This window comes from Paenibacillus sp. NPDC058898 (assembly GCF_049316025.1).
Lineage (GTDB): Bacteria > Bacillota > Bacilli > Paenibacillales > Paenibacillaceae > Paenibacillus_AQ.
In genome coordinates this window covers 519,043-634,385 of sequence record NZ_JBMOSM010000002.1, presented here as the reverse complement: position 1 = coordinate 634,385, position 115,343 = coordinate 519,043, and the positions used below count along the sequence as shown (strand labels likewise).

Sequence of the window (115,343 nt, the reverse complement as noted above, 5' to 3'; positions counted from 1 at the left end):
TCCTGCTGGATGTCATGCTGCCTGGCATGAACGGCTTTCAGATTTTAGAGAAGCTTCGCAGTAACGGAATTACCACGCCGATCATCATTCTGACCGCGAAGAACGCCGAGGAAGAAGTTGTTCAAGGTTTGAAGATGGGGGCGGATGACTATATTACCAAGCCATTTGGCGTATCTGAGCTGCTGGCCCGCGTATCGGCCGTTATGCGACGGGTTTCCGGTCACGCCGATGAAGTGAAGACGACAGATAATCAAGGAAATGTCATCTCACTTGGACAACTGGAAATCTATCCTGAGAAATACGAGGTTCGTCTTGGCGGCCAGAGCATTAATCTTAGGCCGAAAGAATTTGAAGTGCTGCTCTACCTGGCCAAAAAACCGGGCGTTGTGTTAACAAGGGATGATCTGATGAACGTGGTCTGGGGCTTCGATTATATCGGCGGGCAGCGAACCGTGGACGTTCATGTGAGTTCCCTGCGCAAGAAGCTTGAGCTTGATCCTGAATCTGTACACATTGACTCCATTCGCGGGGTTGGTTATAAACTTGTAGTAAATCCGAAAAAAGGCTCCCATCATTCCGTTTGAAATGATGAGGAGTCTTTTTTTTGGGTCTTTGGTCAGATCCTGACGTGTCTAATGTCTCATATCTCCGCGATTATCCTTCCGTAGTTTACGCTCCCTTAATCATTCGAGTATATTCCCATAATACTTGTTCGGTAAGATGCGTCTAAAGGACCAGATGAAGAAGGGGTGAAGGCGCATGACACTGCTTCAAACCAAACCAAATCAGACAGAGAGAATGAAGATGGAGGTAGAGCCGGAACTTGATGGACAAGTAGCAAACGAGCCTGAAGCAGGCGCATTATATCGGCAATACATAAGAAGGGTCCCTGTTATAGGAAAGACTGAATCCTGCCTTGATGTGTTGAATGTTTTTGCGAAGGACCCGCATATTCCGTGTGTTATTTATTGCGATGAGGCAGACACACCAGCAGGACTGATCATGCAGGATGTGTTTTACCAGCGAATGATGGGCAGGTTTGCCGTTGACCTGTATTATTCCAAGCCCGCCTTCCAGTTTGCGGACCATCAACCAATGCGTGTCGATATATCCGAGAAGGTCGGAACGCTGCTGGAATTGTCCCTACAGCGCCCGGATTCAAAATTCTATGATTGTGTCCTGATCACGGATTCAAACCAACTGCAAGGTGTGCTTACCGTCCGGGATCTGATGAGTCTGTCCAGCGGGCTCCAAGCGGAGGCGGAAGAGAAGCGGGAACTGATCCTGCAGGAAAGCTACCGGCATACCCGGAACATTCAATCCTCATTAACCGACGTCCGAACGGCAGCAGCGAGAACGAACTCGGAATGTATACGGATGAGGGAGTGGTCTCAAACCGGGAAGGAGAAACTGGATCTTGTCCGAACCTCGTACCTTGGCCTTGTGGAGGATATGACGAAGCGTGAAGGCCAGGCCTCCGAGCTCGCGGCGGATGCCAGCCGTATTTTTTCCATAACCGGCATGATTACCGAGCTTGCGAACCAAAGCAGTCTGCTGGCAATGAATGCCTCGATTGAAGCCGCACATGCCGGCGAGCATGGGCGGGGATTTCAAGTGGTTGCGGCAGAGGTACAATCGCTGGCTAAACAAACACGCAAGCTCTCAGGGGATATATCGCAGCTGCTGGAGCAAATCCAGCGGCTGGCAGCAGATACAGCCAAGGGGGCCGTATCATCGCTGAAGGAAATTCAATCCTGCGAGGGGTATGTAACGGAAGGTGCCCAGATGTTTAATGAAATGGACAACGCCGTTCAAGAGGTGGAGAAATCCGGGAGCCAGGTTTATCAACTGGCCGAGGAAACCGTTAGGCGTGTGGAGCGGGTTAAGGATGAGCTTGCTGGAATGAACACCGGCGAATCTTCGATCAAGGAAGAGAGATCGAATCTATAACTCTACTTTTATTAAAATATTTTACACTGCGTTTACATTTCTAAGAAACTGCTATTACATTCCGGGATTATTATCAATATTGTAAGCAGGAAGTAGAGACAACAACCATTTTGAAGGAGTGGATTCGTTTGTTTAGAAGAAGGGGTCGTAAACCAGCAGGTATTCTCGTATTGGTGTTAATGCTGAGCACACTTTTGGCAGCATGCGGAGGAGGAACTTCCGGCGGTGCTTCAGGAGAAAACAAAGAGAATGGTTCAGCACAGCAAACAGAGGAAAATACCTCAACAGCTTTGACAGGAACAATTGAAATTGATGGTTCAAGTACACTGCATCCATTAACCGAAGCGGTTGCTGAAGAGTTCGGTGCAGCTAACCCTGATGTCCGTATTCCAATCGGAACAGGCGGAACAGGCGCTGGCTTCAAACGTTTTAACAACAGCGAGATCGCAGTGTCCAATGCTTCCCGTCCAATTAAAGACAGCGAAGCTGAGGAAGCAAAAGCCAATGGCATTACCTATCATGAGGTTCTGGTAGCTTATGACGGACTGTCCGTCGTTGTTAATCCAAGCAATGAATTCGTAGATAAATTGACCGTGGATGAGCTCAAGAAAATTTACGAGCCAAACAGCACCGTAAAAACATGGGCTGACGTTCGTGAAGGATGGCCGGCAGAGGAAATCAAGATTTACTCGCCAGGTACTGACCACGGTACATTTGATTACTTCACAGAAGCAATTAACGGTGAAGCGCAAGCAAGCAGAAACGATAGCCAAATTACGTTCAGTGCCGATACAAACGCAGTCGTACAAGGGGTAGCTGGTGACAAGAACTCCATCGGATACTTCGGATTCTCCTTCTATGAAGAGAACCAAGACAAGTTGAAGCTGGTTCCGATTGATAACGGTACGGCTACAGTAGCTCCAAGCATGGAAACGATCAAGGATAACAGCTACGCTCCATTGTCCCGTCCGCTGCTGCTCTATGTTAACGATAAAGAGCTTGAGCGTCCAGAAGTGAGTGCATTCATGAACTTCTACCTTGAGAATGCCGCTAGTCTTGCTGGCGAAGTCGGATTCGTACCGCTTCAAGATGATCAGTACAAAGCAGAAAAAGACAAGTTGGCAAAATAATTAAAGACTAGATGCCCGGAGGGAATCCTCCGGGTGACCCATAGAAAGGGAAGAGGAGAATGAACAAAACTTCACCCGTGGCGGTAAACACAAAAAGCATGACATTCCGTCGAAGCAAAACACGCATCTCAGACAAAATCATTCCAATCTTACTCGGCTTGTGTGCCCTGCTTTCGGTGTTTACTACCATCGGTATTGTATATACGCTTCTGCAGGAATCCGTGATCTTCTTCAAGGAAGTACCGGTATGGTCCTTTCTGACTGGAACGACATGGAGTCCGATTCTCCCTCCAAAAGAATTCGGCGTGCTGCCCCTGCTGGGCGGCACATTGCTGATTACAGGCATTGCGATTCTATTCGCAGTGCCTATCGGCTTGGCATGCGCTATTTATCTCAATGAATACGCTCCTGCCCGGGTTCGGGGGGTTGTAAAGCCAGTGCTCGAAGTATTGGCTGGTGTACCAACGATTGTTTATGGATATTTTGCGCTTGAAACGGTAACGCCATTCCTTCAAAAGATTTTTCCCAACATGGGTATATTCAATGCGCTTAGCGCGGGTATCGTGGTAGGGATCATGGTCCTGCCGATGATTTCATCTTTAAGTGAAGACGCGATGCGTGCGGTACCCAAGAGTCTTCGTCACGGTGCCTACGCGCTCGGTGCTACCCGATTTGAGGTTGCACTGAAAATTGTGCTGCCTGCCGCTCTGTCGGGGGTCGTGTCGTCCTTCGTATTGGCATTCTCGCGTGCGATTGGCGAGACGATGATCGTAACGGTGGCTGCTGGTGCTACGCCGCAGCTGACGCTGAATCCGCTGGAAAGCATCCAGACCATGACTTCTTATATCGTTCAGGTAAGTATGGGTGATGTTCCGCGCGGAACGATTGAATACGGCACGATTTTTGCGGTAGGTCTGACCTTGTTTGTCATCACCTTCTTGCTTAATATATTGGCGCAGTGGGTCGCTCGCCGCTTCAGGGAGGAATACTAGATGGAACAATTGAATCTGGGAGATAGCAAAGGAATCAACCGGAGACGCCGTAGTGACCAGACGCTGCACATTATATTTCTGGCTTGTACCAGTATCGGTATTCTTGCCTTGATGGCTTTGATTGTTACGATTGTGACGGATGGCATTTTCAGACTATCGCCTGATCTGTTCACCAACTATCCGTCACGTATCGCGGATAAAGCAGGACTGAAGTCGCCGATTGTCGGCACGATTTACTTGCTTCTGCTCATGGCTCCTCTGTCCTTCATATTAGGCGTTGGCGCAGCGATCTTTCTTGAAGAGTATGCGGGCCGCAGCCGCTGGGTTCGGCTGATTCAGCTGAATATCAGTACGCTTGCAGGGGTTCCTTCTATTATATATGGTATCCTGGGGCTCGCTATTTTCGTACGCGGGATGAATCTGGGCCGCAGTCTGCTCTCCGGGGTATTAACGATGACGCTGCTGGTGCTGCCAATTATTATCGTTGCCGCTCAGGAGGCGCTTCGCGCCGTGCCTAAGAACCGGCGCGATGCTTCTTATGCGCTGGGCGCAACAAAATGGCAAACGGTATCCAGCGCTGTACTGCCTTCAGCGATTCCAGGAATTATGACCGGGGTTATCCTGGCCTTGTCTCGTGCGATTGGCGAAACCGCACCGCTGATCATGATCGGTGCCTTAACGTACGTGGCCTTCTTGCCGGAAAATCTGCTCGATTCGTTTACTGTCATGCCAATCCAGATCTTTAACTGGATATCAAGACCAAGTGAGGCTTTCCACGAGTTGGCGGCTTCGGGTATTATTCTGTTGCTCATCATGCTGTTCATCATGAACATCATCGCCGTGTGGATCCGGAACAAGTATTCGAAGAACATCTAAGAGAAGCTTAAGCAGATCTAATCGTGAAAAAGGAGACATGAATAAGATATGGATTCCATCATACAGATTAAGAAATTAAACCTTTACTATGATACGTATCATGCGCTTAAAAACGTGGATCTGGACATTCCGGAAAAAACGGTGACGGCGTTCATCGGTCCGTCGGGCTGCGGTAAATCCACGCTGCTGCGTACGCTGAATCGGATGAATGACATGATTCCTTCCACCCGGATTGAAGGCAGCGTGCAAATCGGCGGGACGGAAATCTACAGCGAGGAAGTCCACGTTGAAGCCCTGCGCAAGCAGGTAGGGATGGTGTTCCAGCAGCCGAATCCGTTTCCTAAATCGATTTATGATAATATCGCCTACGGTCCGCGACTCCACGGTATCCGCAGTAAAGCAGAGCTTGACCAAATTGTGGAACAGAGTTTGAAGCAGGCCGTGCTGTGGGATGAAGTCAAGGATTATCTTAAGCGGTCCGCGCTGAGCTTGTCCGGGGGTCAACAGCAGCGTCTGTGTATTGCCCGGGCACTTGCCGTACAGCCGGATATTCTGCTTATGGACGAAGCTACTTCCGCGCTGGACCCGATTTCGACCCTGAAAATCGAAGAGCTGGTACAAGAGCTGAAGAGCAAATACACCATCGTTATGGTAACGCACAATATGCATCAGGCCGCCCGCGTATCGGGGCAGACGGTATTTTTCCTGAATGGCGAAGTGGTTGAATCGGCAAGCACCGATACGCTGTTCTCAACGCCGTCGGATGCACGTACCGAGGACTATATCTCGGGTCGATTTGGTTAACCCACACTCATATGATCTTTCTTAAAAGTAGATAGGAGGAACATCACACATGATCCGGAGAATTGAGTTTGATCAGCAGCTTAATGAGCTGAAAACCTTGCTGCAGGATATGGGCAAGCATATGGAGGAGGCACTGGCGAGCAGTGTAGAGTCTCTCCAGACCCTGGATGCGGAGAAAGCGCAGGCGGTTATCAAGAACGATGTGCAGTTAAACACAATGGAAGAGCAGATCATGGAGATCGGCTCCCGCTTGATCGTAACCCAGCAGCCTGTGGCGAAGGATTTGCGCCGGATATTGGTTGCTTTCCGAATTGCCAGCGATTTGGAGCGGATGGGCGACTTGGCTCGTGATGTCGCTAAAGTCACGATACGTCTGCAAGGCCAGAAGCTGATCAAGCCCTTAGTGGATCTTCCGCGGATGTCGGATTTGGTGCGTGCGATGGTCTCGGAATCCATCGAATCCTATCTGATGGAAAACACGGATCTGGCTTATAAAATGGCCCAGGATGACGATCAGGTCGATCATTTGTACAGCGTCATTCTGCAGGACCTGTATTCGCATCTGACCTCCGATCCGGACTCGGCCAATCAAGCGATGCTGCTGATCATGGTGGGCCGTTACATTGAACGGATCGCCGACCATGCCACGAACATTGGCGAGAGCACCGTGTACCTCGTAACAGGTCACCGTCCCGACCTCAATCAATAGCATCATGACAGTCTAACGCTGGCGAAAGCTGGCGTTTTTTTGCGAGAATTTAGAAAACTTCAGCGAAGCGGAAGCCATTCTTTAATCGCATTTATATATTTGGGGTCCCCGCAAAGTATTTGGAATAGCATCGAAGCACAGGCTCCACTTTGTGGGGTTATTTTGCGTTTCATCAAGAATTCATCGTTAATCGAACGGATTGTTCGGAATTGGCGGTAACCTATGTTATCATGTGGAAAGGAAGTAATATTGGTGCGAGGTGTTCTATGGACAAGCTGATTTTGATTGATGGAAATAATATCATTTACCGTGCATTCTTTGCGATGCCGCCGTTGACCAATGCCAGCGGACAGCAGACGAATGCAGTTTACGGTTTTACGACCATGCTGCTTCGCTTAATTGAGGAGCATAAACCGACCCATATGATGGTGGCATTCGATGCCGGCAAGGAAACGTTCCGGCATGCGGATTTTCAGGATTACAAAGGTGGCCGTCAAAAGACTCCTCCTGAGCTCTCCGGACAATTCCCGCTGCTGAAAGAGCTGCTGAAGGGTCTTGGCGTCTCCCAGTTCGAAATTGGCGGTTATGAGGCCGATGACATTATCGGGACCATTACCCGTCAAGCTGACGAAGCTGGCCGCAAGGTGATGGTCGTATCCGGGGATAAGGATATGCTGCAGTTGGCTTCGGAACATACCACGATCGCGATGGTCCGCAAGGGCGTTACTGATATTGAGTATTACGGACCGGAACAGATTAAGGAGCGTTATAACCTGACGCCTGATCAGATTATCGATCTTAAGGGGCTGATGGGCGATGCTTCCGATAACATTCCCGGCGTTCCAGGAGTGGGTGAGAAGACGGCTCTGAAGCTGCTTCATGAATTTGGATCCGTAGAGGCCGTGGTGTCACGTACAGATGAGCTGAAGGGCAAGATGAAAGAGAAGATCGAAGAGCATGCCGATTCCGCCATACTCAGCAAGAAGCTGGCCACGATCTTCCGCGAAGTACCGCTGGAGCAGTCGCTGGATGACATGGCGTTTACAGGCCTGAATGAAGAGACGGCAGGACCTGCACTGGCGAAGCTGGAGTTTAAATCGCTGATTGAACGGTTAAACCTGAGCACAAGCGGAATGAGCGGAGATGCGGCTGAGTCGAAGCCCGAAGCGAAGATTGAAGTGACCCTTGTGGACACGAAGGAACTTGCGGAGGTTGCGGATAACCTGGCCCAGGTGACCGTGCTCCATGTTGAGACGCATGGGGAAAACCCTCATCATGCTGAGGTGATCGGGCTTGCACTCGCTACAGAGGAACGACAGTACTTCATTCCGTTTGAGGTTCTGAAGTCGGAAGAGGCCGAGCCTGTCCGTACTTGGCTTGCCGATAGCGGGATCCCGAAACGCGGGTATGATCTGCATCGCATTGATCTGGCTCTCCACTGGCAGGGTATCGCTTTTGCCGGCGCAGCATTCGACGTTCATCTGGCTGCATACCTGCTGGACCCGACGGAAGCGAATCAAAGCCTTAGCGGGCTGGCCTCCAAATACGGGCTTGCGTATCTTCAAGCCGATGAGGATGTGTTCGGTAAAGGGGCCAAATACAAGGTTCCCGATGTGGAGAAGCTCAGCGAGCACATGGCCAGAAAATGTCTGGCTGTATCCGAACTGGTTCCCGTTCAGGAGAAGGAGCTGGCTGCTAATGAAATGCTGCCGCTGTTCCATGAGCTGGAGATGCCGCTGTCCCGCATTTTGGCCGATATGGAGAAACAGGGAATTGCTGTGAATGCGGAGGATCTGAAAGAGCTGGGTCGCGAGTTTGAAGGTCAGATCGCGAAGCTGGTTCATGAGATTTATGAGATCGCTGGAACGGAATTCAATCTCAATTCCCCTAAACAGTTGGGCGAGATTCTGTTTGTGAAACTGGAACTTCCGGTCATCAAGAAGACCAAAACCGGTTATTCTACCGATGCCGAGGTGCTGGAGAAGCTGGCTCCTTATCATGATATTGTCCGTCTGATCCTGAAGTACCGTACCTTGGCCAAGCTGCAATCCACTTATGTGGAAGGTCTTCTGAAGGAGATTTCGTCACAGACTGGCAAAGTGCACACCTATTATCGCCAGACGATTGCCGCAACGGGACGTCTGAGCAGCCAATTTCCGAATTTGCAGAACATTCCGATCCGTCTGGAGGAAGGTCGCAAGCTGCGTAAGGTTTTCGTTCCGTCCGAGCCGGGCTGGAGCATTTTGGCAGCGGACTACTCCCAGATCGAGCTGCGTGTGCTTGCGCATATCTCGGATGATGAACGGCTGAAGGAAGCTTTTGTCCACGATATGGACATCCACACCAAGACCGCGATGGATGTGTTTGGAGTCGGCGTGGATGAAGTGGATTCCAATATGCGGCGGTCCGCCAAGGCGGTTAACTTCGGTATCGTGTATGGAATCAGCGATTATGGCTTGTCCCAGAACCTGAACATTACCCGGAAGGAAGCCGCGGCATTCATTGACCAGTATTTCGAGGTGTTCCAAGGTGTGCGGCGTTATATGGACGTGATCGTCAAGCAGGCGAAGCAAGATGGCTATGTGAAAACGTTGCTTGAACGCAGACGGTATCTGCCGGAGATTAATGCCAGTAACTTTAATCTGCGGTCCTTTGCGGAGCGGACGGCGATGAATACGCCGATTCAGGGAACGGCCGCTGACATTATCAAGCTGGCCATGGTCCATATGGACAAGGCATTGTATGATCGTCAGTTGAAGAGCCGCATGCTGCTTCAAGTGCATGATGAATTGGTGTTTGAGGTGCCGGAGGATGAACTGGAGATCATGAAGGAACTGGTTCCGGAAGTGATGAGCCAGGCACTAAAACTGTCGGTACCGCTGAAGTCGGAAGTCAGCTATGGCGAGAACTGGTACGAAGCGAAGTAAAGCTGCACATTGTGTCAGTCAATAGAAGATCTTTTTATAGGGATCATGGCGTGAAGAGGGGCGCGATATGCACCATACCTTTCCACAAAACCATGGTCCCGCTCTGTCCCAACTTCCGGTATAATGGGAAATGAGGTGAAGTCATTATGCCGGAATTGCCGGAAGTAGAAACTGTGAAACGAACACTGAACCAATTGATTAAAGGTAAGCATATAGATCACGTATCCGTACATCTGCCGCGGATCATTCAGCGTCCCGACGATATTGAGGCATTTGCGTTTATGCTGAAGGATCATACCGTGGAAGGTGTAGAGCGCCGCGGGAAATTTTTACGGATATTGCTGGATGGGCTAGTGCTCGTCTCGCATCTTCGGATGGAAGGGCGTTACGGGGTGTACCCTGCCGAGGAGCCGGTGGAGAAGCATACCCATGTCATCTTTCATTTCTCGGATGGCACGGAGCTGCGCTATAAGGACGTACGCCAATTCGGAACGATGCATCTTTTTGCAACGGGGGAAGAGTTCCAGCACGCTCCTCTTGCCAAGCTGGGTTATGAGCCGCTGGATGAGACGTTTACGTTCGGAACCTTTAAGGAAGTCATCGGCAGCAAGAAAACGAAGATCAAGGCGGTGCTGCTGAATCAGGCATATGTGGTCGGTATCGGCAATATATATGTCGATGAGGCATTGTTTCGAGCCGGGATTCATCCGGAGCGCAATGCTAACAGCCTAAAGGATGCCGAGCTCAAGCGATTGTATCATGCGATTGTGGATACACTGTCCGAAGCCGTTGACGCGGGTGGTTCTTCCATTAAATCCTATGTCAATGGACAGGGTGAAATGGGGATGTTCCAGCACAGTCATCAGATTTACGGACGGAAGGACGAGCCGTGTAATACATGCGGAGGACCGATTCATAAGATCGTGGTTGGCGGACGGGGGACCCACTTCTGCCCGAAGTGTCAGCCGTTAAGGAAGTAATCCAATAGGCGTGCACCCATTCCTTTCCTCACACATATAATGTGGAACATATGTGGAGCGCATGGAGTTGCTCTTCTTCATGAATGAGCCGCTTGATGTGGAGCTTACGAGGAGGGAAAAGGGTGCTCAGTCATATTTTCTCGTCTGTGCTGCTGGCTATGGCATTAAGCCTGGACGGATTTGGGGCGGGGGTTACATACGGTCTGCGCAAAACCAGGATACCGCTGCTGTCTGTATTGATCATCTCGCTATGTTCCGGCTTGGTGCTTGGCGCCTCCATGCAGGCAGGCGCGCTGTTACAGCGGTTCTTATCCCCATCTGTGGCATCCGTGATCGGAGCCGCCATTTTGATTCTGCTGGGCTTATGGTCTCTATGCCAGCAAGTTCGCAGAAAAAACGAGTCTGATGTGCAGCCGGTTTCTAATAGGGTTATTACAAAGTCTCTTATAGAAACGCAGGGGGCTGACCATCAAGTAAAATTACGACGTGAGGTTAACACGGCAGGTCAAGAGCATCTTCAGCGGGCGGTATTCTCTCTTGAGATTCCGAAGATCGGCGTTGTCATTCAAATTCTCCGCAGTCCCTCGAAGGCGGATCTGGACGACTCCGGCAGCATCTCTCCGTGGGAGGCGATGTGGCTCGGGATCGCGCTATCGCTCGATGCGTTCGGGGCAGGGCTTGGCGCAGCCATGCTGGGCTTCTCACCGCTAGGTACCGCAACGGTTGTTTCCTTGTTTAGCGGGATATTCCTGGTGCTGGGCATGAGGGTTGGTTTACGCTTTGCGTCCAAAGGCGGCATGCGTTTTATCTCTTATTTGCCTGCTTTTTTGTTAATCGTCATGGGTATAATGAAGCTGTTATGAGGTGAAGTCATGAATATCGGTTTAACCGGAGGAATTGCAACAGGCAAGAGCACCGTGTCCTCCATGTTGACCATGAAGGGAGCACTTCTCGTCGATGCGGATCTCATCGCCCGGGAAGTGATGCTCCCGGGTCATCCGGTGCTGGGTAAAGTGACCGAACATTTTGGACAAGCGATCCTGTTTGAGGACGGTACGTTGAATCGAAAAAAACTCGGGGAGATGATCTTCCATCATCCCGAGCAGAGAACGGTGTTGAATGAGATCACGCATCCGGCGATCCGGCAGGAAATCCGGGAACGGACGGAAGCGTATGAGCGGCAGTATCCGGACCGGCTCGTGGTAGCGGATATACCGCTGCTGCTTGAGGCTAAGGAGCATTATTCTTATCTTGACCAGATCGCTGTCGTTTATGTACCGCGAGAGCTGCAGCTAGAGCGTCTGATGGTGCGCGATGATCTTAACAGGGAAGCGGCAGAAGCGCGTTTAAACAGCCAGATGGATATCGAGGAGAAGAAGCGTCTCGCGGATATCCTTATTGATAACAGCGGAACATTGGCCGAAACACAGCAGCAGGTGGACAACCTGTGGGGCAGGCTGGTTCGGTTATGAGGTGGCTCCGTAAAAAAAGAGTGCTGCTTCTGCTGTTTGTCTCTTTTGTAGCGCTGCTGTTTCTGAGCTCGAACTGGATGACCTTGCTGTATCCGATTCATTATAAGGATGAAATCCGGAAGCATGCCGCTTTCTATGAGGTCGATCCCTTCCTGGTGGCTTCCATCATTCGAGTGGAGACGAACTTCAAGCCAGGCAAGGAATCCAAGAAAGGCGCGCTGGGCATTATGCAGTTGATGCCGGATACGGCGAATTGGGCGATGGAAATGGCCAAGCTGCCATCGGTGAACCTGCTGAACGTGAAGAATGAAGTGGATGCGAATATCCAGTTGGGCACCTGGTATATTCAGAATCTGCACAAGGAAATGGACGGCAATCCGATTGCCGCCATCGCCGCTTACAATGCAGGCCCCGGAAACGTGAAGAATTGGATCAACAAGGGCATGTGGGATGGAACCTACGAGAATGTGAAGAGTATTCCTATCGGGGAAACCCGTCACTATGTACAGCGCGTGATTTATTATTATAATCAGTATACAGATGTATATAAGGACGGCTTTTAACAAAAAAGAGCGCTGGACAGGCTCTTACATCGAGCCGTCCAACACTCCTTTTTTAAGGAAGAATCGATTATTGACCGGAGAATTGACCAGCCAATTGTTGCTCGGCCAGGGTTACAAGACGCTTTGTGATGTATCCCCCGATCGAACCGTTCTCGTAGGAAGTCATGTTACCTTGGTATCCGTCTTGTGGAATGGAGATACCAAGTTCTTGAGCTACCTCGTACTTCAATTGCTCAAGAGCAGCGTTTGCGCGAGGAACAACCAGGTTGTTGGAGTTGTTGTTGCTTTGTGCCATGTTAAGTTCACCTCCTTGGGTTGGTAAAAGTATTATGTCTCGGGTTTCGCATTTTCATAACATAAAAGAACAAAGTTTTGCTGGTAAATTTTTCTGTAGCGCCATTCAAGGCGAAATACGCTGAAACGAAGGAAGTGAAGATGACTTTATGAAATGTCCATATTGCAGTTATGCCGGAACGAAAGTGCTTGATTCCAGGCCGGCCAACGAGAATAAATCCATCCGCCGCCGCAGGGAATGCGAGCAGTGCAGCAAGAGATTCACAACCTTTGAGATGGTGGAGGAAACGCCGCTGATCGTCGTGAAAAAGGACGGAAGCCGCGAAGAATTCAGCCGGGAGAAGGTGCTCCGCGGTTTGATCCGGGCATGCGAGAAGCGTCCGGTATCCGTGGACCAGCTGGATATGATTGTATCGGATGTAGAGAAGGCACTGCGCAATACCGCAGCAGCAGAGGTGGAGAGCCGCCAGATCGGGGAGCTTCTGATGGAGCGGTTATATCCGGTCGATGAGGTAGCTTACGTCCGCTTTGCATCCGTGTATCGCCAATTCAAGGATATCAATATGTTTATGAAGGAACTGAAAAGCCTGCTGTCCAAGGGTACGGACGTTTCGGAGTTGTAAGAGCGCCATGGTTCCGCACGATCCAGGTGCTCTTCTGGTGCTCTCATAGGGCCCATTATCATCATCGCTAAGTGACATTATATAGAGAAGTAAAAGGGATACAGCACGTCATCAAAAAATGTGAAAAACATGTTGACATGCCTGCTGATTTTTTATATGATATAGAAGTCGCTTACGGGGCCTTAGCTCAGCTGGGAGAGCGCATCGCTGGCAGCGATGAGGTCAGGGGTTCGATCCCCCTAGGCTCCATAATAAGAAAACCCTTGATGATATATCATCAAGGGTTTTTTGCTTTATTAGGACGGTTTTAAATACATATCTAATTGGATTTGGGGACGAATTGGGGACGAAATTAATATGGAGAAACATGCATGGCCATTCATTAGGTCATGAGAACATGCAGCGCAAGGGAGGAGCATATATTCAACGTGTCTTTAGCGCTTACTATTAGGAGGAAAAAGACATCGGTAAAGTCTCCGTACTAACATCTTTGGCCGCTGAACTTGGTCTGGATGAAACAGACGTCCAGCCAGCCTTCTCATCAAGGTTGGCTGGACGTCTTTTTTAGGATGTATACTTATTTTTCAGCAACGATGGCAAACATGGGCCTATGGCGATTGAGAATTTTTTCTCCTGCGCGATAAAAATCGGCATCGAAACCTTCATGGACTTGGATTTTGGCAAATCCGATATATCGCAGCATTTCGGCGTCCCATCCCGGCCTTCTTACGTAGGTCAATGGCAAGGTAAGCGCCAATTGATCCCCTTCTTCGATATCCTTCTCTTCGCGATAAGGCAAGTAACCTTGATCAATTGCCTCTTCTTTAGCTTTTCTAAACAGCTCCGCCTCTTGGGGATTACTCAAAAACAAATTCCAGTTGGCATCGAAGATCATCACTTGTCCGCCGTCGTTCAGCATGCCATGCCAATTTTGATATGCGGCAACAGGATTATATAGGAACCAGGTGACGTTTCTGGAAATGATGATATCATATCTTTCTTCCGTCTTGTAATCGATAATATCGGTTTCTATTACTTTGAAATTGCAGTTATGCTTTTGCGCATTTTTATTAGCTCTAGCCACCATTTCAGACGAGGAGTCAATGGCGGTAACCTCATGCCCCATCCAACTAAGCAAAACCCCGAAGAAGCCGGGACCTGTTCCCACATCTAGGATTTTCAAATTTTGTTTTCCGGATAACTGATGATTCAAGATCGCTTTCCATTGATTATAGGAGTCGGTTGCAAATTCCGTATCTACAATTTCATCATAGACAGCAGCTCCTTTGTCCCAATAGTCACGATATTGCTGCGCGAGTTTATGCTCTGTCATTATTCAGATCTCCTTTTTTTTAAAAAAAATGTTGCAAATCGTAATGATTACGATTAATAATATACAAAGATTACTCAGTATGCAAGCGGTCAAGATCATAGCGGCTGTTTAATCACAAACAACCTAGAAGAAAATTAGGAGGAGCATGGATGTTGGGGAGATTTAGATTCGGAGTTGCAGGACTTGTCGCATTATCTTTGCTTATGGGGTGTTCAAAAGAAACAGACCCGGTCCCTGGCAAAGCAGAAGACAAGCAAATCGTTGTTGCCGTAACGCAGGACGCTGAGGGAGATAAGCTCGATGCTTCGACCTACAATGGATCAAGACATACGCATGCCGCTGTATATGACGCGCTTGTGGAATATGAAGGAGAAGGGGAGCTTGTTCCCAGCCTGGCTGAATTCTGGCAGGTCTCCGAAGACGGTAAGATGTACACTTTTCATTTAAGGAATCAGGTGCAATTCTCAGACGGCAGCCCATTGAATTCAACGGCGGTTAAGTTTTCCTTGGAGAGGGCGGTCAGCAGGGAAGAGAATGCCACGCTGGAAATATCCCGTTTGATTGCAAACATAGAAACACCGGATGATGACACCGTCGTGCTTTCTTTTAAACATACCGCAACTCAAGTGCTGTATGAGCTCAGCCAGGCAAGGCCGTTTCGGATTATGAGTCCAAACTCGGTAACTCCAGCGGGAGACGCGAACGGAACCTTTCAGCAAGCGATCGGCACGGGCCCTTGGAAAATAGGCAGTTACCGACAAGGGGTGGAGACCATACTGATAGCAAATGAACATTATTGGTTAGAGGAACCGTCAGCGTATTCACTCGTTTTTAGAGTGATTACAGATCCTCAGGCAAGGGTGATGGCGCTGCAATCCGGAGAGGTCGATCTTGCAGGCGGGGAACTTGGTAATGTTCCAGCAGAAAGTCTAAGTGTTTTCCTAAATAACGATAAGTACGTGGTGGAGACCGGGGCGAGTACGATGTCCTACTTTTTGGTCATCAACCAAAACCAGGTGTTTCTATCGGACAAGAACATTCGCCAGGCCGTCAATTACGGAAACGATACGAGCAAATATGCCGATGGCACCGGCGATGCCGTCAGAGGATTGTTTCAAGAGAAAGTTGCGTTTGTAACCGATGATAATCAGCCTTCCTATCCTTACAATCCCGAGAAGGCCAAACAACTGATCGAAGCCTCGGGCTACGAATGGAACGAAAAGAAGCGTCTTTACGAGAAAGGCGGGCAAGTCCTGCAGTTGCGGTTGGTCATTCAAACGGAAGAATATCCAGAATGGAAAGAGATGGCGGAGATTTTCCAAGACAACATGAAGCAGATCGGAATCCAAATCCACATTGTGAATCAGGAAAGGGCGGCATACTACGATACGCTGTGGGGCAGCAAGGATTATGACCTGCTGATGTACCGGACCTATACGGATGCTCAACTGCCGTATCGATTCTTATCCTCGTTATTCTACAGCTCGCCATCTACGCCGGGGGTTGCCTTTCAAGATCGTCCTTTGTCGGATTTGCTGGATCAAATTGCGGCTACAGTTTCCGTCGAGAAACAGCAAGCCCTGTTCGACCAAGTGTTTCTTCGAATGCATGAGGAAGCTATGTCGGTACCCATATACTATACCAAGCAAACCTTTGTTCATACGAGCGATGTGATTGGCTTTGCATTCAATGCAATCGAGGACGATCCGTTGAAATGGCATCGCTTGAAGAAAGAAGACCAGTAATGCTGCGTTCCATGATCCATCGTCTGCTGATGCTGATGATTACCTTTGTCCTGTTTTCGTTGTTCGTGTTCGCATTGATGCGTCTGGCGCCGGGCGATCCGGCGTCCATGATGCTGTTAGAGATCGGAGCGGTACCGGAGCAGTCGCTGGTGGCTGATCTACAGGAACAATGGGGACTCGACCAATCGTTCCTTCAGCAATACATGGCCTGGGTGTTTCAGATTGTTCAAGGAGAACTGGGACATTCCTTCATGTCGGGGGAACCGGTGTTACATGAAATTATAAGTCGTTTAGAGCCGACGTATAGACTCATTGCAGGCTCTTTTGTACTAACGATCATCATTTCCATACCGGTCGGGATATGGCTGGGGTTAAATGAGGGTTCGATTCCTGATCGAGTCGTATACTCGTTAACCATCTTGGGATTGTCCGTTCCTTTATATTGGCTCGCTATTCTTCTAATGTATGCGTTTGGCGTCATATGGCCCGTCCTTCCGGTTATTGGCAGTTCTACCTTGCTGCATTATGTACTTCCGGTGACGGCCATTTCGCTGGTACAAAGCGTTTATTTCATTCGAATGGTACGTTCCTATACCGTTCAGTACAGCAAATTCTCGTATATCGAGGCTGCAAGGGCCAGAGGTTTGCGTAACTCGATCTTATATCCATCCTATTTATTTCGCTCAATGCTCGTACCGGTCCTGACGTTAATCACGACGAGTCTGCCAAGTTTTTTCGGGGCTTCGATCATAACGGAAACGATCTTTAGTTTCCCTGGGTTCAGTAAATATATGCTTGAGGCTATATATCGCCGTGATTTTCCAGTCATTCAAGGGAGCGCGCTTCTAGTGGCTGCGTTTATCTTTGTGTTTCATTTTGTGACCGATATGCTGTACTTCTTAGCCGATCCACGCATTCATCTGGACAAGCAGAGGTGGGAACTATGATTCGTCTCATCCGGGTCAATAAACTTCCGGCAGCAGCGTTGCTGTTTATCGCGATTCTTATGATTACAGGACTCACCGCCCCATGGGTTTCACCCTATGACCCGCTCTATACGAATCATGAGCAAAAGCTTCTTCCTCCAAGCCTTGCTCATCCCTTTGGAACGGATTATTTAGGAAGGGACTTGTTCAGTCGCGTGATCCACGGCATCAGTGAATCGGTGTCCCCTGTTTTCATCGTTCTCGGCGTTGTCATGCTGATCGGGCTTTTTGTTGGTACGGCGAGCGCTTTTTTTGGAAAAAAACTTGATATGTTCATGATGAGCGTGACGGATACATTTACGGCATTGCCGAATATCCTGCTCACGATCGTGATTGTCGGTTTTCTTGGTTTCGGCATGGAACATGTCTATTTTGCCGTGATACTGTCCTGGTGGGCCAAGTACGTGAGATTAATACGGGGTTTGATCCATGACGTTAAGAAGGAACCGTATATCATTGCTAGCAGGGTAAGCGGATCCTTTGGAATGAGAACGATGATAAGGCATATGATACCGAATATCGCGCCTCAGATTGGAACCATGCTGATCCTTGATGTAAGCAAGGTGATATTGACATTATCGGGTCTATCCTTTCTAGGGATTGGCGCGCAGCCTCCGTCACCTGAATGGGGGGTTATGTTGCTGGATGGGATAAATTACTTGCAGGTTGCATCGTGGATGGGTTTCTTTCCGGGGTTCATGATTTTTCTGACAGCCTGTTCCTTCCAGATTGTAGGCGAATGGCTAAGGAGGGAGAAATAAATGGAGGTCATAGTCGAAGTAAATCATCTGAACATTCGAAATGCGGAGGGTCTAACTCTGGTGAATAACAGCAGCTTTTCTTTGGAATCGGGGAAGACGTACTGTTTAATCGGAGAGAGCGGGAGCGGTAAAACGTTAACAAGCAAAGCCATGTTAGGGTTGCTTCCTGCTAATTTGCAAATGTCTGGTGATGTCCTGTTGCGCGGCCAAAAACTGAATCGTTTATCCAAGCGGAACTGGCGGAAAATCAGGGGGAGACATATAGGTGCCATTTTTCAGCATCCTGAACAAGCCTTGCACCCTTCTATTCCTATCGGAAAGCAATTGAGTGATTTGATGCGGAGCCACTTGCCCGTTTCGAGATATGAGGCTGAGAAGCAAGCGGAGCAGATGCTATCTCAAGTGCTCTTGAAAGAACCGGCACATGTGATGAAACGTTATGCTCATGAGCTGAGCGGCGGAATGAATCAACGTGTCATGATCGCGATGGCGCTGCTGTTAAAACCTGAAGTCATCATAGCCGATGAGCCCACGAGTGCACTCGATGTCACAACACAAGCAGAAATCATATCTCTTATGAGTTCTCTAGTACAAGAACTGGACATGAGTATGTTGTTTATTACGCATGACTTACTCCTTGCCGCTTATCTTGCGGATCGGATTGGTGTCATGCGTGCCGGCGAAATCATCGAGCAGGGAAGCTCGGATAAAGTCCTGGGGCAACCTGAGCATGAATATACCCAACGGTTATGCATGCATCGATCGCAGAGGTTTCTTAGCAAAGGAGGCGTATGAGCTCATGCTTCAAGTGCATCAGTTGCATAAAGAAATCAATGGAAGGGAGATTCTGAAAGACATCCAATTTACTATAAAAGATGGAGGCTCTCTGGCCATTGTAGGTGAGAGCGGCAGTGGAAAATCTACGCTGACCCAACTGATTATGGCATTGAAGCAGCCGACATCAGGTCAAATTCTATTCAATGGGCGAGGGTTACCTAGCAAAGGAATTAAATCGTATAAAGAATGGTATCGCGATATTCAGATTGTTTTTCAGAATTCAGCCTCAACGTTGAATCCTTCGATGAGCTTGTTTCAGTGCCTGGAAGAGCCATTAATTAACTTTACAGATTTGAAAAAGAAGGAGCGTAAAGAGAGGGTTATGGAATATTCAAGCAAGGTCGGCCTTCATGAGGGCCTGCTCAGAAATCGGCCAGGCAGGCTAAGCGGAGGACAATATCAAAGGGCTTGCCTGGCAAAAGCATTGATCATTCATCCCAAACTATTGATTTGCGATGAAATCGTCTCCAACCTTGATATGATATTACAACAGCAGATCATCGAACTGCTTATGTCCTTTCAGAAGGAAGAGGGGTTGTCTCTTCTGTTCATTACGCATGATCTCTCGCTTGTACCCGGATTGTGTACGGATATTCTGGTTATGAAAGAGGGGAAGATGGTCGAGGAGTTCCGTTCTTCTTCCCTCCGTCATGAGAGAGAGCGAGACAGCTACACCATGAATTTGGTTAAATCAACCGAAATGCTTGAAACTGCGTGGAAGCAGTATGTATAAGACGAAGCAATGACTCATTGAGAGTTTGTCTATATCGGAACGAAACTGGCCGCAGTATGAACCTTTGATGAAATTGCACGTGATACCGAATTTGAGTATGACACTTACTTTATTAAGCAATTTAAAGCTAAAAAAGGAATTTCACCTACAAAGTATAGGAACATCACTCGTGAGTTCGCTACTGCTCAATAGAAGATGAGGAAGAATCTATTATGAAGTTAGTGTTTATAACACATGGCTGGCAAGTTAGGGGCAGTGTAGACTACCAAGGCAACAAGTGATCGAAGCAGTAGGGCATCGAAGCCGGAGCGGAGTTCAATACAGGCTTGTCCAATGCGAACGCTTCGAGCCTCTCCTAGCACGCGGTGTAATGATGGCTGCTGCAATACAAGCCGGTCAAGAGATTTCATCCTTGAGCCATCGTTCGGTTTCCTGAACCATCCAAGTCTGTTCACTTGTATCAAAGAGTCTGTTCACTTGTATCAAAGAGTCGGTTCTATTGGACTGACGAGACTGACCCCATAACGTGAGACAAATTTAAACACCTTCAAGAGAATGCAACCATGTCGTAAGATATGGAGACAAGCTTGGAGGTGTTTTTGCGTTGGCAACAAGAGTAAGCTACCCTGTAGAAGTGAAGAGAAAAGCCATTGAAATGAAATTAACGGGTATTCCTGTGAGCGAAGTCAATTCCAACGATTGTAGTGGAGTGGATGGAGTCCATTCGAGGGGAAGTCAGTGTAACCCAAGCAAGTGCATGGATCGGGCTTCCTCGTGCCACCTACTATCGCTGGAAAGACGCCTACGGGAGCAAATACAAATCACATGGTAGAGAAGATTCGTGAACTCTGCAGGCAGCACAGGCTTAAGCGCCAATTCAACGCCGATGCCCAATATAACAGCTGCAGTTAAGGGCCTATGTGTTATCACATCTGGTGCTCTTAGGGAGTTGCGGAGATATGGTTGTTGTAACGTATAATGATAACCAGCTATGCAGATAAAACTCGCAATAGGGGGAAAAGGGCAAAATGTTGGAGTTGTCAATCGATGAATCGGAACGACTGAGAAAAGTGGCACATGCATTGGCTTCGGAAGTCCGGATAAACATTTTAAAGCTTTTGAATCACAGCCGAGAAAATATTGTCGATATTGCTGAAAAATTAGATCTGCCTGTATCGACGGTCGCCTTCAATGTTCGGGTGCTGGAAAATGCGGGCATTATCGCGACGGAGGTACTGCCCGCATCCAGAGGCACAATGAAGGTTTGCACACGAACGTTTGATGATTTACGTATGAGTTTGAAATTAACCAACGGAATCTACAGTCCGACCAATCTGCACCAGATTGAGATGCCCGTTGGCTGTTATACGGATTGCGAAATCCATCCGACATGCGGCTTGATCACTGAATCTGGAATGGTTCAACCGCCGGACGAGCCGGCCTACTTTTTTCATCCGAGCCGAATTTCTGCACAGCTGATCTGGTTTTCCCGCGGATATGTAGAATATAAATTTCCTCTGTTTTCAGAGAGAGACGTAGACATTAAATCCATTCAGTTTTCGATGGAGCTATGTTCAGAAGCATTTCTTTACGATCATAACTGGCCGTCTGATATTACGATTTGGATCAATGATGTAGAAATCGGAACATGGACTTCTCCTGGTGACTTTGGGGACCGCAGGGGAAAGCTGAACCCGCCGTGGCTACCCGATAGTCATACGCAATACGGGCTGCTGAAAACCTGGAAAGTTGATAACTCAGGGAGCTTCCTCGACGACGTTGCTGTTTCTGAGGTGAATCTAGATGATCTCCGTCTGCTCGAGAATAAGTTGATTAGTTTACGAATCGGGATCAAGGCGGATGCAGAGCATATTGGAGGCATCAATATTTTCGGCAAGCAGTTTGGTGATTATGATCAAGATATCATAATGAGAATCATCTACTGAATCATAGCATCGCAAGGATTGTAGAATCGAGATATAAAGTCGGATTTGAAAAATGCTGCTGATGTTTGTAAAACAGTCGAAACGGGTCGGATCAGGGGCTTTTCCTGTACAGGGAAGCCTCTTTTTTATGAATTAGATTTAGGTTTGATGGTTATAAATTTATTCATTGCAAGTATTTTGTTTTAATTAAAAAAACGATAAAAAAGTATTGACGAATGGATTTAGATTGTTTAATGTTTGGTTTATCTTTACCGGTTCTTGCTATATCCAATTATTAAGAGGGAGAGGAGAGCGGTAACGAGAACACTTAACCAACGAAGAATTTAAGCGGAGTTTTGTTTAGTTTTATCACTTTATAAGGGGGATTTTCATGAAAACTTCCAAGCTCTATAAAGTCGCATTAGGGATGCTGCTTGTTATGTCATTCGTGTTAAGTGCATGCTCATTAGGCAATGAAGGTAAAACCGATAACGGAAATGAAAACGCTTCAAAAGGGCCGGGAACCGCTCCCGGTGAGAAAGTCACCATCACCTACTGGAACATGTTCGGCGGAGGTGACGGCGCCATTATGAACGAACTGGTGAAAAAATTTAATGATGAACATAAAGGTAAAATCGAAGTGAAGGCATTGACGCAGGATTGGGGCCAGTTTTATACCAAGCTGCAAACCGCTGTCGCAGGCGGCAATGCGCCTGATCTTGCGGTATCCCACACGTCCAAATTAAGCGAGCTGGTAGAACTGAAAATCATCGATCCATTGGATCCATATATCGATTCGATGGGTATTGATCTAAGCGGATTCAATGAAAACATGGTAAACGCAACGTTATTTAACGATCAGCAATATGCCTTGCCGCTGGATGCTCATCCGCTCATCCTGTATTACAACAAAAAAATATTGCGTGAGTTGAATTTGCTGGACGAAAATGAAAAGCCAATCATTGAACCTGGTCCGGAAGGCTTCAACAGCTTTCTGCAAAAAATCAAAGACGGTGTTCCCAAAGGTAATGTGAATATGCTGCTCGGCTCCACAGGCGAGGATCCATACCGGATCTGGTGGGCGCTTTACAACCAGCTTGGAGGAGAGGGCCTGTTTGATGAATCCGGCCAAAAGGTGACGTTAAATAATCCGCAGGGCAAACAGGCTGCAGAATATATTAGCAGCTGGTTTGAGAGCGGCTTGATACCAAGAAACCTTCCTAAAATCGGCGAGACATTCCAAGCGGGGAAGGGTGCTGTGATGCCAACAGGGGTCTGGTTTACGAGCACACTGGAAGGAACAAAAGGACTGGAATTCGGAGCCATTCCTTTCCCGCAAATTTATGATAAGCCTGCAACCTGGATTGATTCACACAACTTCATTTTGCCGGTCCAGAAAAAAGGGCAGGACGAAAACAAGGTAAAAGCGTCGATCACGTTTGCAAAATGGGTGACAGACCACGCGGCTGAATGGTCCAAGGCCGGACATATTCCACCTTCCACAACGGCTGTCGAGTCAGAAGCGTTCAAAAATATGCCTTATCGCCAGGATTATTTGCAGGCTGGCAACGATGGTGTGTATTTGCCAAGATCGCCAAAAATGTGGCCGGCAAAAGACCAGCTTGTGCAGGCATTAGATACGATCTGGTCTGGTAAAGCACCTGTCGATAAAGGATTGGACGCAGCGGTACAAAGCATGGAAAAGCTTCTGAAACGATAGGCTTTTGCATTTGCATCGGAGTTACCGAGGATGTAACTCCGATGCACTTTGGGAGGTTGAATCATGAATCCGGTAACGGTAAAAGATCCTAGTCTGGTTGATATGTCCATAGGCAAGCGGAAAAGAAAGCTGCAGAACGAATTGCTGGCAACCGGTTTTCTTGCCCCGTATTTCTTTTTCTTTATTCTCTTTTCGATTGTGCCGATTTTCTACGGACTGTTCGTCAGCTTTCATGATTGGACGCTGATTGGCAAAGAAGGCTTTGTCGGCCTTCAAAATTACCTCTATGCACTGAAAGATTCGGATTTCTGGGCTTCTCTTTGGAATACGACCTACTTCGCCTTAATCTCCACACCATTTATGATCGTAACGCCTTTCCTGCTTGCCTTAATTCTTGATTCAAAGGTAAAAGGAAAGACCTTTCTGAGAACCGTGTTTTTCATGCCAAATGTATTGTCCGTAGCGGTGGTTAGCTTTGTCTGGATATTTCTTCTTGCGCCTTACTCAGGCTTAGTGAACACGGTGCTGCATAATCTCGGGATTCTCAGTCCGGAATCCGAAATTTTCTGGTTGAATGAACCGCAGCTTGCCTGGATTTCCATCGTGATGATTACGCTTTGGTGGACACAGGGCTTTAACATGATCGTGCTACTCGCGGGGCTGCAGGATATTCCTGCTGAACATTACGAGGCAGCGACACTAGATGGAGCCAATGCTTGGCAAAGACTCAAATTTATCACATTGCCTGCGATGCGAGGTCTTCTCGTACTGATTACTGTGCTTCAAGTGATAGCGTCCTTTAAAGTATTCGGCCAGGTATGGCTCGTTACCCGCGGCGGGCCAGGGAATGAAACCCGGACGATGATTCAATACATTTATGAAACCGGCTTTACCGCCAACGATCTTGGATTATCAACCTCGATGTCATTTATTTTCTTTGTCTTTCTGACGGTACTTTCATTCTTGCAGTTTAAAATTTTCGGTAAAAAAAGTGAATGAGGTGATGAGGAAATGGGTGATTTCGCTGGCTCTAAACGGTGGACGGGTCCAAAAATACTGCTGCACATCATAGCTTACAGTTTGGCAACGATCTTTGTCGTTCCGGTGATCTACATGATATTCACATCTCTAAAACCGCAGGGTAGTGCGATGGGCGATCTGATGGACCGTTTCCTGCCGCCGTTTTCGTTCGAAAACTACGCTTATATTTTTGAGACTGCGCCGGTGATCAAATGGACCATGAACAGCTTAACCATCGCTGTTATTGTGCCTGTACTCAGCTTGACCATGGCTTCACTCGCCGCATTTGCTTTATCGCGGATCGATTTCAGTTATAAGAAGTTAGCTTTCTGGCTCATTCTCAGTGGAATGATGATTCCCGGCGAAGCGACGATTGTTTCCTTGTATATGGTAGCTAACAGCTTGGGGATTCTGGATTCCTATGCAGCCCTCATTTTGCCGGGGCTCGCAGGACCGCTTGGTGTACTCATCATGAAGCAATTTTTCGACGGGATGCCGAATGAGCTGGTGGAAGCTGCGAAAATAGACGGTTGCAGTTTATTTCGGGTGTGGTGGAACATTTTTATTCCATTATCCAAACCGGTGCTGGCTACCTTGATGATCTTTTCTTTCCTAGGCACCTGGAACGATTTCTTGTGGCCATTTCTGGCGATTCAATCGGAAGTCTTGTTTACGCTTCCCATCGGTATCCCGTTTTTCATGAGCTCATATAACCAGGACGAAACCTTGCCAATGACGGTGAATGCGTATGCTTCGATCCCGATCATTATCATCTTTATCATTTTCCAAAAGTATATCGTCAAGGGTGTAACGTTATCAGGAATTAAAGGTTGAAAATCTTCCTTGCTACTGGGGTGAACTTGATGAGCAGGCAAGTGGCGCTTATGAAAGTGAAGTGAATGAAATCATGGATAATCCCGAAAGCGGAGGCAACCCCGGATTGGCTTAGGCTCCCTGCCTCATGATGCTAACAAGCCAATAGACAAAAGACCTGGCCGCCGGCCAGGTCTTTCTGCACGCGCCCCTTTACGCCCCAGGAACATCTTCATATCCTCTTCCACATTTGTAATGCCGCCGATTCCGAACTTGGCGTTAAGCTATAGACCTTCTTAATAATAGCTGCGGGAGGATAGAGTTATATCAAATTATGATCACTTCTATAGGAAAATAATATAAAGTGATTTTTATTGACATAACTAAGGAAACTAAAATAACATAAGAATTATTTTCATCAAGAAGGAGGCAGCTATGAACTTTAAAGAACAGTACGAAGAAATTGCAGATGTAGCACGAACCATATTCGATAACCCTGAGCTTGGCTACAAGGAATTTAAAACCAATAAAACGGTGTCGGATTTTCTGAAGAAGGTTAATCCGGATATCGAGCTGCAATCATTCAGCACAACCGGGCTTCGGACAACCCTCGGCAGCGGCAAGCCGATGAACATCGCTTTTATTGCGGAGTTGGACGCCGTATACGCTCCAACTCATTGGCGATCAGACAAGGCGACTGGGGCGGCACACAATTGCGGTCATTATACGCAGGTGGCGATCGCCCTGGCTTTATACAAACATTATTTTGAATCTAAGGCGTACGAAGCTCTGGATTATAGAATAACGTTTATTTTCATTCCCGCTGAGGAGTATTTGGATCTCGCCTTTAGGGACGAACTGCTCGCCAGCGGTAAGATCTCCTATTATGGAGGGAAACCCGAAGCGATGAAACTCGGCGTGTTCGACGATATTGACATTGGACTATGCGTACACGCCATGGGCGGAGAGTTTGCGGAACGGACGATAGAAATCAACTGCGACCTGGCTGGATTCCTATATAAGCATTATACGTTTACCGGAAAAGCAACCCATGCGGGTTTCGATCCTTTCTCCGCCAAAAATGCCTACAGCATGTCGACCCTGTTCAATGTGGCGTTAGGCCTGAGCAGGCAGCAAATGAAGGACAGTGAGAAGGTCCGGATGAATCCGATCGTCCTGGAGTCCGACATGTCGACAAACGTCATTCCCAATCGGATTACGGTGGGCAGCGATTTGCGCACTCAGTCGGTCCACTACATGAAGGAAGCGGCCTCCAAGATGGATGATGCGGCCAAGGGCAGCGCGCTGGCCCTTCAAGGCGAGGTCGAGATTAAGACGCAGATGGGATATTTGCCGTTCGTTCAGGACCGGTATTTGTCCGAATTCGTCCTGGAGGCGTTCCAAGATAACGAGGAGATCGCTAATGTTTGGAACAACAACGCCATCAGCGCAGCAGGAGACATTGGCGACCTCGCCTTCATGATGCCTTGTATTCAAATCGGATACAGCGGCTTTACAGGAACGATTCACGGCGACGATTTTAAAGATATCGATCCCGAGTTTATTTACGAAGTGTTTCCGAGATTCTTAACCCAGGTGCTGGAGCGAATGAGCGGACGTATCGACCGATCGAAGCTGTACCGCCGTACATTCGCTGAATACGAGCAGCTCCTTGCGTCGATTGTTGGCTCCAACTAAGAAACAGAAAAGAGGACATGGCATGAAGTTAAAACTACAGTATATATATTTGCTTGCATTCGTGCTCATTGTAATAGCGGTTGCCGAATTTATCGGCATTCAGTCGATCCATATTGGCTCCGTAAAAATTAGCCTGCTCCCACTCGTATTCGCCATTTTGATCACGATGTTGCTTGGCTTGTCGATTTTCCGGAAAGGTTTTATGAAGAAAATTTACAGTAAGGAGAACGTCGGCTTCTCCAGTAAGTATCTAATCTTTATTATGCTGCCGCTTATGGCGAGATACGGCGCTGACGTCGCGCCCAGAATTGAAGATATATTAAAAGTAGGCTGGGTGTTCATCATTCAGGAAATCGGTAACTTGGGTACGATTCTGCTCGGACTTCCAATCGCCATTCTGCTCGGTTTGAGAAGGGAAGCCATCGGCGCTACGCTCGGACTTGGGAGGGAAGGGGAACTTGCCTACATATCCGAGAAATATACGCTCGACTCCGATGAAGGCCGTGGGGTGCTGTCCCTCTATATTATAGGCACCCTCTTCGGCACGCTGTTCTTTAGTATTCTTGCGCCGGTCATGCTTGCTGCCGGCTTCTCGATCGAAGCGTTAGCCATGTCCTCTGGCGTCGGCTCGGCCAGTATGATGACAGGCTCTTCTTCCGCGCTAGTCGCGCATTCTCCTGAGATGACGGAGACCATTAACGGATACGCTGCTGCGAGCCAGCTGCTTACCAGCTTTCTCGGAACGTATACGATGGTATTTCTCGCGGTGCCGCTGCAGCGGTTTATGTACAAATTAATGGTCAGAGGTGAGAAGAAATGAGCACCGGTTTGAATAAATACGCTAAATACGCCCTCGTCCTGCTGCTTAGCGTTGGTCTTATTTTATTTACGGAGCAAATGAAATTCATTAAAAACGGCGAAGGACATATTACGTTAGGGACGATCGCGGGTTTGGCCGTGCTGTGGCTTTTTTCCTTCATCGGCGTTCTGATCTCGACACTCATGAAAAAAGCTCCGCTGAAATTCTTGCAGGACTTCCCGGTTCTCGGCTGGGTATCGATCGTTTCGCTTATCTGCTGCCTGATCTCCGATGTGTTCGTGGATGCCATCGCCAACGTCAACTTCTTGTCCATTACGACCCCGATTTTGGCGTTTGCCGGCATTTCCGTTGCCGACAGGCTGGTTGATCTTCGCAAAACATCGTGGCGCGTCGCAATCGTTGCGGTTTTCGTGTTCACGGGAACGTACGTTGGAAGTGCACTGTTATCAGAGCTCGGTCTCTATTTATCCGGTAAGTAAATGAATACTATTTCTTTAGAAACCCGCCTGTCCTTGTTGACTGGCGGGTTTTTATTCTTTGAACAAATGATGAAATATATGTATCATCATATGGCTTTCAGTAGCAAAGATAAACAGTATGGGAGTATTGAACAGTATTTGTTAAAGGGATGTTGCATTCCCCTGAGCTGCCTCGAGTCCTTAAAGCAAAATCTGCTCGATGGACTAAACCAAACTGCTCAATAAGCACTGTGCAATCTCCACGACGAGCGAATGCGCCAGATCGCCAGATCCATATTTCAACGAGGCAATAACAGAGTAGGAACGCGCAGATAAGCTCAAAAAGAGAATGAGGCTTTCCAGTTATAAACATCTTCGAGCCAATTCAAGAAGTCGCACAATGTGCGGCTTTTTATCGTACATAAAATTAAATCAATTGGCAAACCCGGGGCAAGAACCGTTATCGTAATTAGGGAATTTTAACAGGTCAAAATTACCATCAATAACTTGAGCCGACTGTGTAGATAACTAAATTGGGGAAAAAACAAAGGAGGTATTTACATGAAAAAAGCAGCAATTTTTGCATTGTCAACTTGTTTGTTCCTTTCAGCTTCGGCAATCACCGCATCTGCAGCACCAGTGGAAAGTCATCAGCACAAAATGCATGTTAAAGAACACCAAGCTAAAGAACACAAACTGCATGCGAAAGAACACAAAACGAAAGAACACAAAGCAAAAGAGCACAAAATGCGAGCTAAAAGCAAAGCGCATAAAGTGCACACCAAGAGCATTAAACCAAAAGCACTACCGAAAACAGGTTATGGCGGCGTGAGCGAATAAGAACAAGATCGAAAAGAGGAAAATTAGGTTTTCCTCTTTTCTTTTAACGAAGGATGATACTAATGAATGATAAACGGAAATTAACACTCATAGTATTTATGACTCTTCCTGTTTTGTTATTATCAGGTTGTCATTATCATGCATCGCAGTCTTCTGAAAAAGCGCCTCCCCCCCTGCGTCAAACCGGGTCGCCTTACTCTAAAGAAATTTCCGAGGGGAAAGCAGAACCAAGTGTAACCGTAAAAAATTCAAAGCAGCAAGACGAAGAGAACATAATAAATGAAGATGAAGAATCTGTATTTATAATACCAAACCAAGTGTGGGTTCCATCGGTTGGTATAAAGGCCCCTGTTGAACCAGTAGGACTGTTAGAGAATGGGCAGATGGATGCTCCCGTATCAAGCAAGGTAGCTGGCGTGTTTGTAGATGGCATTTTGCCTGGACAAAAGGGAAATGCTATTTTGGCAGGGCATGTTGACAATTATACAGGCCCCGCTGTTTTTTACCCACTTAAAAAGATAAAGCCTGGGGAACCTGTAGTGTTATCAGACAATGAGGGGAATTATCTCGTCTTCAAAGTCGTGGCCGTAGAATCTTACCCTACAGCTCAAGCACCTATCGAAAAAATATTCGGCGATACCGATATAGAGCAGTTAAATTTAATTACTTGTACAGGAAAGTACGATCGAATAAAGGGTGAGCATGAAAAGAGGCTAGTCGTTTATACGCGGTTGTTAAAATAACAATACTACGTAGAGAAAACGGGAGAAAAAAATGACGAAAACTGTTTATTTCAGTATATACACAACAATAGTGCTGCTTTTTGGAAGTTCACACATCACAAACACTAATCCTTCAGAGGATGAGATAAAAAAGTATTTAAACGAGTTATTCGCTGTTCGTTCAAATTTTTTAGTGAATAAAACATCGAATATGACGAGTTACTACGATCAAGCTTATAATTCAAGTCGCAATGCATATCGAGTAGAGGAAAAAAGAAAGAACTATCTAAATACATGGGGAAATTATAGAGGAATTCATTTTACGGATTCTCAAAGTGATATTCGTGTTACCCGAATTCAAATGGAAGGGGATACAGCGAAAGTATCGTTAGCTCATTCCCAAAAATTAAGCTACATATATGTAGATAAAATCTTGCCTACCCAATCTTTTGGTATTGGTACTTGGCATGCTATTACTTTGAAAAAAAAGAATGGAAATTGGATTGTGTTTAAAGAGTGGTATCTTGATCCTATAGAAGAAAACCCCAAACTAATTGGAGGGACTTCAGGAGGCACTGTGTATTTTCCTCTTCACAATGAAATTATAAGGGATGGGAAAAATTACAAAAGAAAGAAAGCCGTTGAATATGCCAATAAATATGCTGGTACTGCTTGGGGTGCAGGCAATAATGGGCGGTACAATCCAAAATATTTGAATTATAACGTTAAAGGTGGAGATTGCACGAATTTTGCCTCCCAGGTGGTTGGTGATCAGGCGGAGGGTGGAGGTCTCAAGATGAAGGGACCTTGGCGTTATCGCTATGGTGGAGGCGGGACCCGAACTTGGGTTCAGACGGATGCCTTTAAGAACTTTATTGTGCACTCTGGTTATGGAAAAGTCATTGCAACCGGATATTTCTCCGAACTTATAAAACCAACAAGCAAACATCCGGATACCGCTTTTGCAAAACTGTTACCGGGTGATTTAATTGCTCATGTTGTAGACAATGACGTAGACCACTTTTCAGTAGTAACCGGATTTGATGCCAACGGTTATCCTCTGGTTAATTCGCATACTGCAGATCGTTACCGAGCGCCTTTTGATTTGGGCTGGGATAAACATACCAAATATATTTTGATTCACATCAACGACTAGCACATGTACTGGCATTCTAGATAAAAATGTTGCACCATTCATATCGCCTTCTTCATGGTCATAGGATGATACGGACAAGTCTTATGCAGTGGAGGAAAATGATGAGCTCTTCTTTCATCAAACAAACGGTATTCCGAATATGTGCAATTTTGATGGTAAAAGCAATCGGCTTAATCGGCAGAGTCTCATTAACAAGACTTATTGGTGCGGAGGGGATTGGGCTTTTTCAGATTGCTTACTCCTATTTTGGGTTAGGATTAATGTTACTAACCGGCGGATTACCAACTGCATTAGCCTTGTACACTGCGAAGCATCCCTCACAAGGCTGGATATGGTTCAAGATTTTTTCTATTTATTTAATCATTATAGGGGGATGCGCAACTACTCTTACTTTTTATTATTCAGATACGGTAGCAAGGATGCTTGGTAACGAGCAGCTTTATTATTTCATTCACTTTCTGGCCCCGGCCTTCTTTGCAGTTCCATTGTTAAGTCTACTTCGTGGTTATTTACAAGGCATCGAATTATACAATGTAATTGCTGTCTCCGAAATTATTGAACAAGCAGTTCGAGTGTTGTTCATGCTAGCTATCGTTTTTCTTTTCCTGCCTCAAGGTCCTGCAATTGCAACCGGTAACAGCATGTTGAGTACATCGCTTGGTGCGATTTCTGCTTTTTTAGTATTAATTTCATATTACCTATATGTGAATCGACAAGGTAATCAAGCCCCAATCCGTTATTCAGACATTAAATTTCAAAAGAGATTAAAGTGGTTTATACACAGTTCTTTCATTATATCCATTACCAGATTGCTGATTCCGCTTTCTGATGTTTTGGACGCTATTATAATCCCTAACAGACTTCAAACTGCGGGTTATTCATCTGCAGAAGCAACAGCAATGTTTGGAGTTCTTACAGGTATGGCTGCACTTGTAGCCTATATGCCCACCCTGGTCACTGCTGCGCTTTCACATACATTAACAATGAGAATGGTAGCAGATTGGCAGGCAAGAAACTATGAACGTTTTCATCTCCGTACCAGAATAGCACTGAAGGTATCCTGGATATGGGGCTGGATATCGAGTCTGTTTCTTTATGTCTATAATAAGGAAATTTCACTTATTTTATTTGGCACAATTGAGGCGGCAAGACCGATTCAATTTTTATTTATCGTTCCATTGCTTGTGGGTTTACGTGAAGTAAGCACAAGCATACTTTGGGTCCAAGAGTATAAAAAAGTACCGTTAATTGGTCTAATTAGTGGAATAAGTATTTCATTAATCGTTCATTACTTTCTTGTAGCAAAACCTGGGTTAAATTACAGGGGGGCAACAGTCGGTATTCTCACTTTGGAGTTCATTGCAGTATGCTGTAATTTACTTGCTATGATCCCTATGATGAAGAGGATAAAATGGAGTCAATTGATAATAGATGCGCTAGTCCTAATATTCATAATGTTTCTTGTTAATCATTATACTCATCATTCAGAATCTGAAATAATACAGATCGTTATCGGAATGATCATTTATATCGGCTGCAGTCTAATTTATGCGGTTATTCGTTTTAAGTCTGATACTTAACTGGTATTTGCATGATTTCGAAATTGAAATAGTCCAGTTTGTCCGGCTCTTCACTTTCACATGGTTCTGATTGGATATGTGCAAAGAAACCCTGCAGTATATTCTGCAGGGTTCTTTGTATAGAGCCCCTGTTATATTCGGCTAGTGGGTCTTTGTTTTCCGGTGTGTCTAAATAACAAATCGCCGTGTCAACTTTATAAAATTTCGAATAATTATGAATCATAACGTTGAAAAGGAGAGGCACTCATGGGTGAAGTTGGTTGCGAAAGAGCTTGCTTTTATTCATCCCCCACTTCCTTATAACCACGTTGATTTTTTTTGCGTTTACCTAATTGCTTGGCTATGGTATAGCCGATAAGATATGCAGCAGAAGAGGTGTTTCCATCGACTGTAAATGGAACTATGGACGCATCTGCAACGATCAAATCTTGAACCCCATGCACATTTCCTCTACGGTCAACGACTCCTCCTTTCGATAAAGGAGCCATACGCAGAAAGCCTTGCTGATGGTGATTGTGATCGAAATTTTTCTTAATAAATTCTTCAAGCCTGTCATCATCATCAATCACATCGAATGTTGGGGATAGGAGCTGATACGAAGAATCGATCTTTTCCAACTCTAGGGCAATGTCTTTGATATACGTTCGATAAATTCTTTTTACAGCTTCCATGTCGTCTAGATTCGAGAGAAATCCTTCGTCTGCCAATACAATATTTAGCGGATCTTTGCTTTGTAAGCGGATATCCCCGTTGCTCTTTGGCCGCAAGTACAAAATCGCTATCGTCAATTCTTCTTCAGATCCCATGCCAATGAGTTGAACCGCCCGTTCATCCGGGTCGATACCAGATGGATCTGGCAAGAAAGCTCCTCCCGTATAAAGTGCATTTGGATCTAGGGAAGGGAGGGGACGATCTTCTGAATTGGTAGCAAATACAGCGGAATTTAGCGTATGGTTTTTTAACCTTTGCCCAACATTTGGGTTATCGAAGATGACAGGGATTCCAGCCTTTTTCAATATTTTAGCGGGTCCAATTCCAGACAACATTAACAACTGAGGGCTATTTATCCCTGCAGATATAATAACTTTTTTACGCGAATACGCACGGATGCATTTGCCATCCTTCAAATACTCAACGCCAACGGCACGTTTACCGGAGAAGAGAATACGTAGAGCCGTTGTCCGAAACATTACAGTTAATTTTCGGTTACTAACACCACGACCTGCTGGCGTCATAATATCCGATGACAGGAAGGCAGTGGAAGAGCTCTCCCTACGACCATCAGGTTGTTGATATAATTGCCAACGGGTGAACGGTCCCAGAGGAGTATCCGGATCATTATAGTCAAGAATGATGGGAAAACCTGATGCCCGTTCGATCGCAGATGTCAGCTTGTGTGCCATCGGTGTTGGAGTTTCAGGAGCTTGCCTAATGTTGATTCTTCCTCGATACCCCCGAGCTTCGAAATTTGTAGTATCACCGTTATAATTCTCCAAAGCTTTGAATCGTCGTGTGGCTTTATCAGGTGACCATAGAGGTCCGAGCAGTCGTTCCCACTTTTGGAGCACGGCAGCTGTCGGTCGTACATATTGCTCTCCGTTTATTGAAGAGCCACCGCCCGAGAGCCGCCCCGTCGTCCATTCGAATGCGCGTCCATCAAGTGCTTCTTGGGGACTGCCTTCTCCCTGCCAAAAGTAATTTGGAAAGAAATTTTCTTCAAGCTCAAGCGCAAAGGTTGAATCCTTGATCGGTTTGTCTTTGTCATGATTTCCACCGGATTCTAATACAAGCACGGAAGTTCGCATATCATCAGTGAGTGACTTTGCGATAACGGCTCCTGCCGGGCCTGTGCCTACCACAATGTAATCATAGGTTAATTTTTTCTTCATTAACGCACTCCTTCTGGAAATGAACTAATTCAGAATATTAATTTGTTCTGACAAATGTGACTAATACTGTATCTTAGTCGCCGTTGTTTTAGTTAGTCCTTTTATCATTGTAATTATTTCTGGCTTTCAAGGTACTTGGCGAGTTGATCAAAAGTACCACCAAATCCTTGTTGCACCGTTGGCACCATTCCATCCACATCCGTTCCCCAGTTTGTAAGGATATGCATATCAACGTCCATAATCGTCATAATAAGGAAAAACATGCGGGAATGAAGGGAGCAAAGGATAGTGAAGGAGCGATCTGCCAATTACGAGCAAAAGGAACACATTACCACACATCTAAAAGAATCTTTAGGCAGAATTGAAGAAGCTTTCACGGATACTCCCGACTTGATCATACGTAAGCTACATATTAAACAAACCGGAGAAGAAGCGGCTCTCGTATACATGGACGAATTAACCGATAAGACATGCCTCAATCATGATGTTCTCGCTCCGCTTCAGCTTGAGTCGGGGAACCCTTCCGAAGACTTCATTACAAATGTAGGGTATGTAAAACCAGAATCCAAGTGGGATGAGCTCAAGCTGAATATTATGCTCGGTAACAGTGTGCTGTTTATCGAAGGACGCAGACCGCTTATGTGTTGGATACAAAAGGATTGCCGAAGCGTGCGATTGAAGATCCGCAGCAGGAACCCTCACTTAAAGGTGCACATCAAGGATTCATTGAAATCGGCTCTCAAAATATTGCCATGATCCGTCGTTATATCCCGGATAAAGAGTTAAAGCTAAGGCGCTATATCGTTGGAAAAAGGGGACAAACAGCGGTATCTTTGATTTATTTGGAAGATGTGGCTCACCCTGAGATTATTAAGGTTTTCGAGGAACGAATTCAAGCCATTGATGTAGATGCCATTATTAATACAGGCGAGCTGGTAGAATTTATTGAAGACCAGCCCTTTGCACTGCTTCCGCAGATCCTTACGACCGAAAGGCCTGATACGGCCGCTTCGCAAATTTTGCAAGGTCGCTGTGTCGTTGTTGTTGATGGTTCACCCAGTGTATTGGTCGCGCCTGCAACCTTCATGTCCTTTTTTCAAACCGTTGATGATTACGCTGCAGTTTTGGGCTGCACGCTGCTTCTTGCCCTAATAGGCTGCGGTAACGACAAGACCAACCTAGAAGATGCAACGGTTCCATTGGCCCTTGGTCTGGACGTCATAGACGAAAGGCTTCATTATTATATTTCAGCACCGGTATTTACCAGAGATATCCAGAAGAAGAGCCGTGGAGGGGAGGGAATAGCAGAAGGTTTAAGGCAGTCAAGAAATCAGCAGGACGCCCAGTTTCCAGGAGCGGTTTCTGGCCGTAATTACCAGGTGATTATTGTGGGCAAGAAGCTGCTTCAATATAAGGATTGGTTTAAAGTGCTCGATGTTAAATTCCGCGACCCTCGCAATACGGTTACAGACCGCATTATTGCTTATGACGGTCCCGTTACCGATGTCATTCATTTTCAAGCAAAGGATCAGCCACCGACTTCCGTGTTTTTAAGAGGGCTAATTGATTCGGGAAGCAGAAGGTCAACAACGGTAAAAACGACGGAACAAGAGCTGCACAGACAATTGCATGATCGTGCAATTACCCCTTCCATCTCGGAGATCATGATCGAGAATGGAAAGATATTGCTAAAGGGCACGGCTCTTTTATCTCAAAAAGGACAGTACCGGGATTCGCTAAGCTATCAAGAAACTTCCCTTCTACAAATTTTAAAGAAAGATGCTAAACCAGGAATCAGCCTTACCATTCCTGTTGAAGGAATAAGAGAACAATTACCTTTTAATACCGATTTGGTGAGTTTTAGTATATCGGACGTTTCTGTAAAGATTAAGACTTCACATGAAGATGGAAGGTTCCAATACAAGATTAAGATAAACTCGTTTATCAGCATTACAGAAAAGTTTCTTGATTATGAGCTTTTGGGAAATTCTGAGGAAATGGCAAATAAATTAAGTAAGGAAATGAAGAAAAGCATTGAGAAGCTTATTCATAAATTTCAGCATCACAAAATTGACCCTGTAGGATTCGGTCTGTATGCAAGAGCATATCACTATCCTTTATACAAGGCGGCTCAGGATAACTGGGGCGAGGAACTCTCCCGAGCTCGTTTTCAAGTAGAGGTTGACCTTCGGATCGGCGCGACTGGAGCAGTGGAATAAACTCACACCAAAGAATCTTGATAGCCCGGCTAAAGGTCATTATTTCTCAGGGGGAGATATCTGGCGTATAACCAGAAAATCTCGTTGGTCATTGTAATCAAGTTACCATTCAGCTTAAGAGATATTAAACCGAAGATCCGATTGCCGAAGGAAGAGATCATAGAATATCTGTATATGATTATCATCAGTCAGATCTGACCTGACGTCCCGATATAAGATTTGAGGCTTTCTTTCAGCGTTGTTACCGGACGGCCCAATAAATTCTCCAGGTCGCCAGAAGTTGAAGCCGTATCGATTTTTCTTAAAAAGCTAAATATCCAATGTTGGACCTCGTAGGTGGGACATAGGGATATCGGTTTGCCCGTTAGCTCTGAAAGAGTGGAGACCAAATCGTTGAAACTCCAAGCGGCTGGCGCAACAAGCTCATAAGTCTTATTCCAATGCTCCTCACCGGATATTACCCCCGCTATGGCGGCCGCCAGATCGTAGCGCGTAACAGCGTTGAATTTCCACGATCCTGGAGGGATGCGAAGAATCCCTGTTGACATGACTGTATTCAAATCCAGCGCTTCAATAAAGTCCATGTACAAACCACTGCGAAGAAAAGTATAAGGAATTCCGGTTGTGCGAATAGCATGCTCGGTAGCCAAATGCAAATGGGTCATTGAAATGTCGCTATGTTCAGGAAAGGCGAAACCGGTGTATAAAAAATGGCCAACGTTCGCTTTTTTTGCAGCCTCAACCACATGGGCATGCTGCCGCAAACGAACGGTATCATCGGGATGGGGGCTAGAAATGAACAACAGCCGCGAGGCGCCGGCGAATGCCTCCTTCAAGGAGGCAGGTTCGTCGTAATCGCAGAAACGGACAGCAATTCCCAGCTCCTCGAATGATTTCCCGGACTCCATATGGCGAACGCAAGCAACGATTTGATCGGGCTGAACATGGTGAAGTAGCTCTTTGATAATGAAACGGCCGAGCCGGCCATTGGCTCCTGTAATGACGATAGACATCGAATGTCATCCTTTCCTTATTGGATTAAGTGCTTAACTAAATCGGCGTAGAAACATCGTTACGCTTCCTTTAATTTTTGGAGAAGGCCCAGCAGCTGCTTTAATTCAGGTTCAGTCAGCACGTTCATTTTGTCGGATATCCGCTGCCTGTTCTCGGGCAGGTTGTGGATCAATAGACGCTGACCTTCACTTGTAATGGTGATGACCGACTTTCGACCGTCCCGGGGATGGGGTTCCCGGCGAATCAAGCCTTCATGTTCCAAGGGGGTAAGCAGCAGACTGATATTGGGTTTGGTTACACCGATTTTTTGGGCCAGCTTGGAAGGAAGCATCGTTCCTCCCTCTTTCATAAGCTCAACTAAAATCCGTATTCTGGCTCCGTTCAGCCCTTGCGATTTCCAATAGCTTTCGGAAACGTCGACCAGCTTTGCCGTTGTCTCCACCAGGGTGAAAAAAGCAAGGGTGGGCAGCGGCAAATCCAGTACGTATTGTTGCAGGTCGTCCAAAGTGATCATGCCTCCCATATAGTTAAGTGCTTAACTATATTCAATGTAATTCTAACTGGGGCAATTGTCAATCGACGAAATTCCCTAATCCGTTCGTTCCAGCTCTTAAAAGAAAAAGGGGGAATTTTCAACTGAAGCAGCAGCCTATCTGATTCGGGATGCATCGGCTCTCCAGTAACGAATGAAATTGAATATGCCAGTCGGAGACAAGAACATATACCCATACAAAGTCGCGTAACCTGCGGCTTTTTTATTTTTAATCGAAGTAGACAAGAATGACTGCCCAGATGGATGAATTGACACAAGAGAGAATAGTGTATATATTATATATACACACTATACACTTAATTAACAGCAGTGAGGTGAACGGCATAAAAATCATATTATCCAACGCATCGAGTGATCCGATTTACATACAGATTATGGACCAGATTAGACAGAGTATTCTGAGCGGAGAATTGAGCGCAGGTGACAGTCTCCCTTCTATAAGGCAGCTTGCTAAGGATTTGCAGGTTAGTGTTATTACGACTAAGCGTGCCTATGAAGAATTGGAGAACGAAAAACTAATCGATTCGGTCGTAGGTAAGGGGTGTTTCGTATCAGGGGCGAATAAAGATTTCATTAGGGAGCAGCGCATGAAGCGATTAGAAGAGAAAATGATGAATATCATTCGAGAAAGCAAGGAATTAAACATGAGCCAACAAGATGTAATCGATCATCTGACTTTACTGTTCGAGGAGGAACAAACGCCATGAATGCAATCGAATTACGAAATTTAACAAAAACATACCCTCTTTTTAAAGTCGATCATGTTTCACTGGATGTGAAACAAGGCTACATTACCGGACTCATTGGTCCGAATGGTGTTGGTAAAAGCACCTTAATCAAGATGATGCTTGGCATGATCCGTCCCGATTCCGGCAGTGTAAAAATACTCGGCCTTGATATGCCTAAACATGAAGTCGAAATTAAAGAGCGCATCGGCATCGTCTCGGATGATTGCTTCTATTATGAGCATCTTACGATTCGTGATACGAAGAGAATGATCGCACCTTTTTACAGCCATTGGAATGAAAAGAAGTTTAACCGCCACCTAGAACAATTCGAATTGTCTCCTAAGAAGAAGGTTGAAGATTTATCTAAGGGAATGAAGATCAAGCTCTCCCTTGCCATTGCCTTATCCCATGAGGCTGAGCTCCTGGTCATGGATGAGCCGACTTCCGGACTCGATCCTGTGTTCAGAAGGGAAATGCTCGATCTACTGGCGGATATGATGCAGGACGAAAAAAATACGATTATCTTCTCGACACATATTACAGCGGATTTGGATCGCATTGCTGACTATATTACTTTCGTCAATGACGGAAAACTCGTATTCAATGAAGCAAAAGATGATGTGCTTGAGAGATACGTGATCGTGAAGGGCGACTTACAACTGATTGATTCGGATATTCGAAAGGAATTTATCGGGATTCGTGAGACGGCGCTTGGTTTTGAGGGCTTAGTAGATAATAGACGCAAGGCCGCGAAGCTGTTCGGCAATAATGCTATTTTAGAAAAACCATCCTTAGAAGACATCATGTATTTCACGGCCAAGGGAGGACGAGTTCATGCTTAATTTGCTTCGTAAAGACTTTATCGCTTTAAAAAGCTCACTTTGGACGATTCTTCTTTATCTCGCTGTATTCAGTTTCGCTTTTATACCCAAAAGTGATATGTCCATTTATTTTGTAGGAATCTATACGGCTTTCGGCTCCATCATTCTAGCTACGATGATCGATATCAAAAACCATAATCATAAATTTCTGGTCACGCTGCCGATTAGTCGCAAACATATTGTGCAAGCCAAATACATAACGGCCATCATCTATACATTGTTTGGAGTCATTGCTTCTTACGGGATTCACCGACTCATTAAGCTTTCATTCCCACAGCTTGAAAAGCCAGACTATACGCTATTACCCATACTGGTTTCAGTAGGAATGCTGCTTGTTCTCATTTCTATCTATATGCCTCTTTTTTACGCACTTAGTAAAAAAGGAGCCGGAATTATCAATGCAGTATTCATGGTCTCCCTAATTATCCTGGCACAACCTGCAGCGGTGCTAATGAATATGGTGAGTGAGAAAGGTCTCATTAACGATCAAACATTACTTCTTATCCTAATCGGTATCGTAGTTGTATTCATCGCTTCCTATTTCTTAACGATAAGCCTCTTTACTAGAAAAGACTTATAGAATCTCCGCGGATGCATAATGATTTTTGCCGTTACTGGCGAGCCCAAATGATGTAATCATACACGCTCAAGGGAATTGTTAACTTCAGACGCAGTATGTTATATTTTGGGTAATTCAATATTTTGTTAACATTTCATCGAAGGACAGAATCTATTTCCTTGATATGTAAGACGGAGGTGACTGAATGGATTTGAACGATGACCCAAAAGAATCAGCTCTTGCTCCCGAAGAAGATCAAAGTGAAGAAAAGGAACGACGCTACATGTCGACCAGCAGCGGGCTTCTGGAATCGGCCGTCGACAAATTTGCCAGAGAAGGCGGCTTTGACGATTCACCGTTAAAGGGAAAGCCGATTAAGATCGAAGACGGGGATGTTCTAACCGGGATCATGAAGAACGCGAATTACCAGCCAGCATGGGTGGAGCTGAGAAAAGAAATCGCCGCCGACATCAAGCGGCTCTTGGACCGCCCGGAGTCGACTGCGATTCCGGAGACAGCGTTCGAGGCCATCAATCAAAAGATTATAAAGTACAACCGAATGGTTCCGAATCCACAGCTGCAAAAAGGACTCCTATCCGAAGTCAATTTGCATGCAGCCTACGATAAATGGGAATAGCTAATTACCTCAAATGTGCTTTTTCCCCGTCACCGTATAGGGGACCAAGTGAAAAAAACGGCGAAAGAGACCTCTGAAGCTATCTGCTTCAGGGTCTCTTTTGAATAGGATCATGTCTCAATGTGGAGGCCAAGGTCGACCCGATCGCAGGAAGCAAAAGCTGTCAATACTCACTTCATCTCACTCCGCCAAGCATCCAGCTGCTTCTGCACTTCATGTCGTACGTCGTCCATGCCGGCTTGCTTCAGCTCCTCATTAAACTTGGGGAGGATCGTATCCACATCGACGGAGCCTGTCATGAGGCTCGGATAATATTTATGCCAGACCATCTCGATGTTATCGGTTTGGGCGGTCAGCTGGGATAGATCGGGTGTAAAGCCGAGCACGTTGGACTTGACGACGCCTGCGTTGTATTTGCGAAATTGATCCCATTTGTCGAGGGGGTCCGGGTTATCGCCGCCCATGGTTTTCAGGATAAACCAATTCCCCTGCGTGTACTGTACTCCTGAATAGCGGCTTGCAGGCGCATCCGGAATCGGGTTGCCATCGCTGTCCTTGTCCGTAGTTAGAACGACTTGCCCTTGTTTATCCAGTGTATAGTGCACGCCTTCAATCCCATAGTTAAATAAGTTTCGTATTTCCGGGTCCGTATTGAGCAAATTCAGGAATTTAATACATTCCACCGGATGCTTCGTATTGGCGTTCACGGTCATGATGCCGCCCCGGACGGATTCCGTTGTGACGGTGCTTGGGGTTACGGGATTCGCTACAATCTTATAGCCACGATCCTTGCTCCAAGTCGTCTCCGAGAGCGGACCGCCGCCTGAAGACTTCCAGAACACTTTGGCCCCTCGTTTAAGTCCTCCCGGCTCTCGCAGGGCGGCATCCTCATTAATGAAGCCTTCCTTGTAATAACGCCGCAACGTATCTAGCACCTGCCGCGCTTCCTTGGTTTCGAAGATATTCACCACCTGAGCGCTCGGGTCCAGTGATTTGATCATCAAGGGCAATTTATGGTTCATAATATATTCGTATCCATGGAGAGCGAAGAAATTGTGGGAATCCCGATCCAATTCCATGGGGATGTATGTCGGCTCTTCCCGATGAATCATCCGAAGCAGCGGTTCAAGCGATTCCAGCGTATTGTACTTGGTAATATCGATATTATATTTACTCACGATGGAAGCGGGATACATCCACTGATCAAGAACGGCTAACTCTTTATTGGTCGGCACACCGTAAATGCTGCCATCGTTCATACGTACCCCTTGCCAAAAGGTGGGGTCAATGGCGTCGTACATTTCCTTGCCAAGGCCGGCAAGATAGTCATCCAGCTTCAGCCAGGCGCCGCGCATAGCGGTGGTTGCATAATTGGGTGCAAAAGCAATGTCAAATGGACTTCCTGCGGATATCAGCGTGTTCAGCCGATCTTCATACTCCTGCCAGCTTACCTTGACATAGGTGATCGTCACACCGATTTTACGAGCCACGATTTCATTGATTTTATCATTGACGAGCTGCAGATCCTTGTCAGGCTCTCCGATCGTATAATAGATCAGGTTTACCGTGTCCCCATCATATGTTTCGTTGTTGTATCCAGGCTGCCGGAAGCAGCCGGTTGTATAGGATGTGAGCAGCAATATGAGACTGATGATCATGAAGATGCGTTTGGGCCTTCTTGGGTGCTTAAACATCATCGGTATCCTCCTTTTTCGCCGCGTTTGTTGTTACCCTTTTCCCCGCAGTTCAGAAGGAGATTTTTCGAAAAAGCTGTGAAAGTGCGTATAGAAGTAGTTGAGATTGTTGTAGCCAACGGAAAATGCGATGTAGGAAATCTTCTCATCTGTCGATTGTATTCGTTCTTGTGCAAGAAGCATTCGGTAAGCCATGAGATATTCGGAAAACTTCATCGCGGTTTCTTTAAGAAACAATTGTCCAAGGTAGGTGCTGTTCATCTGAAAACGCTCCGCTACGGACTTCAAGGTTATATTCTGAGCATACTCTGTCCTGATCATCAGCAGAATACGGTTGACCAGCTTGGATAAGCTGTCATAGCTTACACCTAATACCGGGTCCGTGTTCAGGCTTTCGCCATTCCTGTTACCTATCGAACCGCCCAGATCCTCAACGATGATCTTCTCAATCACTTGCTGCAGCTTGGTGCGTTCTATAGGCTTGAGCAGATAGTCTTTGACGCCACAACGAATGGCTTCCTGGGCATATGTAAATTCACTATAGCCGCTCATAATGATATATTTCGTAGGAATTTGAAATTCGTTCAATCTGCGGATCGCTTCATATCCAAGCTCCTTGCCAATGCAAACATCGAATATGGCGACATCCGGAAGCAGGTCGACCATTTTGGACATGGCCTCCTCCGTGGATTCGCAGGTTTCGATCCGACCAAAACCGTATTGTTTCCAATCCAGGATTCGCTTCATTCCCTCCAAAATCTGAGGTTCGTCATCCACAATCATCAGTTTGTACATGTTCAATCACCTCTTTTGAAATCCGCACGGAAATGTTGACTCCAGATTCCTCATTATTCGCAATCTCGATCGAAAAGCCGTCCCCGTAGAAAAAGTGAAGGCGCGTATATACGTTGCGCAGCCCGATACTATTGGAAGAGGGTTCATCATGATTAGACATTGTGCTTCGAACGGTACGTAAACGCTCCGGAGGAATACCGCATCCGTTGTCCACGAATTCCAGTACATAACAGTCTTCGGCTTCAAAGCCATTAACGACATACAAATTAAACTCATGATTCGCGTTAAAGCCATGGATGAAAAAGTTCTCAGCCAAAGGCTGCATCCAGAATTTTACGGTAGGGATGAGGAGCAGTGCCGGCTCTACATTGACTTGATAATAAAAGCGCTCGGGATACTTAAACTCCATAATCTCCAAGTACTTCTGCAGCAATTCCAGCTCGCTTGCAATCGAAATGATATTTTCCTTTTTGACGATTTCGCGATAGAGCGTCCCCAGCGTTGCAATGGCGTCAGCGGTGTCCTTGTCCTGATTGACAAGAGCAGTGGAGCGGATAACCTCTAACGTGTTGTATAAAAAATGAGGGTTGATTTGGCGTTGAAGCGCTTTCATTTCAGTTTCCTGCTGTTTGATCTTTAACAGATATTCATTCCGGATATGCTTATCCAGCTGCTGAATCATATCGTCCAATTCCCGGGCAATCATGCCGTATTCATTCCGACGGTAACGGGCAGGGCGGTTAGGCGTGAAATTGGCCATTTTCACACGTCCAATCGATTGAATGATGCGGCGCAGGAAAAGGGCATCATCCCGCATATTGTATGCAATGAGCAGAAGCACACTAATCATGGCCGTCAATACGATCAGAAAGATGGTGATCAGCATCCCGGCATGCTGACGGATGAGCATGGATAAATCGATGATGCTCACGAATTTGAAATTAAACTTGGTGGATGGAAAGGAGACAAAAAAGATATGTTTCAAAACACCCCTAGAAATAATACCGTGACTGCGTCCATTCGCCGCTGCTAGTCGGGATAGTTCTTCTAGGTCCCGGTCCGGTCCGCTACCGATCAGATATATTTCACCGGAAGGGCTGACTGCAGCCGCATTACCCAATCGGAAGCTTTGAACGGATTTAAAAATTTGCTCACTGCTGACCAAGAAGCGCAGCTCACCGAATTCCTGGGGACCTGACGTGGGATCCGACAGTTTCTTGCGATATACGAATCCCTTCATCAGGGTGTCGCGAAAAGCTTCATCCGTATTCGGAAGCCCGAAGGTAAAGCTTGCAATTCCGTTATCATTAAAACGGACGACATTGCCATACTTGTCGGTATGCGTGCTTATCTGCGTGATTTCACCTTGCGCCCAGCTGTACAGATAGGTCTTAACATCCTCTGGAAAAGAAACCAGCGGCTGTGAGAATTGGCTGTTCTGCAGCCTGCTGGTTAAGTATCCCTCAGCACTGCTGCTTAAAAAGCTGCGAGCATCATCCATCAGACCTGTATTGGAGTAAATACGCTGCATGTAAGCCTCAATGCGGTCAGCATCATACTGCAGCTCATTCTCTACACGCGAGAAGGCATTAGCCGCCTCGATCCGGGAGTTGCCAACCCATTGATTCAGCAGCATGGCACAGGTCAGCGTACCAAGCGTGATTCCGATGGCGACGACGAAGATGACATAGGCAATAAACTTGTGACGATAAATTTTGATTTGCAAAAAAGAGCCCATATGACACCTCGATTGCAGCAGGTCGTTGAAACAAGTTGCTATATCTCAATTTAACACGATTAACGCCTAGCTTCATAGATCGTAAGGAAAAAGCACCCCTTAAGAGAGTCTCATTAAGGGATGCGCTTGAAATGTAATCCTACTTGAAGTAATTGTTGATTTGCTCTTGGGCAGCTTGCATAATCGTGTCCATGCCGGCTGATTTTAATTCAGCCGTAATCTTCGGCACCATTTTCTCCGGATCGGATGCGCCCGTGATCAGCTCATATTTGTATTTATCCCATACCGCTTGGCAATTCGCCACTTCGGTCTGAAGATCGGTGATGTCAAGCGCAAAGCCCAGGACGGTCGAAGAGGTCGCTGCATCGTTCAGCTTTTTAACCTGTTCCCATTGATCTTCGGGAGCGCCTTTGGTCACCGCCAAATTAAAGAATGTGCCTTGTGTGTAGGCAGCCAGCGGCCAAGTATCGGATGTACGCTCAATCACCTTTTCGCCATCGACATTGTTGTAGTCTACGCCTATCTCGCCGAATGCCAGCATATTGCGAAGTTTGGGATCCGTGTTCACTAATTCAAGATATTTCAAAGCTTCCTTCTGATATTTCGAATTTGCCGAAATTGCATTGAGCGAGCCTTGGATTGTACTGGTGGTATAGATAGGACCATAATGCTGAACCATATTATACTTTTCAACGGCGTCATTGATTTGCCAGCTGACCTCGGCTCCCGGGAATGCCTGGGCTGCAAAGAATGGTCTGCCTTTGTCGTTCTCCGTTTTCGTCGGCGCATCCGGGTTGATGATACCATCCTGATACCACTGGTGCAGGAGCTTCAGATTAGCCATGACATCCGGCTGCTCGAGAACAGAGACCACCGTGCGTGCTGCATCGTCCGCTTTCACGCCGATAGGAGGGAAGCCTAGCGTTAAATCGTCATATTCGTTAAAGAAACCGTTCAAGCCTTCGCCTTGCGTCATTGGCAGCGGATAGAAGCTTTTGCCTTCGCCAGCCTTCATGTCATGGAGAGGTTTATCCAGATCCTGCAGCGTTTTGATATTATTCATGTCGATGCCGTACTTTTGCACATACTTATCATCGAATACCCAGTACTGCGTTAGCGCTGAATCTTTGTACGTCGGAACGGAATAATATTTGCCGCCGATTTTTGTGCCTTCCCATACTTTTTCGGGAATCAGTTTGTACAAGTCGGGCGTTTCGCTCTGAACCAGATCCGTAATATCGGCAAATGCGCCCATAGCTACTTGCTTGCTGTATTTACCGCTGTTCGTGAACATGATGTCGAAGGGTTCGCCGGTATTCACGATGGTGTTCATTTTGGTATCCCATTCTCCCCAGCTGGCTACCTTGATGTCAACCTTCACGCCAATCTTCTCGGCCGTATAGGCATTCATGGCATCAACCGCTTTGCTGAAATTGTTCGGCACTTGGCCCCCGATGGTCCACCAGGTCAATGTCGGAATATCCTTGCTTGTTTCGGTGTTGTCCTTCGGTGTGTCTGTTGTCGCTTTAGATCCATCCGTCGCAGCTGGAGCCTTCGAGCCGCCGCAGGCTGCTAAAACGGTCAACATGAGTGCCAGTACGCACAGTGTAGAGATGAACTTAAAAGCTCTCTTCATTCTAAATTCCCCCTCATTGAAGTTAAATCGCTTAAGAGTTGTACAGTGTGATCTATCATAAACCAAGGTTTTTTCTTGGCTTATTTCGTCTTTAGCCTTTCACGGCGCCGACCGTCAATCCGGAAATAAAATACTTCTGGAAGAAAGGGTAGGCAAATGCTACCGGTAGCACGATGAGAATGGCGACAGCCATACGGGCTGATTCCTTCGGCATCGTGGCAACGAGCATGGCGTAGCTGACGCCCATACTTGCTGCATTTTTCGCGAGTGCGTCTACATTACTCATTAAGCTGTTGAGCAGTGCTTGCAGGGAATACAGGTTCTGGTTGTCGATATACAGCATCGATTGGAACCAGTCATTCCAGTAAGCAAAGCAGAGAAACAGTCCGATGGTTGCGATGACCGGCAGCGAGATCGGCAGGATGATAGAGAAGAAGATTCGCAGTTGGCTGGCACCATCGATTTCAGCAGATTCGATCAGCCCATCGGGAATCGTGCTCTTGAAGAAAGTTTTACATATAATCACGTTGAACGATGAAACAGCCAGCGGTAGAATAAGTGCCCAGATGCTATCCTTAAGTCCTAATAAATTGGTATTAATGAAGTAGCTGGACACCAAGCCGCCGTTGAATACCATGGGGATGAATACCACCCAGGTCAGAAAGCCCCTGAGCTTGTAGTTTGGGCGAGACAGCACATAACCCATGGAGGCGGTAAGCAATACGCCGAGTACGGTACCGGCCACGGTAACGAGGGCGGATACCCCGAGCGCTCGCAGAATCATCGTTCCCTGCTTGACGATATAGACGTAAGCCTCAGCCGACAGAGCGACCGGGAGCAGGTGATAACCGGTCTCACGGATGGACTCCTCACTGGAGAAGGAAATGGACAGAACAACAACTACGGGTATGACGCAGAGCAGAGCCAAGATGATAAATATCAAGTTGAAGAACAGATTGACGGCTTTGTTTGTACGGTTAAACTTCTCAAGGCCTGTCTCGTAAGTGGTTTTCGGTGTCATCGTCTTGCCTCCTTACATCATCGCGCTATCCGGATCGATTCTGCGAACAATCCAGTTAGCGATCAGAATCGTTGCGCATCCCAGAACAGACTGTACGAATGCGGCTGCGGATGCCATCCCTACGGTGGCGGTTTTCAGCTGCTTATACACCATGACATCGATGGTGGTTGCCACGTTGAACAGCGAATTGGAATCTCGCGTGACCTGATAGAACAAGCCGAAATCAGTGTAAAATATCCGCCCGACGGCCAGTATGAACATCATGACGATTACCAGCTTGAGCATGGGCAGTGTAATAAATCTCGTCTGCTGCCAAATCGATGCGCCATCAATAACAGCTGCTTCATAATAGGTGCTGTCAATGCTCGTGATGGTTGCCAAATAAATGACCATACCATAGCCCAGCCCCTTCCAGACATTTAAGAGAATCAAGAACAATGGCCAATATTTCGGCTCCATATACCAGTTAATCGGATCGCTGCCCATATTGACGAGCATTTGATTGACAATCCCTTTATCGAAGCTTAAGAATGCCCAGCCTACCGCAGATACCACTACCCAGGATAGGAAATAGGGGAGGAACATCATTGTCTGGTAGACCTTGCTCGCTTTGCGGCTGTGGAGGAGTCCGATCATAATCGCGAATAGAACGGGCAGAACGATTCCTAGCACGATAAACACAATGTTGTAGCCAATGGTGTTGCGAATAATGATCCAAGCGTCATTCGATTTGAATAAAAATTCGAAGTTTTTGAGGCCGACCCATGGACTGTTAAACACATTGCTCAAGAAGCCGCCGCTAATCTTGAAATTTTTGAAGGCGATAATGATCCCGAACATCGGTAAGAAACTAAACAGGATGTACCAAATCGTGGTCGGCAGCGCCAAGAGGGTAAGTTCCGTATCCTGCTTGTGCCAGCGTATTCGTAAGCGCTTTCGTTTATCTTCTGATTCGGCTTTCGAGCTCATGTTTGTCACTCCTTACGGTGTAATCTCGCTTGTCGTGCACCTGGTAGTTTCATTGTATAAGAGGAAGATTCGCTGCTTCCAGATAACAAACTTGATACTATAGTCAACAAACGTTAGATTCGAAAGATTTTATGGGGTATAGGTGACGCTCCATGTACGAATCGTTCCTCCCATCGCTGTTGCCCCCACATTTCTTGGAATGGTTCTGGGTAAAGACGAAATGTGGGGACAATGGCGAGCGCTGACGCTTGTCCGGAATCGATTCGTCCTCTCCGCTATGCCGTGCAGGTCGACCAACTCTATCTGCCAATGGATTTGGAGGAAGTATCCCAATTTGCACAAGAAGGCGGCCAATGATCAAAACAGAAGCCATAACGGTGTGGAGTAACATCCTGAGCACCGCCATGGCTTTATTTGACACACTTTCTGTTTATGAGAGCCGTACGTCAAGCAACTAAATCTACTTATGGGACGGCCGCTTTATTATCCGCCTTTATCCTGCTGAAAGGATCTCGTCAATTTTAATCCAGCGCGATTCCTCTTCGGCCATGGAGAGTTTGATTTCCCGTCTAAACGTGTGGATCAGCACGACAATTCCTGTCAATTCCGTGTTCTCGTATTCATCGAACAGCCTCACGGTAATCATGCGGTGTTCATGAAATGACTCGGCGAGCGCGCTCTCGATTAATTCCATTTCTTGCGGATCCAGCGTCGGCCGGTCTTTTCTGCCTTCTTCCAGTTGCCTGCGAATGATGGTTTCTTTATGTTCCGGCAGCATCATCCGACTGGATTCCCACAGTCCGTTACCCTCAAGCTTTTTTCGTGTTGTCATTTATAGTGTCCTCCTATCTTGGCTGATCGATCCAGCGCTTGGCCTGCGTCTGTTTTGGATACGGCTCGGATCACAACCGAATTCCCGTATTTATTTTTGAGGGCATCGGTCACCCGTTCAAGTGCCATCGACCGCTCCCGTCCGGTATCAAACAATGACATTTGGTATTCCGTATCCGGGGAAAACTGCGACAAGCTAATACCGACCCGCCGAATCGGCAGGCCGTCCCAATACGTTTCAAGCAGCCGGCATGCCCAGCGGTAAACCTGATTCGTAATATTCGATGGATCCTCCATCTTCATCTGTCGGCTAAATCCCGTAGGGCGGTCAAAGTCTGCTCCCATACAACCAACCGACACAACATACCCCATAAAACCAAGACCGCGGCATCGCTGGCAAACCAACTCGGTTAGCTCAAGCAGCACGACCTTGATTTCTTCCAGCTTGGTATAGTCCCGAGGGAGGGTCATCATGTGTCCAACCGATTTAGGGTCAACTTGGTGAGTGCCTGGTCTTACTGGGCTATCATCGATTCCGTTGGCAATTCGCCAGTACATCTCGGCTGAGATATCGGAATTTTTACCGAATTTACGGCGCATCATCTGCTTCAATTTAGCAAGAGGCGTCTGAGCCACGCTGCCGATCGTGGGCAGCCCCATGACGTTAAAGTGGCGGGTCATCTTGCTGCCGGCCATAAACATACAGCTAACGGGCAGTTTCCAAAGGGTATCCGCAAGCGAGTCCTTGGACAAAGTGTAAATGCCGGACGGATTTTTCTTGGCGTAGTTGTCACAGGCGGTTTTAGCCAGGATTTTGGTTTCACCGATGCCGAAGCGAGCGTAAACACCCGTAGCATCCATGACATGACGCTGAATGGTTTGGGCCAACTCATCGGGTGTGCCGAACAGGTGCAGCGAACCGGTAACGTCCAAAAATTGCTCATCGATACTGTAAGGCTCAACCAAATCGGTATAACTCTTGTATATCTCCGTGATTTGCATCGAAACGTCAATATACTTCTGCATCCTGGGTTTGATGACGACAAGATCCGGACACTTTGACAGCGCCTCCCCTAATCGCTCTGCCGTCGTTATTCCTTTTTCTTTAGCAAGCGGACAAGCAGCCAGCACGATGCCTGAACGTCTTTCCGGATCCCCTGCAACGACCAAAGGGCGATCTTTATACTCTGGGTGGTCTGCTTTCTCAACAGATGCATAAAAGGACTGGCAATCCCCTAACATGATGACTCGCTTAGATGATTTCACAACAGACTCCCCTTATCTGCAATTTGTAGCCCCAGGTAGGTGTACGATCTTTGCTCGATCTCCGCCTCAATTAGCCCCCATAGTATGGACAGCTTGTGATGATACCCTCTACAGATGAATTCAACCTCAATGCCCAGCTTTGTTTTTCGATCCTCGTAAACCTTAATGGCATATTCACGCATTTTTTTACGAGCCTGAGCTAAATCGGATAATGCGGCTGCCTGCAAATGGTCGATGATCGCATTCGTTAGCTCGGGGGTCTTTAAATCTGCTCTGCATAGGATCGAACGATCATGCTCTAACACATCAAGTAAAAGGGGTAATAAAATATAATCCTTCACCAGTTGGGTTTCATCTGGTTTCAACCCAATACTCAACATCATTAACCACCTCATTGACGGGAACGTTTGTTTGTATTATATGCGAACATTCGTTCTTTTATCAATGTAAATTATACCCTTATGATGACGGATCAGAAATTCACAAGCGATACCTCTCATGGTCAGGGATTAAAGCCCCCACCTGGAACCTTTCAATCAATGGATTACTTTTATTAGGATTCACTTTCATTACAAAGTCGGAAGGGAGCTCCTGGATGCAAAACGAAATATCCTCCTGTAAAAATTCCGGTTTTTCATTATCGTAAAATTTCTCGGCCGCTTCTGACTTTCGAATCCGTTCAATGGTTTCCTCGGCAGATATACGGTTAGTGTCTTGGAGAATCTCCGATATATATTGTGCGCAGGCCAGATCATCATCCCCTGACGGATGAGAAGCAATTAAATTAATCATCATGTTGTCTTCTTTTAATAAGTTTCTCTTTATAAACTCTGCTGTTGTTCTTGCATTGGTGAACCCGGTAACGAATAGGTGCTCGGTACTCAATGCGTTTAGGGTTGCTGTAACCCCATTGGTTGTCTTCTGGATCAGAAATTTCTCCCGAAGATCCAAGTTGTGTAAACGTACAGGCGAATTGTCTAGTTCAAACCCCGGAATCGGCAGCCCCTGTATCTCTCCCGCTAATAAAAAGTCAGGATCGATTTTCTTTAGACGCAAGGCGTCGTCTAGAGTTCCTGCCAGAATGATACCTTGAACCCCATTGATAAAGGCATAGTGCGCTACGGTAAAAGCCCTTATAACATCAATTACAACATTGATGTGGGATGCTTCCAATGTATGATGATGTCCTTGGATAATCTGTATCGGCATGCAGCAAACCCCTTTCACCCGGCATACTTGGGCTATTTTAGTAACAGTATATTTGCCCAAATCCAAGGAGTGCTCAAATCCTCCAAGGATTCCGCAGCAATGAAGGAATATTAAATTCGGATGTGGTGATAATTAGGAAGCATGTACTAATAAATGGCCAACTATAAACGAACTTCAAGTCCGAGGAGCGATACCATGGAAAAGACCAAAAAGCGAAAACTGAATATTAGCTTTAATAGCGATATCGACCTGCAGACCGACTCCGCGGAGACAAAAGACAGCGAATCTTCCGGAAAATCAAAGTCTTCTAACAGCTCAAAGGGTCAATTGTGGGAATTTATCGCACTAGCGACGATCCCGATCGTACTCGTTTTCGGCAATTCCATGCTAGTCCCGGGGCTTCCAGAAATGCAAAGGGAGCTTGGTATCAGTAAATTTCAAAGCAGCTTGATCATCACAATTTTCTCCTTGGCAGCAGGCTTGTTTATTCCGATTATTGGTTATTTGTCCGATCGATATGGACGAAAAATTATTATTATACCCGCCTTGATCATATATGGAGCTGCCGGTATTCTGGCAGGATTCGGCGCCATTTGGAACTCATTTGCGGTGATTATCTCTGCGAGGGCGATTCAGGGGCTAGCGGCCGCCGGAACAGCACCGATTGCCATGGCGCTCGTTGGCGATTTATACGATGGCGGGACCGAAAGCAAGGCACTGGGCTTAATCGAAGCCTCCAATGGCGCAGGGAAGGTACTCAGCCCGATCATCGGTTCCCTGCTTATGCTGATCGTGTGGTATGCTTCCTTTTTCGCATTTCCCGTGTTCTGTGCGTTATCGTTGTTGGCCGTCATTTTTATGATCAAAGAATCGAAACAATCTTCAAAGCAAGAACTAGGGAAATACCTTGGGAAAATCAAAGACATCTTCAAAGAAAAAGGCCGCTGGCTCATCACTGCTTTTTTTGCCGGATCACTGGGGTTGTTCATTTTGTTTGGCGTACTATTCTATTTATCCAACATTCTTGAAGACAAGCCGTACCACATCGACGGGGTCAAGAAGGGCTTGATATTGGCCATTCCATTACTCGGGATGGTGATCACCTCCTATACAACTGGAAGCTTGATCAAGAAAAAAGGCCTGCTGATCCGTTGGCTGATGAATATCGGGCTGATTGCCATGACCCTTTCTCTGGCGGCTACGCTTTTCTTTTTTAACAACATTTATGTGTTTATCGGGTTGCTAACAGTCAGCTGCATTGGAACCGGAATGCTTCTTCCTTGCTTAAATACAATGATCACCGGCGCTGTTGAGAAAAGTGAGCGGGGAATGATTACGTCCCTTTACAATAGCTTGCGATTTTTGGGGGTTGCAGCAGGACCTCCCTTATTCGGGTGGATGATGGATAAATCGGATCATGTCGTTTTTATAACCGTGTCTTCACTATCTTTGGTTGCTTTAGGATTTGTGTTCTTTTTGATTAAGCCGCCTCGGCAGATCGGATAACCAGACAAATCGCTTATTGTAAAAGATGGGCACCTGTCAATGGGCATGAGCATATTATGCCAATGTCATTGGATTAAACGACTACATCAAAAAGAATTGAGGAGATCCTAAAATGAACAGTTCCCTGCGAACAGTTTGGCCCATGGAGATATGTGATCCGAGCGGGCTGCGCGAAAATCCCGAGCACGGCAAAAAAGACCACGACACCTACGAGGTCATGGAACGCGGGATGACGATGGTTATTGATAAAGGCTTGGGTAGAAACATGTTTTCAGATGTGATCGAGACAGCCTCGGATTACATCGATTGCGTCAAATTCGGTTTTGGGACGGCTCCGCTGTATAAAACGGAAATGCTGCTATATAAGATCAATCTAGCCAAACAACATGGAATCACGGTCATGCCCGGCGGAACCTTGCTTGAGACAGCCGTGCAGCAAGATGTCGTCCCCGCATTTTTTAATACCGTTTGCCGTCTTGGATTTAACGCTATAGAAGTATCCGACGGCACGATTGAGATGTCGCGAAAAAAACGAACGGAGCTCATCCGGGAAGGTAAACAACGCGGACTTCGGGTTTTTACGGAGTATGGTAAAAAGCAATCCGGTTCCCGCATCGAAGCCGAAATGCTCGCGTATACGATGGAAGCGGATTTAGACGTAGGTGCCGAGTATATCATCGTTGAAGCGCGTGAGTCAGGACGGGGTATCGGTATTTTCGATAAGCATGGCGAGTGCCAAGAAGAAATGATAAATACTATCATCGACTACGTGTCGGATGCAAGAAAGCTGATTTGGGAGGCACCTCTTAAGGAGCAGCAAGCGATGCTTCTCCGCAAATTGGGATCTAATGTGCATTTGGGGAATATCCAACCCACCGAAGTGCTTTCCCTTGAAACGATGCGCCGGGGACTTCGTCAAGATACGTTTGAACTCGGGGTGAGAGAGAAACATACGGATGGATTTTGTTACGTGATTTAAACATAGACCAAACCACAAGAGAATGATAAATACTAGAAGGCTGTCTATGGATATCTCCAGAGTCAGCCTATACATATTTTCGTTGAAGAGACTGATCCCGGTAATCCCCTTCAGGGAACAAGCATACACTAAACAAGCAGGACTGGCTTGTTACTCTAATCTATGAAGGATGATTCCGTGTGAATTTACAGATCATGCCCGGGCGAAAGAGCCCCTTTTTCTTTCGTCGTATTTCCAAGAAACTCTTCTTCATTACCGCCGGCTCCATCATTCAAGGTTTTGCCATGGCAATGTTCTTGTTTCCTCACGCTATTCCTTCGGGGGGAGGAGCAGGGATCGCGGTTCTTCTGAACCATGTGTTTGAGCTCCCAATGAGTCTCGGACTGTGGTTAGCCAATTTTATTTTCCTCGCCTTTACAGTCCCTTATCTTGACGGTGTCAGTGCCTTCGGGACCATATTTGTTATAACGGTGACGTCCGTTTCCGTTAATTTCTTCGAGGTGTTCTTGGAACCCCCGTTTGGCAACGTATGGATCGATCTTCTATTCGGCTCGGTTATTCTCGGAACAGGTGTCGCCATCCTCATAAAGCAGAGGGTATCGAACGGGGGAATCGGTTATGTTGCCTTAGCCATTTATAAGTATAAAAGAATCAACCCCGGTACCTCATTGTTCTGGATGAATGGAATCATATTCGCCTTCACTGCCTATGTGATCGATTGGAAAATTATTATCCTTGCAGTGGTATGCCAGTGGATATCGACCCGGATCATTAACTGGATTCATCAGTTCCCTCCCCCAAAGTCAGTCTATCAACCCGCTTGGCGCAAAAAGTGATTCTATATACGGACGTAAGCGTAATTGACAAATATAACAAAAATATGGAAATTTGGGTCGTGCGGCCTATATTAAATGAAAAACAATGTAAGTTATAGTTTGAATATGTCATAACATGTTTGAATATTCGACAAATTCATACTTCGTAGTACGATAATAGCAAACCCACTGAAAAGTGGCGACGCAAAGCTACAGGGGCTAATGTGGAGCTACTTAAGACCGCGATGCCAGCCAGTTACCGAATACGACGGAAGCCTCCGTCTGTTTTGTTGTGGTTATCATAATGGATGGGGTTTTTTTATTTTTCGCTAGGAGCTGCCGAATGCAGCCGCGGCGATGAATAGGAGATCGATTCCATTATCAATCGCTTATTCTTACAAGGGAAGAAGGGAAAATAATGGGTCAAGGAACACTGGTAGAAGCAAACAGTCATTTTCCTAATATCCTCAGTATGACTGAAATAAAAGAAAGGTTGATTGAACGGAAAGAAATTCTTTATTTGCTCCAAGAGGAAACAAGGAATATGAACGATTTGCTGTCTATACCCTATTTATTTGTTATAACAGATATGGACGGAACCGTCATCGATTATTGCGGAACAGGTTCGTTAAAAAGTTTCCTCGAGAGAAATAATATGAAAAGTGGGACCTCATTGGCAATGGAAGACGCAGGAAATAATGCCATTTCATTATCTATGGAACAACAAACGCTTTCTGTCGTAGTTGGGGCCGAGCATAGTAATCGCTTGTTTTCAGAATTGGCGTGTGTTTGTACTCCCCTTCGAATAAAAAATGTGATCATAGGCTACCTTGGCCTTAGTTTTCATTATTTACACGAGGTTACATTTGCCATACCACTCATTGAACACTTGGCCAAGAATATTGAAGAAAAGTTACCTCAAAAGGATCCCATTCTGCAAAGGGAGCTGATCTATTCTCACTTTCACCAATATGAATTAACGAATCGAGAGAAAGAAATAGCATATGGGTGGCTGGAGAATAAAAATGTACCTGAAATTGCTGATATTTATGGTATTAGTCAAAGTACGGTTCGTACTTTTATTAAAAAGATATATGCAAAAACGAGAGTCAACCATAAAGGAGCATTTCTTAAAAAATTTACATAACCGTCATAAAAATTCTTAAGACAAAGATTACCCAATTCTGGGTATTTTTTTTGTTTACGTCGAATTTTATAATGATAAGTAGCTGTAGCTTTAAGCTGATTCGCATTATCGATAAGATGAGAGATTCAATTCTTATGGTTTGAAAAAGTTTGTCCCAGGAACTGTGGCAACGGTCATCAATCACTTGTTACGACGGGGGTGGGTGAACAAGATGATTTCTATCGAGAGCGAGCTCGAACAAGTAGCCAAAAAACTCGAACTTCTACGAAGAGAACTTGAGCGAGTGGCCAGCAGTTTCGAATTGGTGCATCAAGATGTTGTCGCCATTTCACAGTCGTTGGATAAGCTGATTGTTCGTTACATGCAATTAAAAAACCAAGAGGAATATATCAAAAGAAAGTAGATCTTCTTCATAAAAAGATATCTACTTGGCCGGTGAAACAAACGGATTAAGATTTACTAAGGCAAGAAGCAAAAAAAAGATAACCTCCGAAATTTGGAGGTCATCTTTTTTTTTGCTCGTGGACTGTCCTCATGAATCCATTACCAACACCCGAAGGGAGGTGCGGCGGAGGATTCGTGAAGCCAACCAGCAGCCGCTGACGGCAATAGCAAGCGCGATCAGAGCCAGCCCAATGGCCAGCGGCCATTCCATGATGAGTGGCAGCTTGACAATACCGTAGGTAGAGAGCAGACCGCGCAGCACGGCTGGCAATGCGTAGACACCGCAAGCGATGCCAACAAGTGCACCAAGCGCAGCCAGTCCGGCAATGCCACTTGTCAAGGCACGACGGATATCGGTTGCTGTCAGGCCGAGCGAGGCATAGATGCCATATGTTTTCGTTTCCTTACGAATATGCAGACGGCAAGTCGTATAAACAATAAGACAAGTGACAGCCATGAACAGAAGAGCCAGCATACTCATCGGAATGAGCAAAACCGCCGCAGCTTCTTTGAATACGGAATCGAGCAGCACTTCCTGCTTCAGCGCTTGGATGGAAGGGCCGTAACGCTCGTTCAGCTGCTGTACAAGCGCATCGCTATCGGTTTTGCTCTTCAGCTGAATAAACCCGGCGTCCGGATGCAACTGCTCCACAAGGTCCGAGGTGACCCTGGCGACGTTCGACAAATTGGAAATAGACTGAAAGGTGCCGGTGATCAGCAATTGCTGCGGTTTTCCTTCAATGTAGATCGTGAGTATGTCGCCGATATCTTTGTCCAACTTACGCGCAATATTGATTCCGATAGAAACTTCATTAGGCAGTGCAGGATTACGGCCCGCAAGCGAGGCAAATCCCATCTCGTCCATGCTGCCTTCCACGACCGTCAAAGGGAGGCTAAACGTCTGTTGATGATCGCTATCCCCTTCGACATCCGCGATGACGCCGGTGGCGGCCCCAGACCAGTTTAGACTGAGAACCCGAGGGTCGTTTTGGATATAGGCTTGCATTTCTGCCCGATCCATACCTTCCGCATGGATAACCATAATGGCGATATCCGCATCGTCATAACCCCACTGGGCCGACGTTTCACCAATGCGATAGACACTGGTTACTAGCACGGCGCCAAAGACGAGCACAGCCACCGTGATGCTCATTAGCAGAAAGATCAGTGCTGCGCTTTTTTTGTTGCCGCTCACATGCTTCCAGCCGATGACCGTGGGTACGGACCATCGGTCCAGTAGTCTTATGCGGGCACCATGCAGATGGGTACGACTATGCGAGGATTCCGACATGCCGTAACGGATCGCTTGAATGGGCTCAATATGGCGTGTCTTAGCAGCATAAACAAGGACGCATAGAAGGATGATGAGCAGCAGGACGCAGCCGGTCCAGATCGCAACATCTGCTGCTTGTACGGGAACAGGTGCTGTATCGGATTTGAGAAAAGATAGGGAATTCTGGATGATGACATCTGAAAGGAGACGACTTGCAATCAGTGCTGGGACCAAGGCGACAATCGCCATTAAACCGTATTGCAGCAAGTAGGTACCGATGATGCGTTCGGAAGTCATGCCGATCGATTTGAGAATGCCGATGGTGCGATAATTGGCAAGGATCGTGTCCGTGATCGTAAAGCCGATCGTAAGCAAAGCGACGAGGATCATGATCAGCCCAAGGAAACTCATGACAAAGCCGATCACCTTGTTCATGATAAAGTAAAAGGCCGACAATTCGGCAAACGAAACGCGTTCCTCCAAAAACGGCGATCCGAGCGCCTGCTCAAAGCGCTGCCAGTACTCCCCGCTTTGTTCGGGATACGCATAGCGAAGCGATAACATGTATTGCTCCGGAGTGGACAAGCTACCCATGGTTGACCGGTAGTCGGCATCGTTCATCCAGATGCGGGCAGTGGTCGAGAAAGGACCGCCATGGGATAAGTCGATGACAATGGCGCCAATCGTGAAATGTACTGGTGCAGTCCCTGAGGTGAACGTCAATTCATCACCGATGTGCATGTTGTATTTGTAGGCAAGCGAGGTGGGTATCCAGATCTCGCCGGCTTCCGGAACGGTCAGATGCTCAGGGCCTGTACCGGGAAGAGGATTGTTGACCCCATGCGGCATCGGAGGCGTATTGATCATATACAGATAAAGATTGGGCAATTCTTTTCCGTTATAGACCAGTCCCGTCCATGGCTTATAAGGGACTAAGCTGGATGCGGTTACTCCGTCTTGGCTTGACCACCAATCGGCTACCATTTGTTTGTCATGCAACCCGCGGGTCATATTGATGACTTCATGGGCACCCTGAGCAGCCGTATGGCGATCGTTGAATACATTTTCCGTATTCATCAAGACCGTAAATGCGGTGCTGACTAGTAGGGCAGATAGGGCAATAAGCAATGCGATCAGCGTGTTTTGCATTTTTCTTTTGCGCAGGTTGCCCCAGCAGAGTGTTAATATGGCTCGCATCCCAGACTACCTCCTCCCGGTGACATAAGCAAAGATCATCGCTTCCCGCTCGGAGGCTTGCTCTGGACTGTAGGGTCCCATATCCAGCGTGCCCCCGATCTTGCCATCTCGAATATAGATGAGGCGATTGCCGCGGCAGGCTGCCTTCATGTCGTGGGTGACCATGACAATCGATTGACCTTCCGCGTGCATCTGGCTCAATATATCAAGCACCGTAACGCCTTGCTCGTAGTTCAGGCTGCCGGTAGGCTCATCGGCGAAGATGATGTCCGGGTTATTGATGAGCGCCCTGGCGATTGCCGCCCGCTGCTGCTGTCCTCCGGATACTTGGGAAGGCAGCCGGTTGCTCTGTTTATCGAGGGACAGATTGACCATCAAGTCATGTGTCCTTTGCCGTACTTGTTCCTTGTCCTGATTAGCGATATATCCAGGGAGGGCAATGTTATCAAATAGCGACAGATCCGGTACAAGGTTGCTGTTTTGATAGATAAAGCCGATCTGATTCGCCCGAAAGCGTGCAAGCTCCTTGGCTGAAAATTGATCAAGGCGCTGTCCCTGCAGACAGACTTCTCCGGCTGTCACATCATCAAGTCCGCTGAGCAAGTACAGCAAGGTGGACTTACCCGACCCCGAATCGCCCATGATGACGGTAAAGTCTCCTTCATAAATGGACAGATCGACATTGCGGATGGCATGGTATTGCTCCTTGCCGGTGGTGTATGTTTTGCATAAATTACTAGCTTGCAGCATGACGGTGTTGCTTGAAGGCATATTGTGATCTCCTCTCTTTATCTCCCACTGCCATCAAAGTATAGAGGACGAATCTTGCGCATTTGTTATCAAATTATAAATAAAGTATGACAGGAGTCAGCTAAAGGGGCAGAATTAAGCAGAAGGTCGTTCCCTGCTGCTGTTGACTGTGAAAAGAGATCGTACCGCCATGCGCTTCCATAATATATTTGCAAATCGACAAACCCAGTCCGACCCCGTGGCGCTCGGCCAGTTGGCCGGCAGTTCGTTGTAAAACGTTACCCTGGTAGTACCGTTCAAAAATAAAAGGCATATCACGCGGGGAAATCCCGCTGCCTGTATCGGAGACGATGATCTGCAGGCAGGATGTTTCCGAGTGTTCTTCAACAGCGAGGCGAATTGTATCCCCGGTTTTGGTATGCTTCAGTGCGTTCGTGACGAGATTGGCAATGACTTGCTCGATCCGTACAGCATCGATTCGGACAAGCACGTTAGGAATCACAGCAGGCTCTTCGCAGCGTACGCCCATTGTTCGGATATAATGGCCCATCACGTTGAAGATAGGCTCCAGCGTTGGAGCGCTGTACTGCTCAATCGGATGTACGGCAATCTGTTCCAGATCACGCAGTGCGTGCAGCAGCAAATCGTCTACGAGCACGGCCATCTTACTCGTATTTGCGTGCACAACTTCAAGATAAGTCATCACACTTGGCAGATCAGGGCAAATCCCTTCGCGAATTGCTTCAATATACGCTTTGATTGTCGCCAGCGGAGTTTTCAAGTCATGAGACAGATTGGATATGAGTTCTTTATGCGACTGGCTGTGTGCAGCTTGCTGGATATGTAAATTACGAATCTCTTCACGCATGAGATCAAATACGGCATAGAGCTCCCCGACCTCATTATTGCTTGTCCATTCGGCACGCTGCTCATAGTCACCTCTCAATATAGCTTCCGCATAAGGCTTGAGTCCGGCAACAGGCTGCACCAGGTCATGCTGCACCCGGCGTCCGATGGAGAAGAATAAATAAAGCAGCGTCAAAAGTGCCAGAGAAAGCATGATCCATGGCACATAAATAAAGGAGTCGGAGGAGGGCATTACTGCGGCCAAGGCAGATGCCGGGACCGCAAATTGAGCGTAACCTACAAAGGCTTTGGTGCCCGCATCCCGCAGCGGAAAAGCGAGATGATAGTGGGGCGGTTCGCTGTCAGAAATGCGCAGCGTATAGTCTAGTTCAAAGCGCGGATTGATTGGGCGCTTCGATGAATTTTCGCTATCATAGATCAACGTTCCATCAGGAAGCACAACCTTGAGGCCGCCCCGCGTCTCCTGACTCCAGACGGTTAATTGCCGCCGGATCGGAGCGTCGGTGAGCAGTAATTCCGCATGCTCATTTTCCAAGGTATGGACGATCGGATTCGTCAGTACGCGAATTTGCTTCACAATAGTTGACGGAGCCAGTTGGTTTGAAGGTCCAATAAGAGTAAGCCAAACGACAGATAGTATCACTGTACTGATGGATAGACCAGTTGCCCAGAGTCGTCTAGCATACCAAGTTTTCCAGTCCATAGAGGCTACTCCGTTTCATCGGGGTTGAATTTATATCCGACGCCCCACACGGTTTTAATATAGGAGGACTTGATTTCGGTTCGTTCCAATTTCTCACGGAGCCGCCGAATGTAGACCGTGATCGTATTATCCTCGACATAAGCCGAATACCCCCACACATGATCCAGCAGCTGCGATTTGGTAAACACTTGATTAGGGTTGGAGGCCAAAAAGTATAGCAAATCAAATTCTTTGGCGGATAAAGAAATTTCCAGCTGTCCGGCCATGACCTTGCGGGCATTTTTATCAATCGACAGGGCGCCGAATTGCAAGCGCTGCTGTGGGGATACCGGGAGTTTCGGATCTGCCATTCTGCGCAAATGTGCCTGGACGCGAGCGACCAGTTCACTGAGCGAGAAGGGCTTGGTCATGTAATCATCGGCGCCAAAACCCAGGGCAAGCACTTTGTCCGTGTCGCTGCTGCGGGCGCTCAAAATTAGAATGGGCGCAGCCGTCAATGTACGGAGCTTGCGGCACACTTCAATCCCGTCAGCGTCAGGCAACGTCAGATCGAGAATGATAAAATCCGGCTGCCGTTGGCGGACCGCCTGCAATCCGTCGCCGGCATTTTCCGTGATGAACGCGCTGAATCCCTGAACACGCAAATAGTCATTCACAATGCGCGAGATATCCTGTTCATCTTCAATGATCAGTACTGTTTTAGGAGAATTCATTAAAAAGTCGCCCCTGTTCCGTATTCTTTAAATGGTCAGTCCATTATAGCATGGGCCGAGGAAAACAAGGGGAATATTACCAGTTAGGGTGGTGAATGGTGACGGAATATGCGGAGAGCGGTTACCTGACCTGTCGAGAACTCAGCCAGGGGATGATTTTATTGGCATCTTAGGTGAACAACAGCTATCGGGATATTCCCGATAGCTGTTGTTCATAGTGTTCGGATCAGCCTGTGGCTTTTATTATTTAGTCCATGTACCGATCTTATAAGCTCCGTCCGAAAGGCGCTCCGTATTAGCAAAATCAACCCCGGGTTGGTTCGTGGACGGATTAAGAATCGCTATGGCCAGCTCATAGGTACCGTTTGGCAGCGTGTTTGTGGAGATAGAGCCTGAGACTGTATGCAAACCAGTCCTCCAGGTTCTTAAGTCCGCCGATGTGGATTGACGTGCCACGACATGGCCTCCGCTGCGCAGCTGCACTTCAACAGGCCAATTGAACGGGAAGTGTTGAACTCCTTTATTTTCCACAGCGACGGATACATTTAACGCACTTCCGCTATTTTCTTGTGGATATGCAACTTTCTTCAATACAAAGTGATAGCCCATTCGTTTCTTCAGTGTATCCATATTGCCCTGCAACGGATTGCCTAGCGCCAAGGAAGCTGGAGAATTCGGTCCAAGCCAGCTCGGTTTGCTAAGCTCGGTCTGCCGCAGCGTCTCATTAAAGCCGCTGCCTGTCGTGAGCGCAGCATTCATACCATAGGCACCCCCGTAAAATTCGCCGCCAGAGACGCGAGTGTCCCAGAAGTTGGCATGGTTTGGCTGCTGCTGGCCGATATCATCCCAATAACCGTTCTGTGTGCCAGTATACCATCCCCATTCGGAATCGAAGCTCGGCTGATCTCCGAACACGTCATTATACATTCCTAGAATCAGACCCTTGTTATTATTCTTGGCCAATTCCACGCTCCGTCTGATCAATAGCTGCGTATGATGCTCCTGATCGGCAAAAGCATCAATATAGTGCTGAATGTACTGGTTGGATATTGGGTTCGGAGGAAACGCGCCTGTATAGTTGCTTTCCCCGTTCGGTCCGATGTAAGGCCAGGTGTGGAATTCCGCCCAATGGCCCAGCGAACCGATTTGCACAAAAGCAATCGGGCTATCGGCCGTGTTGTAATGCTCCGCAATCGCCTCAATGGCAAGCTTGTGTCTGGCGATCAAATACTCGGAACTGTAATTCGGGGAGAAGCCCGTGTTGTTGCCGGCTCCCATACCACCGGTTTCATCTTGGTAGGCTTTACCTGGAGATTGTCCCAAACTGGCCATGTCGTTGTACAGCCAGTCGGGAATATCCCGGTGAGGCACGCCGGAAGGACTGTCCAGAATAAAGCGCAGCACCACCTTGACTCCGCGGCTCTGCCAATAGTCGAAATGATTGGATGCTTCAATTGCACTGAAATCATAGTTGCCTTTGGTTGGCTCTAACTCCTTCCAGGTGACACCGGCATACACGAGACGGTGGTCCTGCGGGTAATTGGTTGATTTCGCTGAAGGAGCCCAACCCTTAAACGGGTTATTGAGCGGATCATTCAGCTCGGCTGGGTAGAATTCGATCATGTTTCCTCCCGGATTTTGTGCTTGTAAGGTATAAACGGGAAGCGGCTGGTTCTGTGCTGGCAGGCGATGGATATCCGAATTGTTGTCCAGATAACCAATGTTCACGCTGCTGCCTGCAGCTAGTCCAAGTGTAGCGAGAGGGAGTGCAACTTCGATCACAGATGAGGAACGCACGTATTGAGAAGAAGGGAGGGAGGAAGACCAATCCCAATTCCAGCTGCTGCCATTTCCGGCGTAGCGGTAAAGCGATTGATTTTCGAGGAGCCATTCAATTCCGGTCGCCCCCCATCCGAAGGCTTGATACCCGGTCGAAGCATTCTTGTCCGTATTCAGCCAGAAGCTCCCCATTGTAGTGCTAAGGCTTGAGCCTTCCACAAGCAGATAAAGATTCTTGTCATCGTGGGAAGCCTTTAAGACACCAGCGGTTCCCGAATTCGTGGCAAGCGCCGGAATCCCTTCCCAGTCACTCGGATCACCATCCACAACGATAGAAGCCGCTTCAGCAGTCGAAATAAAGAGGGGATAAGGGAGCAAGGTAAGGAGAACAGCCGTCATAATAAAAATAGCGAATGTCATTTTCATGTTAATACCCCATGCTTTCATGTCAAAACCTCCTCACAGAATGATTGGTATCATAGAGTAGCAAGTCCAAACGTCTTTGTAACAATGGATTCACTCTACCGAATCTGAAGCTCTCACCTCCTTTCCTATGTAATTTCCTTACTTCCAACATCCACCATGAAAAAAAGAGCACCGTGTCAGGTGCCTTCATGTGTAATGCGTTGATGAATATATTCATTTCAACTTCATAGTCCCTTTAAGTGGAACTGCGTACGACCAAACGGGTAGGCAAAATCACCTTCTTGGGCAGTAGTTGATTTCCGTTCATTCTGTCAATCAGGTTGTCGACGGCAACCATGCCGATTTCTTTTGTCGGTACATCGATCGTTGATAGAGGCGGATTGGAATACTTGGACACCTCGATATTGGATAGACCCATGACAGCCACTTCAGTAGGAACGGCAATGCCGTTGTTATACAAGCCGTTGAGGGCAGCCATGGCCATTAGATCGCTGCCTGCAAAGAAGGCGGTCGGGCAATTTTTGGTCTTACATAAATGATTTATTTGTTCAATGCAGACCGCTTCATCCCACATGCAATCAATAACCCAATCGGGATTCACAGACATTCCGGCAGCATGCATGGTGGCGTAGTAGCCTCGGTAACGGCGGCTGTCTTTCAGGTTATTCGTTAATCCGCTTCCCCCGATGTAACCAATCTGGGTGTGGCCTTTTTCAATGAGGTGGTTGACGGCCATCGAAGCAACATTGTAATGATCATAGCCGACATTATCGATATCCCCGCGCTCGGTATCAATCCCCACGATATAAGGGACCTGCTTGCGTATATACTCATAGGTTTCACTGTTCAACGATTCCATAAGAATCAGACCGGTAATCGGTTCGCTGAATGTATTGAATAAGATCTTGCTATCATTCAGCTCGATTCCAGTCCGGATAAAGGAAATGTTATATCCCGCACTCAGCAATCGCTCTTCCACACCGGATAAGATCGACATGAAATAAGGATCGTTGTATTTATCTTTCGTTACGCTTAGTACACAACCGATTTTGATATGCGACTTGCTCTCGGAATGATCCTTGGTTGAAACTTTTCGCTTGGGACTTGAAGTGATTTTATAGTTCAGCTGCGTAACCGCCTGCCAAACTCGTTCCCGGGTTTCGTCCGTAATTTTATATTTCGTATCATTGTTTAACACTCTGGATACGGTGGCAGTAGATACATTTGCTAATTTAGCAACATCCCGAATGGTACTCATAAATAAACACATTCTCCTTTTTAGTTACGAATAGTCACCATTTAGAGTTTATAGGAATGTCACATGGTAAACAATGATGGACCTGTTGGTTGTTTTGTTGCGTTAGTTTGTTGCGTTACTCCGTTACGTTCTAAGTTTACAGTCATTCATGATTAAAATCAATCATAACATGTTCCTGTCGTGCAATGTTACTAGAATTTTTTTATAAATCTAAAATTATTATTGCAAGGATATGCATGGATGATATAACATGAAGTCACGAAATGTTACAAAGTTTTACGCTATTTGTTACGTAACATTTACGTAACAAACAGCGGCGTTTGAGCAGGCGGCGGGGGGCTGATTAAAACATGAACAAAGCAGTAACGGTTTACCCCATGATGTTAGAAGACATCCTAAACAACCCAGGCATTGGTTTTATAGCAGCACCGGGGTTAATGGGGGACCCGGATCGGATCTGCGACAACCGAGGGGAAGAGCAGAAGAAGTATAAGTTCACGGAAGACAGCAGAGCGTACAATCATCCCGACAGTAAAGTGTATTTCTGCAGCGCGCGCTGGCGGGACTTGGAAGTTCGCCAAGGGGAGTACAACTGGGAAGTTCTTGAGGAAAAGCTGGACTACGCCAAATCGCTAGGCTGTACGGCCGTGGTTCGCTGTTCCCCATACGCGTTAAGCGAAGAAGATGATATACCAGCTTGGTATCGTGCGGAACATCCGGAGGAGCCCGACTTTCCGTTCTGGAGGGTAGACCCTGAGACCACACCCTATGTGTTGTATTGGTCTGACTTTATCAAGGCGTTTGCCGCACGGTTTGACGGACACCCGGTCATAAGCTCGATTGATTTGACGATTGTAGGGGCCTGGGGAGAAGGCGGCGGAACGGAGTTTTTAAAGCCGGAGGCCATTAAGCGCATTACAGATGCTTACCTGGATGGGTTTAAAATAACCCCTCTCCAAGCTCTGCTGCATGATCCCCTGTCGATCAGCATCATGAAGGAGCGCAAAGCCAAAGTGGGCTTTCGCGTCGATTGCTTGGGTGATATGGGCGGCTTTCATGGAAATCAGTGGTCACATATGACGGATTTCTATCCCCAGAATATTCAGAATTTCAAGATGGGCGATGCCTGGGAGAAGGCACCGATTCTATTTGAAGCATGCTGGCACATGAATGATTGGTATCTTCAGGGCTGGGATATGGATTATATCATTCAAGAAACGCTGAAGTGGCACATTTCCTCCTTTAACAATAAAGGAACGGTAGTCCCCGAACCGTGGAAAGAGAAGGTCAAGGCTTGGCTGAACAAGATGGGATATCGCTTTGAATTGAGAAAGTTCACGTACGATTCGATGGTGAAGGCGGGCGGTCAGCTAAAAATCGAGGCATTGTGGGCTAATGTAGGAGTGGCCCCGATTTATAATCCCTATCCGCTGGTTGTGAGGCTTACTGGACATGACCAAACCTATACGCTGCGCAGCAGAGAGGATATTAGGGAGTGGCTGCCGGACGAAGACATTGTTTGGGAAGAATGTTTCGGTTTACCCGGTAATATGTCCGAAGGCGAATATCATTTGGAGATCGGCATCGAAACCGGAGTTAAGGAAATCGGGAATATCCAGCTGGCGATCGAGGGGAACAAGGACGGCTATTATCCGATGGGCAAGTTAACAGTTGAACGGGGGAGAAAAGGAAGTGGAGAGTCTGTTGAAGTTTAACGAGTGTATCGCAATCTGCAACTTTGATTACCTGCCTGAAGGGTTGGAGGCTAAATATAATCGCTATAAACCGGATAGCAAGCCCCATCTCATTCCGAGGGAGTTCTTGTCTGGAATCTTTGAGCAGTATCAAATTCCTGAACCTACCCGCCAATGGCTCGTTCATGGGGTTGAGGCGATAGAAAAGGATGCCGTACTATTTCACTTTACCCAATTTTTGGTAGATGATATGTGCACTTTGCGCAATCGCTGTGATGAGACTCATTATACGAATATGACACCAGGATGCATGGAGCAATACGGAGAATTATACTCCTTTCTTTTGCTGCTGGCCTGCGTTGTTCCTTCCATGAACATGCTGGAGGCGCGTTCCGTACCTAAAGCCTACTACGAGCAGATCCCTCAACAGCCCCTGAAGCTTCAGTTGGAAAAATTGGTGGAGCACGGCGATGCCAAGGTTCATGATTTTCCATGGGTGATGAATTTTTATACCTGCTCCATCTTTCTGTTAGACCGGTTTTATTTTATCCCCTACCGATTTGAGGATCCTTTCACCATGTTCCGTCATGTGGACACGCAGGAGGTTATTGCCCTTCGGCACGCAGGCGAAGAATTTCGCAGTGATGGACAACGGAACGGCATCAATGATGTATATGATCTTCAAGGAAACTTCACCTCAGAATGGCACGAGAATGCCGAGTTTGTCATCGCTAATCGGATAAATCCCATGGGATTCGTAGAAAGAGAAACAACGCCGATCCTTAAGAAGGAATGGGAGCCGGCACTTCAAAAAGGGGATACGCTGTTAGCCCTTCACATTCCATCTGGCCCCGGGTACACACCGGACAGGTTGAAGAGTTCCATGGAGATGGCCGCTGCATTCTATGACCAGTACTTTCCGGAGTTACTCATCAAGGGCTTCTGGAGCTCAAGCTGGCTCTATGATACAAGGCTGTCGCTTATCTTGGACTCTGAAAAAAGCAATATCGTCCTCGTTCAACGACAATTCTATAATTATCCGACCATGGAAGGGGACGGCATGCTGCGTTTTGAAGCCTTTGGGGACTGGAAGGCAGACCCGGTCCGAAACCCAGGCGAATATACAACCTCACTGCAAAAAGCAGCAGCGGCGTATATGGAAACGGGAGCCCGTTTTAACACATTAAGCATGATTGTATTGCGGGAAGATATCGAAAAGATTGGCAGTAGGCCATATATAACCGATGCAGATATCGAGCAGTTCCATAAAACCGTTGACAGCCATTTGCAAAGGAGAGAAGAGGATGGGGAAATACTCGCTCGAAAACTACGAGAAGTATAAAACCGTAAAAATCCGACCGCAACCCTTATTGAACCGGGAGTTTGATGCAAACCAGGGTCCATTCGAATACGTCTCCTTTTCCTGGAGAGTGCTTGAGCCGGTTCGAGGAGAATACAGACTTGAAGCGATCAATGAAGCACTGCATACGGCCCAAAATCCCATTCTTGTCCTGGTACCGGAATTGCCGATCTGGGCTCCGGATTACGCACCTGATTGTTTTGCGGCTTTGGTCCGAAAAGTCGGGAGTTATATCGACTCCGACAGACGCTTAACAGCCGTTCTGATATCAACCTTAGCTGACAGTAAGGAAGAATGGAACGCTTATGTGGAGTCGTTTGAAACGCAGACGCTGCTAGCCGAACTGCAGAATGACAGATTGATTCAACATTTAAGAGAACGCAGTCGCGGATTTGGCCTGCTGGTGAAGTGCAGTGAGGAGAATTGGATCGAATGCTGTGAAGCTTTTGCCATGCACAAACTGCAGAAAGTATGGAAGCGTTACCAGGTGGTCCTTCATGTGACTGATAACGTTTGCGGTCCTCATACAAGACGCGAGGCGTATCGCTGGCACGCCGGCCTCTCCAATCTGAATATGGGGCTTGGATATCATCTAACTTTGCGCCGACTGACTTATCCGGAAACGGTATATAGCCGTGGAAGCTTGCCATTGCGATTCTGGTTCGTCAACGCGGGCAGTTCGAGAATTTATCGGGAGTTTCAGTTATGGGTGCAGTTAAAGCAGGGGGAGGTTTCCTATGAGTATCCCCTGCACGCAGCCACGCATTCCTGGTTAACCGGAGACCTTGTCCATAACGAGATGGTCCCCTTGAAGGATATGTTACCGGGAAAATATACGCTGAGTATAGCACTCTATTTCGAAGACCGGTCGTATATCCCCCTGCATATACAGAATCCGCAGCAGGATGGGTATTATGAGGCAGGCATGATACAAGTCGAAATATCCGATGAGGATCCGCTTATGAATATTTGGGATGCCTATTATCCGGAAGGATATTATCCCTTGGAAGATCCTGTGGTTCCAGAACAGGAGTAGATTGTTTAGGACAAATACAAGTTCGCTGGAGGTTATGGAGTTGAAACTAGCATTAATTGGTGCAGGACAAAGAGGCATGATCTATTCAAGGCATGCTTACCAAAGTGAGGAAATTGTGGCGGTAATCGAGCCGGATGTCCGCAGAAGAAAGGCGGCGGCGGATGAGTTTCAGATTCCGCTGGAGAAACAATTTGCATCCGTAGATGAATTTTATCGACTCGGTAAAATTTGCGATGCCGTCATCATCTCTTCCATGGACAAGGACCATTATGAGCAAACAATGAAGGCGCTTGATCTTGGTTATGATATTTTGCTCGAGAAGCCCATTTCACCAAGTCCTGAAGAAAGCTTGAGAATACAACGAAAAGCCAATGAAACAGGCCGGAAAGTGATTGTATGCCATGTGCTCAGATATACGAACTTCTTTGCGGAAATCAAGAAAATCATCGATAGCAATGAGCTCGGCAAGATCGTGACCATACAGCACAACGAGAACATCGGCAATTTCCATATGGCACATTCTTTCGTAAGAGGCAATTGGAGAAGAAGCGATCTGGCGAGTCCGATCATCATGCAGAAGTCCTGCCATGACATGGATATTCTATCCTGGCTTGTGGACAGCGGGGCGAAACGAATCTCTTCGTACGGAAGCCTTACATATTTCAAAGAGGAGAATGCACCGGCAGGCAGTGCGGAACGATGCCTCGACTGCAAGGTAGCTGCGGACTGCCGATTCGATGCAAGAAAAGCCTATTTGCCTGTAAGGGGCCAATGGCCGGCTGCCGTCATTTCGGCGGATCAAAGCGAAGAGGGACTGCTCCAAGCGCTCGCAACGAGTCCTTACGGACGCTGCGTTTATCGGATGGACAATGATGTGTGTGATCATCAGGTGACCATTATCGAGTTTAAGAACGGGGTTACGGCAACGTTTAACTTGAGCGGATTTACGAATAAAATGTACCGCACGCTCAAAATCATGTGCGAGCATGGGGAGATCCGTGGGGATGACAGTTTGAATGTTATTGAAGTCACCCGCTTTAACTCCAATATGGCAGAACCTGTTCAGCAAACCGTCATTCGGCCGGCAACGGTGAGCGGCGGACATAACGGCGGCGATACTGGTCTGATGAACGACTTTTTGGAGAATCTGGGGAATGCCGACTTCAGCAGCAGATCCTCCATCGACATGTCCGTTGAAAGTCATATGATGGCCTATGCCGCGGAAGAGGCGAGAATTACCGGTACCGTGATCGATCTGGATGAACTAAAGATGAAGCTGCAACACGGCATTACAGTATAGTCGTGTAATCACATGTAAAGGGGTGATGGAATGAGTTCGGCTGTTAAGGGATTTCTCTATGAAATAAAAAAACACAGGATCCTGTATCTCATGTGCGTGCCCGCGCTGATTGTGCTGATCATGTTCTCCTATATCCCGTTTGCCGGGATATGGATGGCGTTTACCGATTTCAATGTGGTCGACGGCATCTTCGGCAGCAAATTTGTGGGTCTGGACAACTTCAAATACTTTTTCTCGGAAAACAGCATGGGATGGAAGGTAACCTATAATACGCTGTACATCAACTTTTTCGGTCTCATATTAGGCATTATCATTCCTGTCAGCATTGCCATTCTGATCAATGAAATTCGGCATAAAGCCTACAAAAAGATCGCTCAAAGCATGATGTTTTTTCCGTATTTCATATCATGGGTTGTCGTCGGGGCGATTCTGTACGGAATTTTCTCCACGGATGTGGGCGTAGCGAATCATATTTTGAAGTTCTTCGGTGCAGAGCCGATCTCCTGGTACTCGGAGCCAAAATATTGGAAGTGGATCATCATTCTGTCGAGCGTCTGGAAATGGAGCGGCTACAGTTCCATTGTCTACATGGCGGCGATGTCCAATTTTGACGGGAGCTTATACGAAGCGGCCAAGGTGGATGGCGCCAACAAATTGCAGCAGATTCTTTTCTTGACCGTGCCCATGCTGAAGCCGACGATCATCGTTTTGAGCTTGCTGAGCGTCGGACGAATCTTCTACGGGGACTTTGGGATGATTTACGGTATTGTCGGAAACAACCCGGTCCTGGCTGAAGAAGTCACGGTCATCGATACCTATGTTTATCAGTCGATGCGTACGCTGGGCTTTTCTTACTCGACGGCAATCGGGCTATTCCAGTCCTTGATGGGCTTGATCCTGATTACGGCTGCTAACAAATCCGCTAAGAAAATAAACGACGGAGAGGGTCTATTTTGATGATGGAAAAGAATAGATTGCTTGGTGATAAATTGGTGATAGCCTTTGCCTATGTATTCATTGGCTTATTCGCACTCGTTTGTCTGTATCCTCTTGTATTAACGTTAAGCGTGTCCTTTTCTTCGGAACAGGCCGTTGCGAGAAACGGATATTCGATCATCCCACTGAGCCCCAGCTTGGATACCTATAAATATATCTTTGTTAATAGTGGAATGAAATTGCTCAAATCCTATGGCGTGACCCTGTTTGTAACCACTGTGGGGACGTTCGGGGCTCTGTTGATTACCAGCATGATTGCATTTTCCCTATCCATAAAAAAGCTAAAATACCGTAACGTACTCGCCTTCATCAGCAACTTTACGATTATCTTTTCAGCCGGTTTGATTCCGTGGTATATGGTCAGCGTCAATTATTACGGATTGAAGAACAGCATTCTGGCCTTGATCCTGCCGTCCATATTCAGCGTATGGAACATGTTTCTGATGCGAACGTACTTTGCAAGCATCTCTCCATCTTTATATGAAGCGGCCGAGATGGACGGCGCCAATTATTTTACGATCTACGTAAGAATCGCTCTTCCATTAAGCAAGACCGCACTATTGACGGTTGGATTAATGTATGCGCTTCAATATTGGAATGATTGGTGGCATGCGCTGATCTTTATTAACGAACGCGATTTATTTCCGCTTCAATATTTCCTCTACAACATCCTGTCGAACGTAAATGCGATAAGCTCCGGACGGATTCCGTCAGGGGCATCAGGCAACATCACATTGCCTGCGGAAACCGTGAAGATGGCCATTACGGTCATTACGATCGGTCCGATCATTTTCCTGTATCCTTACATCCAAAAATACTTCGTGCACGGGATTATGGCCGGAGCGGTAAAAGAATAGACACCTGCGTGGTTATTGGCCAATTCAGGCTTTTAACATAGATTAACCATTTTATTAGGGAGGGTCTTTCATGAAAGCAAGGAAAATGCTGATCTTGTTGGTTTTATTGATTGCGTCTGTTTCGGTAATGGCAGGATGCAGCGGCAAAAAAGAGGGGGCAGCCGCGCTCGAAACCGTCACGATTTTGTATCCGGGGGAACGAAGCGACCGAATGAACGAATTTCTAGACAACGAATTCGCAGAGAAAATGGCAGCCGATCTCGGTCTGAAGGTCGAAGTCACATTTGTGCCGTGGGCCCAGTATTGGGAACAAAAAGATATCATGCTGGCCGCAAATGAACCGATCGATTTATATTGGGACGGACTCCCGGACCTTTCGACGATCGTCAACAAGAAACAAGCCATGGTATTGGATGATTTAATCCAGGAATATGGTCAGGATATGTTGAAAGTTTTGCCGATGGAACAGCTTCAAGGCGCAACGATCGATGGGAAAATTCATGGCATTCCGTCGGCATATGCACCGTCCTCGGCCATGTACCAGTTGGTTGCCGTCCGTCAGGATATTCTCGAAGCCGTGGGGATGACCGACTTGAAGACTGCCGATGATCTAAAAGAATTCGCGACCAAGGCGAAAGAGAAGTTTCCTGAAATGAAAGGACCTGCCGATGTCGTCTTTAAACCTTTAACCCGATATTTTGCCGATGAACAATATAACTGGATCGCCGTAGAAGATTTGGTCGTATTCGGGGAAGACAGTAAAAAAGCATACAGTTATTATGAAACAGAGGCTTTCCAGCAAGTAGCGAAGTTTAACCGTGGAATGTATGATGCAGGGTTATATACAGAGGATCTGACCATTAAATACAATGAGAGAGACTCTCGTATGCAGACAGGCTTATATTTATGGGTTGAAGGCTCTTTGGGCAAGGAAATGGAAATTATTAATACAATCAAAGCCAATGCACCGGATGCCAAAGTTAAAACGTACCTGTTAGCCGAGGATAAACCGCGCTATGTGACAGCCACAGGCGGAGAAGTTCTTGGCATACCAGTAAATGCTCCTAATCCGGAAGGAGCCATGAAGTTTGTGAACTGGATTTATAAATCCCAGGAAAATTACCAGTTTGCCCTCTATGGCGTCGAAGGCAAGGATTACGAGATTGTGGATGGAAGAATCAATAAGCTGACCCCTAGCGAATTCTTCTATGAATGGATGTTCAGAAACCAAAATTACCAATTGTTCGGGCCGGATGTGGCACAAGAGTCCATCGATAAGTATAAGAGCTGGGATGACCAGGCTGTACGATCCGCTTCATTGGGCTTCCGATTTAATAATGAGAAAGTCAAATCTATCGAAACAGCTCTGAAAGAAGTCGTTGGCAAGGACTTAGCTGCTATACGTTCCGGTTTTGTGGACTTTGAAACAGCGTATCCTAAGGCCATTCAGAAGCTAAAGAAGGCAGGCATTGATGAATATGTAGCTGAGGTACAACGTCAGTTAGATGAGTTTTTGGCGGGGAAATAAAAGCGTGTTCAAAAAAGGATAGAAACACATTGAGGATCGACATACAGTCCATGAAAGAAGAACGTCTGAAAGGGATAATGTCACTTTGAGAAGAAGCAAACCCCCAGTCTTGAACAAGACCGGGGGTTTTGGCATTGGATGCCATCTCGCTTAATAAGCCTTCATTGACAATAAGTGTAATTCTTGTGTACACTCTTTTTATTCCGACTGTTCAGTATAAATAAAATCAAAGATACAGGTGAAGAAATCATGCCCAAATTAGGGATGGAACAAAAACGCAGGGCAGACGTCATTAATGCCACGTTAACCTGCATCAGCATGTATGGGATTGACGGCATGACCCTGGATAAGGTTGCCGATCATGCGAACTGCTCCAAGGGAGTTGTCACTTATTATTTTAAGAATAAGGATCAATTGACGATCGAAGCTTTCAAGTCGTTCTTGGCGTACTATGGACTGAAGATCGAATCAGGCATTGAGCATACCATGACATCGGGGGAAATGATGGATCTTGCCCTGAAGTTTATGCTTCCCCCGCTCACCGATGACAAGGGTCAAACGATTAATGTGTCACAGCTGGATGGGGTCGAGAAGATGTATATCCCGCATGCAGATCAAGGCAAGCTCTTTGTGCAGTTTTTCTCAAAAGCCATGCTGGATCACAATTTGCAGGAAGTGGTATCGAAGAGTTACGAGGCTGATCTCCAAGGCATCACCAAGATCATGGATTACGGTAATCGGACGGGACAGATGTCCGTTGAGGATTCCCATAGCGCTGCCTATGGGCTGATGGCGATGGTTATAGGTCTGAGCTTCTTTAGAGTAGCGAACGTTCCACCGGCCAATGGCGGCGATAACCGGTACATATGTGAGGATTATGTAAGAAGACTTACCCAAACAGGAGGGAATTATGGATATCGAGAAGGTTGAAACAGATAGAGGAACCATAGCGGTCGTAAGCAGCAATGAAATATTGATAAAGGATGTCCAATCCGCATTGGATCTTATGGCAACCGTGCAATATGAAACGGGCAGCCATCGTATGGTGATGAATCAGTCGATATTTAGCGAAGCCTTCTTCGATTTGAAGACGCGCCTTGCAGGCGAAATCCTTCAGAAGTATATCAATTATCACGTAAAGGTTGCGATTATCGGAGATTTTTCTGTTTATCCGAGCCAAAGCTTGCAAGACTTCATGTATGAATGCAATAAGGGAAACGATTTCTTTTTCTTGCCGAGTGAACAACAGGGAATTGAACGGTTAAGCAGGTTGAACTAAGAGACGAAAGCGGGAGGAAGACGGTTGTCAGTACCAGTTTTTAATCCAAAAGAATATCCGATGGTAGACATTCCAGCAGGCGAAATTCAATTAAGGGACGACCGAATCAAATCTTCGTGGGCGGTTGAAGTAAATGCTTTTCAGCTTGCACCGATTCCTGTTACAAAGGCGTTATATTTCTCGCTTATGTCGCAGTCGGCAGGATTCACTGATGTCATGCAGGCTCCGGTCGTCGATGTATCATGGAATGATGCGATTCACTTCTGTAATATGCTATCTCGGCACTCAGGTCTAGACGAGTGTTATTCGGCCACGGAAGATGGTGAGCGTGTGGTGTGCAACTGGGAGACGGATGGGTACCGCCTACCGACGGAAGCGGAATGGCAATATGCGTGTAGGGCCGGGAGTGATGGCTATCGTTACGGAGAGCTTGATGACATCGCTTGGTATGAAGGGAATTCCGGGGGCGCCGTGCATGTGGTAGGCAAAAAGCATCCGAATGCCTGGGGGCTTTACGATATGCTCGGAAATGTGTGGGAATGGTGTTGGGATATATACGATCCGGACGTATACGGCTCATACAGAGTATTCCGCGGCGGAAGCTGGGCGGAAGAGGCCAGGGGCTGCGGGGTGACATGCCGCCGTCGTAGCCACCCGACCTTTCGGATTGAGGATCTCGGGTTTCGTCTGGCGAGATCGATTTTACGATAAAGCTGATCCTTAATGGATTAGCTTTTTTTTGATCGTGCAGCACCTAACGAATTTCCAATAAACGCATCGAAACGCCGTCAATTTTCTTCAGAAGGTAATAGATGCTAGGCCATCAATACTTCACTATAACTAGATATGTCACATAAACTAACGCGGTAAATACACCTAAATTGCGTATAGACAAGGCTGGAAGACATCAGTAAGATTGGGTTTAACTTTTCGGGGGAGGTGTGGGGAGCTAAAGGGAGTCAAGGTTTGAATTGCCGTAGTGTTGATCAAAAACCAGGAAATTCAAGGGATGAGGGGGATAAGAAGATGCCACATGGACCAACATTCAATAATCCGATTGTGGAGCAAGCAGCCGATCCTTGGGTATGGAAGCATACGGACGGCCATTACTATTTTATGTCGACGAGACGCGATCGTCTGGAGTTGACGCAATCCACGACCTTGACAGGCCTTGCGGAGGGCCGGAAGAAAACGATCTGGACTCCGGAAGCCGGCGGACGCTATAGTTATAACCTGTGGGCGCCGGAAATTCATCATTTGGATAACAAATGGTACATTTATTTTACGGCAAATGATGGAGGAGGCGACGAGTCACGCCAAATATGCGTGCTGGAGAACGTGGAGCCTGATCCGATGGAAGGCGAATGGGAGTGGAAGGGCGCGCTGCCAACCCCTGTACCCGGACTGGACGGTACGGTCATGACCTTAGGGAATCAGCTTTATTTCCTGTATGCCGGGTACGGACATTTTCCGGACTACGGTTCTGCCATATACATCATGAGAATGTCGAACCCTTGGACCTTGACGGGGGACCATGTATTGCTCACGGCCCCGACTCTATCCTGGGAAAAACAAGGCGGAATGGCCATTAACGAAGGTCCCGTCATCCTTCAGCGAAACGGCCGCATCTTCCTGGTATACTCGGCCAGCACCACCTGGTCTGAGGATTATGCGCTGGGAATGCTCACGATGGATGAAACCGCAGATCCGATGGACCCGCTTTCCTGGACTAAATCCATGGAGCCTGTATTTTGCAAAAGCGTGGGAAACGGGGTGTATGCCACCGGCCATAACAGCTTCACGCAATCACCGGATGGCAAGGAGGACTGGATCGTCTACCATGCGCTTCCAGCGCCTGGAGCAGATACGGCCTTGCGATCGACCCGCATCCAGAAGTTCGACTGGAAGCCGGATGGAACCCCGGAATTCGGTGTCCCTGCCAGTGATTCGGAGGCCATACCGATACCGTCCGGAGAATCATGTATGCGGATTCATAACATAAACGAGTAGGTACTGCCGAGAAGAATGATGCGGCAAAGGAGTGGCAAATGCCGCACTGATGAAGTGAACATTCATAGGATTTTATATAAACCCCCATTCATTACGGATTTTGTGTAATGAATGGGGGTTTGTTACGGATAAGAGTGAAACGTGAAGGAATCGCAAATCCATAACGGGAAATCGTGTTTTTCAAACGAAAATCCCTTTGTATAAAGAGATATGTGTTTATTTATCGTTTCCGATATCCTAAATTAAAAGCATGTATTTGAAAAAATGACTCGTTTTAGTTACGAAAATTATGTATGAAAGCGTTGACAAAATAGATATGTATGCTTATACTTCGGTTAAATATACAGGATAATTGTATTAAATGGATGCGTAGAGGTTGGTAATACCGTCAACTTACATGTGAAAGGGGATCCATTGGAATGGTGATGAGGAAGAGCAGCATTTCAGACGGGGGTGCTTAGACACTCCGACGATTGAAGAATGGTAGATAGCAAGATTTAAACTGGCGCCCCTTAAAAACTACGGAATATAGATCCTCTTGACGCTAATGCTGGGGGTGCTCGTCAATTATTCATATCATGGGAGGTTAAGCATGAACAGAACGATGAAGCATTTTTTCACTCTGTTATTCATATCCATATTGATCATTTCGATGGTGACCGCTTGCAGCGGTAAAGCAAAGAATGAGCCCGATAACACCGTAACCCAGGAGGAGGGCGTCTCCAAAGAGAAGAATGAGGTGACCTTTGAAGATATTAGCGGGGACATACGCGGCAACAAAGCACCAACGCAGGAACAAATCGACGAGGTAAACAGCACGCTGAATGATACATACCTTGGGGACGTTTTCGAAGAAGTCATTCCTAGCGATTATTCCGCTTATCCCGTCAAAGGCGATGTGGTGCTGGATGTATGGATGCCTGCCAACTCCAACATCCCGGATATGAATAATCACTTGGTTCAGAAGCAGGTGGAGAAACTGACCGGCATTAAGGTGAACTTCATTACGCCGCCTGTCGGGCAGGAAGCCGATGCCTTTACCTTGATGATCTCCTCCGGTGAGCTACCGGACATCATCATTGACCCGGGTCGTTATCCGGGAGGCTTTGAAGCGGGGGTGAATGACGGCGCTTACCTCGATCTGACCGACCTTATGGAAGAGCATGCTCCCAACTATACAGCGTGGCGCAATTCGGACGAAACGAGAAGAAAAACGACCGTGACCGACGATGGCAGGCTGCTGGGCTTCTACGGCATCGCCCCGTATTCCGAATGGATCTGGTTCGGAACGCTGATCAAGCAGGAAGCGCTGGATAAGACGGGACTTCCAGTCCCGACAACAATAGACGAATGGTATGAGTTCCTGAAGAAGTCTAAGGAAGTCGGATATAAAGCTCCACTGAATTACGGATCGACGTACGGTCAAATTTTTACCGGCATCATTAATGGTGCATATGGCGTCTGGGACTGGACCTTCCTGGATGAGAACGGCAAGGTCGCATGGGGTCCTGCGCAGCCGAAAGCCAAGGAATATCTCGCGACCATGCAGCAGTGGAACAAGGAAGGTTTGCTGAATCGGGATTGGGCAACCGCTGATTTCAATCAACGGATGGCTAGCGCGATATCCGATGATACGGCCGTGATGATGGACTCACCGGATACGATGTGGAGCTATTGGAAAGTGCAGAACGATATTGATTTCGTGGGGGCGCTGAATCCTGTACTTAACAAAGGAGACAAATCCTCGACCACCTATAAAAACTTCAAAAGAACCGGAACCAGTGCGGCCATCACCACCCAGAGCAAAAATGTCGAAGCTGCAATGGCATGGCTGGATTTCAATTATTCCAAAAAAGGCTGGGAGATCATTAACTTCGGAGAGTACGGTACCGTGCACTTGGTGGATGAGCAAGGAATGCCTTATTATCCTGAAAACAGTTATATGTACAATGATCCGGAAGGTCAGCCGGTAGACGTCACACTTTGGAAATACCGCTGGCATAGTTGGCCGAATATCCGCGACGAGCACCACGCCAACCCGTTGATCTCGGCTAAAGGAAGCTATTCGGGAGATATCCGAAAGAATTGGACGGAAAACATGGATACCAGCATGGCGATGCCGCCGATCACGTTCACGAAAGAAGAAGCCTCGCGCGAAGCCGAGCTTGGAAACCAGTTATCGACGCTGCGCGGAGAATACTTTGCGAAGATCATTATGGGCGAATTGCCGGTCGATGCTTACGATAAATTTTTGAAGGAAGCGCAGAGCATGGGGCTGGACGAATTCATAAGTCTCCATCAAGCAGCCTTGGATCGGTATAACCAACGATAGTTTTCATAATAAGAACAGGTGGTTGATTCATGGAGATATTACGGAAAAACAGGGAAATAGACCATGTTCGGATGCCCTCGGAGCCCAAGAATACCAAGCGGTTGATTCAAAAGGACCTGAAAAAGAATTGGTTCGTCTATCTGATGGCCCTTCCCGTCGTGGCGTGGTTCATTATCTTCTGCTACGGGCCGATGTGGGGCGTTATGATCGCATTCAAGGATTTCAAGCCTTTGCTGGGCTTCGCGGATAGCGATTGGGTGGGCTTCAAGCATTTTATCGATTTTTTCTCCGGACCCTATTTTTGGAGAGTCGTCAAGAATACGCTCCTGCTGAATGTGTGGGGGATCGTGTTTGGATTTACGGCACCGATCATCTTGGCATTGCTGCTGAATGAAGTTCGTTCTTCCAAGTTTAAGCGGACCGTTCAAACCATTACGTATATGCCGCATTTTATTTCACTGGTGGTTGTGTGCGGGATCATTCATATCTTTACGGCCAATGAAGGTGTCGTTACGCAGCTGCTTTCGTTCATAACGGGAAAAGACTACTCATCCCTTCTCGGGTATTCCAATTTGTTTCGGCCGATTTATACCTTTTCCGGAATCTGGCAGAGCATCGGATGGGACAGCATCATTTATCTGGCTGCGATGAGCTCCATCGATCCATCATTATATGAAGCGGCCGATATCGACGGGGTCGGCAGGGTGAAAAAAATGTGGTACATTACGCTGCCTCAGATCAGTCCGGTCATCATCATCCTGTTTATCTTTGCGATCGGCGGATTGATGGCCTCCGGTTACGAGAAAATTATCCTGCTCTATAATCCTTTGATCTATGATACGGCGGATGTCATCGCCTCCTATGTTTACCGAAGGGGCTTGAGGGAAGCGAGCCTAAGTTATTCCACAGCCGTCGGATTAATAAGCTCCATCGTGAACTTCGGGCTGTTATGGATGACAAATACCATCGTGAAGCGCAGATCTGAATCCAGCTTATGGTAAGAGAGAGGGAAGGCTATGGAGGATATCAAGCAACTCAAAGTGAAACGAAGAAGGAAGCATAAAAGCATAGGGGACCGCGTATTCGACTTCACGAACTATACGCTGTTAACCGCATTAACGTTGGTTTGTTTTTATCCCATATTGCATATCTTGTTTGCTTCCGTCAGCGATCCCAGCGCCTTGATGGCCCATAAAGGGGTATTGTTAAAGCCGCTGGGATTCACGCTCGACGGTTACAAGCTGGTGTTTAAAGACAACAGCCTGCTGAAGGGGTACATGAATACGATCATTTATGTGGGACTGGGCACCTTGGTCAATATGGTCATGACGATATTGGGCGCATACGTGCTCTCCAGACGGGACTTGTATTTCAAAAATTTTATCATGATTTTAATTACGATCACCATGTTTTTTGGCGGAGGGCTGATTCCCTGGTTTCTGTTAATGAAGGACATCGGCTTGTACAACAATCTGTGGGCGATGATTCTGCCGACCGCTTTAAGCACTTGGAATATCATCATTTTAAGAACCGGATTCCAATCGATCCCGAGAGAGCTGGAAGAAGCGGCATTGATTGACGGCGCGAGCCAGGCCAATATTCTGATCACGGTCATCCTGCCACTGTCGAAAGCCACGCTGGCCGTTATCTTCCTGTATTATCTGGTCGGGAATTGGAACTCCTGGTTTAACGCGATGGTCCTGCTGAAGGATAGGGAATTGTTCCCGTTACAGCTGCTCATGAAGGAAATCCTGGTCGCTAATGATTCGACGGCCACCACGATCGGCAGCGCGGGCGGGGTTGTCATTAACAGTGCTCAGAGCTCGACGGCTTTCCGGGAGTTGGTTAAATATTGCGCAATAGTAGTTTCGACCGTGCCTATATTGCTGGTGTATCCTTTCCTGCAAAAGTATTTTGTGAAAGGCGTTTATGTGGGTTCGATCAAAGGCTAGACGTTCAAACGAGCAGATAGAGAGATTGAATAATTAGGAGTGAGTTGCATCATGTTGACAAAAGTTAGCAAGACACAAACGGTTCGGGGCGAATATCCGAGACCCCAGTTTCAGCGCAAAGAGTGGTTAACCCTCAATGGCGAATGGGATTTCCGTTTTGATGATGAAACCATCGGCGAGGATGAAGGGTGGTATCGGGCGGAAGCGATGGCTTCCTTTACACGGAAGATCAACGTCCCCTTTACGTTCCAAAGCAGGCTGAGCGGCATTGGAGATCCTTCTTTTCATGATGTGGTATGGTACCGCAGAACGTTTGAAATCCCGCAGAACTGGAACGGGAAACGGATCGTGCTTCATTTCGGTGCCGTGGATTATATGGCCAAAGTGTGGGTGAACGGGCATTTGGTGGCCATGCATGAAGGAGGGCATACGCCGTTTCAAGCGGACATTACGGCCGCGCTCACGGAAGGAAGCAACACGGTCGTGCTGCGGGCGGAGGATTTCAGCCGCGACGTCACTCTGCCGAGGGGCAAACAATATTGGCTTGAGCATTCGGCAAGCATTTTCTATACCCGTACGACCGGCATCTGGCAGAGTGTGTGGATAGAGCCGGTATCCCCGGTACATCTGAGCAAAGCGATGATGACGCCTGACATTGACCGGAACGAAATTCGCATCCGGACATTCCTTGACGGCTATAAATCTACAGAGGATCTTAAGCTGCAGTTCACCATATCGTATAAGGATGAATTGGTTGCCGAGGATCAGTATACGATCCGAAATGCGGAACAGCTCCGGACTATAGGGCTGAGCGATTTTACGGATCATGGCCTGGGACGCCTCTGGAGCCCCGAGTTTCCGAACTTGTATACCATCGAGTTTCGCCTTGTTCAAGATGGGAACGTTGTCGATCAAGTATCCAGTTATTTCGGGATGCGGAAGGTATCGATCGAGAACGGCAAGCTGTGCCTGAATAACCGCCCGTATTTCCAAAGGCTGGTGCTGGATCAGGGGTATTTCCCTGATGGAATTCTGACGGCTCCTTCAGACGAGGCTTTGAAGCGCGATGTGGAGCTGGCGAAGGAAATGGGATTCAACGGCGTGAGAAAGCACCAGAAGACGGAGGACCCAAGGTTCTTGTACTGGTGCGACCAGCTCGGCTTGCTGTTATGGAGCGAGGCGGCTAACGCGTATGAATATTCCGAGTCCTATGTTCGCCGCTTCACGGCGGAATGGCAGGAGATCATCGAGCGGGACTATAACCATCCTTGCATCGTCACCTGGGTTCCGCTCAATGAGAGCTGGGGCGTTCCCAATGTTCAGATGGATAAGCGTCAGCAGCAGCATGGGCTTGCCATGTATCATTTAACAAAGTCATTGGACGATAGCAGGCCGGTTGTTTACAACGACGGGTGGGAGCATATGACCACCGACCTGGTTACTATTCATGACTACGAGAGCCGCCAGGAAGTGCTGGAGGAGCGGTATGCGACAGCCGCGTCCGCCGTGGAAGCCATGCCAGCGAACCGGAGAATATTCGTCGGCGGTGCTTCCTATGAAGGGCAGCCCATTCTGGTATCGGAGTTTGGCGGGATAGCCTTTAAGAAGAGCGATTGGGAGGGCTGGGGGTATTCCGGCGCCGAGAACGAGGAGGACTTCCTGATCCGGCTCAAGGCCGTAGTGGATCCGATTTTTTCATCCCCGGTGATCCAGGGATATTGCTATACGCAGCTGACGGATGTTGAGCAGGAAATCAACGGTTTGCTGACGTATGACCGTAAGCCGAAGGCGCCGCTTGAAACCATTCGCAACATCATGACGGGTAAATAGGAGGTGGAGAAATGGAAGGGACGAATGCCTACGAAGGCGTATACCATAACGAGCGAGCAGTTTATTTGAGAGCCGGGGGTTATGAGGCCATCATGCTTCCGGATATCGGCGGGAATTTGATATCGTTCCGGGACCTCGATAAGGGCTATCGGTTTCTGCATGAGCCGACGTCGGAGGAAATGCCGGGATTCAAAGCAAGGCCGATGATTCATGGCATTCCGGTATTGTTTCCCCCGAACCGCTATAAAGACGGCCAGTTCCGGTGGAACGGCAAAGTCCATCAGCTGCCGGTCAATGAAGAGGCAACCGGTCATCATCTGCATGGATTTCTGTACAACATTCCATGGGAGGTCGGTGAATACGGGCATTCCGGGCAGGAAGCTTATGTGACCGTGTCTGTCCACGTGGATGAACAGCATCCGGTATTCCAAAGCTTCCCGTTCCGGTACCATATTCAGCTTCGGTATGGCTTAAGCCGGCAGGGGCTATCCCAGCGGGTAACGATTACCAATACAGGCCAAGAAGCCATGCCGTGTTTGCTGGCGTTCCATACGTCCATCAACGCGCCATTTACCAATGGAGGCGACGCCCAAGATTACCGCTTAAAGCTGACCGTCGGGAAGCGGTGGGAGCTGGATGGGCGAATGCTGCCCACCGGATCCTATCAGGAGCTATCCGCTAACGAGCAGGTCATGCAAGGAGCAGGCGTTTACCCCTTCTTCGAAAGTATGGACAATCATTATACCGCTGTAGCTCAAAATGGAAGAAACCGGATGGAGCTAACCGATCGGGCGGAGAAACTGACGCTGGTTTATGACGTAGGCACCTCCTATAAACAATGGATGATCTGGAACAACGAGGCGACCGAGGGTTTCTTTTGTCCTGAGCCGCAGATCAATCTGGTCAATGCGCCCAATATGGACATGGAAGCCGAAGCAATCGGGTGTTTCAGTCTTGAGCCAAATGAAATCTGGGAAGAGACCAGCAGGCTGTACGTGAAGGAAAGCCGAGGCTAAAGCCATAGGTGACAGCCGGGTAACAGATAAATACCGACAAATTAAACCTAAAAGAAGGAGTTAAACATGACAGAATTAACACTGCCGCGTCCGGAGTACCCCCGCCCGCAATGGGTAAGACCTAAATGGATTAATCTGAACGGTGCTTGGCAATTCGAAATCGATCATGGGAAAAGCGGGAAGGAGCGCGGATTCCATGAGCCGGGACATGATCTATCCGGAACGATCACCGTTCCCTTCTGCCCCGAAAGTAAGCTGTCCGGCGTTGAATATAAGGATTTCATGGCAGCTGTATGGTACAAACGCGATTTTACCGTGCCTGAAGAATGGAAAGGCAGCATCCTGCTTCACTTCGGAGCTGTGGATTACGAGACGGAAGTATGGGTAAACGGTGTATCCGTAGGAATGCATCGCGGAGGATATACGCCTTTTAGCTTTGATATTACGTCGCATGTGATACCGGGCAAGAACGTGATTACCGTCTGTGCGGAAGACGACGTCCGTTCCGGACGCCAGCCGCGCGGGAAACAAAGCGGGCGGTTTCACTCGCATGGCTGTGATTACACCCGTACGACGGGGATTTGGCAGACGGTATGGTTGGAGCGAGTGCCGGAGGCCTATTTGTCCGACATGAAAATAGTGGGTGATCCCGATAATGCCTGCGCGCACCTGGAAGTAAAGATATGCGGAAATGCTGTGGGACATAAACTGAGCGCCTCCGCTCTGTATGAGGGAAAACCTGTAGGGAACGCCAGTGCGGTCGTATCCGGGCCGTCCGTCAAACTTACCATTCCATTGGCGGAGGTTCACTTGTGGGAGGTGGGTCAGGCCAGGCTGTATGATCTGGAATTAACCCTGCAAGGACAGGATCAGGTTAGCGACAAGGTCCAATCCTATTTCGGGCTTAGAACCGTCATGCTGGACGGCATGGCCTTCCGCATCAACGGCAAATCCGTGTTTCAGCGCCTTGTGCTGGATCAGGGATTCTATCCGGATGGGGTCTACACCGCCCCAAGCGATGAGGATCTCCGCAAAGACATCGAAATTTCGATGGGACTCGGCTTTAACGGCGCAAGGCTTCACGAGAAGATGTTTGAACCGCGCTTTCTATACTGGGCGGACCGTTTAGGGTATCTGGTGTGGGGAGAACATGCAAATTGGGGATTGGACATTACCACAACGGAGGGGCTGTCACATTTTCTCCCGGAATGGCTCGAAGGAATGGAACGCGATTTCAATCATCCTGCTCTCATCGGCTGGTGTCCTTTTAACGAGACATGGGACCGTGACGGCGCCAAGCAAAATAACGAAGTGCTGCGCATTGTGTACGAAGTATCGAAAAAGATGGATCCGACGCGTCCCGTCATTGATACGAGCGGTAACTTCCATGTCGTGACGGATATTTTCGATATCCATGATTACGACCAGAACCCGGAGACATTCAAGGAACGATATGAGCCGATGAAGAACGGCGGAGAGGTGTACAATAGCTTCCCGAATCGGCAGCAGTATGAAGGCCAGCCTTATTTCATCAGCGAATATGGCGGCATATGGTGGAATCCGGACCAAAAAGACGAGAAGTCCTGGGGTTACGGCGACAGGCCGACCTCCGAAGAAGCGTTTCTAACGCGCTATGCGGGCTTAACGAATGTGCTGCTGGATCATCCGAAAATGTTCGGATTTTGTTATACCCAGCTGTACGACGTGGAGCAGGAAGTGAACGGATTGTATACCTATGACAGACGTCCAAAATTCGATCCCGAAGTGATTCGCCGCATCAATTCCCGCAAGGCCGCGATTGAAGATTGAGCCGGTATCATGACCGTTATCGAAGTAGGCGGTGTTACATTTCTGCGTGGTGTATGATTGCATATTATCCGAAAGGAACGTGACGAAGGATGAAGGTGAATTACCGGAATAAATTATTGCTCACGATATGCGCATTCCTTATTCTTCCTATGGGTCAGGCGACACATGCGGCTACGCTTCAAAATAACTTCTACAACGTGGTCATGCAGGAGGGGGCGGATCCATGGGTATATAAACACACCGACGGCTTCTATTACTTCACAAAAACGACCGGCGGAAATGTGACCATATGGAAGTCCGCGCAGCTTACCACGATCGATGCAGCTCCGACGACGGTCGTCGAAACGGGCTGCTGCAGCATCTGGGCTCCCGAATTGCATTACATCAATGGCGCCTGGTACATCTACTATGCCAAGGATGACGGGGATAACGTCAATCACCGCATGTATGTCATGGAGAACACGTCGGCGGATCCGATGCAGGGAACCTGGCAGTATAAGGGCCAAATTACGGACCCGACGAATAAATGGGCGATTGACGGCACGGTGCTGCAAACAGGCGGTCAGCTGTATTTTATATGGTCCGGCTGGGAAGGCGACACCAACGTCCGGCAGAATTTGTATATCGCCCGCATGAGCAATCCCTGGACGATCGATTCGAATCGCGTTGAAATCGCAAGGCCTACCCACAGCTGGGAAACGAACCATTCCCCGCATGTAAACGAAGGGCCTCAGGTGATGGTGCGAAACGGTCTCATCAATCTGGTATACTCGGCAAGCGGAAGCTGGACCAACGACTATTGCCTGGGCCTCATCACGGCCAGCACAACCAGCGATCTGCTGAATCCGGCATCATGGAGCAAACGCAGCCAGCCTATATTCAAGTCCGGTAACGGTCTGTACGGACCGGGTCATCATTCGTTCACCAAGTCGCCCGACGGTACGGAGGACTGGATGCTCTATCATGTCGCCAAATACAATAATGCCGGGTGGAACCGCGAGGTTCGAATGCAGAAATTCACGTGGCATGCCGACCACACGCCCAATCTCGGCGTCCCGGTGAATCCGAATGCTCCGATAACCTTGCCTTCCGGCGAAGCAGCACATATCCGTTACGAAGGTGAGGAAGGGACATTTGGAGGTATCGCCTATGCATCTCAGAGCCCTAACGGCTCGGGAGGCATGAAGGCCGGGCATATCGATACGCGGGAGAGCTATGTGGAATTCAAGGTACATGCCGCGTCCGCAGGCGAATACATTCTGCTCGCCCGAACGGCGAATGGAACAGCCGGGGGGAATTGGTCCCATCTCATGCTCAGCGTAAATGCCGGTACCGCAAGCAAGTTCCACATCACGAATAAAGGATGGGAGAACTGGGGGCTGTCCACGGCGCGGGTTCAGTTGAAGGCTGGCGTGAATACGATACGTTTTTCAAAAGGCGAGGGATACGGAGAAATCGACTTTTTCGACATCAAGCCGCCCAATTAGGAAACAGCGGATGGCATAGCGGGTCGATAAATTAAGTGTTGTTAGCTTGATCATGGATGGCTTCCGGTTCTCCCGGAGGCCATTTCTGGCTATGAAAGTCATGGTTTTCTACGTCCGACTATACGATCCCCTATGGCAAGAGGCAGGAAAATGGACGGTGTAAGCCTTTCCAGTGTGATTGTTTTTCATTTCATTAGGAAGTAAAATTATTGTAATGAATATGTTTAAAGGAGAGCGAATTTGTGCTGGAACTTGGTTTTAACGACCCGGAAAGACTGGTCACGGTAGCTCATGCCTTGTCAACGCGCTCTAGGGTGGATATTCTGAGGCTCTTGAACTCCAAGAACTTGAATATCATTGAAATCGCCGAGAAACTCAAACTTCCCGTTTCTACGGTTGCGAGCAATATCAAAGTGTTGGAAGCGGCCGAGTTAATTAATACGGAATTGCTTCCGGCTTCGCGAGGAGCAATGAAGGTGTGCAGCCGTAATTATGACGATGTTCATTTTGCATTGAATTTAAAAAATTCAGTACCTAAGGGAATCACGCATGTCTATGAAGTAGAGATGCCGATTGGCCATTACAGCGATTGCGAAGTATCGCCGACATGCGGAATGGCGAATGCCGACGGGTATATCATAAAGGAAGACGAGCCGGCGAGCTTTTACCATCCCAAGCATGTCAATGCCCAGATCATTTGGCTGCGCAAGGGATATTTGGAATATTTGATGCCGATGGATATTCCGGCCGGTGTACGAATCGAATCACTTGAACTGTCCATGGAGATGTGTTCGGAGGCCCCGAATTATGACCAAAACTGGCCTTCAAATATTTCGGTGTGGGTCAATGGCGTGGAGATCGGCATGTGGACAAGCCCCGGCGATTTCGGGGATCGGCGCGGCAAGCTGAACCCGAATTGGTGGTACGATTGGGCAACGCAGTACGGGTTTCTCAAGACATGGCGGGTTGATCATGAGAAGACAACGCTGGACATGGAGAAAGTGTCGGGCGTTACATTGGATGAACTGAATCTTTCCGAGAGTCCCAAATTGCGGTTGCGTATCGGCATCAAGCCCGATGCCGTCAATCAAGGGGGGCTGAATCTGTTCGGACGCCAATTTGGGGATCACGAACAGAATATTATCATGCAGGTAAAATATACGATGGATCAGGATGGGGAAGACCTTTAATCTTGCTATTTGTAAGTGGCCGAAGGCTTAACTGAAGACGAAGAAAAGGCAAGTGCAGCGGCAGCATGTGGGCGAAGAGGTTTCCCGTTTTTATAAAGGAAAAAGTGGCAGTGCAGAAGGTATTTCTGTGCTGTCACTTTTTTTGTTTACCCTCAGAATAGTCGGAGTAAACCGTGAATCCTTATCGATTGAGAATCATTTCATAAGAAGAGCCCATTCTTTTCCGGTTTACATTCCGTTTAAATAGGGGTGTTACGATTCAAGCATCATCCATTAGCAAAGAGGAGGAAATCATAATGGAGCATGTATACAGAAAGAAAATAGAGCCTAACCCTGGTGACTTGGCCGTTGAGGCTTATGGACTAGTCAAAACATTCGGCGATAATCGTGCCGTGGATGGCGTGGATCTGAACGTGCGTACCGGAACGATCTACGGTGTGCTTGGTCCGAATGGGGCAGGCAAGACGACCACCATCCGGATGCTGGCGACCTTGCTAAGGCCGGATGCCGGTACGGCCCGAATCTTTGGACACGACGTGCAGGCGGAATCGCAGATCGTCCGTCAGTTGATCGGGGTAACCGGTCAATACGCGTCGGTGGACGAATCGCTCAGCGCTACGGAGAATCTGATTATATTCTCCCGTTTGCTAGGTTTGGGGCGTACGGAGGCGCGGCGCAAAGCGAGTGAGCTGCTTGAGGAATTCGGTTTGTCGGAAGCCGCGAAGCGACCGCTAAAAAATTTCTCCGGCGGCATGCGGAGAAGACTGGATCTAGCGGCAAGCCTTATTGCCCAACCGCCGCTCATCTTCCTGGATGAACCGACGACGGGGCTTGACCCGCGTACGCGTTCCCAGATGTGGGATACGATCCGCCGATTGGTGAATACCGGTTCAACGGTATTGCTGACCACGCAGTATCTCGAGGAAGCGGATCAATTGGCAGACCGCATCGCCGTTATTGATTACGGCCGGGTTGTGGCCGAGGGGACGGCGGATGAACTGAAGATGTCGGTAGGCACTTCCTCGCTGCATTTGACCGTCCAGCATTTACAGGACATGGATCGCGCCCGCCATACCGTGGAACAAGTGCTCAAAGTTCATGCTAATGTATCGCCGGAAGCGGGAAAGATAACGGCACCGATGGCTAATGCGGGTCTTGTTACAGACCTGTTGATCGAGCTGCGCACGGCAGGAATCGGCTTGTCCGAGATGAGCGTGCAGAAGCCGACCCTGGATGAGGTGTTCCTAACGATCACCGGCCACGGCGTGAAGGAAGACGCTGGCCAAGGGGCTTATGAATCCAATGATAGAGAGGTGGCAAGGGTATGAGCAGCACCATGATTCAGCCAGGGACGGAACGTCAGCTCAAGAACCGCACGAGTCTCGGTCAGACGATACGAAATTCGTTGACAATGGCCTACCGCGGGCTGCTGAAGCTCCGGCGTACGCCCGAGCAGTTGTTTGACGTCACGTTCCAGCCCATTATTTTTACACTGATGTTCACCTATATTTTTGGGGGCGCCATCTCCGGTGACGTGGCGAGTTATTTGCCCGTTATCATTCCCGGCATCCTCGTCCAGACAGTGATTACGACCTCCGTCGTCACAGGTGTTCAGCTGCGTGAGGATATGGATAAAGGCGTATTCGACCGGTTCAAATCGCTGCCGATTGCACGCATTGCACCACTGGCCGGTGCCCTGCTGGCAGATACGATTCGATATACCATTGCAACGGTGCTTACCTTTACAATGGGTTATATTATGGGATATCGGCCCGAGGGCGGCTTGGGTTACGTTGCTCTTGCCGGGCTGGTCGTCATTTTGTGCTCGTGGGCCATCAGCTGGATCTTTGCTTTCTGCGGCGTAATTGCAAGATCCGCCTCCGGCGTACAGGGAATATCGATGATCGTGCTGTTTCCGCTCACGTTTCTCTCCAACGCGTTCGTGCCGGTGGATACGATGCCGGGCTGGCTGCAGTGGTTCGTCAATATGAATCCGATCTCGCATCTTGTGACAGCCGTTCGGGATCTCACCAACGCCGGCACCGTGGGCTGGGATCTCACGATATCCTTGGTTGGCGCAGCGGTCATCGTGGCAATCTTTGCTCCCATTACGGTTCGTGCGTACATGCGTCGCACTTGATACCAAGGGCTCATCCGACGAACATTTACCCATGCTGCCGGGGAAAGCAGGACATCCGTCCGAAACGCAGGTTGACATCGATTTATTAATTCACTATACTGTCTGTAATCTTATAAGCAACATACGTTGAAAGAGCCCAGTAGCAGCTTGGTCCCTGTTCTAGAAAGCCGGGGGATGATGGAACCCGGTACACACCAAGGCAGCGAATTACACTCTGGAGTATCTCGGGTAATGCCGAGCGGAAACGGCGAACGATATCTCGTCTAATGAGCGGCATGAATGACGCGCGGCAAGCGTGCAGATCATTTGTGCAATCTGGGTGGTAACACGGTTAATAATCGTCCCTATGTCTATAACAGACAAGGGACGATTTTTTGTTTTTCAACGAGTTGGGCGTTTCGTTATAAGGAAATTAATGAATTGAAGGAGTGTTAACACTGTGAATATTATCGACGAACTGGAATGGCGCGATGCGATCAACCAACAAACGGATGCCGAAGGCCTTCGGGAGCTTACGAATGAAAAATCCATCTCGCTGTACTGCGGCGTGGATCCAACGGGCGACAGCATGCATATTGGTCACCTGATTCCCTTCATCATGCTCAAACGGTTCCAGCTTGCCGGCCATCGTCCGGTCATTCTGATCGGGGGCGCAACCGGCACCATCGGCGATCCAAGCGGACGTCAAACCGAGCGCTCGCTGCAGACGCTGGAGCAGGTTCAGGCTAACGTTGATGCGTTGACTGGACAAATGAAAAAGCTCTTCGTGACGGAGGGCGACAATCAGATCCGCATGGTTAACAACTACGACTGGACGCATAAAATCAACATTATCGAATTCCTGCGCGATTACGGGAAAAACTTCAGCATTAACTCGATGCTGGCGAAAGACGTGGTTGCGAGCCGGCTTGACAGCGGCATTTCATTCACGGAATTCTCTTACCAAATCCTGCAGTCGGTTGACTACTTGCATCTGTACCAGCATGAAGACGTACAGCTGCAAATCGGGGGATCGGACCAATGGGGCAACATTACAAGCGGCCTCGACCTGATCCGGAAGAAGGAAGGACCTGAGGCAAAAGCATTCGGCCTGACCATTCCGCTCATGCTGAAGGCCGACGGCACGAAATTCGGCAAAACGGCCGGCGGCGCGATCTGGCTCGACCCGAACAAAACAACGCCATTCGAGTTCTACCAGTTCTGGGCGAACACCGACGATCGCGACGTCGTGAAATACCTGAAGTACTTCACGTTCTTGACCAAAGAGCAAATTGACGAGCTGGCCGAAAAGGTGCAGAGCGAGCCGCATAAACGCGAAGCACAAAAAATGCTGGCTGAGGAAATGACGAGATTCGTGCACGGCGAGCAGATGCTGGAGCAGGCCAAGCGCATTACGGCAGCTTTGTTCAGCGGCGATATTAAATCCCTTACGGCCGATGAGATCGAGCAGGGCTTCAAGGAGATGCCGACATTCGAAGCCACGCCGGAAACGAAGAATATCGTGGACTGGCTTGTGGATCTGGGCATCGAGCCTTCCAAGCGGCAAGCTCGCGAGGATATCACCAAAGGCGCCATCTCGATGAACGGCGAGCGTATCAGCGACGTCGGTCACGAGGTGACAGCCGACCAAGCGATCGGCGGCCGGTTCATCATCATTCGCAAAGGAAAGAAAAACTACAGCTTGGTGAAAATGTCCTAGAAGACGGTGTAACAATCAGGGGGAAGAGTCTCCCCGGACGAAAGCACCCGTAAAAAGCCGCTAAACACGTTTCAAGGTGCTTAGCGGCTTTTTTTAGAGATAAGAAAGTATAAACTCCCGATGCTCCCCCTCCTGATCTCGCAAGAAAAACATCTGCTGTAGAGAGTACGTCTTATATGCAGTCTGTCTTCTGGAAAAGTACGTCGATCGACGTTTTTCTTTTATTGGAAGTTTCCTTCTATATAATAGGATAATATCTGTAGTGTTAAAGGAGGTAGATTATATCATGAACATTCAACTGCAGACCGATCTGTGCGAGCGGTTCCAAATCCGCTATCCGCTCTTTCTGGCAGGAATGGCCGGGGGACCGACGACAGTTGAACTGGTCGCCGCCGTATCCAACGCAGGCGGACTCGGCACGCTGGGTGCGGCTTATATGGAGCCGGCTGCCATTCGTCACAGCATTCAGGAGATCCGCAAGCGGACGGATCAGCCTTTTGCCGTCAACCTGTTTGCGACACGTGCCCCGGATCGCCATGAGCGAATCGGAGAGGTTCAACAGGAACTAAACCGGATGCGGAATGACCTTGGCATTCCCCATGCGGGCAAGGATCACGTAACAACCCCGGATTGGTTCGAGCAGCAATTCGCGGTTCTGATCGAAGAGAAGGTGCCTGTCATCAGTACGGCATTCGGGATTCTGGATGAGCCTCATATGCAGCAAGCGAAAGCGGCTAAGCTTCTGGTTGTTGCGATGGCTACCACAGTCCGCGAAGCCATGCTGGCTGAGCAGGCAGGGTGTGATGCCGTCGTCGCCCAAGGCAGCGAAGCGGGCGGACACCGTGGAACGTTTGACATTTCGGAGCACCCGATGGGTGCCCAAATCGGAACGTTTGCCTTGGTACCGCAAATCGTGGATCGCGTCAAGATTCCCGTGATTGCCGCCGGAGGCGTGATGGATGGACGCGGACTCGCAGCGTCGCTTGTTCTTGGAGCCCAAGGCGTTCAGATGGGAACGCGATTCCTGACTGCGGTTGAATCGGGTGCGCATGAGGTTTACAAACAAGCGCTGCTTCGGAGTACGGAAGAGAGCACGGTGATCACCAAAGCGTTCTCGGGCCGGCCTGCAAGGGGCATCCACAATGCATTCATCAGGCAATGGGACGAGAGCGGCGTAGAGCCGCTGCCCTTTCCTACGCAGAATACGGTGACCCGTGACATACGAAACGCGGCTAATCGCCAAGATAATCCGGAGTATATGTCATTGTGGGCGGGGCAAGGCACAAGAGGGCTGACTTCGGGACAAACGGCAGCGGATATTGTTGCCGAGACGATCCGGGAAGCGCTGTTGATCTGCCCATTTCTGCGTGAATCCGATCAATGGCGATGAGAGCGGGTACGCTATGCGCATAGGAAAACATGAAGCAGCAGGCCACCTAAGGAAAAACCTTGAGGTGGCCTGTAAAGCTTTTTGCTAGAAACCGCCGTAAGTATCTCCGCCTTCGCCGCTCCACGTCATCTCCACGAAGGAGGACGGATTGGTAGACGTCGCTGTTTTGGAGCCGGAAGCGTAGAGTCCCCCGGCAACACCGGTCATCGTATAGTCGGTATATAATTTGTTCGAAGTATAGTTCGTGTAAATCATCGCTCCCGAAATATTCGATGCGGTTACGTTCTTAAGCTCCAAATTGCTTCCGTAGGACACTCCGTCCGAGGCCGTGGTTTTGCTTGTTCTGAACGCCTGGCCCGTGGCTGCATTGTTTTTGACCGTGGTGTTGATGATCTGTACGTCATTGGCCCGCATGAATATTCCGTTGTTGCCCACGGTCGATTCCGGCACTGTATTCTGAAAGTCAACCGTGCTGCCGATCACTTTGATATGATGCGTCCCCTCTTTAAAATCAAAGCCGTCGTTTTTGGTCTGTATGGCGCTGCAGTTCAGGAACGTAATATAACCGCTTCGATCCGGGTTCGGCAGCGTGGTCCAGTTCTGATCGGCATCCCCCACATAGAAGCCCTCGCCGAATTTTCCGCCTTGCCCCGCGCTTTGGGCGGTACTGTTCGAGACAAGCCAGTATTGGCTGTTTTTCCGAATCTTGAACGCTTCTGCGGTCGTATTTTTGACCGTTACGTTGGTAACGTAGCCATGTGAGGCTTCGATCAGAAGGCCTTTGTTCGATTTGGCATTGGAGTTAATCGTCACATTCTCCAGCTTGTAATAGCTGTTTTTGATATGGAATGCGGCATTTCCCGCCGATGCCGTGAAATGAAATGTAGCTCCGCCGCCCGTGCCGCGAATCGTGATGTAATTGCCTGACGATCCGCTCCTGGAGGTTGCAATGGTTCCATCTGACACCGAGTAGGTCCCGGACACTTCGATAATGTCGCCGGGATTCGCACTGGCTAAGTAGCTCCGCAGCGTCGCGACGTCACCGGCCGGGACCGATTTGGTTGCCGCCTTTACCATATGACCAGGGTAGAACGCAAATACAAGCATGAAGCAAAATAAGGATACTATGCCAAACTTGAATGATGGCTTGATCATCATGAAACCTCCTCGCTATTTTTGACACTATTCATCTTGCAGTCGCATTTGTTGCCTTATGTTCTTTCTGGGCGAAACACATCACCTCACTTAACGGAGATCAGATTCATTGTTTAAGCGCTCTAATTATAATCCAATCCGAATACCACATTGCTGCTTGAAAATATCATAATTTCGTCTGCATTCGATACTGGAGAGGCGTCATGCCGTACTTTTTTTTGAACATAGCGATAAAATACGAGGGGTAGTTAAATCCGGTCTGTTTACTGATGTCTTCGATTGTCAGAGACGGCAAGCTAAGAAGCGTTCTGGCTTCCTCCAAACGCTTGTTGTTCGTATATTCGATGATGGTCATGCCCATCTGCTCTTTGAACAGCTTGGACAAATAACTGGGGGAGAAATGAAGATCCGCAGCTATTTCGTTAATCGTAAAGGATAGATGATAGTGCTTGCCAATCCAACTTACCATGGCGCCGACAGGTTCGAGCGAAGCAGCGGCTGTCTGATACTTGAAGCCCCCGCTGCGATCCGGAGGATAAATATGGCTATTGAAGTAGGTGAAGAAATGAAATAAAAACAAGGCAACAACTTCCTTCTGAACCTTTCGCGGAACGCTGGCCAGCATCTCATGCAATTGCAGAAATTGATTTTCCAAATATAAAGCATCCTTGGATGACAGATGAAACACCTGATTGGACCACGGATGCTCCAACAATTGTGAAACAGCGGTTGTCAGCTGCGGGAGTGCGGTGAGGAAACGCTCGATGACGGACGCTTTGATTTTCAGCAGGCTGCGAATGTAATTCGGCGGTACGATGACTTGAATATGGTGTATTTGAAAAGGCTTAATCAACACCAAGGTGCCGGGCTTCAGCGAGTGCGTTTGATTATTGACGATATATCTTCCGGCGCCTTCATGAATGTACAAGATCTCCAACCCTTCGTGATAATGAAAATATTCCACCGGCTCTGTATGTACGCTTCGATAGTTGAACAGATACAGATTGTCACGCCAGGGAATCGAATGGTGAATTTTCATCTGGAACCTCCTTATGCATGAATGATAGGGATGATGGGTTCAATTACAGGGCTTCAAGCATTTCGCATACATCGTATGCCTAACCCTTCAAATCATGCTTCTGCGTTTGACTGCAGCGAGCGAATATCGCGCACAAGAGGGAAAACCGGGAGGCTGTCGAACACTTTATCATAATATATATGTTAAAAAATGCTGCTATGACGGCATAACGGGGGTTATGATGTCCACGCCTATTTTGTCTACGAAACTGTATATACCTTCTCCCCGGTCGAGGGCTGTTCTTCGCCCCCGCTTGATCGAGCGTTTGAACGAGGGGCTGCGTTTGCAACGCAAGCTGACTACGATTTCCGCCTCTGCAGGCAGCGGTAAAACTACGCTGCTCAGCCAATGGATCAAAGACTCACGACTGCCCGTCGCCTGGCTGTCTTTGGAGGAGGGGGATCGTGAGCCAGCAAGATTTCTGGCTTATCTTGTGGCTGCCCTGCAAACCGTCGGGGTTGATATCGCAGAGGGCATCATAAGCAAACTCCAAGCTCCATCCCCACTTCCTCTGTCGGTCGAAGCCATCGTCACGGCCATCCTTAATCATACTGCGACCATGGGGGATCGTTTCATTCTGGTTCTTGATGATTACCACGTAATTGATTCCAAACCGATAGACAGCGCTCTTGGCTTTCTCATTGAGCACATGCCGCCGCAGATGCATGTGGTTATCGCCAGCCGCCAGGATCCTAATCTGCCCTTGGCCCGGCTGCGTGCCCGGGACCAGTTGACGGAAGTGCGGACATCGGACCTGCGCTTCACATCCGCTGAAACCTCTGAATTCATGCGACACGTCATGGGACTGGATTTGTCAGCTGAGGATGCGGCGCTTCTCGAATCCCGCACGGAGGGCTGGATTGCCGGCCTGCAATTAGCGGCGCTGTCCATGCAGGGCCAGCAAGATGCCGCCACCTTCATCCGATCCTTCGGCGGCAAGCACCGTGACGTACTGGACTATCTGGTTGAAGAAGTGCTGCAGCAGCAGCCTGAGGGTATTCAGGATTTTTTGCTAAATACCTCCATTCTTGACCGGCTGTGTGGTCCATTGTGTGAATATATTCTTCGTAGTGAAGACCGTGATGCTCCGAAGAACACCATCTCCGGGCAAGAAACCCTGGAGTATCTGGAGCGCGTCAACCTGTTCATCGTTCCGCTGGACAAGGAGAGGCGCTGGTACCGATATCACCACCTGTTCTCGGATGCGCTTCGGCAGCGTCTAACCCGAACGGGTGCTTCTGCAGCTGGCGGAGAGAGGGACGTGTCCGAATTGCATCGTCGTGCCAGCGAATGGCATGAACGTCAAGCTCTTCTGCTGGAAGCTTTTCAACATGCGATTGCCGCTCAGGATGTGGATCGCGCCGCACGCCTCATTGAAGGGGAGGGGATACCTTTGATCTTCCGTGGAGCAATAGGACCTGTGCTCCATTGGCTGGATTCCTTGCCTAAGGAAGAAATGGATGCAAGGCCCGCGCTACATGTCATGCATGCTTCCGCCATGTTAATGGTCGGTCAAATGACCGGTATCGAACCTAAACTTCAAGCCGCCGAAATCTATCTGCAAGCTGCGGAGGACGATTATACCCGGGATCTTATAGGGCATATCGCCTCTATACGTGCCACCCTTGCTGTCAGCAAACATCAGCCGGAAACCATCATGGCGGAATCACGCCGGGCCTTGGAATTCTTGAGTCCGCATAATCTGCCCGTGCGCACAGCGACGATATGGACGCTGGGATATGCCTACCAGCTGCAGGGGGAGCGGGCCGCGGCTGGCAAGGCTTATCGGGAAGCCGTAACCATCAGTCAGAAGATTGGGCACATCATGATTAACATGATGGCGACGCTCGGACTCGGAATGATTCAGGAAGCGGAGAATCAGTTATATGTTGCGGCCGAGACGTATCGACGCGTTCTGGATTTGGCGGGTGACCCTCCACTGCCGGCTGCATGCGAAGCGCATCTTGGTCTAGCCCGAATATGCAGTGAGTGGAATGATCTGGATGCCGCGGAACAGCATGGGCAGCAGGCCCTCCACTTGGCAGGGCAGTTCGAGCATATAGACAGGGGCGTGGCTTGCGAGGTATTTCTCGCAAGGCTGAAGCTTTCACGGGGGGCGGTGAGCGAAGCGGCTGCCATGTTAGACAAGGCGGATCACTTCGCCCGTCAGCATCATTTCACGCATCAGCTGCCCCATATTGCCGAGGCACAGGTGCTTGCCCTGCTGCTGCAAGGGAATGTCAGTTCAGCGTTGCAGCTTGCCCAGAAGTTTGAGCTCAAGCTAAGCCTAGCCAGAGTGCTGCTCGCACAGGGGGATACGGCGGCAGCGCTGGTGATGCTCGAACAACTGCGGACGGATATGGAAGTTAAGGAATGGGTGGACGAACAGCTCAAAGTGAAGGTGCTGCAGGCTTTGGCCCTTCAAGCCCATGGTGAGAAGCTGAAAGCCGCACAGATTGCTGCGGATGTGCTGGGGATGGGCGAGCGGGGCGGTTTCATCCGGTTGTTTATCGATGAAGGGGAGCCGATGCGGCAGTTGATAAGCGCAGCAGCTGTGAGCAAACCGATGCAGAAGCTATTTAGGGAAGCCGTAGACAAATCGAAGCAGAAGCAGCTGTTAAGAGAAGCTATAAAGAAACCGATGCATGATTATCTGGAGCGGCTGCTGCATGCATTTGATGCTGAAAGACTCGAAAGTGGTGTTACATCAGTATTCGTTCCAGGGTTTGTTCAGCCTGCGGAGTCCCTGATTGAGCCGCTAAGCCGGCGGGAATTGGAGGTTCTGCGTCTCATTGCCGAGGGGCTATCTAATCGTCAGATTAGCGAGAGGCTTTTTATTGCGCTCAGCACTGTGAAAGGGCATAACCGGATGATTTTCGATAAACTTCAGGCCACGCGCCGTACCGAAGCTGTAGCGCGTGCGCGCGAGCTGGGTTTACTGTAGGCGATGATCACAGAATCGCTATTCATCCATAGCGATCTCCCTTCAAATATCGCTGTTCATGAGAAAACCATACTGCTGTTCATAAGAAAACCATACTTAAGTATCTATGGCCCGGTACCTGACGGCAGATATACTGATTGCAAATGCAGGTTTGGAGGAAACCCATGAAAGCAATGGTATGCACCGCTTATGGATCACCGGATGTGTTAAAGCTGCGAGAGGTAGAGAAGCCTATCCCAAAGGAGCGCGAAATTCGGATCAAAATTTACGCCACCACCGTCAATTCGGGGGATTGCCGAGTACGGGGATTACGCAGTCCTCTTTTGTATAAGATTCCCATGCGATTGGTGCTGGGCCTGAGAAAGCCAAGACAACCGATACTCGGGGTGGAGCTGGCGGGGGAAGTAGAAGCGATAGGCAAGGATGTTACGCGATTCAAGGTAGGCGATCAGGTCTTGGCATTCAGGGGAATGCGATTCGGCACGTATGCCCAGTATATCTGCATGCGCGAAGACGCGTTATTGCTGTTAAAGCCCGATCATGTAACTTATGACGATGCCGCCGCCGTATCTTTCGGAGGAACGACGGCCCTGCATTTTCTTAGAAAAGGGAACATCCGGCAGGGGCACAAGGTGCTAATTTATGGAGCGTCCGGTGCGGTGGGGACGTTAGGCGTACAGCTTGCCAAGCAACATTATGGAGCAGAGGTTACCGGCGTTTGCAGTACCGCGAATGTGGGGCTGGTGAGGTCGCTCGGAGCCGATCGGGTCATTGATTATACAAAAGAGGATTTGACCACAAGCGGAGCGCGATACGACATCATCCTGGATGCGGTCGGTAAACTGCCGAAATCCAGATGCAAGCATTTGCTCACCCCGGGCGGGAGCTATGTAACCGTTGAAGGGCAAGGGGTGGCCAAGGTGCTGATGGAGGATCTGAGATTGCTTGCGGAGCTGCTTGGAAAAGGGAAGATCAAGCCGGTCATCGACAGAAGGTATGCATTGGAGCAAATGGCTGAGGCGCACCGGTACGTGGATGAAGGACGCAAGAGGGGCAGCGTTGTCATCACGGTGGGCCATGATCATTGAGGGAAAGTCATCATTCACGGCGGGGCATGATTATGACAGCAGATGAAGCAAGGCATCATTCAATGATATTGACAGCCATCCAAGCATGCCCCGGACCACGCACCGTGCGGGTACAGGGAGCAGTGCCACACGATGTACTCATTTACCAGCCGATCCTGCAGAGGGTCGGCTTTTCTCATCGGAATGAGGGGGAGCGGTGATCAACATCCGGATGATAGCAGGAAGAAATCTCTGAGCCTTCTATGGAAGTGATATATAATGTGATCACAAGAATGAAATGAATTTCAAGGGAAGGACTGCTGCACACGATGTCCAAAGCGGATAATATGCTGGCTATTCTATGGCTGCTGAAATCGCGAAAAAGAATCACGGCAAAACAGCTATCGGAGGAACTGGGCGTGCATATCCGAACGATTTATCGGAATATCGATGCCCTGTGCATTTCCGGCGTGCCTGTCGTATCTGAGATTGGGCGCGATGGAGGTTACTCCATCCCGGAGCATATCAAGCTGGAGCCGCTGTTTTTTGAGGCCGATGAGCAAAAGGCGCTTCTTCATGCAGCTGCATTCGCACGGGAAGCGGGCTATCCCTCCGAAGAGCCGCTGAATCGAGCCGTTTCCAAAATAAAACGATATACGAATCCGGAGCAGTTGGAGCGTTTGGAACGCCACAAAAACAGTATTGAGGCCATCCATCCTCCTACAGCTTCTTCGCTCACCAGGATACTGCATGAGATCGAGGCGGGGATCGACCGGCAATCCAGTCTCGAGATCGATTACAACACAGGCTACGACGGTATGGAACAAACACGTATCCTGGATCCTTATGGACTCGTCCACTGGAAAAGTAAATGGTACGCGGTGGGATATTGCCATCTGCGCGGTGAAATTCGCTGCTTCCGTGTCGACCGTATGAGCGATATCCGGCATACCGACAATACGTTTGACCGTCCGGCGTCGTTTTCCCCGCGGGAGTACGTATTGGACAGCTTGCTATCGGGGCGAGGTTCCGAATCCAATCCTCATTTGGTTTCCGTGCATATCCAAGGAATCCCACAAGCTTTGGACGATTTATGTTCGCATTGGCTGCTCAGTCAAGCCCTCGTCGATCGTACGGCGGAGCATGCGGTGTTCAGGCTGGATGAGCATACGTTATACACGCAAGTAGCCTACTACCTTTTGTCGTTTGGCGGAAAAATTCGAATCATGGGGCCCGATGAACTGAAATCAGGCATGATCGACATTGCGGAGTCCCTCTTAAAATATTATCAATCCTGAATACAAACACTGACCTTCTTTGTCAGTGTTTGTATTATATAATGAACACCATCAGATAGTGTCAGGGAGGAGAGAGTATGCTGATGGCAGGCTCTATTTTTAAACAAGAAGTGATGAAGGTAACGGGACGTTCTTGGGAAGAATGGATTGTGGCACTTGGGCAGGAAGTGGGCCCGCTCTGGTCACACGAGCAGATCCGAAACCATATCGTTGAGCAGCATCAGGTATCCGGGGAATGGGGCGAGTGGATCGCCGTTATGTATGAGCAGGTCATGGGGCGGGTGCCGGTCGGCGTTTCCAAAGATGCCGGGGTGCAGATCGGGGTCAGGAAAACGATGGCCGTGACGAAAGAGAGAGTTTGGGATTTCCTCATGTCTTCTGAGGGGCTGTCGTTATGGATCGGAGATGTCCCTTCTCTGGAGCTGCAGGTTGGGCATGAGTATGAGTCGAAGGAAGGCGTGTCCGGCAAAATTACCGTGGTCGTACCTTACCATAAACTGCGCCTGACCTGGAAACGCAAGGAGTGGGACAACCCGTCCCGGCTGCAAATCTATGTGTTGTCCACGAATACCGGAAAAACAACCATCGCGATTCACCAAGAGATGCTGGATGATGTTTATATGAGAGAGATCATGAGGCGTTATTGGGATGAGATGCTGACTACCTTACAAAGCCAGGTTATAGCACCAAAATGAAGAGATTCAGTCATATGGATCTGAGGGTCCGTAGGGGTAGGTATGTTGCCCGAGGAATACTAGGCCGCAGTATGAGTCTGGTGGATATCTGCAAGAACTGATGCATGCTCACGTAGGTACTGCCATTACATGCGGATTTTAGAGATGTTATAGGTACGGTCTCGTGTTTGACTGTTGCAAGTGTTGATGTTTGTTATGCACGGTCTTGGGTTTGACTATTGCTACGTTATGAGGACAGAGGTTCCGCTATTTAGCCTCGATCGGTGGGTTTTGGGCTATATGAGGACACCAGATCCGCTATTACATAGGGAAGTACGATAATTCGTGGTTTTTAAAGTAAATAGCGGATTCTGAGTCCGGAAGTAAGGGTAAAGTGGCTGATTATTTCGGAATAACGGATCTGGTGTCCTTAGTTTGTTTAGTCGTCTATTGGATAACTGAAATACTTGCAATATTTGTAATAACCTGTAATACCTGCAATACCTGTAATACCTGCAATACCTGCAATACCTGTAATACCTGTAATATCTGCAATATCTGCAATATCTGCAATATCTGCAATATCTGCAATTTCTGCAAGAACTGCTGGATGCTCCGTCAGTACTGCGATTACAAGCAGAGTTTTATAGGTGCGTGTTCGCAGTTTATTACATGCGGAGTTTATAGATACGTTCTCGTTGATGAGTGTTGCAACGTTATTTATGAGGACCGTGGTTCCGCTATTTCGTCTCGGTGGGTGGGTTTTGGGCTATATGAGGACACCCGATCCGCTATTACATAGGGAAGTACGATAATTCGTGGTATTTAAAGTAAATAGCGGATTCTGAGTCCGGAAGTAAGGGTAAAGTGGTTGTTTTTTTCGGAATAACGGATCTGGTGTCCTTTAGTTTGTTTAGTTGTCTATTGGATAACTGCAATACTTGCAATACTTGTAATACCTGCAATACCTGCAATTTCTGCAAGAACTGCTGGATCCTCCCGTAAGTCCTGCTGTAACAAGTGGAGTTTCATAGGTACGTGTTTGCAGTTTATTACAAGCGGAGTTCATAGGTTCGGGCTCGTTGTTGACCGCTTGCTATGACCAGAATCTGGAGCTCGACCAGTTTATGCAATAAGCGTCGGGTATGCCGGTCACTCACCCTAAGATGATTAGCGAGTTCTAAGGGCGTTATCGGTCGCAGCAATCGCCGCGCAAATCGGACAGCTTCTGCCTCCAGCCAACTTAAGGACGAAGGTACATCTGATGCCACAAATCTGCCGACGAAGGATAAGATGAGCTGCTGGCACTGTTTTGGCTCATCGACGATGGAGGGGTAGGCAATGGGAAGGAATGTCCAACCATCCAGTGCCAATAAGCAGTGACGGCGGCATAAATCCTTAAACCTTCTTACGTCCAGATCACGGGCATGCGGCCCGTATCCTTGGATTTCGATCCCTCCTCTCGCATCACCGGGCATATAGGCAAGGTCCAAATAACGATAACCATTGCCGAAATCGCGTACTTCCCATTCCGGATGCAAGTCATTGAAATTACCGATCGTCGGAAACCATACCGAGCGCAGAAACTCGACGGTGCCGTGGCCCAACCCTTTATGAAGGATTTCGAGCCTGCGGGGATTCCTTTCATTCAGGATATTCGTGTGCATCCAAAGCTCATATTGTTGATCAAACCGTGACATGTTCAATTTTCCCCCTTAGTATCAGATGGAATGCGATTGCGCTAGAACATAAAAAAGCCGCCCCATACAATGCAACCCAATCTTTCATTGGGGCACTTTGCATAGAAGCGGCGTGTTCTTCACGTCCTTATGATGGCTAGTATAACTCGTGTTTTGCGGGTTTAGCAATAAGGTATTGCTTTCATATTATGCTTGACAGCGATATAGTTCGCCAATTGATTTAAAAAGAACTGAAAGCCTGATCTTCGCAAATTTAGGTCATTGAACCGCTTTCTGTTATTACAGGGAGCGTTTTTTATGTTGTTCAAATAAATATGACGTCATATATGATGCGATTAAACAAATACATGAATATATATTGTGTATTATTTGTTTATAATGTACATTAATCACATAAGACGATTATAAAATATGCATTATTGGAGGTGGATCGAAACCAGACGAGTTTGAAGCGAGAAGGGGAGGTTCAGTCCTGCAATTAATCAGGAAGACGATGGCTGGGAAGTTCGAACACAAATCTGATACCAAGAGAGGATGAGTGAAGCGTGAACAATTCCATTAAAAAGGTGAATATGGGTGTCATCTTGTGCAGGCATTGCAACTCTCAAATCGATACGGTGGATACGAATCGAATTGTTACTTTTTATAGCGTGTGCGATCAGCCGGAGTGCCAGCAGCTGCACATCCGTATGCATATATCAGTAAGTGATGTAATAGACGGGGAGTAATGATAGGAGAAGGTTGTTCCCGTAAAAACGTACCACTTAATGTGGTGCGTTTTTATGTTGAACGAATCATGCGATTGCTGTGTACTCTATCGTGCTTGTCAAACAACAGTGCTTTAAGCACTTGTCTAACTACAATGCTTTGTTCACGTACAGCGAGTACTCTATTCACGCTTGTCACAGTGCACCCTGTCGCGCCTGTCAAACTGCGAGTGCCCCGTACTCTTTCCACCTGTCAGTCATAATCTATCAATCGAATGAAATGGCATGGTTGACTTGATGAAAAGTGGTACTTATAGCTGTCTATCCATCATGCTAAGATCAAACTGAAAATATCCCATTGTTGATGGGGAGATCCCCAATCCACTTCATATGCAGCAGACTGGAGGTTATCATTTATGAAAATATTCGTAGCAGGCTCTACTGGCGTTATCGGTCAGCGGTTGCTTCCGAGGCTGGTGCAAGCTGGTCATGAGGTTACAGGCATGACCCACCATCCTCAGCGAAAAGGGTTGATCGAATCATGGGGAGCAAGGGGGATCATAGCAGATGCTTTTGATCGGGAAGGGATGATAACCGCGATCGGGGAAATACGGCCGGATGTCGTTATCCATCAGCTCACTTCGCTAAGCCAATGGAATCTGGAGGATAATGCGAGGATTCGAATGGAGGGTACCCGTCATCTGGTAGAAGCCGCGCAGATCCATGGCGTTAAACGAATGATTGCCCAGAGCATTGCCTGGGCTTATGAGCCCGGAGATCATCCTGCCACCGAAGACGTCCCCCTGGACGTCCAGGCGCCTGCGCCGCGCAAGTCCACGATAGACGGGATCGTCTCGCTGGAACATGCCGTTGCACAAATGCCGAATCACGTCATTTTAAGGTATGGTATGTTTTATGGCCCTGGCACGTGGTACGACGCCAACGGGGTAATGGCGGAAAAGGTACGAACTCGAGCTCTTCCGGCAACGGATGGCATCATGTCGTTTCTCCATGTCGAGGATGCGGCGAATGCCGCTCTGCAGGCATTGAACTGGCCGGCGGGTCCGGTCAATATCGTAGATGACGAGCCTGCTACAGGTACGGTGTGGCTACCGGTGTATGCCGAGGCGCTGCAAGCGCCTGCTCCAGCATATCAAGCGGGGAGTAAGCGCGGCGAACGGGGGGCTTCCAACGCCAAAGCCCGGCAGGAGTACGGTTGGCATCCGCTGCACCCCACGTGGCGAACAGGGTTCGCGCAATCGCTGAGATGAGAGCGCTTAGCGATGCGCCAACCGGTTCCACCGTTAAGAGTACATACACAAGGAGTATGCTATTCACAATGGACACCGTAAAGGAAGGATTAGCACATATAGAGCATGTCCCGGACCACGCACCGTGCATACAGGGAGAAGTGTGCACGACTCCAATGGAGACGCTATAGGGCTCCCAATGCTCCCTAATATGCTGAAATCTAAATACTTGCCGGTCCAGTGGTATGATTCATTTAGCCCCTGTTGATATGGGAATGAAAAGAAAGCTATAGTTAATAGAGGAGATTATGGCCATGAGGATGAATAGGAGCCAGGATCAAACTGAGTGGACTTACCATAGAATAAGAGCCAGAATCCAGCTGAACCGAGTTGACTAACCATAGAACAAGGAGGGGCTAGCATGACAGAACGGCTGCCATGTCGAAGCGAAGGCTGTTCCGCAACGATATTACCGGCAACTGCGGCCAAGACCGGCGGTTATTGCATGCCGTGCAAGCAGGAAATGGAGCGCAAGGAACGGCAGCGTTACATAGAACAAAATCGGAGAGACATCGACTTATACGAAGGGATTACAGATCCAGTAGAGATCCTTAAGATCATGCATGCCCCGCTGAGGCGGGATCCATTGATTCGATATACTCCCTATCCTCTGAAAAGAGAAGAGGTATATTCAGCATTATCACCAAGTGAGGCCGAGCGCATGCTGACTATTGCCCTTGATCTGCTGGAAGCGGGCGATGAGGACACCTGCCAGGAAATTGTGGTTTCCCTGATCTGCTATCAGAACAAGTCGCTTGAATCCTGTATCCCAACATTGATGGAGCACGGTATCTATTACCCCGGCATTTTGTTCAAAGATGCATCTGCCCATAGCCGCGACAAGCTGCTACAACAAGTAGAACAGGACAAGGATAACCGCAACCATCTGCTGCTTGCCCTGGCTTGGATTGGGGATGATCAGGTTGTGCACCAATTTCAAGAATGGCGGGCCGTGCCTCCACCATGGGCAGAGGAACTATACGTTCCGCCTGAAGCTTATGCGCATGAGGGGGGATGGGAGCTTACGGAGAAAGGGAGCAAGCGCCTATTATTCTACCATGACAGCTACGCCATAGAAAAAATAGAGCTGTCAGAAAGCACATGTGTAGCAGAACCGGAACCCGCAAAATTTTTGAAGGAGCATTCCACTCTCTGTCCATGGTGCGGAAGCAGTCTAACCACTTTGACGGATCTGGACATCAGCCATCCGAAGCTTCAATTCTTGGGGTTGTCCGGAGAGAGGCTGCGAGTGAGCACCTGCCTGAACTGCAGCTGTTACGAGACGATCTATATGGACGTAGATTTCCATGGGAAATCCGAATGGAGCCAAGTCAATAGTAGACAGGGTTATGTACCGGAGCCTGATTCCGAGGAAGATGATAGGAGCTATTCGGCGGTGGGGCAGTCCTTACGGCTTGCGGACCATCCTCGCAACAGCTATTATGCGGCCTATTGGACGCTTGGTCCGGCGGTTTCGCAAATCGGCGGCTATCCGGCATGGATTCAGGACGCCGTATATCCCTCCTGCTCCTGCTGTTCCAAAAGCATGACATTCATCGGGCAGCTGGACTGGGAACAGATCGAGGAGTATGGAGAAGGCATTTATTATATGTTCCTGTGCGCGGACTGCCAGGTGACCGCAACCTTGTTCCAGCAGACGTAACCTGACTTAAGCAATGATTTGAGTAACTGATTCCAGCTATCAGAACGGGCAGTATACTATTTTTTCCCTATCATCTTTTAAGATATGGTATTATATAACATTATAGATCGTGAATGGAGGCCTTATTCGTGAAGAAATGGAATCGCAGGGTAGCTTATATGTTAGTGACGATACTACTGGCAGTCAATTGTACCGCGATGGGCGTTGTGGGAGCTGCGAAGGCCGTGAACGGTGATTCCCGCCCCATACCGATAAGCGTGGCTGGCGGCAGCGGGCATGGTGTAGCGGCATGGAGCGACGGCTCCGTGACCGCCTGGGGTTATAACAAGTCAGGTCAAGTAGGTGACGGGACTAGCATTCATCAATTGGTGCCAAAGCAAGTTGAGGGTCTAACTGATATTGTTCAGGTGGCGGCAGGTGACAATTCTTCATATGCCTTGGACAAAAACGGGGATGTGTGGGCCTGGGGCGATAATTACTCGCCTTATATTAACGGGGATCCTTTCCAAAAACGGGGAGGGCTGATGAAGCTGGAAGGACTTAAGGGTGTAGCCAGTTTGGTCATTTCAAACCATGGTCCTGTCGCATTACATAAGGATGGGACTGCAACGATATGGCGTCCGACGTATGATCCGAATGATCATTTAAAGATGACCGTCAAGTACTTCCCTATCAAAGGAGTCACGAATGCAAAAACAATAGTGGTCGCCGGACATGAGGCACTGATTCTCGGTAAAGACGGTAGCGTCGATATGTTAACGGTATATAACAGTTTCTACGATCGATTCCGCCTGGAACGTGAGTTTGGCGAGGTTAAACCGCTGGTTACCTCCTCCATTACCGGAATCGCAGTGGATTGGTATGACGTGTTCCTGCTGCATGAGAATGGGACGGTGCTGCGGTGGAATGTGAATACCAAGCAGCAAGCGCCGATTGCAGTAAAGGGCCTTAAAGAAATCCGAGAGATAAGAACAGGGTCCAACCGTTTATTTATGCTTAAAAACGACGGCACGGTCTGGCAGTGGAATTACAACGACCCGACGGCAAAGCCCTTTCAAGTGAAAGGTCTGACAGGTATAACGGCGTTATGGGGCACCAGGGGATATACAGGTTATGCAACCAATCAGGACGGTAAGGTGCTGGCTTGGGGAGAAGAGAAATATCAGGGCAGCGGCTCTCTTAACGAGAACGATGGGAATCCAGTCTTCGTACAGACTCCTCTGTCCTGGTCGGTAAACGGACAAAAGGTTAGCTTCTACGGATCATCCGCCATTGTGAAAGACAAGCTGTATGTACCGTATAATAGCGTATTTGAAGCGCTCGGGATCAAAGTGAAGCGCGGACAGTCCAATCCGGATCCGAAACACGGAAATCATCGATTTCCAGTTTGGTCTTTCACTTATGGAGGGAATACCGTATCCATTAAGTCCAGTGATCCTGCAGTTGTATTGGTGAACGGGAAGGTGACGCGAGATAATGCCAGCATTCCATTCCTGGCTGATTCGAGCATGTTTCCATTGGAGTTGATCACATCAAAGCTTGGCATTCCGTCGTTCTGGAATAAAGCGACAGGCGAAGTGATCCTGGGGAAAACACCATAAGGAAAGATTAATGAAGGCACGCCCATACCGGCGTGTCTTTTGCTATTCTAAGGAAAGGCATGCGGATATCACAACCGTCGGCGAAGATGCCGCATAATCCTTCCGATGATGCCCGCCTACAAACACATGAAGGGTCCCACTTTATCAGTAAGAACAATTTCCTTTAACACTTTTCGCAACAGCCGGGACATGACTCTTCACTTTACCTGTGTGAACATCCGCTTAGTTTCTACAAACGAAGTAATGCCAGCCTCTAGGAAATACTCTCCTTTAGATTTTAGTAACCGTTATTGCCCTTAACGCCTTTGGTCATAACCCAAAATATAAGAGCAACAGCGCTGACGAAGGCTCCAAGCAAGCAAACTCCATGCCAGCCATACTGTGCATAGATATGGGTCGAAGCAATGGAACCGGCGGCACTTCCGATGGAATAAAAAATCATATACCCGGCAACCATGCGACTGCGCGCTTGTGGGCGCAATACAAATATCATACTTTGATTCGTGACATGCACCGCCTGTACCGCCAAGTCCAGCAGAATAATACCAATGACTAAGGCAAACAGGGACTGTTCCGTGTAGCTGATCGGCAGCCATGACAGCAATAGCAGGGACAATGCAATTCCTGTCGTTCTTTGGCCGTAACCTCGATCGGCTAGCTTACCGGCCTTTGCTGCAGCCAATGCACCCACGACGCCCACGAGACCAAACGCCCCGATGGCAGAGTGCGAAAGGGATAGTGGCGACGTGCTAAGAGGCAGCACTAATGGCGTCCACAAAATGCTGAAAGCCGTAAAAATCAGCATAGCCAACACAGCGCGGATTCGTAATAACCGTTCTTGCAGGAACAACATCAGTACCGACTTAAGCAGTTGAGAATAGGGAAGAGTCTTTACCTTACGCTCAACATTGGGCAGCACCTTATATAATGCGTAAACCATGAGCAGCATCAACGCAGCAGAAACCAAATAAACCGAACGCCATCCTGCAAGATCCTTCAAAACTCCTGAAATGGTTCGAGCAAGAAGGATCCCAATCACAATTCCGCTGGTTACCATACCTACGGCACGCCCTCGTTCAGCAGGAGCAGCTATGGTCGCCACGAACGCCACAATCGTCTGCGTTACTACGGCAAGCAATCCGACCAAAGCCAAACCTGCAAAGAGCATCGTGCTGGACGAAGCAGCTCCAACGATAACGAGAGCCGCCATGGAGATCGCCATTTGACCGATAATTAATCGACGCTGGTTCAGTAAATCCCCTAGAGGCACCAGCAGCAGCAGTCCCAATGCATAAAAGATCTGTGTGACGGTAATCAGAATTCCAATGATGGAATAGTCCATGTTGAACTCGTTCGACAGCTCATCGAGCAGCGGCTGAGCGAAGTAGATATTGGCAACTGACATACCGCAAGCAATCGCAAACAATAACGTAACGTAACGAGTCAGAGGCATACGATTACCGGATTCGGCCGTGGTCACCGTCCCCTGTGACGCATTCGTCGCTGCTTCGTCATGGACCGCTTTTTTTGCTATCAATTTTTCCAATTTATGCACCAATCCTATCGAGGTTTTTTTGTGTACCGATCGGTATGTTAAATCGCCTGATAAATATATCCCATAATAACAATCTATGTCAACGGATTTATTTCAATCGTATGAGTAACATTTGATAATATAGTTATAACACTGCAATATACAGGGAATCGGTATTTGACAAAAGCAGCCATATATCATAAAATCAATTATACTGATTGGTAATTAAAAACCTGTTTGCTTCCCAGTGTGATCATAAAATTTCTTTAAAATCAAATGTAACGAGAGGTATTTCAATATGGGACGAGTCCGCGAATTTGATGAAGAGAAAGTGTTAGATGCCGCGATGCAGTTATTTTGGGAGAAGGGATATGAGGCTACCTCATTAAGCGATTTGACCTCCAGAATGGGTATTCAGCGGCCCAGTATATACTCAGCCTTTGGCGACAAGAAAGAACTGTTCGAAACCGCTCTGCGAAAATACACGATGTCGCATGCTTCCGAGGCGCGAACCAGGCTTCAAAACAAGCCATCGGTCAGAGAGGCTTTTCGAGCTCTTTTTGAGAATGTGGTTGATGAGGAATATTCCGTAAGCCGCAGCCGAGGATGCTTTTGCATCAATACGATGGTCGAGCTTGCGCCTCATGATGAGAAATTTGAAATTCTGACAAGGGAGCATCAGATGTACCTGGCGGTCATATTTCAAGAAACCATTGAACGAGGCATACAATCGGGCGAGCTTGCGAGTGACACAAACGCCAAAGCTTTATCACAAGCGCTCATCGTATCGCTAATTGGGCTGACCGTCATGTTGAAATCCCGTCCGGAGCGCTCATTCGTAAATAATACGATAGAGGTGACTCTTACATTGCTTAGATAAATGGTCATCCTAACTGGAACGTTTAAAGGCGCTATCCCACCAAAGTAATTCGCGGATGCCTTTTGGGTTTCATGTTTAGGTGTTGTTGCAGCCGTCCAAGCATAGTAAACTGTTCTAAAAAACAATAGTAGGTGCATCGATGGATATGAACATACGGACAGGACGAATAGAGGATCTTCAAGAGATCATGGCTTTGATAACCCGCTGTGTTGCGGTCATGCAGGCCGGAGGCAGCGATCAATGGGATGATCAATATCCGAACCGGGAGGTAATCGGTGAGGATTTACAGCGAGGAACGTTGTTTGCAGCTGAGGGCAAAGGCCGTATTTTGGGGATCGTTGTTCTCGACGAATCGCAGGCAGAACAGTACCAGACCATTAGCTGGAAGCAGGAAGAGGGACCGCATCTCATGATGCATCGCCTTGCCGTCGATCCGGAAGCACACGGACAGGGCATCGCACGAAAATTGGTAGCGTTCTCCGAAGAGTATGGTGCACGCCAAGGTTACCGAAGCCTTCGACTGGACACCTATGCCAAGAATACGGCGGCGCTCAAGCTGTATCAAGGATTAGGTTATGACCTGCGGGGAGAAGTCAACTTCCCGGGCAGAACAGCAAGCTTTCCGGTATTTGAAAAGGTACTTGGATAAACAGACCTTGAAAGTAAGTCTGCTGAGGATCAGCTCGTGTGCTGTTCCGCGGCGGACTTTTGTTGTTTTAAGATAAGTAGCGATTTCTTGGTTATGGTGATGGGGCCTGTCGGGATACCCATTTTATCTTCTATTTAGATTTTTTTCAAAATAGGTATTGCCATTCGGTGCAGGGATGAGAGATAATGTATTTAGATGAAATTCTAAATAGAAGTATGGGTGATGCACATTGGGGTTTCCGGAAACATTTAAGGCGTTGTCTGATCCGGTGAGACGGGACATCCTCGTTATGCTCAAGCGCGGTAAAATGTCAGCCGGAGAGATCGGCCAGCATTTCGATATGACCGGGGCAACTATTTCGTATCATCTATCGCAGCTGAAGAAGGCCGGGCTGATATTTGAAACGAAATATAAAAATTATATTTACTATGAGATCAACGTGTCCGTTTTCGAAGAAATTATGTTGTGGTTTTCACAATTTAACGGGGGGAAACAAGATGGGGAAAAAGAATAGTTCGATGCTGGTTATAACAACGCTGATCTGTTTGTTGCCGATTATTTTATCAATGACGCTGTATAGCCAATTGCCTGAGCAGGTGGCTGTTCACTGGGACGCGGCGGGCAATCCGGATAATTATGTGTCGAAGGCGATTGCGGCGTTTGTGCTTCCGTTGTTTACGGCAGTTATTAACGTCATTATGCATGTAGCGCTTAACAACGATCCTAAGAAAATGAATGCTGCACCGGTTTTAAGAACGATGGGTCTTTGGCTCATCCCCGCGCTGTCTCTCATTCTCATGCCGATCACGCTGTTCAAGGCCATGGGGGCCGAGCTGCCGATCCAGACGATTGCACCGGCTCTCGTGGGCATGCTTCTCGTGGTCACCGGCAATTATTTGCCGAAGAGCAAACAGAATTATACGGTGGGCATCAAGCTGCCTTGGACGCTGAACAGCCAGGATAATTGGAATAAAACGCATCGTTTTGCAGGGTATCTATGGATGGCAGGTGGAGCGTTCATGATCCTGATGGCGTTTCTGAAGGTGAACCTTGCCGTCGCAGTTGTCCCTATCATTATACTGATTGCAGCGGCTCCAGCGATATACTCATTCTCTTTGTATAAAAAGGGTGTGTAATAACGGGCGGGTTTTCAACACATAAACTACACGAACTGCCAACAAGCTGACTCCAGGATCGAATGGGTCAGCTTGTTTATTTTACGGCAAGGCGCGAGTCTATCCGTTCGGGAGACCTCCCCCATAGCAGCTATAGGCACTGCCCCGCATGAGGATGAAGCTCATATTTCACGATATGTTTGCCCTGGGACCCGGTTACGGGAATTAGCAGCCCCTTATCGCAAAGAGAATGAAGGAAGCGAAGGGCGGTCCGATGATTCAGATGCAGATGTGTCTTCACATCGATCGGGCGGAGGGGCCGTGCAAGCATGCATGCAAATCGGATGATTTCACGTTCCGTTACCGAAGATACGCTTGTTGAATGTGGTTCTGCCAGATATCGGCTCAGAACCTTCCGCAGGAGCATGATGCACAGCTCCGGACGATCGGCCACATCATCGCAGGCAAATGAGATCACCTGATACCCCATGGCGGATAAAAAGGTTTCCCGATTCAGCTCGTTGCAATATTTCTGCCGATCCATCTCGGTTGTATGCGTGCTAAATGGTTTAACCTCGATAATGAGTCTCAGATGCGGAGTAATAAAGGCGAAGCTGCAATAATAGGATCGTCCGCGCCAATCCAGCACCTCGAATTGTGGATGTAAATCGCGAAAATGACCACGCAGCGGCCACCAGACATTTTGGCAAAACAAGGTTTCGGCCTCACCATGCCCTCGTTCCAGACGACCTCTTCTTTCTCCGGTTCTGTTCCTTAGATGATAATGCATAAATGTCCCATGAGCCTTCTCAAAATCCATCTTACGGTATACCTCCCCATATAAATAAAAAAAGAACGCCCCGGCCTCACTCCAAATAAGGAATGCGCTGGGACGTTCTTCGTCTCTTACCACTTATTATAATCAAAATGTGACCGTTTAACCACAGGATTCTCATGAAAATTACGAGCTCTGCTCGAGCACTGCTTCCCGGGCTCTTTTGCTGCGCAAACGAAACATGATCCGGCGCAGCGCCTTGATGAAATAACCGACCAGAAAAGCCGAAATGACCGTGCCCTCGCGTACGCCTTCAATCAAACCG

Annotated in this window: 103 protein-coding genes, 1 tRNA gene, 2 pseudogenes, 1 riboswitch and 1 other annotated feature (2 of these 108 only partly in view); of the genes and pseudogenes, 78 read left to right on the top strand and 28 right to left on the bottom strand. The window is 47.9% G+C overall.

The window, feature by feature from the left end:
- The 12 genes from ACOZB4_RS07155 to ACOZB4_RS07100 form a co-directional block, all read left to right on the top strand.
- Nucleotides 1–584, top strand: the 3' portion of a protein-coding gene (locus ACOZB4_RS07155; protein WP_076324321.1) for a response regulator transcription factor. The gene continues 148 nt to the left of window position 1, outside the view; 584 of the gene's 732 nt are visible here — the last part of the coding sequence; the start codon falls outside the window, past its left edge; the stop codon is at nt 582–584.
- 175 nt (nt 585–759) lie between these two features.
- Nucleotides 760–1,950, top strand: a complete 1,191-nt coding sequence (locus tag ACOZB4_RS07150) for a methyl-accepting chemotaxis protein (RefSeq protein WP_379406197.1) — start codon at nt 760–762, stop codon at nt 1,948–1,950.
- A gap of 128 nt (nt 1,951–2,078) precedes the next feature.
- Nucleotides 2,079–3,080, top strand: coding sequence for a PstS family phosphate ABC transporter substrate-binding protein (locus tag ACOZB4_RS07145; RefSeq protein ID WP_339267241.1), 1,002 nt, complete (start codon nt 2,079–2,081; stop codon nt 3,078–3,080).
- Between the two features lie 98 nt (nt 3,081–3,178).
- Entirely contained in the window at nt 3,179–4,072 is an 894-nt protein-coding gene (gene pstC, locus ACOZB4_RS07140; RefSeq protein ID WP_372238813.1) for a phosphate ABC transporter permease subunit PstC, read from the top strand.
- Nucleotides 4,073–4,948 carry a phosphate ABC transporter permease PstA gene (pstA, locus tag ACOZB4_RS07135; RefSeq protein WP_076324317.1) on the top strand — a complete coding sequence of 292 codons (876 nt, stop codon included), beginning with the start codon at nt 4,073–4,075 and terminating at the stop codon, nt 4,946–4,948.
- A 48-nt stretch (nt 4,949–4,996) separates the two neighbouring features.
- Nucleotides 4,997–5,752 carry a phosphate ABC transporter ATP-binding protein PstB gene (gene pstB, locus ACOZB4_RS07130; RefSeq protein WP_339267240.1) on the top strand — a complete coding sequence of 252 codons (756 nt, stop codon included), beginning with the start codon at nt 4,997–4,999 and terminating at the stop codon, nt 5,750–5,752.
- A gap of 49 nt (nt 5,753–5,801) precedes the next feature.
- Nucleotides 5,802–6,461, top strand: coding sequence for a phosphate signaling complex protein PhoU (phoU, locus tag ACOZB4_RS07125; protein WP_076324315.1), 660 nt, complete (start codon nt 5,802–5,804; stop codon nt 6,459–6,461).
- A gap of 266 nt (nt 6,462–6,727) precedes the next feature.
- Entirely contained in the window at nt 6,728–9,388 is a 2,661-nt protein-coding gene (gene polA / locus ACOZB4_RS07120) for a DNA polymerase I (protein ID WP_379406198.1), read from the top strand.
- A 146-nt stretch (nt 9,389–9,534) separates the two neighbouring features.
- Nucleotides 9,535–10,368, top strand: a complete 834-nt coding sequence (mutM, locus tag ACOZB4_RS07115; RefSeq protein WP_379406199.1) for a DNA-formamidopyrimidine glycosylase — start codon at nt 9,535–9,537, stop codon at nt 10,366–10,368.
- Between the two features lie 122 nt (nt 10,369–10,490).
- Complete coding sequence (locus ACOZB4_RS07110; protein WP_379406200.1) at nt 10,491–11,231, top strand: MntP/YtaF family protein; 741 nt, start codon at nt 10,491–10,493, stop codon at nt 11,229–11,231.
- A 9-nt stretch (nt 11,232–11,240) separates the two neighbouring features.
- On the top strand, nt 11,241–11,840 hold the full coding sequence (coaE, locus tag ACOZB4_RS07105; protein ID WP_339267234.1) for a dephospho-CoA kinase: 600 nt from the start codon (nt 11,241–11,243) through the stop codon (nt 11,838–11,840).
- Entirely contained in the window at nt 11,837–12,403 is a 567-nt protein-coding gene (locus ACOZB4_RS07100) for a lytic transglycosylase domain-containing protein (protein WP_379406387.1), read from the top strand. The genes coaE and ACOZB4_RS07100 overlap by 4 nt, the downstream gene beginning before the upstream one ends.
- A gap of 67 nt (nt 12,404–12,470) precedes the next feature.
- Here ACOZB4_RS07100 and ACOZB4_RS07095 read toward each other — a convergent pair whose 3' ends face one another.
- Nucleotides 12,471–12,698, bottom strand: coding sequence for an alpha/beta-type small acid-soluble spore protein (locus tag ACOZB4_RS07095; RefSeq protein ID WP_053492022.1), 228 nt, complete (start codon nt 12,696–12,698; stop codon nt 12,471–12,473).
- Nucleotides 12,699–12,846: 148 nt separating this feature from the next.
- On the opposite strand from ACOZB4_RS07095, the gene nrdR reads away from it, so the two are divergent.
- Both nrdR and ACOZB4_RS07085 read left to right on the top strand, forming a co-directional pair.
- A complete protein-coding gene (nrdR, locus tag ACOZB4_RS07090; protein WP_076324309.1) occupies nt 12,847–13,320 on the top strand; it encodes a transcriptional regulator NrdR in 474 nt (157 codons plus the stop codon).
- 176 nt (nt 13,321–13,496) lie between these two features.
- A tRNA-Ala gene (locus ACOZB4_RS07085) sits at nt 13,497–13,569 on the top strand.
- A 328-nt stretch (nt 13,570–13,897) separates the two neighbouring features.
- Here the strand turns inward: ACOZB4_RS07085 and ACOZB4_RS07080 are convergent.
- The gene (locus ACOZB4_RS07080; protein ID WP_379406201.1) at nt 13,898–14,653 is read right to left on the bottom strand and encodes a class I SAM-dependent methyltransferase; all 756 of its coding nucleotides are present in this window, start codon (nt 14,651–14,653) and stop codon (nt 13,898–13,900) included.
- Nucleotides 14,654–14,802: 149 nt separating this feature from the next.
- Between ACOZB4_RS07080 and ACOZB4_RS07075 the strand changes: the two genes are divergently transcribed.
- From ACOZB4_RS07075 to ACOZB4_RS06995, 17 genes are all read left to right on the top strand, one after another.
- A complete protein-coding gene (locus tag ACOZB4_RS07075) occupies nt 14,803–16,398 on the top strand; it encodes an ABC transporter substrate-binding protein (protein WP_379406202.1) in 1,596 nt (531 codons plus the stop codon).
- On the top strand, nt 16,368–17,345 hold the full coding sequence (locus tag ACOZB4_RS07070) for an ABC transporter permease (RefSeq protein ID WP_339291574.1): 978 nt from the start codon (nt 16,368–16,370) through the stop codon (nt 17,343–17,345). Before ACOZB4_RS07075 ends, ACOZB4_RS07070 begins: the two co-directional genes overlap by 31 nt.
- Entirely contained in the window at nt 17,342–18,145 is an 804-nt protein-coding gene (locus ACOZB4_RS07065) for an ABC transporter permease (RefSeq protein WP_379406203.1), read from the top strand. Before ACOZB4_RS07070 ends, ACOZB4_RS07065 begins: the two co-directional genes overlap by 4 nt.
- Complete coding sequence (locus ACOZB4_RS07060; protein WP_379406204.1) at nt 18,146–18,940, top strand: ABC transporter ATP-binding protein; 795 nt, start codon at nt 18,146–18,148, stop codon at nt 18,938–18,940.
- A 4-nt stretch (nt 18,941–18,944) separates the two neighbouring features.
- Nucleotides 18,945–19,715, top strand: coding sequence for an ABC transporter ATP-binding protein (locus ACOZB4_RS07055; protein ID WP_379406205.1), 771 nt, complete (start codon nt 18,945–18,947; stop codon nt 19,713–19,715).
- A 713-nt stretch (nt 19,716–20,428) separates the two neighbouring features.
- Nucleotides 20,429–20,560, top strand: a complete 132-nt coding sequence (locus tag ACOZB4_RS07050; protein WP_422759513.1) for a hypothetical protein — start codon at nt 20,429–20,431, stop codon at nt 20,558–20,560.
- A gap of 183 nt (nt 20,561–20,743) precedes the next feature.
- The gene (locus ACOZB4_RS07045; protein ID WP_379406206.1) at nt 20,744–21,661 is read left to right on the top strand and encodes an ArsR/SmtB family transcription factor; all 918 of its coding nucleotides are present in this window, start codon (nt 20,744–20,746) and stop codon (nt 21,659–21,661) included.
- 370 nt (nt 21,662–22,031) lie between these two features.
- The gene (locus ACOZB4_RS07040; RefSeq protein WP_379406207.1) at nt 22,032–23,360 is read left to right on the top strand and encodes an ABC transporter substrate-binding protein; all 1,329 of its coding nucleotides are present in this window, start codon (nt 22,032–22,034) and stop codon (nt 23,358–23,360) included.
- Nucleotides 23,361–23,423: 63 nt separating this feature from the next.
- Nucleotides 23,424–24,359, top strand: coding sequence for a carbohydrate ABC transporter permease (locus ACOZB4_RS07035; protein ID WP_083659754.1), 936 nt, complete (start codon nt 23,424–23,426; stop codon nt 24,357–24,359).
- A gap of 12 nt (nt 24,360–24,371) precedes the next feature.
- The gene (locus ACOZB4_RS07030; RefSeq protein WP_379406208.1) at nt 24,372–25,214 is read left to right on the top strand and encodes a carbohydrate ABC transporter permease; all 843 of its coding nucleotides are present in this window, start codon (nt 24,372–24,374) and stop codon (nt 25,212–25,214) included.
- Nucleotides 25,215–25,628: 414 nt separating this feature from the next.
- A complete protein-coding gene (locus ACOZB4_RS07025) occupies nt 25,629–26,891 on the top strand; it encodes a M20/M25/M40 family metallo-hydrolase (protein ID WP_379406209.1) in 1,263 nt (420 codons plus the stop codon).
- A 22-nt stretch (nt 26,892–26,913) separates the two neighbouring features.
- On the top strand, nt 26,914–27,711 hold the full coding sequence (locus tag ACOZB4_RS07020; protein ID WP_379406210.1) for a DUF3100 domain-containing protein: 798 nt from the start codon (nt 26,914–26,916) through the stop codon (nt 27,709–27,711).
- The gene (locus tag ACOZB4_RS07015; protein WP_100538753.1) at nt 27,708–28,190 is read left to right on the top strand and encodes a hypothetical protein; all 483 of its coding nucleotides are present in this window, start codon (nt 27,708–27,710) and stop codon (nt 28,188–28,190) included. Before ACOZB4_RS07020 ends, ACOZB4_RS07015 begins: the two co-directional genes overlap by 4 nt.
- 540 nt (nt 28,191–28,730) lie before the next feature.
- Nucleotides 28,731–29,009, top strand: a complete 279-nt coding sequence (locus ACOZB4_RS07010; protein ID WP_379406211.1) for a hypothetical protein — start codon at nt 28,731–28,733, stop codon at nt 29,007–29,009.
- A 62-nt stretch (nt 29,010–29,071) separates the two neighbouring features.
- On the top strand, nt 29,072–29,752 hold the full coding sequence (locus ACOZB4_RS07005) for a class F sortase (RefSeq protein ID WP_379406212.1): 681 nt from the start codon (nt 29,072–29,074) through the stop codon (nt 29,750–29,752).
- Nucleotides 29,753–29,783: 31 nt separating this feature from the next.
- On the top strand, nt 29,784–30,887 hold the full coding sequence (locus ACOZB4_RS07000) for an amidase domain-containing protein (RefSeq protein ID WP_379406213.1): 1,104 nt from the start codon (nt 29,784–29,786) through the stop codon (nt 30,885–30,887).
- A gap of 101 nt (nt 30,888–30,988) precedes the next feature.
- Entirely contained in the window at nt 30,989–32,467 is a 1,479-nt protein-coding gene (locus ACOZB4_RS06995; protein ID WP_379406388.1) for an oligosaccharide flippase family protein, read from the top strand.
- 278 nt (nt 32,468–32,745) lie between these two features.
- On the opposite strand, the gene ACOZB4_RS06990 is transcribed toward ACOZB4_RS06995, so the two are convergent.
- Nucleotides 32,746–34,356, bottom strand: a complete 1,611-nt coding sequence (locus ACOZB4_RS06990; protein WP_379406214.1) for a GMC family oxidoreductase — start codon at nt 34,354–34,356, stop codon at nt 32,746–32,748.
- Nucleotides 34,357–34,644: 288 nt separating this feature from the next.
- Between ACOZB4_RS06990 and ACOZB4_RS06985 the strand changes: the two are divergent.
- Nucleotides 34,645–35,417 (top strand): annotated as a pseudogene (locus ACOZB4_RS06985) (spore germination protein); the annotation flags it as partial.
- 24 nt (nt 35,418–35,441) lie between these two features.
- Nucleotides 35,442–36,575 (top strand): Ger(x)C family spore germination protein, encoded by a 1,134-nt coding sequence (locus ACOZB4_RS06980; protein WP_379406389.1) that lies wholly within the window; start codon nt 35,442–35,444, stop codon nt 36,573–36,575.
- Between the two features lie 188 nt (nt 36,576–36,763).
- Here ACOZB4_RS06980 and ACOZB4_RS06975 read toward each other — a convergent pair whose 3' ends face one another.
- Both ACOZB4_RS06975 and ACOZB4_RS06970 read right to left on the bottom strand, forming a co-directional pair.
- Nucleotides 36,764–37,588, bottom strand: coding sequence for an NmrA family NAD(P)-binding protein (locus ACOZB4_RS06975; protein ID WP_379406215.1), 825 nt, complete (start codon nt 37,586–37,588; stop codon nt 36,764–36,766).
- Between the two features lie 59 nt (nt 37,589–37,647).
- Nucleotides 37,648–38,103, bottom strand: a complete 456-nt coding sequence (locus ACOZB4_RS06970; RefSeq protein ID WP_379406216.1) for a MarR family winged helix-turn-helix transcriptional regulator — start codon at nt 38,101–38,103, stop codon at nt 37,648–37,650.
- Between the two features lie 413 nt (nt 38,104–38,516).
- Between ACOZB4_RS06970 and ACOZB4_RS06965 the strand changes: the two genes are divergently transcribed.
- The 4 genes from ACOZB4_RS06965 (at nt 38,517) to ACOZB4_RS06950 (ending at nt 40,947) form a co-directional block, all read left to right on the top strand.
- Entirely contained in the window at nt 38,517–38,849 is a 333-nt protein-coding gene (locus ACOZB4_RS06965; protein ID WP_379406217.1) for a GntR family transcriptional regulator, read from the top strand.
- Entirely contained in the window at nt 38,846–39,712 is an 867-nt protein-coding gene (locus ACOZB4_RS06960) for an ABC transporter ATP-binding protein (RefSeq protein WP_379406218.1), read from the top strand. The genes ACOZB4_RS06965 and ACOZB4_RS06960 overlap by 4 nt, the downstream gene beginning before the upstream one ends.
- Nucleotides 39,705–40,331 carry an ABC-2 transporter permease gene (locus tag ACOZB4_RS06955; protein WP_339291541.1) on the top strand — a complete coding sequence of 209 codons (627 nt, stop codon included), beginning with the start codon at nt 39,705–39,707 and terminating at the stop codon, nt 40,329–40,331. Before ACOZB4_RS06960 ends, ACOZB4_RS06955 begins: the two co-directional genes overlap by 8 nt.
- 184 nt (nt 40,332–40,515) lie before the next feature.
- Nucleotides 40,516–40,947 carry a DnaJ family domain-containing protein gene (locus ACOZB4_RS06950; protein WP_339267158.1) on the top strand — a complete coding sequence of 144 codons (432 nt, stop codon included), beginning with the start codon at nt 40,516–40,518 and terminating at the stop codon, nt 40,945–40,947.
- Nucleotides 40,948–41,117: 170 nt separating this feature from the next.
- On the opposite strand, the gene ACOZB4_RS06945 is transcribed toward ACOZB4_RS06950, so the two are convergent.
- The 6 genes from ACOZB4_RS06945 to ACOZB4_RS06920 all read right to left on the bottom strand — a co-directional run bounded on the left by ACOZB4_RS06945 (nt 41,118) and on the right by ACOZB4_RS06920 (nt 48,800).
- Nucleotides 41,118–42,644 carry an ABC transporter substrate-binding protein gene (locus tag ACOZB4_RS06945; protein WP_379406219.1) on the bottom strand — a complete coding sequence of 509 codons (1,527 nt, stop codon included), beginning with the start codon at nt 42,642–42,644 and terminating at the stop codon, nt 41,118–41,120.
- A 30-nt stretch (nt 42,645–42,674) separates the two neighbouring features.
- Complete coding sequence (locus ACOZB4_RS06940) at nt 42,675–43,436, bottom strand: response regulator transcription factor (RefSeq protein WP_076324262.1); 762 nt, start codon at nt 43,434–43,436, stop codon at nt 42,675–42,677.
- Entirely contained in the window at nt 43,411–45,174 is a 1,764-nt protein-coding gene (locus tag ACOZB4_RS06935; protein WP_422759512.1) for a sensor histidine kinase, read from the bottom strand. Before ACOZB4_RS06935 ends, ACOZB4_RS06940 begins: the two co-directional genes overlap by 26 nt.
- Nucleotides 45,175–45,313: 139 nt before the next feature.
- Nucleotides 45,314–46,810, bottom strand: a complete 1,497-nt coding sequence (locus ACOZB4_RS06930; RefSeq protein WP_379406221.1) for an ABC transporter substrate-binding protein — start codon at nt 46,808–46,810, stop codon at nt 45,314–45,316.
- 91 nt (nt 46,811–46,901) lie between these two features.
- Nucleotides 46,902–47,831: a carbohydrate ABC transporter permease gene (locus ACOZB4_RS06925; protein WP_076324259.1), complete on the bottom strand. Its 930-nt coding sequence runs from the start codon at nt 47,829–47,831 to the stop codon at nt 46,902–46,904.
- Between the two features lie 12 nt (nt 47,832–47,843).
- The gene (locus ACOZB4_RS06920; RefSeq protein WP_339291534.1) at nt 47,844–48,800 is read right to left on the bottom strand and encodes an ABC transporter permease; all 957 of its coding nucleotides are present in this window, start codon (nt 48,798–48,800) and stop codon (nt 47,844–47,846) included.
- A gap of 231 nt (nt 48,801–49,031) precedes the next feature.
- On the opposite strand from ACOZB4_RS06920, the gene ACOZB4_RS06915 reads away from it, so the two are divergent.
- Complete coding sequence (locus ACOZB4_RS06915; RefSeq protein ID WP_379406222.1) at nt 49,032–49,157, top strand: hypothetical protein; 126 nt, start codon at nt 49,032–49,034, stop codon at nt 49,155–49,157.
- A gap of 136 nt (nt 49,158–49,293) precedes the next feature.
- Here the strand turns inward: ACOZB4_RS06915 and ACOZB4_RS06910 are convergent, their stop codons facing one another.
- The 4 genes from ACOZB4_RS06910 to ACOZB4_RS06895 form a co-directional block, all read right to left on the bottom strand.
- Nucleotides 49,294–49,632 carry a YolD-like family protein gene (locus ACOZB4_RS06910; RefSeq protein ID WP_215159859.1) on the bottom strand — a complete coding sequence of 113 codons (339 nt, stop codon included), beginning with the start codon at nt 49,630–49,632 and terminating at the stop codon, nt 49,294–49,296.
- Nucleotides 49,629–50,897, bottom strand: coding sequence for a DNA polymerase IV (locus ACOZB4_RS06905; RefSeq protein WP_379406223.1), 1,269 nt, complete (start codon nt 50,895–50,897; stop codon nt 49,629–49,631). Before ACOZB4_RS06905 ends, ACOZB4_RS06910 begins: the two co-directional genes overlap by 4 nt.
- Entirely contained in the window at nt 50,894–51,277 is a 384-nt protein-coding gene (locus ACOZB4_RS06900) for a hypothetical protein (RefSeq protein ID WP_339291529.1), read from the bottom strand. The genes ACOZB4_RS06905 and ACOZB4_RS06900 overlap by 4 nt, the downstream gene beginning before the upstream one ends.
- Before the next feature lie 100 nt (nt 51,278–51,377).
- Nucleotides 51,378–52,106, bottom strand: a complete 729-nt coding sequence (locus ACOZB4_RS06895; RefSeq protein ID WP_379406224.1) for a 2-phosphosulfolactate phosphatase — start codon at nt 52,104–52,106, stop codon at nt 51,378–51,380.
- Between the two features lie 195 nt (nt 52,107–52,301).
- Here ACOZB4_RS06895 and ACOZB4_RS06890 point away from each other — a divergent pair, with 195 nt between their 5' ends.
- The 5 genes from ACOZB4_RS06890 to ACOZB4_RS06870 all read left to right on the top strand — a co-directional run bounded on the left by ACOZB4_RS06890 (nt 52,302) and on the right by ACOZB4_RS06870 (nt 56,956).
- Nucleotides 52,302–53,612 carry an MFS transporter gene (locus ACOZB4_RS06890; RefSeq protein ID WP_379406225.1) on the top strand — a complete coding sequence of 437 codons (1,311 nt, stop codon included), beginning with the start codon at nt 52,302–52,304 and terminating at the stop codon, nt 53,610–53,612.
- Nucleotides 53,613–53,724: 112 nt separating this feature from the next.
- Complete coding sequence (locus tag ACOZB4_RS06885; protein WP_379406226.1) at nt 53,725–54,591, top strand: phosphosulfolactate synthase; 867 nt, start codon at nt 53,725–53,727, stop codon at nt 54,589–54,591.
- 194 nt (nt 54,592–54,785) lie between these two features.
- Complete coding sequence (locus ACOZB4_RS06880; protein WP_379406390.1) at nt 54,786–55,427, top strand: YitT family protein; 642 nt, start codon at nt 54,786–54,788, stop codon at nt 55,425–55,427.
- Nucleotides 55,428–55,575: 148 nt separating this feature from the next.
- Nucleotides 55,576–55,670: riboswitch (cyclic di-GMP riboswitch) on the top strand.
- Nucleotides 55,671–55,824: 154 nt separating this feature from the next.
- A complete protein-coding gene (locus tag ACOZB4_RS06875; protein WP_379406227.1) occupies nt 55,825–56,553 on the top strand; it encodes a helix-turn-helix transcriptional regulator in 729 nt (242 codons plus the stop codon).
- Between the two features lie 139 nt (nt 56,554–56,692).
- Nucleotides 56,693–56,956, top strand: coding sequence for a Spo0E family sporulation regulatory protein-aspartic acid phosphatase (locus ACOZB4_RS06870; RefSeq protein ID WP_379406228.1), 264 nt, complete (start codon nt 56,693–56,695; stop codon nt 56,954–56,956).
- A gap of 129 nt (nt 56,957–57,085) precedes the next feature.
- On the opposite strand, the gene ACOZB4_RS06865 is transcribed toward ACOZB4_RS06870, so the two are convergent.
- The 6 genes from ACOZB4_RS06865 to ACOZB4_RS06840 all read right to left on the bottom strand — a co-directional run bounded on the left by ACOZB4_RS06865 (nt 57,086) and on the right by ACOZB4_RS06840 (nt 65,963).
- Nucleotides 57,086–59,467, bottom strand: a complete 2,382-nt coding sequence (locus ACOZB4_RS06865) for an ABC transporter permease (RefSeq protein ID WP_422759511.1) — start codon at nt 59,465–59,467, stop codon at nt 57,086–57,088.
- A gap of 6 nt (nt 59,468–59,473) precedes the next feature.
- Entirely contained in the window at nt 59,474–60,238 is a 765-nt protein-coding gene (locus ACOZB4_RS06860; protein WP_076324247.1) for an ABC transporter ATP-binding protein, read from the bottom strand.
- 100 nt (nt 60,239–60,338) lie between these two features.
- Complete coding sequence (locus tag ACOZB4_RS06855) at nt 60,339–61,787, bottom strand: HAMP domain-containing sensor histidine kinase (protein WP_379406230.1); 1,449 nt, start codon at nt 61,785–61,787, stop codon at nt 60,339–60,341.
- 5 nt (nt 61,788–61,792) lie between these two features.
- Nucleotides 61,793–62,500, bottom strand: coding sequence for a response regulator transcription factor (locus ACOZB4_RS06850; protein WP_339267130.1), 708 nt, complete (start codon nt 62,498–62,500; stop codon nt 61,793–61,795).
- 243 nt (nt 62,501–62,743) lie between these two features.
- Nucleotides 62,744–64,726, bottom strand: coding sequence for a DUF4832 domain-containing protein (locus ACOZB4_RS06845; protein WP_379406231.1), 1,983 nt, complete (start codon nt 64,724–64,726; stop codon nt 62,744–62,746).
- A gap of 214 nt (nt 64,727–64,940) precedes the next feature.
- Entirely contained in the window at nt 64,941–65,963 is a 1,023-nt protein-coding gene (locus tag ACOZB4_RS06840; RefSeq protein WP_076324244.1) for a LacI family DNA-binding transcriptional regulator, read from the bottom strand.
- A 350-nt stretch (nt 65,964–66,313) separates the two neighbouring features.
- On the opposite strand from ACOZB4_RS06840, the gene ACOZB4_RS06835 reads away from it, so the two are divergent.
- The 23 genes from ACOZB4_RS06835 to ACOZB4_RS06725 all read left to right on the top strand — a co-directional run bounded on the left by ACOZB4_RS06835 (nt 66,314) and on the right by ACOZB4_RS06725 (nt 94,868).
- Entirely contained in the window at nt 66,314–67,678 is a 1,365-nt protein-coding gene (locus ACOZB4_RS06835) for a DUF4832 domain-containing protein (RefSeq protein WP_379406232.1), read from the top strand.
- Nucleotides 67,635–68,999, top strand: coding sequence for an acyltransferase domain-containing protein (locus tag ACOZB4_RS06830; protein WP_422759510.1), 1,365 nt, complete (start codon nt 67,635–67,637; stop codon nt 68,997–68,999). Before ACOZB4_RS06835 ends, ACOZB4_RS06830 begins: the two co-directional genes overlap by 44 nt.
- Nucleotides 68,962–70,053: a DUF4832 domain-containing protein gene (locus tag ACOZB4_RS06825; RefSeq protein ID WP_379406234.1), complete on the top strand. Its 1,092-nt coding sequence runs from the start codon at nt 68,962–68,964 to the stop codon at nt 70,051–70,053. The genes ACOZB4_RS06830 and ACOZB4_RS06825 overlap by 38 nt, the downstream gene beginning before the upstream one ends.
- Nucleotides 70,054–70,093: 40 nt before the next feature.
- A complete protein-coding gene (locus ACOZB4_RS06820; RefSeq protein WP_379406235.1) occupies nt 70,094–71,353 on the top strand; it encodes a Gfo/Idh/MocA family protein in 1,260 nt (419 codons plus the stop codon).
- Nucleotides 71,354–71,383: 30 nt separating this feature from the next.
- Nucleotides 71,384–72,310: an ABC transporter permease gene (locus tag ACOZB4_RS06815; RefSeq protein WP_076324239.1), complete on the top strand. Its 927-nt coding sequence runs from the start codon at nt 71,384–71,386 to the stop codon at nt 72,308–72,310.
- Entirely contained in the window at nt 72,310–73,206 is an 897-nt protein-coding gene (locus tag ACOZB4_RS06810) for a carbohydrate ABC transporter permease (RefSeq protein ID WP_339291507.1), read from the top strand. Before ACOZB4_RS06815 ends, ACOZB4_RS06810 begins: the two co-directional genes overlap by 1 nt.
- A gap of 70 nt (nt 73,207–73,276) precedes the next feature.
- A complete protein-coding gene (locus ACOZB4_RS06805) occupies nt 73,277–74,734 on the top strand; it encodes an ABC transporter substrate-binding protein (protein WP_379406236.1) in 1,458 nt (485 codons plus the stop codon).
- A 249-nt stretch (nt 74,735–74,983) separates the two neighbouring features.
- Nucleotides 74,984–75,664, top strand: a complete 681-nt coding sequence (locus ACOZB4_RS06800) for a TetR/AcrR family transcriptional regulator (RefSeq protein WP_379406237.1) — start codon at nt 74,984–74,986, stop codon at nt 75,662–75,664.
- A complete protein-coding gene (locus ACOZB4_RS06795) occupies nt 75,645–76,013 on the top strand; it encodes a DUF4180 domain-containing protein (protein WP_379406238.1) in 369 nt (122 codons plus the stop codon). Before ACOZB4_RS06800 ends, ACOZB4_RS06795 begins: the two co-directional genes overlap by 20 nt.
- A gap of 60 nt (nt 76,014–76,073) precedes the next feature.
- Nucleotides 76,074–76,724, top strand: coding sequence for a formylglycine-generating enzyme family protein (locus ACOZB4_RS06790; protein ID WP_379406391.1), 651 nt, complete (start codon nt 76,074–76,076; stop codon nt 76,722–76,724).
- A gap of 315 nt (nt 76,725–77,039) precedes the next feature.
- Complete coding sequence (locus ACOZB4_RS06785) at nt 77,040–78,023, top strand: family 43 glycosylhydrolase (protein ID WP_379406239.1); 984 nt, start codon at nt 77,040–77,042, stop codon at nt 78,021–78,023.
- Between the two features lie 592 nt (nt 78,024–78,615).
- Nucleotides 78,616–80,355, top strand: coding sequence for an extracellular solute-binding protein (locus ACOZB4_RS06780; RefSeq protein ID WP_379406240.1), 1,740 nt, complete (start codon nt 78,616–78,618; stop codon nt 80,353–80,355).
- A gap of 29 nt (nt 80,356–80,384) precedes the next feature.
- Nucleotides 80,385–81,356 carry an ABC transporter permease gene (locus tag ACOZB4_RS06775; protein ID WP_379406241.1) on the top strand — a complete coding sequence of 324 codons (972 nt, stop codon included), beginning with the start codon at nt 80,385–80,387 and terminating at the stop codon, nt 81,354–81,356.
- 15 nt (nt 81,357–81,371) lie between these two features.
- Nucleotides 81,372–82,307, top strand: coding sequence for a carbohydrate ABC transporter permease (locus ACOZB4_RS06770; RefSeq protein ID WP_213643710.1), 936 nt, complete (start codon nt 81,372–81,374; stop codon nt 82,305–82,307).
- 51 nt (nt 82,308–82,358) lie between these two features.
- Entirely contained in the window at nt 82,359–84,137 is a 1,779-nt protein-coding gene (locus tag ACOZB4_RS06765) for a glycoside hydrolase family 2 protein (RefSeq protein WP_379406242.1), read from the top strand.
- Between the two features lie 11 nt (nt 84,138–84,148).
- The gene (locus ACOZB4_RS06760) at nt 84,149–85,153 is read left to right on the top strand and encodes an aldose 1-epimerase (protein WP_379406243.1); all 1,005 of its coding nucleotides are present in this window, start codon (nt 84,149–84,151) and stop codon (nt 85,151–85,153) included.
- A 66-nt stretch (nt 85,154–85,219) separates the two neighbouring features.
- The gene (locus tag ACOZB4_RS06755; protein ID WP_379406244.1) at nt 85,220–86,962 is read left to right on the top strand and encodes a glycoside hydrolase family 2 protein; all 1,743 of its coding nucleotides are present in this window, start codon (nt 85,220–85,222) and stop codon (nt 86,960–86,962) included.
- A gap of 89 nt (nt 86,963–87,051) precedes the next feature.
- Nucleotides 87,052–88,449, top strand: coding sequence for a family 43 glycosylhydrolase (locus ACOZB4_RS06750; RefSeq protein WP_379406245.1), 1,398 nt, complete (start codon nt 87,052–87,054; stop codon nt 88,447–88,449).
- Between the two features lie 242 nt (nt 88,450–88,691).
- Nucleotides 88,692–89,639, top strand: a complete 948-nt coding sequence (locus tag ACOZB4_RS06745; protein ID WP_379406246.1) for an ArsR/SmtB family transcription factor — start codon at nt 88,692–88,694, stop codon at nt 89,637–89,639.
- Nucleotides 89,640–89,935: 296 nt separating this feature from the next.
- Nucleotides 89,936–90,967, top strand: coding sequence for a tetracycline efflux ABC transporter Tet(58) subunit A (gene tetA(58) / locus ACOZB4_RS06740; protein ID WP_339267098.1), 1,032 nt, complete (start codon nt 89,936–89,938; stop codon nt 90,965–90,967).
- On the top strand, nt 90,964–91,779 hold the full coding sequence (gene tetB(58), locus ACOZB4_RS06735) for a tetracycline efflux ABC transporter Tet(58) subunit B (protein WP_260068716.1): 816 nt from the start codon (nt 90,964–90,966) through the stop codon (nt 91,777–91,779). The genes tetA(58) and tetB(58) overlap by 4 nt, the downstream gene beginning before the upstream one ends.
- Nucleotides 91,780–91,896: 117 nt before the next feature.
- Nucleotides 91,897–92,128, top strand: a binding site (T-box leader).
- 90 nt (nt 92,129–92,218) lie between these two features.
- Nucleotides 92,219–93,478, top strand: coding sequence for a tyrosine--tRNA ligase (tyrS, locus tag ACOZB4_RS06730; protein ID WP_379406247.1), 1,260 nt, complete (start codon nt 92,219–92,221; stop codon nt 93,476–93,478).
- A gap of 286 nt (nt 93,479–93,764) precedes the next feature.
- Nucleotides 93,765–94,868: an NAD(P)H-dependent flavin oxidoreductase gene (locus tag ACOZB4_RS06725; RefSeq protein WP_379406248.1), complete on the top strand. Its 1,104-nt coding sequence runs from the start codon at nt 93,765–93,767 to the stop codon at nt 94,866–94,868.
- A gap of 84 nt (nt 94,869–94,952) precedes the next feature.
- On the opposite strand, the gene ACOZB4_RS06720 is transcribed toward ACOZB4_RS06725, so the two are convergent.
- Nucleotides 94,953–96,023, bottom strand: coding sequence for a hypothetical protein (locus tag ACOZB4_RS06720; protein WP_422759509.1), 1,071 nt, complete (start codon nt 96,021–96,023; stop codon nt 94,953–94,955).
- Between the two features lie 166 nt (nt 96,024–96,189).
- Nucleotides 96,190–97,062, bottom strand: coding sequence for an AraC family transcriptional regulator (locus ACOZB4_RS06715; RefSeq protein WP_379406250.1), 873 nt, complete (start codon nt 97,060–97,062; stop codon nt 96,190–96,192).
- 220 nt (nt 97,063–97,282) lie between these two features.
- On the opposite strand from ACOZB4_RS06715, the gene ACOZB4_RS06710 reads away from it, so the two are divergent.
- From ACOZB4_RS06710 to ACOZB4_RS06695, 4 genes are all read left to right on the top strand, one after another.
- A complete protein-coding gene (locus tag ACOZB4_RS06710; RefSeq protein ID WP_379406392.1) occupies nt 97,283–100,045 on the top strand; it encodes a LuxR C-terminal-related transcriptional regulator in 2,763 nt (920 codons plus the stop codon).
- 164 nt (nt 100,046–100,209) lie between these two features.
- Nucleotides 100,210–101,133 carry an NAD(P)-dependent alcohol dehydrogenase gene (locus ACOZB4_RS06705; RefSeq protein ID WP_379406251.1) on the top strand — a complete coding sequence of 308 codons (924 nt, stop codon included), beginning with the start codon at nt 100,210–100,212 and terminating at the stop codon, nt 101,131–101,133.
- Nucleotides 101,134–101,441: 308 nt separating this feature from the next.
- On the top strand, nt 101,442–102,410 hold the full coding sequence (locus ACOZB4_RS06700; protein ID WP_379406252.1) for a helix-turn-helix transcriptional regulator: 969 nt from the start codon (nt 101,442–101,444) through the stop codon (nt 102,408–102,410).
- A gap of 83 nt (nt 102,411–102,493) precedes the next feature.
- Entirely contained in the window at nt 102,494–103,105 is a 612-nt protein-coding gene (locus ACOZB4_RS06695) for an SRPBCC family protein (RefSeq protein ID WP_379406253.1), read from the top strand.
- 1,031 nt (nt 103,106–104,136) lie between these two features.
- Here ACOZB4_RS06695 and ACOZB4_RS06690 read toward each other — a convergent pair.
- Nucleotides 104,137–104,784, bottom strand: a complete 648-nt coding sequence (locus tag ACOZB4_RS06690; RefSeq protein WP_379406254.1) for a transcriptional regulator — start codon at nt 104,782–104,784, stop codon at nt 104,137–104,139.
- Between the two features lie 545 nt (nt 104,785–105,329).
- Between ACOZB4_RS06690 and ACOZB4_RS06685 the strand changes: the two genes are divergently transcribed.
- The 4 genes from ACOZB4_RS06685 (at nt 105,330) to ACOZB4_RS06670 (ending at nt 110,065) form a co-directional block, all read left to right on the top strand.
- Nucleotides 105,330–105,512, top strand: a complete 183-nt coding sequence (locus ACOZB4_RS06685) for a GapA-binding peptide SR1P (RefSeq protein ID WP_379406255.1) — start codon at nt 105,330–105,332, stop codon at nt 105,510–105,512.
- Between the two features lie 395 nt (nt 105,513–105,907).
- On the top strand, nt 105,908–106,762 hold the full coding sequence (locus ACOZB4_RS06680) for an NAD-dependent epimerase/dehydratase family protein (protein ID WP_379406256.1): 855 nt from the start codon (nt 105,908–105,910) through the stop codon (nt 106,760–106,762).
- 400 nt (nt 106,763–107,162) lie between these two features.
- Nucleotides 107,163–108,464, top strand: a complete 1,302-nt coding sequence (locus ACOZB4_RS06675) for a DUF1963 domain-containing protein (protein ID WP_379406257.1) — start codon at nt 107,163–107,165, stop codon at nt 108,462–108,464.
- Between the two features lie 128 nt (nt 108,465–108,592).
- Entirely contained in the window at nt 108,593–110,065 is a 1,473-nt protein-coding gene (locus tag ACOZB4_RS06670) for a stalk domain-containing protein (RefSeq protein WP_379406258.1), read from the top strand.
- A gap of 60 nt (nt 110,066–110,125) precedes the next feature.
- On the opposite strand, the pseudogene ACOZB4_RS06665 reads toward ACOZB4_RS06670, so the two are convergent.
- Nucleotides 110,126–110,310, bottom strand: a pseudogene (locus ACOZB4_RS06665) (LLM class flavin-dependent oxidoreductase); the annotation flags it as partial.
- A 32-nt stretch (nt 110,311–110,342) separates the two neighbouring features.
- The gene (locus tag ACOZB4_RS06660) at nt 110,343–111,518 is read right to left on the bottom strand and encodes an MFS transporter (protein ID WP_379406393.1); all 1,176 of its coding nucleotides are present in this window, start codon (nt 111,516–111,518) and stop codon (nt 110,343–110,345) included.
- A 379-nt stretch (nt 111,519–111,897) separates the two neighbouring features.
- On the opposite strand from ACOZB4_RS06660, the gene ACOZB4_RS06655 reads away from it, so the two are divergent.
- The 4 genes from ACOZB4_RS06655 (at nt 111,898) to ACOZB4_RS06640 (ending at nt 114,264) form a co-directional block, all read left to right on the top strand.
- Nucleotides 111,898–112,479 (top strand): TetR/AcrR family transcriptional regulator, encoded by a 582-nt coding sequence (locus ACOZB4_RS06655; RefSeq protein ID WP_339267079.1) that lies wholly within the window; start codon nt 111,898–111,900, stop codon nt 112,477–112,479.
- A gap of 145 nt (nt 112,480–112,624) precedes the next feature.
- Nucleotides 112,625–113,128, top strand: a complete 504-nt coding sequence (locus tag ACOZB4_RS06650) for a GNAT family N-acetyltransferase (RefSeq protein WP_237566570.1) — start codon at nt 112,625–112,627, stop codon at nt 113,126–113,128.
- Between the two features lie 229 nt (nt 113,129–113,357).
- Nucleotides 113,358–113,642, top strand: coding sequence for an autorepressor SdpR family transcription factor (locus tag ACOZB4_RS06645; RefSeq protein ID WP_076324201.1), 285 nt, complete (start codon nt 113,358–113,360; stop codon nt 113,640–113,642).
- Nucleotides 113,626–114,264: an SdpI family protein gene (locus ACOZB4_RS06640; RefSeq protein WP_339267076.1), complete on the top strand. Its 639-nt coding sequence runs from the start codon at nt 113,626–113,628 to the stop codon at nt 114,262–114,264. Before ACOZB4_RS06645 ends, ACOZB4_RS06640 begins: the two co-directional genes overlap by 17 nt.
- A 130-nt stretch (nt 114,265–114,394) precedes the next feature.
- On the opposite strand, the gene ACOZB4_RS06635 is transcribed toward ACOZB4_RS06640, so the two are convergent.
- The gene (locus ACOZB4_RS06635; RefSeq protein ID WP_379406259.1) at nt 114,395–115,063 is read right to left on the bottom strand and encodes a hypothetical protein; all 669 of its coding nucleotides are present in this window, start codon (nt 115,061–115,063) and stop codon (nt 114,395–114,397) included.
- 141 nt (nt 115,064–115,204) lie between these two features.
- Nucleotides 115,205–115,343 carry the end of a YczE/YyaS/YitT family protein gene (locus ACOZB4_RS06630; RefSeq protein ID WP_422759508.1) on the bottom strand. The gene runs 527 nt beyond the window's last position, so the window shows 139 of its 666 coding nt (coding positions 528–666); the start codon falls outside the window, past its right edge; the stop codon is at nt 115,205–115,207.

What these genes read in the sequence shown, in the direction of transcription:
- ACOZB4_RS06650 (WP_237566570.1), top strand. Translation starts at nt 112,625, where the DNA reads ATGAACATACGGACAGGACGAATAGAGGATCTTCAAGAGATCATGGCT.
- pstC (WP_372238813.1), top strand. Translation starts at nt 3,179, where the DNA reads ATGACATTCCGTCGAAGCAAAACACGCATCTCAGACAAAATCATTCCA.
- ACOZB4_RS07080 (WP_379406201.1), bottom strand. Translation starts at nt 14,653, where the DNA reads ATGACAGAGCATAAACTCGCGCAGCAATATCGTGACTATTGGGACAAA.
- ACOZB4_RS06990 (WP_379406214.1), bottom strand. Translation starts at nt 34,356, where the DNA reads ATGAAGAAAAAATTAACCTATGATTACATTGTGGTAGGCACAGGCCCG.
- phoU (WP_076324315.1), top strand. Translation starts at nt 5,802, where the DNA reads ATGATCCGGAGAATTGAGTTTGATCAGCAGCTTAATGAGCTGAAAACC.
- ACOZB4_RS06970 (WP_379406216.1), bottom strand. Translation starts at nt 38,103, where the DNA reads ATGATCACTTTGGACGACCTGCAACAATACGTACTGGATTTGCCGCTG.
- ACOZB4_RS06750 (WP_379406245.1), top strand. Translation starts at nt 87,052, where the DNA reads ATGAAGGTGAATTACCGGAATAAATTATTGCTCACGATATGCGCATTC.
- ACOZB4_RS06675 (WP_379406257.1), top strand. Translation starts at nt 107,163, where the DNA reads ATGACAGAACGGCTGCCATGTCGAAGCGAAGGCTGTTCCGCAACGATA.
- ACOZB4_RS06705 (WP_379406251.1), top strand. Translation starts at nt 100,210, where the DNA reads ATGAAAGCAATGGTATGCACCGCTTATGGATCACCGGATGTGTTAAAG.
- ACOZB4_RS06995 (WP_379406388.1), top strand. Translation starts at nt 30,989, where the DNA reads ATGAGCTCTTCTTTCATCAAACAAACGGTATTCCGAATATGTGCAATT.
- ACOZB4_RS06810 (WP_339291507.1), top strand. Translation starts at nt 72,310, where the DNA reads ATGATGGAAAAGAATAGATTGCTTGGTGATAAATTGGTGATAGCCTTT.
- ACOZB4_RS07000 (WP_379406213.1), top strand. Translation starts at nt 29,784, where the DNA reads ATGACGAAAACTGTTTATTTCAGTATATACACAACAATAGTGCTGCTT.
- ACOZB4_RS06935 (WP_422759512.1), bottom strand. Translation starts at nt 45,174, where the DNA reads ATGGGCTCTTTTTTGCAAATCAAAATTTATCGTCACAAGTTTATTGCC.
- ACOZB4_RS07020 (WP_379406210.1), top strand. Translation starts at nt 26,914, where the DNA reads ATGAAGTTAAAACTACAGTATATATATTTGCTTGCATTCGTGCTCATT.
- ACOZB4_RS06915 (WP_379406222.1), top strand. Translation starts at nt 49,032, where the DNA reads ATGGCGAGCGCTGACGCTTGTCCGGAATCGATTCGTCCTCTCCGCTAT.
- ACOZB4_RS06930 (WP_379406221.1), bottom strand. Translation starts at nt 46,810, where the DNA reads ATGAAGAGAGCTTTTAAGTTCATCTCTACACTGTGCGTACTGGCACTC.
- ACOZB4_RS06775 (WP_379406241.1), top strand. Translation starts at nt 80,385, where the DNA reads ATGGAGATATTACGGAAAAACAGGGAAATAGACCATGTTCGGATGCCC.
- ACOZB4_RS06950 (WP_339267158.1), top strand. Translation starts at nt 40,516, where the DNA reads ATGGATTTGAACGATGACCCAAAAGAATCAGCTCTTGCTCCCGAAGAA.
- ACOZB4_RS07040 (WP_379406207.1), top strand. Translation starts at nt 22,032, where the DNA reads ATGAAAACTTCCAAGCTCTATAAAGTCGCATTAGGGATGCTGCTTGTT.
- ACOZB4_RS06895 (WP_379406224.1), bottom strand. Translation starts at nt 52,106, where the DNA reads ATGCCGATACAGATTATCCAAGGACATCATCATACATTGGAAGCATCC.
- ACOZB4_RS06865 (WP_422759511.1), bottom strand. Translation starts at nt 59,467, where the DNA reads ATGCGAGCCATATTAACACTCTGCTGGGGCAACCTGCGCAAAAGAAAA.
- ACOZB4_RS06980 (WP_379406389.1), top strand. Translation starts at nt 35,442, where the DNA reads ATGTCCTTTTTTCAAACCGTTGATGATTACGCTGCAGTTTTGGGCTGC.
- ACOZB4_RS06975 (WP_379406215.1), bottom strand. Translation starts at nt 37,588, where the DNA reads ATGTCTATCGTCATTACAGGAGCCAATGGCCGGCTCGGCCGTTTCATT.
- ACOZB4_RS07150 (WP_379406197.1), top strand. Translation starts at nt 760, where the DNA reads ATGACACTGCTTCAAACCAAACCAAATCAGACAGAGAGAATGAAGATG.
- pstB (WP_339267240.1), top strand. Translation starts at nt 4,997, where the DNA reads ATGGATTCCATCATACAGATTAAGAAATTAAACCTTTACTATGATACG.
- ACOZB4_RS06805 (WP_379406236.1), top strand. Translation starts at nt 73,277, where the DNA reads ATGAAAGCAAGGAAAATGCTGATCTTGTTGGTTTTATTGATTGCGTCT.
- ACOZB4_RS06960 (WP_379406218.1), top strand. Translation starts at nt 38,846, where the DNA reads ATGAATGCAATCGAATTACGAAATTTAACAAAAACATACCCTCTTTTT.
- ACOZB4_RS07065 (WP_379406203.1), top strand. Translation starts at nt 17,342, where the DNA reads ATGATTCGTCTCATCCGGGTCAATAAACTTCCGGCAGCAGCGTTGCTG.
- ACOZB4_RS06765 (WP_379406242.1), top strand. Translation starts at nt 82,359, where the DNA reads ATGTTGACAAAAGTTAGCAAGACACAAACGGTTCGGGGCGAATATCCG.
- ACOZB4_RS07035 (WP_083659754.1), top strand. Translation starts at nt 23,424, where the DNA reads ATGAATCCGGTAACGGTAAAAGATCCTAGTCTGGTTGATATGTCCATA.
- ACOZB4_RS07045 (WP_379406206.1), top strand. Translation starts at nt 20,744, where the DNA reads ATGTTGGAGTTGTCAATCGATGAATCGGAACGACTGAGAAAAGTGGCA.
- ACOZB4_RS06635 (WP_379406259.1), bottom strand. Translation starts at nt 115,063, where the DNA reads ATGGATTTTGAGAAGGCTCATGGGACATTTATGCATTATCATCTAAGG.
- ACOZB4_RS06725 (WP_379406248.1), top strand. Translation starts at nt 93,765, where the DNA reads ATGAACATTCAACTGCAGACCGATCTGTGCGAGCGGTTCCAAATCCGC.
- ACOZB4_RS06890 (WP_379406225.1), top strand. Translation starts at nt 52,302, where the DNA reads ATGGAAAAGACCAAAAAGCGAAAACTGAATATTAGCTTTAATAGCGAT.
- ACOZB4_RS06880 (WP_379406390.1), top strand. Translation starts at nt 54,786, where the DNA reads ATGCCCGGGCGAAAGAGCCCCTTTTTCTTTCGTCGTATTTCCAAGAAA.
- ACOZB4_RS06755 (WP_379406244.1), top strand. Translation starts at nt 85,220, where the DNA reads ATGACAGAATTAACACTGCCGCGTCCGGAGTACCCCCGCCCGCAATGG.
- ACOZB4_RS06825 (WP_379406234.1), top strand. Translation starts at nt 68,962, where the DNA reads ATGGGGAAATACTCGCTCGAAAACTACGAGAAGTATAAAACCGTAAAA.
- ACOZB4_RS06845 (WP_379406231.1), bottom strand. Translation starts at nt 64,726, where the DNA reads ATGAAAGCATGGGGTATTAACATGAAAATGACATTCGCTATTTTTATT.
- ACOZB4_RS06965 (WP_379406217.1), top strand. Translation starts at nt 38,517, where the DNA reads ATGGACCAGATTAGACAGAGTATTCTGAGCGGAGAATTGAGCGCAGGT.
- ACOZB4_RS07030 (WP_379406208.1), top strand. Translation starts at nt 24,372, where the DNA reads ATGGGTGATTTCGCTGGCTCTAAACGGTGGACGGGTCCAAAAATACTG.
- ACOZB4_RS06855 (WP_379406230.1), bottom strand. Translation starts at nt 61,787, where the DNA reads ATGGACTGGAAAACTTGGTATGCTAGACGACTCTGGGCAACTGGTCTA.
- mutM (WP_379406199.1), top strand. Translation starts at nt 9,535, where the DNA reads ATGCCGGAATTGCCGGAAGTAGAAACTGTGAAACGAACACTGAACCAA.
- ACOZB4_RS06800 (WP_379406237.1), top strand. Translation starts at nt 74,984, where the DNA reads ATGCCCAAATTAGGGATGGAACAAAAACGCAGGGCAGACGTCATTAAT.
- ACOZB4_RS06770 (WP_213643710.1), top strand. Translation starts at nt 81,372, where the DNA reads ATGGAGGATATCAAGCAACTCAAAGTGAAACGAAGAAGGAAGCATAAA.
- ACOZB4_RS06655 (WP_339267079.1), top strand. Translation starts at nt 111,898, where the DNA reads ATGGGACGAGTCCGCGAATTTGATGAAGAGAAAGTGTTAGATGCCGCG.
- ACOZB4_RS06900 (WP_339291529.1), bottom strand. Translation starts at nt 51,277, where the DNA reads ATGTTGAGTATTGGGTTGAAACCAGATGAAACCCAACTGGTGAAGGAT.
- ACOZB4_RS06860 (WP_076324247.1), bottom strand. Translation starts at nt 60,238, where the DNA reads ATGCCTTCAAGCAACACCGTCATGCTGCAAGCTAGTAATTTATGCAAA.
- ACOZB4_RS06780 (WP_379406240.1), top strand. Translation starts at nt 78,616, where the DNA reads ATGAACAGAACGATGAAGCATTTTTTCACTCTGTTATTCATATCCATA.
- coaE (WP_339267234.1), top strand. Translation starts at nt 11,241, where the DNA reads ATGAATATCGGTTTAACCGGAGGAATTGCAACAGGCAAGAGCACCGTG.
- ACOZB4_RS07100 (WP_379406387.1), top strand. Translation starts at nt 11,837, where the DNA reads ATGAGGTGGCTCCGTAAAAAAAGAGTGCTGCTTCTGCTGTTTGTCTCT.
- ACOZB4_RS06785 (WP_379406239.1), top strand. Translation starts at nt 77,040, where the DNA reads ATGCCACATGGACCAACATTCAATAATCCGATTGTGGAGCAAGCAGCC.
- ACOZB4_RS06660 (WP_379406393.1), bottom strand. Translation starts at nt 111,518, where the DNA reads ATGCCTCTGACTCGTTACGTTACGTTATTGTTTGCGATTGCTTGCGGT.
- ACOZB4_RS06710 (WP_379406392.1), top strand. Translation starts at nt 97,283, where the DNA reads ATGTCCACGCCTATTTTGTCTACGAAACTGTATATACCTTCTCCCCGG.
- ACOZB4_RS06910 (WP_215159859.1), bottom strand. Translation starts at nt 49,632, where the DNA reads ATGACAACACGAAAAAAGCTTGAGGGTAACGGACTGTGGGAATCCAGT.
- ACOZB4_RS06640 (WP_339267076.1), top strand. Translation starts at nt 113,626, where the DNA reads ATGGGGAAAAAGAATAGTTCGATGCTGGTTATAACAACGCTGATCTGT.
- ACOZB4_RS07060 (WP_379406204.1), top strand. Translation starts at nt 18,146, where the DNA reads ATGGAGGTCATAGTCGAAGTAAATCATCTGAACATTCGAAATGCGGAG.
- ACOZB4_RS06720 (WP_422759509.1), bottom strand. Translation starts at nt 96,023, where the DNA reads ATGATCAAGCCATCATTCAAGTTTGGCATAGTATCCTTATTTTGCTTC.
- ACOZB4_RS07005 (WP_379406212.1), top strand. Translation starts at nt 29,072, where the DNA reads ATGAATGATAAACGGAAATTAACACTCATAGTATTTATGACTCTTCCT.
- ACOZB4_RS06690 (WP_379406254.1), bottom strand. Translation starts at nt 104,784, where the DNA reads ATGTCACGGTTTGATCAACAATATGAGCTTTGGATGCACACGAATATC.
- polA (WP_379406198.1), top strand. Translation starts at nt 6,728, where the DNA reads ATGGACAAGCTGATTTTGATTGATGGAAATAATATCATTTACCGTGCA.
- ACOZB4_RS07095 (WP_053492022.1), bottom strand. Translation starts at nt 12,698, where the DNA reads ATGGCACAAAGCAACAACAACTCCAACAACCTGGTTGTTCCTCGCGCA.
- ACOZB4_RS06795 (WP_379406238.1), top strand. Translation starts at nt 75,645, where the DNA reads ATGGATATCGAGAAGGTTGAAACAGATAGAGGAACCATAGCGGTCGTA.
- ACOZB4_RS06680 (WP_379406256.1), top strand. Translation starts at nt 105,908, where the DNA reads ATGAAAATATTCGTAGCAGGCTCTACTGGCGTTATCGGTCAGCGGTTG.
- ACOZB4_RS07055 (WP_379406205.1), top strand. Translation starts at nt 18,945, where the DNA reads ATGCTTCAAGTGCATCAGTTGCATAAAGAAATCAATGGAAGGGAGATT.
- ACOZB4_RS06835 (WP_379406232.1), top strand. Translation starts at nt 66,314, where the DNA reads ATGAACAAAGCAGTAACGGTTTACCCCATGATGTTAGAAGACATCCTA.
- ACOZB4_RS07010 (WP_379406211.1), top strand. Translation starts at nt 28,731, where the DNA reads ATGAAAAAAGCAGCAATTTTTGCATTGTCAACTTGTTTGTTCCTTTCA.
- ACOZB4_RS06945 (WP_379406219.1), bottom strand. Translation starts at nt 42,644, where the DNA reads ATGATGTTTAAGCACCCAAGAAGGCCCAAACGCATCTTCATGATCATC.
- ACOZB4_RS06840 (WP_076324244.1), bottom strand. Translation starts at nt 65,963, where the DNA reads ATGAGTACCATTCGGGATGTTGCTAAATTAGCAAATGTATCTACTGCC.
- ACOZB4_RS06925 (WP_076324259.1), bottom strand. Translation starts at nt 47,831, where the DNA reads ATGACACCGAAAACCACTTACGAGACAGGCCTTGAGAAGTTTAACCGT.
- ACOZB4_RS06815 (WP_076324239.1), top strand. Translation starts at nt 71,384, where the DNA reads ATGAGTTCGGCTGTTAAGGGATTTCTCTATGAAATAAAAAAACACAGG.
- ACOZB4_RS06940 (WP_076324262.1), bottom strand. Translation starts at nt 43,436, where the DNA reads ATGTACAAACTGATGATTGTGGATGACGAACCTCAGATTTTGGAGGGA.
- ACOZB4_RS06850 (WP_339267130.1), bottom strand. Translation starts at nt 62,500, where the DNA reads ATGAATTCTCCTAAAACAGTACTGATCATTGAAGATGAACAGGATATC.
- ACOZB4_RS07075 (WP_379406202.1), top strand. Translation starts at nt 14,803, where the DNA reads ATGTTGGGGAGATTTAGATTCGGAGTTGCAGGACTTGTCGCATTATCT.
- ACOZB4_RS06790 (WP_379406391.1), top strand. Translation starts at nt 76,074, where the DNA reads ATGGTAGACATTCCAGCAGGCGAAATTCAATTAAGGGACGACCGAATC.
- ACOZB4_RS07070 (WP_339291574.1), top strand. Translation starts at nt 16,368, where the DNA reads ATGGCATCGCTTGAAGAAAGAAGACCAGTAATGCTGCGTTCCATGATC.
- ACOZB4_RS06955 (WP_339291541.1), top strand. Translation starts at nt 39,705, where the DNA reads ATGCTTAATTTGCTTCGTAAAGACTTTATCGCTTTAAAAAGCTCACTT.
- ACOZB4_RS07015 (WP_100538753.1), top strand. Translation starts at nt 27,708, where the DNA reads ATGAGCACCGGTTTGAATAAATACGCTAAATACGCCCTCGTCCTGCTG.
- ACOZB4_RS06920 (WP_339291534.1), bottom strand. Translation starts at nt 48,800, where the DNA reads ATGAGCTCGAAAGCCGAATCAGAAGATAAACGAAAGCGCTTACGAATA.
- ACOZB4_RS06760 (WP_379406243.1), top strand. Translation starts at nt 84,149, where the DNA reads ATGGAAGGGACGAATGCCTACGAAGGCGTATACCATAACGAGCGAGCA.
- nrdR (WP_076324309.1), top strand. Translation starts at nt 12,847, where the DNA reads ATGAAATGTCCATATTGCAGTTATGCCGGAACGAAAGTGCTTGATTCC.
- ACOZB4_RS06875 (WP_379406227.1), top strand. Translation starts at nt 55,825, where the DNA reads ATGGGTCAAGGAACACTGGTAGAAGCAAACAGTCATTTTCCTAATATC.
- pstA (WP_076324317.1), top strand. Translation starts at nt 4,073, where the DNA reads ATGGAACAATTGAATCTGGGAGATAGCAAAGGAATCAACCGGAGACGC.
- ACOZB4_RS07050 (WP_422759513.1), top strand. Translation starts at nt 20,429, where the DNA reads ATGGAGTCCATTCGAGGGGAAGTCAGTGTAACCCAAGCAAGTGCATGG.
- ACOZB4_RS06715 (WP_379406250.1), bottom strand. Translation starts at nt 97,062, where the DNA reads ATGAAAATTCACCATTCGATTCCCTGGCGTGACAATCTGTATCTGTTC.
- ACOZB4_RS06695 (WP_379406253.1), top strand. Translation starts at nt 102,494, where the DNA reads ATGGCAGGCTCTATTTTTAAACAAGAAGTGATGAAGGTAACGGGACGT.
- ACOZB4_RS06700 (WP_379406252.1), top strand. Translation starts at nt 101,442, where the DNA reads ATGTCCAAAGCGGATAATATGCTGGCTATTCTATGGCTGCTGAAATCG.
- ACOZB4_RS07025 (WP_379406209.1), top strand. Translation starts at nt 25,629, where the DNA reads ATGAACTTTAAAGAACAGTACGAAGAAATTGCAGATGTAGCACGAACC.
- ACOZB4_RS06885 (WP_379406226.1), top strand. Translation starts at nt 53,725, where the DNA reads ATGAACAGTTCCCTGCGAACAGTTTGGCCCATGGAGATATGTGATCCG.